This window comes from Vibrio sp. DW001 (assembly GCF_029016285.1).
Classification (GTDB): Bacteria; Pseudomonadota; Gammaproteobacteria; order Enterobacterales; family Vibrionaceae; genus Vibrio.
On the sequence record NZ_CP091975.1, the window covers coordinates 1,614,803 to 1,730,145 of the forward strand.

Annotated in this window: 95 protein-coding genes, 1 tRNA gene and 1 pseudogene (1 of these 97 cut by a window edge); 52 read left to right on the forward strand and 45 right to left on the reverse strand. The window is 42.1% G+C overall.

What is annotated here, in order from left to right:
* The 4 genes in view from L3V77_RS07560 to pfaD are tightly spaced (at most 20 nt apart) and all read left to right on the forward strand, a layout consistent with a single transcriptional unit that may run on beyond the window.
* Positions 1 to 1,909: the final stretch of a type I polyketide synthase gene (locus tag L3V77_RS07560; RefSeq protein WP_275136455.1), read on the forward strand. It extends 5,768 nt beyond the left edge of the window; 1,909 of the gene's 7,677 nt are visible here — the last part of the coding sequence; the start codon falls outside the window, past its left edge; it ends in the stop codon at positions 1,907 to 1,909.
* A complete protein-coding gene (locus L3V77_RS07565; RefSeq protein ID WP_275136456.1) occupies positions 1,909 to 3,963 on the forward strand; it encodes a PfaB family protein in 2,055 nt (684 codons plus the stop codon). Before L3V77_RS07560 ends, L3V77_RS07565 begins: the two co-directional genes overlap by 1 nt.
* On the forward strand, positions 3,960 to 9,743 hold the full coding sequence (locus L3V77_RS07570) for a beta-ketoacyl synthase N-terminal-like domain-containing protein (RefSeq protein ID WP_275136457.1): 5,784 nt from the start codon (positions 3,960 to 3,962) through the stop codon (positions 9,741 to 9,743). The genes L3V77_RS07565 and L3V77_RS07570 overlap by 4 nt, the downstream gene beginning before the upstream one ends.
* A 20-nt stretch (positions 9,744 to 9,763) precedes the next feature.
* On the forward strand, positions 9,764 to 11,407 hold the full coding sequence (gene pfaD, locus L3V77_RS07575) for an eicosapentaenoate synthase subunit PfaD (protein ID WP_275136716.1): 1,644 nt from the start codon (positions 9,764 to 9,766) through the stop codon (positions 11,405 to 11,407).
* 107 nt (positions 11,408 to 11,514) lie between these two features.
* Here the strand turns inward: pfaD and L3V77_RS07580 are convergent, their stop codons facing one another.
* Entirely contained in the window at positions 11,515 to 12,597 is a 1,083-nt protein-coding gene (locus L3V77_RS07580) for a DUF6765 family protein (RefSeq protein WP_275136458.1), read from the reverse strand.
* A 482-nt stretch (positions 12,598 to 13,079) separates the two neighbouring features.
* Between L3V77_RS07580 and L3V77_RS07585 the strand changes: the two genes are divergently transcribed.
* From L3V77_RS07585 to L3V77_RS07620, 8 genes are read left to right on the forward strand one after another with little or no spacing between them, the layout of a single operon-like run.
* Entirely contained in the window at positions 13,080 to 14,303 is a 1,224-nt protein-coding gene (locus L3V77_RS07585; protein WP_275136459.1) for an extracellular solute-binding protein, read from the forward strand.
* Positions 14,304 to 14,357: 54 nt separating this feature from the next.
* Entirely contained in the window at positions 14,358 to 15,272 is a 915-nt protein-coding gene (locus tag L3V77_RS07590; RefSeq protein ID WP_275136460.1) for a sugar ABC transporter permease, read from the forward strand.
* Entirely contained in the window at positions 15,273 to 16,103 is an 831-nt protein-coding gene (locus L3V77_RS07595; RefSeq protein WP_275136461.1) for a carbohydrate ABC transporter permease, read from the forward strand.
* Positions 16,104 to 16,108: 5 nt separating this feature from the next.
* Positions 16,109 to 17,611 carry an argininosuccinate lyase gene (gene argH / locus L3V77_RS07600; RefSeq protein ID WP_275136462.1) on the forward strand — a complete coding sequence of 501 codons (1,503 nt, stop codon included), beginning with the start codon at positions 16,109 to 16,111 and terminating at the stop codon, positions 17,609 to 17,611.
* Positions 17,612 to 17,613: 2 nt separating this feature from the next.
* Complete coding sequence (gene ugpC, locus L3V77_RS07605) at positions 17,614 to 18,729, forward strand: sn-glycerol-3-phosphate ABC transporter ATP-binding protein UgpC (protein ID WP_275136463.1); 1,116 nt, start codon at positions 17,614 to 17,616, stop codon at positions 18,727 to 18,729.
* 56 nt (positions 18,730 to 18,785) lie between these two features.
* The gene (locus L3V77_RS07610; protein WP_275136464.1) at positions 18,786 to 21,236 is read left to right on the forward strand and encodes a PIG-L family deacetylase; all 2,451 of its coding nucleotides are present in this window, start codon (positions 18,786 to 18,788) and stop codon (positions 21,234 to 21,236) included.
* A gap of 14 nt (positions 21,237 to 21,250) precedes the next feature.
* A complete protein-coding gene (locus tag L3V77_RS07615; RefSeq protein WP_275136465.1) occupies positions 21,251 to 22,033 on the forward strand; it encodes a GntR family transcriptional regulator in 783 nt (260 codons plus the stop codon).
* Between the two features lie 41 nt (positions 22,034 to 22,074).
* Positions 22,075 to 22,950: an N-acetylglucosamine kinase gene (locus L3V77_RS07620; RefSeq protein WP_275136466.1), complete on the forward strand. Its 876-nt coding sequence runs from the start codon at positions 22,075 to 22,077 to the stop codon at positions 22,948 to 22,950.
* A 139-nt stretch (positions 22,951 to 23,089) separates the two neighbouring features.
* Here the strand turns inward: L3V77_RS07620 and L3V77_RS07625 are convergent, their stop codons facing one another.
* A complete protein-coding gene (locus tag L3V77_RS07625; RefSeq protein ID WP_275136467.1) occupies positions 23,090 to 24,295 on the reverse strand; it encodes an aromatic amino acid transporter in 1,206 nt (401 codons plus the stop codon).
* A 402-nt stretch (positions 24,296 to 24,697) separates the two neighbouring features.
* Between L3V77_RS07625 and L3V77_RS07630 the strand changes: the two genes are divergently transcribed.
* The 4 genes from L3V77_RS07630 to L3V77_RS07645 all read left to right on the forward strand — a co-directional run bounded on the left by L3V77_RS07630 (position 24,698) and on the right by L3V77_RS07645 (position 29,283).
* Entirely contained in the window at positions 24,698 to 25,711 is a 1,014-nt protein-coding gene (locus L3V77_RS07630; protein ID WP_275136468.1) for a helix-turn-helix transcriptional regulator, read from the forward strand.
* A 205-nt stretch (positions 25,712 to 25,916) separates the two neighbouring features.
* Entirely contained in the window at positions 25,917 to 27,296 is a 1,380-nt protein-coding gene (locus tag L3V77_RS07635; RefSeq protein ID WP_275136469.1) for an amidohydrolase family protein, read from the forward strand.
* 65 nt (positions 27,297 to 27,361) lie between these two features.
* On the forward strand, positions 27,362 to 27,988 hold the full coding sequence (locus L3V77_RS07640; protein ID WP_275136470.1) for a DUF3299 domain-containing protein: 627 nt from the start codon (positions 27,362 to 27,364) through the stop codon (positions 27,986 to 27,988).
* Positions 27,989 to 28,068: 80 nt separating this feature from the next.
* A complete protein-coding gene (locus tag L3V77_RS07645) occupies positions 28,069 to 29,283 on the forward strand; it encodes a carbohydrate porin (protein ID WP_275136717.1) in 1,215 nt (404 codons plus the stop codon).
* A 549-nt stretch (positions 29,284 to 29,832) separates the two neighbouring features.
* On the opposite strand, the gene L3V77_RS07650 is transcribed toward L3V77_RS07645, so the two are convergent.
* Genes L3V77_RS07650 through L3V77_RS07660 form a run of 3 tightly spaced genes read right to left on the reverse strand, consistent with a single transcriptional unit; the run spans position 29,833 to position 32,801 of the window.
* Positions 29,833 to 30,783 carry a DMT family transporter gene (locus tag L3V77_RS07650; RefSeq protein WP_275136471.1) on the reverse strand — a complete coding sequence of 317 codons (951 nt, stop codon included), beginning with the start codon at positions 30,781 to 30,783 and terminating at the stop codon, positions 29,833 to 29,835.
* A 26-nt stretch (positions 30,784 to 30,809) separates the two neighbouring features.
* Positions 30,810 to 31,580 (reverse strand): Asp/Glu racemase, encoded by a 771-nt coding sequence (locus tag L3V77_RS07655; RefSeq protein WP_275136472.1) that lies wholly within the window; start codon positions 31,578 to 31,580, stop codon positions 30,810 to 30,812.
* Between the two features lie 57 nt (positions 31,581 to 31,637).
* A complete protein-coding gene (locus L3V77_RS07660; protein WP_275136473.1) occupies positions 31,638 to 32,801 on the reverse strand; it encodes a Xaa-Pro peptidase family protein in 1,164 nt (387 codons plus the stop codon).
* Positions 32,802 to 33,468: 667 nt separating this feature from the next.
* Between L3V77_RS07660 and L3V77_RS07665 the strand changes: the two genes are divergently transcribed.
* The 4 genes from L3V77_RS07665 (at position 33,469) to L3V77_RS07680 (ending at position 38,036) form a co-directional block, all read left to right on the forward strand.
* Positions 33,469 to 34,089 carry a triacylglycerol lipase gene (locus tag L3V77_RS07665; RefSeq protein WP_275136474.1) on the forward strand — a complete coding sequence of 207 codons (621 nt, stop codon included), beginning with the start codon at positions 33,469 to 33,471 and terminating at the stop codon, positions 34,087 to 34,089.
* 381 nt (positions 34,090 to 34,470) lie between these two features.
* Positions 34,471 to 35,769, forward strand: a complete 1,299-nt coding sequence (locus L3V77_RS07670) for an L-serine ammonia-lyase, iron-sulfur-dependent, subunit alpha (protein ID WP_275136718.1) — start codon at positions 34,471 to 34,473, stop codon at positions 35,767 to 35,769.
* Between the two features lie 60 nt (positions 35,770 to 35,829).
* Positions 35,830 to 36,204 (forward strand): RidA family protein, encoded by a 375-nt coding sequence (locus L3V77_RS07675; protein WP_275136475.1) that lies wholly within the window; start codon positions 35,830 to 35,832, stop codon positions 36,202 to 36,204.
* Between the two features lie 572 nt (positions 36,205 to 36,776).
* Complete coding sequence (locus tag L3V77_RS07680) at positions 36,777 to 38,036, forward strand: amino acid permease (RefSeq protein WP_195705036.1); 1,260 nt, start codon at positions 36,777 to 36,779, stop codon at positions 38,034 to 38,036.
* Positions 38,037 to 38,495: 459 nt separating this feature from the next.
* Here the strand turns inward: L3V77_RS07680 and L3V77_RS07685 are convergent, their stop codons facing one another.
* The 4 genes from L3V77_RS07685 to L3V77_RS07700 form a co-directional block, all read right to left on the reverse strand.
* Positions 38,496 to 39,362: an ABC transporter permease subunit gene (locus L3V77_RS07685; protein ID WP_275136476.1), complete on the reverse strand. Its 867-nt coding sequence runs from the start codon at positions 39,360 to 39,362 to the stop codon at positions 38,496 to 38,498.
* An 8-nt stretch (positions 39,363 to 39,370) separates the two neighbouring features.
* The gene (locus L3V77_RS07690) at positions 39,371 to 40,213 is read right to left on the reverse strand and encodes an ABC transporter permease (protein WP_275136477.1); all 843 of its coding nucleotides are present in this window, start codon (positions 40,211 to 40,213) and stop codon (positions 39,371 to 39,373) included.
* Positions 40,210 to 41,325: an ABC transporter ATP-binding protein gene (locus L3V77_RS07695; RefSeq protein WP_275136478.1), complete on the reverse strand. Its 1,116-nt coding sequence runs from the start codon at positions 41,323 to 41,325 to the stop codon at positions 40,210 to 40,212. Before L3V77_RS07695 ends, L3V77_RS07690 begins: the two co-directional genes overlap by 4 nt.
* A 103-nt stretch (positions 41,326 to 41,428) precedes the next feature.
* Entirely contained in the window at positions 41,429 to 42,496 is a 1,068-nt protein-coding gene (locus L3V77_RS07700) for an extracellular solute-binding protein (RefSeq protein ID WP_275136479.1), read from the reverse strand.
* A gap of 372 nt (positions 42,497 to 42,868) precedes the next feature.
* On the opposite strand from L3V77_RS07700, the gene L3V77_RS07705 reads away from it, so the two are divergent.
* The 3 genes from L3V77_RS07705 to L3V77_RS07715 all read left to right on the forward strand — a co-directional run bounded on the left by L3V77_RS07705 (position 42,869) and on the right by L3V77_RS07715 (position 46,383).
* Positions 42,869 to 43,882: a DUF2804 domain-containing protein gene (locus L3V77_RS07705; RefSeq protein WP_275136480.1), complete on the forward strand. Its 1,014-nt coding sequence runs from the start codon at positions 42,869 to 42,871 to the stop codon at positions 43,880 to 43,882.
* An 8-nt stretch (positions 43,883 to 43,890) separates the two neighbouring features.
* On the forward strand, positions 43,891 to 44,739 hold the full coding sequence (locus L3V77_RS07710; RefSeq protein ID WP_275136481.1) for a sterol desaturase family protein: 849 nt from the start codon (positions 43,891 to 43,893) through the stop codon (positions 44,737 to 44,739).
* 453 nt (positions 44,740 to 45,192) lie between these two features.
* Positions 45,193 to 46,383, forward strand: coding sequence for an SAM-dependent methyltransferase (locus L3V77_RS07715; RefSeq protein WP_275136482.1), 1,191 nt, complete (start codon positions 45,193 to 45,195; stop codon positions 46,381 to 46,383).
* A gap of 220 nt (positions 46,384 to 46,603) precedes the next feature.
* On the opposite strand, the gene rplY is transcribed toward L3V77_RS07715, so the two are convergent.
* Together rplY and L3V77_RS07725 are read right to left on the reverse strand one after the other, a co-directional pair.
* On the reverse strand, positions 46,604 to 46,882 hold the full coding sequence (gene rplY, locus L3V77_RS07720) for a 50S ribosomal protein L25 (RefSeq protein WP_195703140.1): 279 nt from the start codon (positions 46,880 to 46,882) through the stop codon (positions 46,604 to 46,606).
* A 160-nt stretch (positions 46,883 to 47,042) separates the two neighbouring features.
* A complete protein-coding gene (locus L3V77_RS07725) occupies positions 47,043 to 48,782 on the reverse strand; it encodes a DEAD/DEAH box helicase (RefSeq protein WP_275136483.1) in 1,740 nt (579 codons plus the stop codon).
* A gap of 77 nt (positions 48,783 to 48,859) precedes the next feature.
* On the opposite strand from L3V77_RS07725, the gene rsuA reads away from it, so the two are divergent.
* The 3 genes from rsuA to L3V77_RS07740 all read left to right on the forward strand — a co-directional run bounded on the left by rsuA (position 48,860) and on the right by L3V77_RS07740 (position 51,483).
* Positions 48,860 to 49,558 carry a 16S rRNA pseudouridine(516) synthase RsuA gene (gene rsuA, locus L3V77_RS07730; protein ID WP_275136484.1) on the forward strand — a complete coding sequence of 233 codons (699 nt, stop codon included), beginning with the start codon at positions 48,860 to 48,862 and terminating at the stop codon, positions 49,556 to 49,558.
* 84 nt (positions 49,559 to 49,642) lie between these two features.
* Positions 49,643 to 50,833, forward strand: coding sequence for a Bcr/CflA family multidrug efflux MFS transporter (locus tag L3V77_RS07735; protein WP_275136485.1), 1,191 nt, complete (start codon positions 49,643 to 49,645; stop codon positions 50,831 to 50,833).
* Positions 50,833 to 51,483 carry a DUF2913 family protein gene (locus tag L3V77_RS07740; RefSeq protein WP_275136486.1) on the forward strand — a complete coding sequence of 217 codons (651 nt, stop codon included), beginning with the start codon at positions 50,833 to 50,835 and terminating at the stop codon, positions 51,481 to 51,483. Before L3V77_RS07735 ends, L3V77_RS07740 begins: the two co-directional genes overlap by 1 nt.
* 63 nt (positions 51,484 to 51,546) lie before the next feature.
* Here L3V77_RS07740 and L3V77_RS07745 read toward each other — a convergent pair whose 3' ends face one another.
* Entirely contained in the window at positions 51,547 to 52,974 is a 1,428-nt protein-coding gene (locus L3V77_RS07745) for a DUF2867 domain-containing protein (RefSeq protein ID WP_275136487.1), read from the reverse strand.
* Positions 52,975 to 53,109: 135 nt separating this feature from the next.
* Here L3V77_RS07745 and L3V77_RS07750 point away from each other — a divergent pair, with 135 nt between their 5' ends.
* From L3V77_RS07750 to fabV, 8 genes are all read left to right on the forward strand, one after another.
* Positions 53,110 to 54,489: an MATE family efflux transporter gene (locus L3V77_RS07750; RefSeq protein WP_275136488.1), complete on the forward strand. Its 1,380-nt coding sequence runs from the start codon at positions 53,110 to 53,112 to the stop codon at positions 54,487 to 54,489.
* Between the two features lie 206 nt (positions 54,490 to 54,695).
* Positions 54,696 to 55,367 carry an ABC transporter ATP-binding protein gene (locus L3V77_RS07755; protein WP_195703147.1) on the forward strand — a complete coding sequence of 224 codons (672 nt, stop codon included), beginning with the start codon at positions 54,696 to 54,698 and terminating at the stop codon, positions 55,365 to 55,367.
* Positions 55,348 to 57,801, forward strand: coding sequence for an ABC transporter permease (locus L3V77_RS07760; protein ID WP_275136489.1), 2,454 nt, complete (start codon positions 55,348 to 55,350; stop codon positions 57,799 to 57,801). Before L3V77_RS07755 ends, L3V77_RS07760 begins: the two co-directional genes overlap by 20 nt.
* An 8-nt stretch (positions 57,802 to 57,809) precedes the next feature.
* Positions 57,810 to 58,916, forward strand: coding sequence for a lipocalin-like domain-containing protein (locus L3V77_RS07765; RefSeq protein WP_275136490.1), 1,107 nt, complete (start codon positions 57,810 to 57,812; stop codon positions 58,914 to 58,916).
* Positions 58,917 to 59,139: 223 nt separating this feature from the next.
* Positions 59,140 to 60,291, forward strand: a complete 1,152-nt coding sequence (nhaA, locus tag L3V77_RS07770; RefSeq protein ID WP_275136491.1) for a Na+/H+ antiporter NhaA — start codon at positions 59,140 to 59,142, stop codon at positions 60,289 to 60,291.
* A 466-nt stretch (positions 60,292 to 60,757) separates the two neighbouring features.
* Positions 60,758 to 61,384 (forward strand): TetR/AcrR family transcriptional regulator, encoded by a 627-nt coding sequence (locus L3V77_RS07775; RefSeq protein WP_275136492.1) that lies wholly within the window; start codon positions 60,758 to 60,760, stop codon positions 61,382 to 61,384.
* Positions 61,385 to 61,487: 103 nt separating this feature from the next.
* Complete coding sequence (locus L3V77_RS07780) at positions 61,488 to 63,770, forward strand: acyl-CoA dehydrogenase (RefSeq protein ID WP_275136493.1); 2,283 nt, start codon at positions 61,488 to 61,490, stop codon at positions 63,768 to 63,770.
* Positions 63,771 to 64,065: 295 nt separating this feature from the next.
* Complete coding sequence (gene fabV, locus L3V77_RS07785; protein ID WP_275136494.1) at positions 64,066 to 65,268, forward strand: enoyl-ACP reductase FabV; 1,203 nt, start codon at positions 64,066 to 64,068, stop codon at positions 65,266 to 65,268.
* Between the two features lie 81 nt (positions 65,269 to 65,349).
* Here fabV and L3V77_RS07790 read toward each other — a convergent pair whose 3' ends face one another.
* On the reverse strand, positions 65,350 to 67,032 hold the full coding sequence (locus L3V77_RS07790) for an aspartate:alanine antiporter (RefSeq protein WP_275136495.1): 1,683 nt from the start codon (positions 67,030 to 67,032) through the stop codon (positions 65,350 to 65,352).
* 655 nt (positions 67,033 to 67,687) lie between these two features.
* On the opposite strand from L3V77_RS07790, the gene L3V77_RS07795 reads away from it, so the two are divergent.
* The 3 genes from L3V77_RS07795 (at position 67,688) to L3V77_RS07805 (ending at position 68,897) form a co-directional block, all read left to right on the forward strand.
* Positions 67,688 to 68,008 (forward strand): DUF2845 domain-containing protein, encoded by a 321-nt coding sequence (locus L3V77_RS07795; RefSeq protein ID WP_275136496.1) that lies wholly within the window; start codon positions 67,688 to 67,690, stop codon positions 68,006 to 68,008.
* Positions 67,991 to 68,066, forward strand: a tRNA-Trp gene (locus L3V77_RS07800). Before L3V77_RS07795 ends, L3V77_RS07800 begins: the two co-directional genes overlap by 18 nt.
* A gap of 336 nt (positions 68,067 to 68,402) precedes the next feature.
* Positions 68,403 to 68,897 carry a potassium channel family protein gene (locus L3V77_RS07805; protein WP_275136497.1) on the forward strand — a complete coding sequence of 165 codons (495 nt, stop codon included), beginning with the start codon at positions 68,403 to 68,405 and terminating at the stop codon, positions 68,895 to 68,897.
* Between the two features lie 175 nt (positions 68,898 to 69,072).
* On the opposite strand, the gene L3V77_RS07810 is transcribed toward L3V77_RS07805, so the two are convergent.
* From L3V77_RS07810 to L3V77_RS25075, 4 genes and pseudogenes are all read right to left on the reverse strand, one after another.
* Entirely contained in the window at positions 69,073 to 69,621 is a 549-nt protein-coding gene (locus L3V77_RS07810) for a GPO family capsid scaffolding protein (RefSeq protein WP_275136498.1), read from the reverse strand.
* Positions 69,622 to 69,698: 77 nt separating this feature from the next.
* Positions 69,699 to 70,727: a P2 family phage major capsid protein gene (locus L3V77_RS07815; RefSeq protein ID WP_275136499.1), complete on the reverse strand. Its 1,029-nt coding sequence runs from the start codon at positions 70,725 to 70,727 to the stop codon at positions 69,699 to 69,701.
* A 247-nt stretch (positions 70,728 to 70,974) separates the two neighbouring features.
* Positions 70,975 to 71,127 carry a hypothetical protein gene (locus L3V77_RS07820; RefSeq protein WP_275134984.1) on the reverse strand — a complete coding sequence of 51 codons (153 nt, stop codon included), beginning with the start codon at positions 71,125 to 71,127 and terminating at the stop codon, positions 70,975 to 70,977.
* A gap of 60 nt (positions 71,128 to 71,187) precedes the next feature.
* A pseudogene (locus L3V77_RS25075) lies at positions 71,188 to 71,268 on the reverse strand (MJ0042-type zinc finger domain-containing protein); the annotation flags it as partial.
* Positions 71,269 to 72,028: 760 nt separating this feature from the next.
* Here L3V77_RS25075 and L3V77_RS07825 point away from each other — a divergent pair.
* Positions 72,029 to 72,847 carry a hypothetical protein gene (locus tag L3V77_RS07825; protein ID WP_275136500.1) on the forward strand — a complete coding sequence of 273 codons (819 nt, stop codon included), beginning with the start codon at positions 72,029 to 72,031 and terminating at the stop codon, positions 72,845 to 72,847.
* A 107-nt stretch (positions 72,848 to 72,954) separates the two neighbouring features.
* Complete coding sequence (locus L3V77_RS07830; RefSeq protein WP_275136501.1) at positions 72,955 to 73,800, forward strand: DUF2971 domain-containing protein; 846 nt, start codon at positions 72,955 to 72,957, stop codon at positions 73,798 to 73,800.
* Between the two features lie 12 nt (positions 73,801 to 73,812).
* Here the strand turns inward: L3V77_RS07830 and L3V77_RS07835 are convergent, their stop codons facing one another.
* From L3V77_RS07835 to L3V77_RS07865, 7 genes are all read right to left on the reverse strand, one after another.
* On the reverse strand, positions 73,813 to 74,055 hold the full coding sequence (locus L3V77_RS07835; RefSeq protein ID WP_275136502.1) for an ogr/Delta-like zinc finger family protein: 243 nt from the start codon (positions 74,053 to 74,055) through the stop codon (positions 73,813 to 73,815).
* A gap of 118 nt (positions 74,056 to 74,173) precedes the next feature.
* A complete protein-coding gene (locus tag L3V77_RS07840; RefSeq protein ID WP_275136503.1) occupies positions 74,174 to 76,045 on the reverse strand; it encodes a replication endonuclease in 1,872 nt (623 codons plus the stop codon).
* 54 nt (positions 76,046 to 76,099) lie between these two features.
* Positions 76,100 to 76,291 (reverse strand): hypothetical protein, encoded by a 192-nt coding sequence (locus L3V77_RS07845; protein WP_275135630.1) that lies wholly within the window; start codon positions 76,289 to 76,291, stop codon positions 76,100 to 76,102.
* Between the two features lie 9 nt (positions 76,292 to 76,300).
* Positions 76,301 to 76,510, reverse strand: a complete 210-nt coding sequence (locus L3V77_RS07850) for a hypothetical protein (protein ID WP_275136504.1) — start codon at positions 76,508 to 76,510, stop codon at positions 76,301 to 76,303.
* Positions 76,511 to 76,513: 3 nt separating this feature from the next.
* Entirely contained in the window at positions 76,514 to 76,741 is a 228-nt protein-coding gene (locus tag L3V77_RS07855; protein WP_275136505.1) for a hypothetical protein, read from the reverse strand.
* A gap of 43 nt (positions 76,742 to 76,784) precedes the next feature.
* Positions 76,785 to 76,958 (reverse strand): hypothetical protein, encoded by a 174-nt coding sequence (locus L3V77_RS07860; RefSeq protein WP_275136506.1) that lies wholly within the window; start codon positions 76,956 to 76,958, stop codon positions 76,785 to 76,787.
* Positions 76,955 to 77,206, reverse strand: a complete 252-nt coding sequence (locus tag L3V77_RS07865) for a hypothetical protein (RefSeq protein ID WP_275136507.1) — start codon at positions 77,204 to 77,206, stop codon at positions 76,955 to 76,957. Before L3V77_RS07865 ends, L3V77_RS07860 begins: the two co-directional genes overlap by 4 nt.
* A 116-nt stretch (positions 77,207 to 77,322) precedes the next feature.
* On the opposite strand from L3V77_RS07865, the gene L3V77_RS07870 reads away from it, so the two are divergent.
* Positions 77,323 to 78,084, forward strand: coding sequence for a S24 family peptidase (locus L3V77_RS07870; RefSeq protein ID WP_275136508.1), 762 nt, complete (start codon positions 77,323 to 77,325; stop codon positions 78,082 to 78,084).
* Positions 78,081 to 79,052, forward strand: a complete 972-nt coding sequence (locus tag L3V77_RS07875; protein WP_275136509.1) for a tyrosine-type recombinase/integrase — start codon at positions 78,081 to 78,083, stop codon at positions 79,050 to 79,052. The genes L3V77_RS07870 and L3V77_RS07875 overlap by 4 nt, the downstream gene beginning before the upstream one ends.
* Before the next feature lie 169 nt (positions 79,053 to 79,221).
* Here the strand turns inward: L3V77_RS07875 and L3V77_RS07880 are convergent, their stop codons facing one another.
* Positions 79,222 to 79,479 carry a GrxA family glutaredoxin gene (locus tag L3V77_RS07880; protein WP_275136510.1) on the reverse strand — a complete coding sequence of 86 codons (258 nt, stop codon included), beginning with the start codon at positions 79,477 to 79,479 and terminating at the stop codon, positions 79,222 to 79,224.
* 351 nt (positions 79,480 to 79,830) lie between these two features.
* Between L3V77_RS07880 and L3V77_RS07885 the strand changes: the two genes are divergently transcribed.
* A complete protein-coding gene (locus tag L3V77_RS07885) occupies positions 79,831 to 81,069 on the forward strand; it encodes an iron-containing alcohol dehydrogenase (protein ID WP_275136511.1) in 1,239 nt (412 codons plus the stop codon).
* A gap of 190 nt (positions 81,070 to 81,259) precedes the next feature.
* Here L3V77_RS07885 and L3V77_RS07890 read toward each other — a convergent pair whose 3' ends face one another.
* The 5 genes from L3V77_RS07890 to L3V77_RS07910 all read right to left on the reverse strand — a co-directional run bounded on the left by L3V77_RS07890 (position 81,260) and on the right by L3V77_RS07910 (position 86,785).
* Complete coding sequence (locus L3V77_RS07890) at positions 81,260 to 82,114, reverse strand: MurR/RpiR family transcriptional regulator (RefSeq protein ID WP_195703156.1); 855 nt, start codon at positions 82,112 to 82,114, stop codon at positions 81,260 to 81,262.
* A 362-nt stretch (positions 82,115 to 82,476) separates the two neighbouring features.
* Positions 82,477 to 84,120, reverse strand: a complete 1,644-nt coding sequence (gene panP / locus L3V77_RS07895; protein WP_275136512.1) for a pyridoxal-dependent aspartate 1-decarboxylase PanP — start codon at positions 84,118 to 84,120, stop codon at positions 82,477 to 82,479.
* Positions 84,121 to 84,249: 129 nt separating this feature from the next.
* Positions 84,250 to 84,762, reverse strand: a complete 513-nt coding sequence (locus L3V77_RS07900; protein ID WP_275136513.1) for a hypothetical protein — start codon at positions 84,760 to 84,762, stop codon at positions 84,250 to 84,252.
* Positions 84,763 to 84,917: 155 nt separating this feature from the next.
* Entirely contained in the window at positions 84,918 to 85,823 is a 906-nt protein-coding gene (locus L3V77_RS07905) for a lysine exporter LysO family protein (RefSeq protein WP_275136514.1), read from the reverse strand.
* A 23-nt stretch (positions 85,824 to 85,846) separates the two neighbouring features.
* Positions 85,847 to 86,785, reverse strand: coding sequence for an HDOD domain-containing protein (locus tag L3V77_RS07910; protein ID WP_275136515.1), 939 nt, complete (start codon positions 86,783 to 86,785; stop codon positions 85,847 to 85,849).
* Between the two features lie 374 nt (positions 86,786 to 87,159).
* Here L3V77_RS07910 and L3V77_RS07915 point away from each other — a divergent pair, with 374 nt between their 5' ends.
* The 6 genes from L3V77_RS07915 (at position 87,160) to L3V77_RS07940 (ending at position 93,651) form a co-directional block, all read left to right on the forward strand.
* Positions 87,160 to 87,747, forward strand: a complete 588-nt coding sequence (locus L3V77_RS07915; RefSeq protein WP_275136516.1) for a TfoX/Sxy family DNA transformation protein — start codon at positions 87,160 to 87,162, stop codon at positions 87,745 to 87,747.
* Positions 87,748 to 87,935: 188 nt separating this feature from the next.
* Positions 87,936 to 88,961 (forward strand): ABC transporter permease subunit, encoded by a 1,026-nt coding sequence (locus L3V77_RS07920; protein WP_275136517.1) that lies wholly within the window; start codon positions 87,936 to 87,938, stop codon positions 88,959 to 88,961.
* A 4-nt stretch (positions 88,962 to 88,965) separates the two neighbouring features.
* On the forward strand, positions 88,966 to 90,009 hold the full coding sequence (locus L3V77_RS07925) for an ABC transporter permease subunit (RefSeq protein ID WP_275136719.1): 1,044 nt from the start codon (positions 88,966 to 88,968) through the stop codon (positions 90,007 to 90,009).
* A gap of 107 nt (positions 90,010 to 90,116) precedes the next feature.
* Positions 90,117 to 91,919 (forward strand): extracellular solute-binding protein, encoded by a 1,803-nt coding sequence (locus L3V77_RS07930; RefSeq protein ID WP_275136720.1) that lies wholly within the window; start codon positions 90,117 to 90,119, stop codon positions 91,917 to 91,919.
* 56 nt (positions 91,920 to 91,975) lie between these two features.
* Positions 91,976 to 92,824, forward strand: coding sequence for an ABC transporter ATP-binding protein (locus tag L3V77_RS07935; protein ID WP_275136518.1), 849 nt, complete (start codon positions 91,976 to 91,978; stop codon positions 92,822 to 92,824).
* Positions 92,825 to 92,835: 11 nt separating this feature from the next.
* A complete protein-coding gene (locus tag L3V77_RS07940) occupies positions 92,836 to 93,651 on the forward strand; it encodes an ATP-binding cassette domain-containing protein (protein WP_275136519.1) in 816 nt (271 codons plus the stop codon).
* A gap of 189 nt (positions 93,652 to 93,840) precedes the next feature.
* On the opposite strand, the gene L3V77_RS07945 is transcribed toward L3V77_RS07940, so the two are convergent.
* From L3V77_RS07945 to L3V77_RS07955, 3 genes are all read right to left on the reverse strand, one after another.
* Entirely contained in the window at positions 93,841 to 94,386 is a 546-nt protein-coding gene (locus L3V77_RS07945) for a hypothetical protein (protein WP_275136520.1), read from the reverse strand.
* Between the two features lie 202 nt (positions 94,387 to 94,588).
* Positions 94,589 to 95,086 carry a response regulator gene (locus L3V77_RS07950; RefSeq protein WP_275136521.1) on the reverse strand — a complete coding sequence of 166 codons (498 nt, stop codon included), beginning with the start codon at positions 95,084 to 95,086 and terminating at the stop codon, positions 94,589 to 94,591.
* A complete protein-coding gene (locus L3V77_RS07955) occupies positions 95,083 to 97,044 on the reverse strand; it encodes an ATP-binding protein (protein WP_275136522.1) in 1,962 nt (653 codons plus the stop codon). Before L3V77_RS07955 ends, L3V77_RS07950 begins: the two co-directional genes overlap by 4 nt.
* A 171-nt stretch (positions 97,045 to 97,215) precedes the next feature.
* Between L3V77_RS07955 and L3V77_RS07960 the strand changes: the two genes are divergently transcribed.
* Entirely contained in the window at positions 97,216 to 98,478 is a 1,263-nt protein-coding gene (locus tag L3V77_RS07960; RefSeq protein ID WP_275136523.1) for a DUF945 family protein, read from the forward strand.
* Between the two features lie 141 nt (positions 98,479 to 98,619).
* Positions 98,620 to 99,702 (forward strand): 3-phosphoserine/phosphohydroxythreonine transaminase, encoded by a 1,083-nt coding sequence (serC, locus tag L3V77_RS07965; protein WP_275136524.1) that lies wholly within the window; start codon positions 98,620 to 98,622, stop codon positions 99,700 to 99,702.
* 91 nt (positions 99,703 to 99,793) lie between these two features.
* Here serC and cydC read toward each other — a convergent pair whose 3' ends face one another.
* The 6 genes from cydC to L3V77_RS07995 form a co-directional block, all read right to left on the reverse strand.
* The gene (cydC, locus tag L3V77_RS07970) at positions 99,794 to 101,515 is read right to left on the reverse strand and encodes a cysteine/glutathione ABC transporter ATP-binding protein/permease CydC (protein WP_275136525.1); all 1,722 of its coding nucleotides are present in this window, start codon (positions 101,513 to 101,515) and stop codon (positions 99,794 to 99,796) included.
* Positions 101,508 to 103,295: a cysteine/glutathione ABC transporter permease/ATP-binding protein CydD gene (gene cydD / locus L3V77_RS07975; protein WP_275136526.1), complete on the reverse strand. Its 1,788-nt coding sequence runs from the start codon at positions 103,293 to 103,295 to the stop codon at positions 101,508 to 101,510. The genes cydC and cydD overlap by 8 nt, the downstream gene beginning before the upstream one ends.
* A gap of 177 nt (positions 103,296 to 103,472) precedes the next feature.
* Positions 103,473 to 104,438 (reverse strand): thioredoxin-disulfide reductase, encoded by a 966-nt coding sequence (gene trxB, locus L3V77_RS07980; RefSeq protein WP_275136527.1) that lies wholly within the window; start codon positions 104,436 to 104,438, stop codon positions 103,473 to 103,475.
* Between the two features lie 148 nt (positions 104,439 to 104,586).
* On the reverse strand, positions 104,587 to 105,957 hold the full coding sequence (locus L3V77_RS07985) for a DASS family sodium-coupled anion symporter (protein WP_275136528.1): 1,371 nt from the start codon (positions 105,955 to 105,957) through the stop codon (positions 104,587 to 104,589).
* A 110-nt stretch (positions 105,958 to 106,067) separates the two neighbouring features.
* Entirely contained in the window at positions 106,068 to 106,793 is a 726-nt protein-coding gene (locus L3V77_RS07990) for an ElyC/SanA/YdcF family protein (RefSeq protein ID WP_275136721.1), read from the reverse strand.
* 57 nt (positions 106,794 to 106,850) lie between these two features.
* Complete coding sequence (locus tag L3V77_RS07995; RefSeq protein WP_275136529.1) at positions 106,851 to 107,174, reverse strand: DUF3392 domain-containing protein; 324 nt, start codon at positions 107,172 to 107,174, stop codon at positions 106,851 to 106,853.
* Positions 107,175 to 107,316: 142 nt separating this feature from the next.
* Between L3V77_RS07995 and L3V77_RS08000 the strand changes: the two genes are divergently transcribed.
* Positions 107,317 to 109,665 (forward strand): helicase-related protein, encoded by a 2,349-nt coding sequence (locus L3V77_RS08000; RefSeq protein ID WP_275136530.1) that lies wholly within the window; start codon positions 107,317 to 107,319, stop codon positions 109,663 to 109,665.
* Between the two features lie 382 nt (positions 109,666 to 110,047).
* Positions 110,048 to 110,425 (forward strand): transporter, encoded by a 378-nt coding sequence (locus tag L3V77_RS08005; protein ID WP_275136531.1) that lies wholly within the window; start codon positions 110,048 to 110,050, stop codon positions 110,423 to 110,425.
* A gap of 57 nt (positions 110,426 to 110,482) precedes the next feature.
* Here L3V77_RS08005 and L3V77_RS08010 read toward each other — a convergent pair whose 3' ends face one another.
* From L3V77_RS08010 to L3V77_RS08035, 6 genes are all read right to left on the reverse strand, one after another.
* On the reverse strand, positions 110,483 to 111,589 hold the full coding sequence (locus L3V77_RS08010) for a phosphoribosylaminoimidazolesuccinocarboxamide synthase (RefSeq protein ID WP_275136532.1): 1,107 nt from the start codon (positions 111,587 to 111,589) through the stop codon (positions 110,483 to 110,485).
* Positions 111,590 to 111,892: 303 nt separating this feature from the next.
* Positions 111,893 to 112,303 (reverse strand): hypothetical protein, encoded by a 411-nt coding sequence (locus L3V77_RS08015; protein ID WP_275136533.1) that lies wholly within the window; start codon positions 112,301 to 112,303, stop codon positions 111,893 to 111,895.
* 198 nt (positions 112,304 to 112,501) lie between these two features.
* Entirely contained in the window at positions 112,502 to 112,690 is a 189-nt protein-coding gene (locus L3V77_RS08020; protein WP_195703180.1) for a hypothetical protein, read from the reverse strand.
* 134 nt (positions 112,691 to 112,824) lie between these two features.
* Positions 112,825 to 113,676 carry a DnaJ domain-containing protein gene (locus tag L3V77_RS08025; protein WP_275136534.1) on the reverse strand — a complete coding sequence of 284 codons (852 nt, stop codon included), beginning with the start codon at positions 113,674 to 113,676 and terminating at the stop codon, positions 112,825 to 112,827.
* A 73-nt stretch (positions 113,677 to 113,749) separates the two neighbouring features.
* Positions 113,750 to 114,433 carry a DUF2786 domain-containing protein gene (locus L3V77_RS08030; protein ID WP_195703182.1) on the reverse strand — a complete coding sequence of 228 codons (684 nt, stop codon included), beginning with the start codon at positions 114,431 to 114,433 and terminating at the stop codon, positions 113,750 to 113,752.
* A 150-nt stretch (positions 114,434 to 114,583) separates the two neighbouring features.
* A complete protein-coding gene (locus L3V77_RS08035) occupies positions 114,584 to 115,264 on the reverse strand; it encodes a DUF3334 family protein (protein WP_195703183.1) in 681 nt (226 codons plus the stop codon).
* Positions 115,265 to 115,343 lie beyond the last annotated feature (79 nt).

Here is a 115,343-nt window from a genome sequence, read left to right on the forward strand (position 1 = left end):
ATTAGATGTCGCTCCTACACTGGATGCTCGCCAATTTGCAGATTCAATAACCGCTGAGTTATTTGATGTGAATACACATGCTGTCGAGATTGGATTGAGTGGTTCTGGTCGAACCGCATTAACGGCGATTGAAGCCGTCAATTCTGAAAAGAAACATGCGGCAGCATCATTAACCAATACGGATAAAGTTCTGGTTACCGGTGGCGCAAAGGGTGTCACGTTTGAATGTGCTTTGTCATTGGCTAGGAAATGTCAATCACACTTTATATTAGCAGGGCGCAGTAAGCATATTAAGATCGATGAGTTACCTGAGTGGGCGGAAGGAAAGCAAACTGGAGAGCTAAAAGCCGCAGCTATTGCGTTTCTAAAAGCATCGGGTGATAAACCAACACCTGCGAAAGTGGATGCATTAGAAAAACCAATATTAAGTAGTATAGAAATAAACACGGCGCTGGCAGCATTTACACAAGTAGGTGCAAGTGCAGAATACCTAAGTTTGGACGTAACAAGCGACGAATCGGTAAATGAAAAGCTCTCTCAGATTAGCGATATCACAGGTTTGATTCACGGTGCTGGCGTATTGGCTGACAAATTCATTCAAGACAAAACATTAGATGAACTCAACCTCGTGTACGGAACGAAAGTAGGTGGACTTAAAGCGGTATTGAATGCGTTAGATTGTAGCAAGCTAAAACTGATCGCGATGTTCTCATCTGCCGCTGGCTTCTATGGCAATAATGGACAAAGCGATTACGCAATGTCAAATGATATCCTCAATAAAGCCGCATTACAGATGTCTGCTCGCTACCCTCAAGCAAAAGTAATGAGCTTCAACTGGGGTCCGTGGGATGGAGGTATGGTCAGTCCGGCACTTAAGAAGATGTTTACTGACCGTGGCGTGTATGTCATTCCACTGAAACCTGGCGCTGAACTATTTAGTTCACAACTGCTTAGTGACACAGGCATTCAACTGCTTGTAGGTACAAGCATGCAAGGTTCTGAAGACAAGGAAGCGTCAATAAAAAAGCTTGATGCGGAGTCTATGCTAGTTGCAAAGAGTCCGCTGAATAAAAGTATCACTGTTACACGTATCCTTGACCCCAAGGTGTTGCCTTTTGTAAAGGACCACTGCATTGCGGGTAACCCTGTGTTACCGACAGTGTGCGCCATACAATGGATGCGTGAGACTGCAGCACAATGGTTAGGGACGGACGTAACCGTTCGCGATTACAAATTGCTGAAAGGTGTTATTTTTGAGACGGACGACGTTCAAGCATTGACCTTGGACATGACGGTTGATGATGAAGGGCAGGTTAAGGCTCTCATTAACAATCAGGGTCGACCACAATATAAAGCGCTGTTGACGACGCAAGCTACGATTGAACCCAAGCTAAAAACGTTCACAACGGATGAAAGTACTCAGGTTGCGACAGGCGTGGAGCTATACAGTAATGGCACCTTATTTCATGGTCCAAGGCTGCAAGGTATACAAACGGTTCAAAACTTCGATGATTCAGGGCTTCTTGCCAGTTGCCAGTTGCCAATGATCGATGAACAAGACTGTGGTTCATTTGTTGCGACGCAACATTTTTCTGGTTGTCAGCCATTCGCTGAGGACTATTTACTACAAGCAATGTTGGTTTGGGCCCGATTGAAGTATGCGGCCGCGAGTTTACCTTCTGCTATTGGTGAGTTCGTTTCGTATGAACCTATGCAATCAGGTGATAAAGGTTGGTTAGAGCTTGAGGTGGTAAAACACACGTCTCGTTCACTACAAGCAAATATCGCACTTTATCATAACGATGGCCGTTTGAGTTGCACAATGAGTGGGGCAAAGGTGACGATCAGTAAAAGCCTTAATGAGGCCTTTTTGAACAAGCCTAGCCTAGAAAAGGAGTGTTTGTCATAGTGGACAACTCTGCTACTGAAGCGATGCCATTGCGCATCGCTATCTTAACGCAATCAGCTGAGATTCTGTCGTTATCTGGTGATAAGTTACCGCCAATTGAAACCGTGTCAATGGTTGATGACTTTGAAGCTTCCTTACAACAAGCGATTCAACTCGTCACTCAAGGGCGCTTAGTGAAGCTCTCGATTCCTGCTGAGCCTAATGCGTTCCTTGAGACAAACGATGGCCAGCTAGTATTGCTGATGCTGTCGGGACTTATGGCCGCTCAGAATAAAATACATCCTCACGCCTATCTGTCCGGTTTTAATGTGGTTGCAGTTGGCGCCACTGTTGATTGTGTGAAAGGCGCGTTAGCGCAAGCCCGCCGTCAGCAAGCGGATCTAAGTAACCAACAAACGTTTCGTTCTTCGACAGCACGGCAGAAGTTTATGGCATTGCATAACATGGTTGAAGCGATCTCTGGTCGAGATATTGGCTCTGATTCTGCTGATACCAGCACACACAACTATTGGTTCACTGAACCGCATAAGGCGCGAGTGACCAGTGTTACTTTCGAGTCTGAATTGAGCTCAAGTAGCTTGGTCTTATCTCAGGCCACTGGGTTAAAAATGGGACGTTCATTGTTGTCTCCGTCACGACTATTCTTTATCGTGACCGGAAAAAATGAAACGGAGTTGTCGAGTTATTTAGCGCGATTAAGTGGGCAGTTGAACGCAGATTCTACTCGCTCAGATTACCTGATAGATTTGATGATTGAAAACCTTAAACAGTTTCAGGCTAGAGTCGAACGTTCGCCAGAGGAACTTTCCATTGTACTGCAAGCCACGTCAATAGAGGCTATGTTGCTGGAGATCAAGGCGATAGGTGATGCACTACCAAAATTAATGTCGGATAAGAACCATTATAAAACACCCGCCGGAAGTTGTTTCTCATCGTCACCAAACAGCAAGGGTGGCGTGACGTTTGTATACCCAGGTGTTGGAACGGTTTATCCCGGGATGTTGCGCGATTTCTATCAGTATTTTCCTGAACTTTATTCTCGTTTAGAGCGTGAAGGTAATCTAAAGGAGATACTACAGAGTGACAAAATATACGGTAATAATTCGACGGAGATGAGTTTAAGTGAGTTGGCGATTGCTGGTGTAGGTAGCAGTTATCTATTGACTCAACTGTTGTGCAATGAATTCGCCATTAGACCTGATTTTGCATTGGGCTACTCCAAAGGAGAGGCATCAATGTGGGCCAGTCTAGGTGTATGGAAAAACCCACACGCCCTGATCGAAATGACCAAAACGAGCCCAATATTTACGAGCGCAATTTCTGGTGAATTAACCGCGGTTCGTGAGGTGTGGCATCTAAACGGTAATGAAGAGATTATCTGGAACAGCTTTGTTGTACGTAGCGACGCCACGTCAATTGAATTGCTGTTACCTGAATTTCCGCATGTCTATTTGGCGATAATTCAAGGGGATACTTGCGTCATTGCAGGTTGTGAGACGGCGTGCCGTCGCCTACTTAAAAAACTCGGTAAACGTGGTATTGCAGCCAACAGAGTCACCGCGATGCATACGCCGCCAGCATTAAGCCAGCATAAGCAAGTGACGGCGTTCTATCGTCAACCACTCTGTGATGAATTACCAAAACACATTCGTTTTATCAGTGCAGCAAGCTTATTGCCGCAAAATCAGGATCAGCCTATCAAGATGGATAGCCAGAGTATCGCCGATTCGATCGCCGACACGTATTGTTCAACTCTCAATTTCACCGCATTAATACAAAACGCTCGTGGACACGGAGCTCGTTTATTCGTCGAGGTCGGCGCTGATCGCCAGACGTGCACCTTGATAGATAAGATTAATCGTGTAGATGGCGTGGCCAATGAACATTGTACGGTTGCGACGAATGCAAAAGGTGGCGAAGACATTCTCACCTTACTTAAGTGTATTGGACAGTTAGTGAGTCACCAAATTCCATTGTCACTCGATCCCTTGGTGAAAGGGCTTGAGCAGGTTCGTGCGACATCAGAAACAACGTTAGAAGGAGAACCAGCATGAGTTCTCATCGTCAAGCCAAGATAGCTATTGTCGGTTTAGCTAACCTTTACCCAGACGCGGATACGCCAAAGACGTTTTGGCAAAACCTGCTAGATAAAAAAGATTCTCGCACCACGTTACGTGCCGAAAAACTGGGTGCAGATCCCGAGGCGTATCAAGGTCAACAAGGAGAATCTGATCGTTTTTATTGCGACAAAGGAGGGTACATTGAGAACTTCACTTTTGATGCGAGCGGATATCACCTGCCAGTAGAAAATTTTGAAGGCTTAGATGACAGCTTTTTATGGGCAATAGATACCAGCCGTAAGGCATTATTGGATGCAGGCATTGCCTCGGATGCACATATCCTTGAGCGAACGGGTGTGATTATGGGAGCGCTATCATTTCCTACTACGCGTTCTAATGACTTATTTTTGCCGCTTTATCATTCTGCGGTAGAAAAAGCTTTGCAGACAACGTTGGCCAATCCAGATTTCTTGTTAAGTCCGTCGAATGATTCAGACCGAAAACTTAACCCTGCCAATGGTATCGCTGCACATAATGCCTCCAAATTAGTTGCGGACGCCTTAGGATTAGGAAGCGTTCAGTTAAGCCTTGATGCTGCCTGTGCAAGCTCGGTTTACTCACTAAAATTAGCCTGTGATTATCTCAATACTGGCAAAGCTGACATGATGTTGGCCGGTGCTGTGTCAGGCGCGGACCCATTCTTTATTAATATGGGTTTTTCAATCTTCCATGCCTACCCAGATCATGGTGTATCGGTGCCTTTTGATACCAATAGTAAAGGTTTATTTGCGGGTGAAGGGGCAGGGGTATTAGTCCTTAAACGGCTTGAAGATGCAGAGCGTGATGGCGACCATATTTATGCGGTTGTGAGTGGCACCGGTTTATCAAATGATGGTCGTGGACAATTTGTATTAAGCCCAAATAGCAAAGGGCAGGTTCAAGCTTTTGAACGAGCTTATGAAGCAAGTGACCTTTCGCCAGACAGTATGGAAGTGATTGAATGTCATGCAACAGGAACGCCACTTGGGGATAAAGTAGAATTGACCTCAATGGAACGCTTTTTTGCAGACAAACTGAAGGGAAGCGAAGCACCACTCATCGGTTCTGCCAAATCCAATTTAGGTCATTTACTCACGGCGGCAGGTATGCCGGGAATTATGAAGATGATCTTCGGAATGAAAGAAGGCCAGCTTCCGCCGGGTATCAACCTTGTGACGCCGCTCTCTTCCCCTGATGGTTTATTTGGCGCGCATACGCTGCCAAATAAGGTGCAACCTTGGCCGGACAAAGAAGGCAATCGTCAACGCTGTGCAGGTGTTTCTGTATTCGGTTTTGGTGGTAGTAACGCCCATCTATTACTCGAGGAATGGAAAGGCCAACCTAATAGAGTTACCTCTAAGACTGGAAAAGATAAGAAACAAGTACCTCAAATGAAGGTGACGGGATTAGCCTCGCATTTTGGTTCGCTAAAAACGATTGGCGCCTTGAGTTCCGCTATCCAAACCGGCGCGGATGCCTTTGTTTCTTTACCGAAAAAACGCTGGAAAGGATTGGATCAACATCCTGAGCTACTGAGCCAGTTTGGACTAAAAAGCGTACCGCAAGGTGCCTACATCGACCAATTTGAATTTGACTTTCTGCGCTTCAAGGTACCGCCAAATGAAGATGACCGTCTGATATCGCAACAGCTTTTATTGATGAAGGTGGCGGATGAAGCGATCCGTGATGCGAAGCTGGAGGTGGGACAAAAAGTGGCGGTTTTAGTTGCCATGGAAACCGAACTGGAGATGCATCAATTCCGTGGGCGGGTTAACCTGCACACTCAACTTTCCGACAGCCTGAACAACATGGGCATAGTATTGAGTGACAGTGAATATCTTGCGCTAGAAGCGATTGCAATGGACAGCGTGCTTGATGCCGCAAAACTGAACCAGTACACCAGTTTCATCGGCAATATCATGGCGTCGCGTATTGCGTCGTTATGGGATTTTAACGGTCCTGCCTTTACGATTTCCGCCGCAGAACAATCGGTGGCGCGCTGTATCGATGTTGCTCAAAACCTAATGTTGCAAGATTCGTTGGATGCGGTGGTGATCGCTGCGGTTGATCTATGTGGTAGTGTTGAACAAGTCATCTTGAAAAATCGCGTCACTCCTGTGGCGGCGACAACACAGGATAGTGGCTGGAAGGTTGGTGAAGGTGCGGGTGCTATTGTCCTAGTTGATAAGCACGCTCTAACTAACCAACAAAAGCAACCAAACAACAGCTATGCAGAAATCAGTGCACTTGGTTTTAGCGCCATGACACACAGTTACAAGCTAACAGAACGTCTATTAAGTCAAGCTAATATACCCGAAAACAGCGTGGGTATACTTGAAGTAAATCAGGCACCAGAAAGCAACGAACCTGTGCAATTACCGCTGATGAACGCGACGATGATTCAAGCCAGTCAACGCTTAGGTCATTGTAATTCAGCATCAGGTATGGCGAGCATGCTACACGGGTTACTCAACCTAAATCAGACATCAGTGGACTCAAATGATAAAGCATTAATGGTCGTGAATATCAGCGAAAATCAATGCTCTCAGCTGTTGCTTTGTCAGTCGGTTGCCGAAGCACAATCGTTGGCTCTTCGTGTGAGTAACGACCTTCCGACCGATTCCAAGCGTCAGCTGATTAAGCAAGTCACCCTTGGTGGACGCGATATTTATCAGCATGTTGTGAGCACAGATTTTTCTGAGTTAACCGCAATTCGACAGAAAAGTGCTCATGCAAAACCGCGCGTAACTAGAAAACAAGCCGCTAAGCAACCAGTCGCGAGTTCGCTTGTAAACCCATTACAATTAACCCGTTCGCAAGCGACCAAGTCGCCGGAAGTATCCGCCCCAGTAAGTCCACTCGTATCCCAGACGTTGGCGCCATCACACCAGACTTCGATTACAGGTATTCAAAGTAATATGACAGAGCAGAACTCATCTTCGTTCATAAAAAACCAACAGCTTGCTCAGCAGGTACATCAAGCATTCCTTCAAAGCCGAGAGCAAGGTTTGAAGATGGCTGATGCGTTAATGAAGGCGCAGCTACAGGCGGTGACGTCTCAGGTACAGGCGGAACCAATTTCTGGGCTAAATCAGCAACCTGTTGTTCCCGTAGTGCCTCAAAAAAACGTGCCGTCTGCGCCCGTTATCGACAAGCCTATTCGTAAACCATGCATTTGGGATTACGATGACTTAGTGGAGTATGCAGAAGGCGATATTGCTAAGGTATTTGGAGCGGATTACGCCGTTATCGACAACTATTCTCGTCGTGTAAGATTGCCTACTACGGATTATTTACTGGTATCTCGAGTAACGAAGCTTGATGCAACCATGCTTGAATATAAACCAAGCAGCATGACGACCGAATACGATATTCCGGTTAACGCTCCGTATCTGGTTGACGGGCAAATTCCTTGGGCTGTGGCGGTAGAGTCAGGCCAATGTGATTTGATGTTGATCAGTTATCTAGGTATTGATTTTGAAAACAAAGGTGAGCGAGTCTATCGCTTGCTAGATTGTACTCTGACCTTCTTGGGTGATTTACCTCGTGGGGGAGACACCCTTCGTTACGACATCTCCATCAATCACTTTGCCCGAAATGGCGATACGCTACTGTTTTTCTTTTCTTACGAATGTTTTGTCGGCGATAAGATGATTCTGAAAATGGATAATGGTTGCGCAGGCTTCTTTACTGATGAAGAGCTTGCAGATGGCAAAGGCGTTATCCATACGGAAGAAGAAATAAAGTCAAAAAATCTTGTGGTTAAACAGCGTTTCAATCCGTTGTTGCGTTGCCCGAAAACCCAATTTGATTATCAAGCTTTGTACCCGTTACTTGATGGGGATATCGCGGGATGTTTTGGGAGCAGCCATCAGTCCAATCGTGCTCAACCTTCACTGTGTTTTAGCTCAGAAAAATTCATGATGATTGAACAAGTCAGCCGTGTTGAACTTCAAGGTGGCGCGTGGGGACTCGGTCTTATCGAGGGTCACAAACAGCTTGAACCTGACCATTGGTATTTCCCTTGCCACTTTAAAGATGACTCGGTGATGGCTGGGTCATTGATGGCGGAAGGCTGTGGTCAATTACTTCAGTTCTATATGATGTACTTGGGTCTTCATACTCAGGTAGAAAATGGTCGCTTTCAGCCGTTGGAAAATGCCTCTCAACAGGTCCGTTGTAGAGGTCAGGTATTACCGCAATCTGCCGTACTGACTTATCGAATGGAAGTGACTGAAATAGGGTTAACACCTCGCCCTTATGCAAAAGCGAATATTGATATCCTGCTCGATGGCAAAATCGTGGTCGATTTTAAAAACCTGGGTGTGATGATCAAAGAGGAAGCAGAATGCACTCGCTACGGTCAACGCCTGCAAGCCACGATAACGGAGGCCACCGTACTGAATGTTAATCCTAAGCCAGTTGCGCAAGAAGCACCAGTATCTACGACTCAAAAGCAAGCCTCTGCTAATGCGCCGCTAATGGCGCAGGTCCCTGATTTAAATACGGCCCAGAACAAAGGCGTGATTCCGCTTCAGCATGTTGAAGCACCGATAACACCGGATTACGCCAATCGCACGCCGGACACCGTGCCGTTTACTCCATACCATATGTTTGAATTCGCGACGGGCGATATCGAAAAGTGCTTTGGTCCTGACTTCTCAATCTATCGCGGCATGATCCCGCCACGTACTCCTTGTGGTGACTTGCAACTGACTACCCGAGTGACCGAGGTTAATGGGACGCGTGGCGACTTTAAGACACCTTCGTCTTGTATTGCGGAATACGAAGTGCCGCAAAACGCATGGTATTATGACGAAAATAGTCACAGCAGTTTGATGCCATATTCAGTGTTGATGGAAATCTCGTTGCAACCGAATGGCTTTATTTCAGGTTATATGGGTACAACGTTAGGCTTCCCAGGTTTGGAACTCTTTTTCCGTAACCTAGATGGAAGCGGCAAGATACTAAGAAATGTTGACCTGCGTGGCAAAACTATCGTCAACGATTCTCGCCTACTTTCAACGGTCATGATGGGAACCAATATCATCCAGAGCTTCAGCTTTGAATTGAGCACCGACGGTATTCCTTTTTATGAAGGCACGGCCGTATTTGGTTACTTCAAAGGGGATGCGCTAAAGGATCAGCTTGGTCTAGACAACGGGCAGGTGAAACAACCATGGCACGTCGATAACAATCGCACGCCGGATGTCAGTATTAACTTGCTCGATAAAGAGAGTCGCTACTTTAACGCACCACTATCTGCAAGCGGTGAGTTGCAGCCCCATTATAAGCTCGCGGGTGGCCGGTTGAACTTTATTGATAAAGTCGATATCACTAGTGATGGTGGTAAAGCAGGCCTCGGTTATTTGCATGCTGAACGTACGATTGATCCGAGTGATTGGTTCTTCCAGTTCCACTTCCATCAAGATCCGGTAATGCCCGGTTCGCTTGGTGTCGAAGCCATTATTGAGCTGATGCAAACCTACGCGATTAACAAAGATTTAGGCGCGGGTTTCCATTCACCTAAATTTGGCCAGATAGAATCAGAAGTAAAATGGAAATATCGCGGTCAAATAAACCCGTTGAATAAACAGATGTCACTGGATGTACATATTACCGCTATCGAAGAAAGAGACGGTAAAACGGTCATTATCGGTGATGCAAACTTAAGCAAAGATGGTCTGCGTATATACGAACTATCTGACATCGCTATCTGTATTGAAGAAGCGTGAGAAAAGGGTAAATAATGACTATGACGATTCATCAAGCGACATTGAAAAATAAAAAACTGTCACCGTGGCCGTGGCAGATTGAAGAAAGCAAAATCCATTTCTCCATTGATACGATGGCTCAGATATTGAAAGATCTTAGTGTAGGTTGTTTTCTGGTGAACCATCCAGAAAAAAGGCTGGGAATTAGTCAGAGTGCCGATATTGTGTCTGGAGACGAAGTCATTGCCGACAGTGCGCATCCGGTCAGTGCGTTTGCGCCGGCGCTTGGCACGCAAAGCCTCGGTGACAGTGAGTTTTGTCGAGTGCATGGCGTGAAGTACGCCTACTATGCAGGTGCAATGGCGAATGGTATCTCGTCAGAAGCGTTGGTTATTGCATTGGGTCAGGCGGGTATACTTTGCTCATTTGGTGCAGCTGGCCTTATTCCATCAAGGGTAGAACAAGCGATACACCGTATTCAAACCGCTTTACCAAATGGCCCCTATGCGTTTAACCTGATACACAGTCCTAGCGAACCAGCGCTTGAACGCGGCAGCGTAGAACTGTTCTTAAAGCATAACGTCCGTACCGTTGAGGCCTCCGCATTTTTAGGTTTGACACCACAGATTGTTCAATATCGTGCAGCAGGACTTAGCCGCGACGAAAAAGGTGAGGTCCACATTGCGAACAAAGTCATCGCAAAGGTGAGTCGCACGGAAGTCGCACGTAAGTTTATGGCGCCGGCTCCGGTAAAAATGCTTCAAGGGTTAGTGGACGAAGGTCGAATTAGCGCCGAGCAAATGGAGTTGGCTCAACATGTGCCAATGGCTGATGATATTACGGCGGAAGCAGATTCTGGTGGACATACTGATAATCGTCCTCTGGTTACTCTATTACCGACTATCTTGGCGTTGAAAGATGAGATTCAAGCTGAGTTCCAATTTAAAACGCCATTGCGTGTTGGTTCTGGTGGTGGCATCGGTACCCCTGATGCCGCGTTAGCCGCCTTTAACATTGGTGCCGCGTACATTGTGACGGGCTCAATCAATCAGGCTTGTATCGAAGCGGGCGCAAGTGAGCATACTCGTAAACTCCTTGCGACGACCGAGATGGCCGATGTTACGATGGCTCCGGCAGCGGATATGTTCGAAATGGGCGTAAAGTTACAGGTTGTTAAACGTGGTACGTTGTTCCCGATGCGAGCAAATAAGTTGTATGAAATATACACCCGTTACGATTCTATCGAAGCGATTCCGGCTGATGAGCGTCATAAATTAGAAACTCAAGTTTTCCGTTCAACGCTTGATGATATTTGGGCCGGAACAGTGGCGCACTTTAATGAGAGAGATCCAAAGCAAATTGCTCGTGCTGAAGGGAATCCGAAACGTAAAATGGCGTTGATATTCCGTTGGTATCTTGGTCTTTCAAGTCGTTGGTCTAATACCGGTGAAGTTGGCCGAGAAATGGATTACCAGATATGGGCGGGCCCTGCTTTAGGGGCATTTAATGCGTGGGCAAAAGGCAGCTATCTCGATAACTATCAGGATCGTCGTGCGGTGGATCTGGCGATGCATTTGATGCATGGTGCCGCTTATTTAGCACGGGTTAACCTGTTGTCTTCACAAGGTATAAAACTCCCTATCGGTCTTGCACGCTGGAAGCCGACGGAAAAGATGGCTCAGTAGTGACTCTAGGATAACGTACTTCAAACGCCTCTTACTTGTATCAATAGGTAAGGGGCGTTTGTTCGATTAAAGGACGTCAATCTAATGATTGAATGGCCGTAGAATGTCTACGCCACACAAATACCATATTTTGGAAGCACATCTCTTATGATATCTAACCTGTAAGATTTCAGTGCATCATGGAAGTGTTTCCAATCTGAACTGAGGAAGCTTTCGCTATAACGATAGGTGATGAGGTCGTTCGATAATGGAGAGGCGACGGCTTTGCCTCTTGCTATCTCTTTCCAACTCCCTTTACCGCTGACGATAAACGTCAGTTTAACGGCGCCAAACCCAAATCTACCTTCTGAAATCCATTCAAGCCATTGCTTGTGCCTCACCTCACCTTCGTCGTCTCTAAATGTTGATAAAGCCTTTTTGATCAGGGCCAACTTATCTTCTGGCATATCATTCTGACTATCTAAATCCATGGATTCGTCATCGGCAAGATAGCACCTGATGACTTTGTACATTTGGTTAGACGCCTTTAGAAAATCGTCCGTATTATCTCTCACAACCCGATCGCCATTTCCGGTTTTATAATCCCATTTTATGTACGGGCGATCGGGAAAAGATAACGCAGGACCATGGCCTAACGGAGAGACGGAGGATATCCCCCAGTTCAAAATGCTGTCCTTTACTCTGTCGAGCAAACTACCGTCATCATTGGTATTGATTTCGGTCACTTCATTGATTTCATGGCTGACTCCGGCAAAGCCATAATGTGCAAAAGTGTCCGCGTAGACATGCATGGCTATACCTAAAATATGCAGGCCAAATGGGCTCTGGCGATATTTAGCGACAGCGCGCAACATATCTCGAGCGACAGGGCTGTCTGGTTTGCATACCAATCTTTGGATGAACCCTCCTTCTGGAACGGATTCGTTTGTTTTTCCTTGATTGCCAGGTAAGAAATGGAACGGGATCCACGCCAAATGGTTTGAGAGTTCGTTACCATTTCTGTAGTCAAGCATCTTATGAGCGGATGAAATACGGTTGAACATCGCCCCATTACTAAATCTGACTGGTTCTGAATTTGTCGCCTCGTCAACATATTGGGCGCAGTAGGCCAGTTTTTCAGCCTGTTCATGTTCCATACCCGCGAATCTTGCAACGACGTACGTTAATGTATGATGTCCATCTATTGGCATATATTTCTCAGTGATTGTTTATTTTTTATACAGTAATGGGTTAGTACATGACTTTCTCCACCTGCGGTCACACTTCTTTAATGAAAACTGTCTTAACTTTTTGATATTTATGTTTTAAATTTCGGTACTAAACGCCACCGATTTCAACATTTATAGAGGTATTTCTGTTGACACTTTCTCTCTACGGAATTAAGGAGACAGAACCATGCAGAACTGATTGAGGATAATAATCAGTTCAATATAGGGACCAACTCTGACACCCGTCAGGGGTTTTCAATGAGTGCATAATTGCCCAGTAGTATAAAAAACAACCAACTTGTGATCTGCGTTGCATTTATTCCTGCGTCTCCTTGGTATGGTCGTGGTCATATCGAGAAGGCTCTGCTTTACGCTAGAAATAAGGTTTGGTCTTAACGGTGAGATGTAACGTTATAAATTGTACGACTCCCTATAAATCTATTCGGTGAAAAAGGATTATGGACATGAAAAAACACCTTTTAGCACTTGTGCTGGCTTCATTATCAACAAATAGTTTTGCTGTTGATATCGAATACTGGCAATACAAGTTCGATGCTCGCGTTAAAACTGTGGATGCTCTAATTGAAAAATTTGAGAAGCAAAATCCAGAAATAAATGTCAAACACGTAACTTTTCCGTATGCCCAATATCGTACCAAAATGGCGGCTGCAATGTCCGCAGACAAAGGTCCAGACGTGCTTCAACTGTATTATGGTTGGGTGCCGGATTACTATACCTCTGGGTTGATCCAACCTTTATCTGAAAAATATATATCCAGTAAAGAGATTGATGAGCAGTTCTACTCTTTTGTTCAAGGTATGAAATACGATGGTCAGTATTATGCTGTACCTACTGCCGTGAGAACGCTTGCTCTTTTTTGGAACAAAAAACTCTTTAAAGAAGCCGGGTTGACTGAGCCACCTAAAACATTAGACGAACTCGTTAGTTACAGTAAAAAACTCACTAAGCGGGATGATAATAACAACCTGCTTTCAGCTGGTCTCACTGTGGACCTAGCGGAGCAAGACCACCATTGGTGGCGAGAAGTCTTGATTCGCCAGATGGGTGGTGTTCCTTATTTAGACGATTATCAAACGACTAACTACACCAACGAAGCCGGTGAAAAAGCCTTTGCGTTTATGACGGATCTTTTAACCAAACATGAGGTTACTACACCTCGATTTATGGATGAAGGTCAAGCGGCGTTTAAAGCGGGTCGAGCAGCAATGCATATCGATGGGTCTTTCCGACTTTCTACCTACAATAAAGCGCGTCGTTTAGAGTGGGGCGTGGCTGAACTGCCTTCCCATAATGGCATCAAATCGAACTTTTCTTCTTATTGGGTAAATGCAGTTAGCAAGAAAGCCCAAGGAGAAAGCCGTGATGCGGCTGAGAAATTTGTCGCGTTCTTAACATCTGAAGATGCAATGCAACTTTGGTTGGACAATGTAGGTGAATTACCAGCACGTCGAGCGGTAGCAGAAAGACCAGAGAATGTTACCCACGAGCAATATGGACCGTTTATCAAAGGGCTAGGCTATGCTCACACGACGAAGTTCAAATCAGAGGCGTCGCAACGTCAAACATTAATCAATGCCTTTGATAGCGTTGTGCTACAAGGGGTTTCAGTGAAGGATGCGCTATTGAAAGCCTCTGCTGAAGAACAGAAGATTTTGGACAAAAAGTAATCCGCCATCATGAGTAGGTATCTATATACCTACTCTCTCTATGGAGACGTAAATATGAATGTTGCAGAAAACGTAACACCAGTGCGGCGTGGTTTGACTATCCAGCAAAAAAAAGCCATTTGGGCGTGGTTATTTCTTACTGTGCCAATAATATTTTTTGTTGTTGTTCGTTTTTATCCAACGTTCGATTCATTCTATATTTCACTCACAGAATGGAATATTGTTGGCGATAAACTGTATGTAGGCTTAGAAAACTACAAACGGCTTTTTTCCGATCCTGTTTTTTGGATCGTCCTTTCTAATACGTTTGAGTACTTGATACTGGGAATGCCAGTATCGTTACTATTGTCTTTCACTATTGCCTATAATCTGGATAAAATCCGCTTCGGTCATACCTTTCTTCGTGCTTGTTATTTTGTTCCTTTTCTTACAACCGCCGTCGCGATGGCTTGGGTTTGGCGTTGGTTTTATCAAGCAGCGCCGATTGGTTTCTTTAATAACGTTCTTATTGATCTGGGTTTGCACCAGATGCCATTTTTGCAATCCACGACTCAAGCTTTGCCTTCGATACTCCTTCCTGCAATTTGGGCGGGTCTAGGATTTCAGATCCTTATCTTTATGGCTGGGCTCCGTTCTGTACCGACAAGCTATTTAGAAGCGGCGAAAATAGACGGGGCAGGTCGCTGGCAGGTATTAAAAGAGATTACTATCCCTCATCTTTGGCCAACCATCGTTTTTCTTGTGGTGATGAGTACTATCGGTTTCCTTCGCATCTTCGATCAAGTATTCAATATGACCGTCGATGGTCAAGGAGGACCGGTTAACTCCGCTCGTCCTCTGGTTTTGCATATCTATCAATCCGCTTTCGCTGATTTTGAGATGGGATATGCAGCTGCTCAAACGGTTGTATTGTTCGTCATTTTACTGTTTATCACCTTCATCCAATTTTCACTAATGAGGAAGAAATAAATGGCCAATATAAAAACGATGCCAGACATCAAAAAAATAGTCATATGGACCATTTTATTTGTCGGTGCTCTAGGAATGATAGTGCCACTGATATTTATGTTTTCTACCTCCCTAAAAGTTGGTGAAGAGGTATACAACCTTAGCTTGATACCTGCCGAACCTACCCTAGAGAATTATGTGTATCTTTTTGATAATTCGGAGTTTTTCACATGGTTTTTCAACTCATTTGTTGTAGCCATCGGGGTGACAATAAGTGTTCTGTTTTTCGATTCGCTTATCGGTTACACATTGTGCAAATTTGATTTTCGAGGTAAGAAAATCATCTTTGTTGCCATTCTATCTACTATGATGATCCCGACGGAAATGCTCGTCATTCCTTGGTACATCATGTCCAAGAATTTCGGCTGGTTAGATACCTACTGGGGAGTGATGTTTCCAGGAATGATTTCAGGTTTTGGTGTTTTTCTAATGAAACAATTTTTTGAAACCGTACCGGATGATTATATTCATGCGGCACGAATTGATGGACTTAGCGAGTTTGCCATATGGTGGAAGGTTGCCATGCCGATGGTGGGGCCCGCTTTATCTGCATTGGCGATATTTACTTTTCTAGGAAATTGGACCGCATTTTTATGGCCGATGATCGTGATCAATGATCCCAACATCTATACCGTGCCTGTTGGATTAGCTTCTTTTTCTGGTGAGTTCATTACGGAATGGGAAATGATAATGGCAGGTGCAAGTGTTGCAACGATACCAACACTTTTGGTATTCATATTATTACAGAAATATATTGTCCGTGGCGTTGTAATGGCTGGACTTAAAGGATAAATAACATGATAGATAATTCTGTATTCCCATCCCCTGTTTATAAAGAAACGGTGTTGGCGCCTCTCTTTGAGGGTTCAAAAAAGCATTTTAAACAAGGGCACTTAGCGATTGACCAAGCCCACTGCATTATGTTGGTTGAACAGGGGATTCTGTCACCTCAAGAAGGAAGTGATATTCTCAATGCGTTGGATGAAATTCTGCAAGAGGTCAATTTTGATGAGCTTGAGTACACGGGTGAATTTGAAGACTACTTTTTCTTTATAGAGCATTGTTTAAAGCAGAAGCTCGGTGCTGATTTGGCCGGGCGACTTCATACTGGTCGGAGCCGAAACGATATCGACCATACGCTGTTCAAGCTCAACCTCAAACAGCGCCTTTTTACGTTGGATAGCGACCTGACGCAACTGACGACAACACTGCTCGATGTGTGTGAGCTCAATTATGAAACGATTGTCTTAGCATATACGCATGGTCAGCCCGCACAACCGACAACCTTTGCCCATTACCTTGCGGCCCTTGTTGAGGTGATGCACAGGGACAGGCAACGCCTTTTTCATAGCTTAGAGATTGTCGATCTTTCTCCTATGGGCGCAGCTGCGATTACTACGTCCGGGTTTAATCTTTCTCGAGACCGAGTGGCGGAGTTATTGGGATTTCTTAAACCTCTACAAAACTCCTATGGCTGTATCTCTTCTTGTGATTACATCACGTCAGTCTACAGTGCGCTGAAATTGTTATTTATCCATATCAGTCGATTTGTACAAGACATGGCTCAGTGGAGTAGCTTTGAAACCGGCCATCTATACGTTCCGAATTCACTGGTACAGATCAGTTCTATAATGCCGCAAAAGCGAAACCCTGTCCCCATCGAACATATGCGTCTCATTTGTTCTAAAGGCGTTGGTCTCTGCGATACGATTGTCAACGCAATGCATAACACCCCCTTTACGGACATGAATGATAGTGAAAGCGAGACGCAACAGGTTGGGTATCAAGCCTTTGATAACAGCCACCGTTTGTTGTCTTTACTTAACACCTTTATCGGTTCGGTCAGTATCAACCAAGACAGGGTAATGGATCACCTTGATAAGAGCTGTGCCACCATTACTGAGTTAGCCGATACGTTGGTTCGCAAAGAAGCGCTGTCCTTTAGGCAAGCACATGAAGTCGTTGCGGATATCGCTAATTATGTGGTGAGACATCAGTTGAGTCTGCAGACTGTTCCGGTTGATGTGTTCTATTCCTTATTTGAGCAGCATATTGGTCGGCCCAGTCAATTGACGGAATCTGAGCTACGTTTTTATGCCTCGGCAAAAAACTTCATTGACGTGCGTAAAGGGTTCGGTGGTCCTGCTCCAATAGAAATGAAGAAATCGGTGTCGAAATATAGGGAAGAGTTACAGCATCTAAGTGATCAATGGGCATCGATTCAGACGTTCAGTGTGGAAGCGGAAAAGGTACGTTTGCAAGCCGTGAATGATGTAACGTCTAAACAGCAGAGGGGATAGTCATGGCTGAAGTATTATTGAAAAACATCTCTAAATCATATGGTAAAACTGAGGTAATCAAGACTCTGGATTTATCGATAAAAGATCGTGAATTTATCGTTCTTGTTGGACCTTCTGGATGCGGAAAATCAACCTTACTTAGGATGATTGCTGGCTTAGAAGAGATTACGCATGGTGAGCTGTATATTGGGAATCAATACTCCAACGAGGTTGAACCCAAAAATCGAAACATCGCGATGGTTTTTCAAAACTATGCACTTTATCCGCATTTAACCGTTAAAGACAATATGTCTTTTGGTTTACGTGCTGCAAAAATGGATAAAGCCGAGATCGAAAGGCGGGTCGCTAATGCCGCAGATATCTTGGGTGTGACTCATTTACTCCAGCGAAAGCCATCAGAGCTGTCTGGAGGGCAAAGCCAAAGGATCTCTATGGGACGAGCTATCGTTCGAGATCCCGAAGTGTTTTTATTCGACGAACCTTTGTCGAATCTCGATGCGAAACTGCGTGCCAACATGCGAGTAGAGATAAAAAAATTGCACCAGAGGGTAAAAACGACGTCCATATACGTCACCCATGATCAAGTAGAAGCGATGACGCTTGCCGATCGAATTGTCATTCTTAAAGAAGGTGATATTCAGCAACTTGGCACCCCTATGGATGTGTACCACACGCCAGCCAACATATTTGTTGCCACCTTTATTGGCAATCCACCGATGAATATCCTTAGTGGCACACTTAAACGTGACACCGAAAACTGGTGTGTAGACTTACCTGATTGCGAGAGTATTCCATTCCACGTGGAATACGATCTAGATGAATACAAAAACCTTGAGGTTAAGCTGGGCATCCGTCCGGAAGACATTCGAGTACTCAAAGTCGACGAGCAAGCAAATGACCATGAAAAAGTGTATTGCGCACACGCTACAGTGGTTGAACCTTTGGGTGCGGATACCACCGTTTTTACGGAAGTTGCGGGTGTAGAGATCAAAGCGATAGCAAACGGTCGTCAGTTTATTCGTTCTGGAGATTCGATAAAAATTGCTTTTGATACAAGGCATTTGCATCTGTTTGATGTTGTGACAGAGAATCGAATTGTAGGGACACAACGCGATTAATATCAAGTGGCGTCAATGTAGCAAAATAGTCTAAAAGAATAGTTTGGAGAGAAATTGTGCATTTAACAGGTAATAAGCGGAAAAAACCCATTTCAAATAAAGTCGGCTTCACTGCTCCCGATTCACTATGGTTACAAACGAATGCCCTCTCTGCAACGTTGACTTTTATGCAGACAGGCGCACACCCTGATGATGAAACATCCCCAGCTCTTGCTTATCTGGCGAGAGAGGTTGGGGTGAAGGTCGTTTACTGTTGTGCTGTTCGGGGAGAGGGTGGGCAAAACAATATTGGTTCGGAAAAAGAGACTGCCCTTGGTGTTTTACGTACGAGAGAGATGGAACAGGCCGCCTCTAACATTCCTATGGATCTTTATTGGCTTAATACAGAGCTTGAAGGCGCTATTCGTGATTTCGGGTTTTCAAAAAGTAAAACGGACACGCTTAAACATTGGGGAGAGGACAGGCTGATCGAATCGTTAGTGCGCTCTATCAGAACGATCAAACCTAATGTAATTTGTCCTACATTTCTTGATGTAGAAGGGCAGCATGGTCATCATCGAGCGGTTACTGAGGCCACGATCAAGGCGTATTCACTCGCCGCAGATGAAACCGCCTACCCAGAACATCTGATGCAAGGGCTAGATATTTGGCAAGCAAACCAGTTACTTCTTCCTGCTTGGGGGGGGGGAGGGACCTGCTACGATGACCAAACCCCTCCACCATCAATGGACTTTACTCTTCCGACAGATTCTATTTTAAGAAAATGGAAAATGAGTTGTTTTCAGCTTGGAGAGGAAAGCCGTCAATTCCATCAGACACAGCAGATGGGGTTGGAATTAGACGCAAATATTGGAGAAAAAGCACGCTTTCATATTGTGAGTAATTGCTTTGAGGCCAATAAAAATAACAGTTTAGGTGGTGGTGTTCCACTCAGTTTGGATGCTTGGGCAGAGTGGTATCATGAGCAACCTTGCGGAAAAACATTGGCAAGACTCGCTCAACAGTGTGAGCAGATTAGGAGTCATTATCCTGATCAACAGCAGATGATATACAACGTGATAGCAGCCCTTGAAATAACAGAGGACTTGGTTCTAACCGACCCCTATTTGAAAGAGCAGTTGTTGATAAAAAAAATGCAGTTAACCTCTTTACTGGCGAACTTAGCCGATCTTACGTCTCGTGTTGACTTGGCAACGGACCTTATGTGCTGTGAACAACTCGTTCCTTTTACATATTCAGTGCTGAATAATGGTGTGCATGAGGTAAAAAACTTAACGTTACGACTGTTTCAACAATCTGGAGAGCTTATCTATGAGAATGAGATTGGCCCTGTTGTTCGGAATGAAACGCTTACACATCACAGCCAGTTTACAGCACCAACGCGTATTTTCTTCCCCTATCAACAACGATTTATTGATGCATGTGATTATGGATCCCTACGCGGCGAAATCAGTTTTCTTATACTGGGTGTAAAGGTCACGCAGAAGATTGCGATGCCAACCACGGTTGTTAGACCAAAAGTGAGCCTGCTTAGCGTAGAGCCGAACCGCTATCTCAATCTTAGAAAACGATTCGATTTCGATATTTCGTTGCAATTGAGTTGTCTTGATAGCCGCATTCATTCGCTTGATGTCTCGCCTACGTTACCGACAGGCTGGAAATCAGAGCCTTCAAAGATAACCCTTGATGTTACGGAATCCGCGAATCAAGATTTCCAATTCAAGATAATCACACCAGTAGGCACTGAACCGGGTCGATATGAAATCGCAGTGGGAGCAAAAAATAGTGCCGAATGTTGGCGTTCAAGTTTCCAGACGATTCAATACCCCCATATACAAGAGACGGGATTTTCGGTTCCTACAAGGGTGGTTGTGGAAGCGGTTGATTGTGAATTACCAGCATCAAGAATTGGGTGTTTCCTAGGGACAACAGACAATTATTTACGTCAATTGTTCACATTAGGGTTTGAAATAGAATCAATAGATAATCTTGATATGGATACACTGATTCGATTTGATGTTCTGTTAGTTGGTAGTTGTGCCTTCGCTTCAATCAGCGGTTACCCAGCACTCAGCTCGTGGGTCGAAAATGGCGGTCGTTTAATCACCTTGTACCATCGTCCTGACGATAACTGGCAACCTCCTGCACAACTGACCATTGGTTCGCCTTCGATGCGTTGGCGGGTAACTCAGGCGGATAGCCCCGTGATTGCGCTTCAACCCGATTCTGAGATTATGCTGGAGCCTAACTTACTCACGGATAAAACGTGGCAGCATTGGCGAAAAGAACGGGGTCTTTATTTTATTAGAGAATGGGGAAGTGTGTATAAACCCTTGTTAAGAATCTTTGATGAAGACGGTACCGCATTTGATGGTATATTACTTTATGGTTGTATAGGAAAAGGGCAGCATATTCACTGTTCTTTATCGGTGGGGCATCAGCTTGAAAATACGGTTTCAGGCGCAGCATCATTTGTTGCCAATTTGCTGAATAAGAAAGAAATATAAACAAGGGTTTGGTAATGGATAAAATGTTCAATTCGACATTACTTGATGCACTGAAAGTGGACACATCGTCCCCTGGTATGCTTTATCAGAAACTGGCCAGCAATATAAAAATGGCCATTGAAAAAGGGATCCTGTCGGAGGGAGAGTTTCTTCCACCTCAACGAAATTTGGCCTCTGATTTAGATGTTTCTCGTGTCACTGTTTCTAAAGCGATAGATGAACTCGCTAAGCAAGGCGTTGTTAAACTGATTCCGCGTCAAGGTGTTCAGATTGAACCCTACAACGACTATTCTCCTGTCCCGCCTAAATTGCATCTTTCTGACCAGTATAATTTTACCAAAGATATGCAAGCGAGAGACATGAAGCCTTCGACTCATTGGATAACAAAAGAAAATTGCCTAGCCAGTACTCAAGAAGCCCTTGCGTTGGGCATTCCTCAGAATAGTCAGGTAGGGCATTATTGGCGATTACGTTTTGCTGACGACAAACCCCTAGCGATCGAGGTTGCTTGTGTACCTTCTAGCGTCATAGCCGATAGCGGTGAAGTGGACGATTCTCTATATGACACGTTGAAGTCTAAAGACTCGTTACCAATAAGAGCGATGCAAACCATTACCGCCCGTCCTGCGGACAAACGTACGGCTACGTATTTAGAGGTGCCAGAAGGGAGCGCTGTTTTGTATATCGAACGTAGAGGCTTTGATAGCGTTGACCGCTGTGTTGAATATACGCGTTATTGGTATCTGGGTGACCGATATTGTTTCATTGCTGATATGACGCTTGATGTGAATGAATAACGTGTTATTGCAAGTAAACCACAGACGTTAAGATAGGTGATATGACTTTGTATTTGGTTGGTGTTGATGGCGGTGGAACCTCTTGTCGAGCTCGGATTCGCACTCAAGAAGGGATCCTTGTTGGTGAAGCGAAAAGTGGTAGCGCAAATATTCTGCTTGGTATTCAAGTTGCGATGAGTTCTATCATCGAATCCATCACTGAAGCAGCCTACTTTGGTGGTTTAAGTGAGTCAATCTTTCCCCAAATGCATATTGGATTGGCATTAGCAGGAGCGGAACAGAAATCGGTTTGGCACGACTTCATGAATCAACCTCATCCTTTTGCCAGTATGACGTTAAATACCGATGCCTACGGTGCGTGTATTGGTGCCCACAATGGCGAGACCGGTGCGATTATGATCGCGGGTACTGGGTCTTGCGGTATTTTTCTTCAGAACGGAAAGCAACACGTTGTTGGAGGAAGAGAGTTTCCAATCTCGGATCAAGGGAGTGGTGCTATCATGGGCTTACATTTGATTCAAAAAACCTTGCTTGCTGAAGATGATATTGGCGTAAAAACACCGCTTTCGGAGCATGTTATGGCGCATTTTAATCACGATGCAGATTGCATCGTTGAATGGTCAAAAAGTGCGCTTCCGTGTGATTATGGTCAATTTTCACCTGCGATATTTCGTTATGCGCAATCAGGTGATGAACTCGCTATTGACCTACTAAAACAGACTGCCCATGATATTGAAATGTTTCTTGTCGCACTAAACAAGAAAGGCGCATACCAGATATGTTTAATGGGGAGCATCGCAGAGCGAATGAAACTCTGGCTCTCACCACCAGTACAACAATGGATTGTTGAGCCACAATTTGATGCAATTGAAGGTGCACTGATGTACGCGGGTAAAAAAGAGCATAATCTATTTTAGAAAGTGAGTGGCTGGCTGACAACGTATAGCGTTAACAAAGCGGTCATGTCTTGAATAAAAAATCAGTGGGTCGTTAATGTTTCAGTGTTGTATAAGTCCACCCTTGTTAGGTGGACTTTTTTAATGGTATTTCTAGAACTTAACCCAGAGAAGGGAGGTATCCGACGGTGATCAAGAATTGAGCCGCAACAATGAGTACCCCGAAAGAAGAAACCAGAGCCAATGATACGTTTCCACCCTTCACCTTGTACATTCCTTCATAACGGCTGTCCTTTCTTACTTTTTTTATCATCATAACAGGAAGAAATATGGCCAATACCGCGAGGGCAATTGCGGCATAACCTAGTGCCATGATAAAACCTTGTGGGTAGAACAAAGCAAAACACATTGGGGGTAAGAACGTCACAAACGCAGACAGCACACGATTCTGTTTGCCCTCATTTTTATTTAGCGAATCACCAAGGTATTCAAATAAACCAAGGCTTACCCCTAAGAAAGAGGTGAGTAGAGCGAGGTCAGCAAAAATCCCAATGATTTGGTTAAGCTGATTAAAGTGGATCTTGGTGGCCAAAGCAGAAATCAACGCGCTCAAGCCTTTGCTTTCGGTCAGTTCCTGTTGGCTAATGACACCAAGCGTCATTATTTGCCAGAAGAGGTAAACAATCAACGGGATGGCTGAACCTATCACCACTGCTTTTTTCAAAGCCTTAGTATCACCGTCTAGGTAATTAACAATTGCAGGAATACTTCCGTGAAAGCCAAAAGAGGTAAATATCACCGGAATAGAGGCCACAATGAGCCCCTGTTGTAGAGGCATATTAAGAAGGTAAGACTCAGTAACATTGGGCGCAAGAAAAAACAGTACGGTAACCATTGTCACAAGTTTGGTTGCGAAGAGAATTCGATTGATATGATCAACCGTTCGGGTTCCAACCGTAACAATAAAAGCGACAATAATGGTAAAGATAACCGTTGCTATCGATCCATTTACTTCTATCCCTGTAAATTGAGAAACTCTTTCACCAAACTGAGCACCGCCTCCAGCGATATACGCCGAGCAGAGCGCATAAAACAGAAATAGCATCGCAATACTGGCGACCCATTTCCCCTTATCGCCCAAAAACTGCTTGGCTAACGTGTGCAAGGTTGCATTCGAAGGCGCATGTTGATGCAGCTCTAGCATAAGTAGTGCGGTGTAAGTCATCAATAACCAAAGTACGAGCATTATGGTTAAAGAGGTTGGGAAGCCTATCCCAGCGGAAGCCAAAGGAAGAGCAAGCATCCCTGCACCTATCGTGGTACCAGCGATGATCAAAGTACTGCCTAAAATCTTGGAATTTATCATTGTATATTTTTCTTTACGGCTATAGGTATATGAATAGATTTAAACACTGCTTGTAAGCCATTACTTAGTCAGTATGAATGAGAGAAAAAGATTGTGTAGCATATTCGATAAGAGATCAAAGGAAAGTGTAAAATATTTAATTGTTTACTGTATTTAATTGTTTACGAAATAATCGACGGTCAAATGTGTTAAGTTTTTGACAAGTGACTAACGAGCATATCCATTGACTATGGTTGTAGTCTGTTTTTGTAGATCATAAAAGTTGAGGCATAAAGAGGTATGGTCTAGATTAAGGTAACAGACATACTGTCGGCTTAACGATTGAAATAATTTGAAAATTTTAAGACGTAAAAGTGAAGGAACATGCTTAGAAGAAGAAAGACCAATAGCTAGGGAGAGAAAATGTCAGGTAATAATCACTCAGAAGTAGTTCACTTGATAAAGAGAGAGCAAGTTGAGATGTTTATCGATATTTTCAAACAGATAGATGAAAATATTTATACCTTATTAAAGCAAGCTAACTTGCCGGATAATCTACATAAATTGGACGCCAAGTATACCTATCTTCCTGAAGCCACACTCAAAAATTTGGTGCAAATTCTTGCCAGTAAAACAAACAAGCAAGACTTTGGTATTCTAGTCTGGAGTGCTTGCAAAAATATCTATATCCCCAAATATATTGCTAACTTAACTGAAACGAGATCACTAAAATCAGTCTTAGATGAATTTGGAATTAAGTTAAAAAAAATTTCCTCAAATGCCCACGTGTATACCGAATTTTCTGGCGGTAAATGGTGGTTGATTAGAGAGAAAAGTGGAACTGAAGAGTTATGGTTTAAATATGCTGAAATGTTCAGTGTCGTTTTTATGTGCGAGTTGCTCAGAGCGCTAACCGGCAACAAATGGAAACCAGAGGAGATTGGTATTCGTACCGAAAGTCATGAAGATTTCTTGGCCTTGCCTGAATTAAATGGGGCGCAGTTTTATACCAATAAGCCTGTTACGGCTGTCTATATACCATCAAAGTTGATGGAGGCTTCCGTCATATTACCTAAGCAAATAGACGTCATAGAACAGCCAGATGACAGTCATATTTATGATTTTCTTCAATCGTTTAAACTCGCGATAAAACCTTATATCGCTATGGGTAAACTCCCTATCAAAATGGCGGCAAAGATCTTAAATATGAACGTCAGAACGATTCAACGTAAGCTCGAAAAAGAGGGTGTCAGGTATGACGAGGTCGTTGAGAGTATGGTTTTAGAAAAAATGCTTGAACTTTTAAAGCGTGACTCAGTTCACATATCAGTCATTTCTGCACAACTTGGCTATTCGAATCCTAGTCATTTCTCGAGAGCGTTTAAACGACTGATGCATATGACTCCTAATCAATACCGTAAACAACAAAACAATTAAGCGCAACAAGAACGGTATCGTCAAATGGCTTGTGTGTCATCAAATGGTTATTTATTCCTCTTGAAGAGTAGCGCATTCTTACCTAAGTTATTAGATGTTAATTAATTGTTACGCATAAAGGCGAAATTAAGAAACTAACGCGAATGATAGAAAGGGAATATACGAGAGGTATTCATGATTACTCGTAATAACTTAAGGGACTAAAATGAATCATAAACGTTTTAAGATTTCGGTATTAGCGGTGTCGTGCATGCTCACGTTCTCTGCAAGTGCGGCTTCAACGTTATTTACCAACGTCGATATTTTTAATGGTACAGAAGACAAGTTGTATCAAGGTCATCATGTACTTGTGGTGGATAATAAAATTGCAAAAATCTCACAATCGGCGATTGACGCTGGTGATGCCGTGGTTATTGACGGTAAAGGTATGACATTAATGCCTGGTTTGATTGAAGGGCACGGGCATTTGCAAATGAACGGCAGTTCACTTCCAGATATAGAGAACAACCGCAACTGGGAAGAGCTTGCTGTTCGTTCGGTTGCACGAGCTCAATCTGCGCTTATGTCTGGTTTTACCACTTGGCGCGATATGGGGGGAATGGGTGCTGGACTTAAGAAAAGTATTGATAGTGGAGAAGTTATCGGCCCTCGAATCTATCCATCCGGAGCCTTCATTGGGCCAACAGGATCTCATGCGGATTTTAGAAACTTTAATACACCAAACGAAACGTTTAATGGGCCCCAATCTGCTGGTGCTCGGTTAGGCATGTCGTGTACCGCTGATGACGAAGGGGCAATAAAAGCCTGTGCGCGTCAAAACTATATGCAAGGTGCGACACAACTAAAACTCATGTCGAGCGGTGGGGTGGCGTCATCATTTGATCCATGGCAGTTAAATGCATACTCGTTAGATGAGCTCAAGGCGGCGGTAGAAGTTGCGGATGCTTACGGTTCATATGTTGCGTCACATGCCTACAGCAAGGTGTCCTTGCTACGGAATTTAGAGGCAGGTACACGTACACTAGAACACGCGTTTATGTTTGATGCTGATGTCAATAAATCGATGAAAAAGAACGATGCATATATGACAACTAATATGACGGCATTTTCCCCGTATTTAGGACAAATAGAAGCGATTAACTCAAACCCTGCTTCAGCGCGTAAAGCGAAAACCGCTCAAGCCGCATTTAAAGATTATATTAAGAATGTTCAGGACCTTAAGCCAAAGCTGGGTTTTCATGTTGACTGTGTCGGTGGTGTGGCGGCGTGTGAGCAACAGGCGGATCACTCTATTCACTTAAGTGGGAAGTTCTTCGGTAATTTTTATACGCTTATCTCTATGACGTCAGTGAACGGCGAGATTGTAAAACTGTCCGGTGACATTCTAGACCCGTATGTTGACGCTAAGCTGGGTGTGATTGAAGAGGGTGCTTATGCAGATCTATTATTGGTTGAAGGTAATCCACTCGAAGACTTAACGGTAATAGGAGCCAATGAAAAATGGTTTGATGCCCCTGCTCGTGAAGGCGTTGATTCAATGAAAGTCATTATGAAAGATGGTCATATTTACAAAAATACACTGTAAATGATGTCGCGATATTTGTAATAGATTAGGCGGTCGATATGACCGCCTGTACAGCAGGACAATCCATGAAATATATTGTTTTCATCTTCTCAATATTCTCTTTTTCACTCGCAGCAGAAACTCAATTGATTGATTGGGATCTGTTGTCTCCGCACGTATCAAATGAAACCATTAAGATACCAGAAATCACAGAAAACCAACGGTCGTTGTTGGCTTCCGTTTTATATCTACAAACCCGAAAGGATGGTCGCTCGCAAGCTGAATTACGCAGAGTCATTTCAGTACTAGAAAATCAGGGTCTAGATGTGACTGAAACACTCAAGGCCCGCGAAGATTATATGAACTTAGAGCGCTTAAAAGCAGAGACTATAAATCCTCAAATTACGGGTAATAAAGTAAGAATGGCGGGTTTTATCGTTCCGATTGAATTTGACGGTGTTAACGCGACTGAGTTTCTATTGGTTCCTTATGCAGGGGCTTGTATTCACCTGCCACCTCCACCAGCAAACCAAATCGTAAAGTTGTCTTACCCTGTTGGGTTTGAGATCGAAAATGTTCAATACCCAGTCTGGGTGGAAGGCGTTATAAAAGCAGATAAGCAAACAGATGAAGTGTATTTGGTTGATGGAAAGTCAAATCTGACCATGGGCTATACAATGGATGGCTCACTAATTGAAAAGTATTACGAGTAGCGCCATATGTTGTTAAGAATTATGTCGATAAATACGATTAGTGAACATGACAAGTGAGGAAGTAAATGATCAAAAAATCGATGCTAGTTGGATTGTCTATCTCATCCTCATTAATCAGTTTTACAACCTTATCAAATGCGGGTTTTTCAGGCCCCGATTCAGTTGAAAATACTATCTCTGAAAATGTCAGACCAAAACAATCGTGGCGTGAACGATTGGCCTTGGAACAAAATATTACTTTTGGATTGGACTATCAGATGCTTACATTGTCAGCATCTAACCCCACCATTGGTGGAGATGACAATGCATCTTCCGGGGTGCTTCGGTTTTATGGTTCATGGGGCGTGCTCAGCCAAGAAGTAGGCACGACTGGCAGTTTGGTCTGGAAGGTCGAACACAGACATGCTTACTCTGACTTGTCTCCTAAAGAGTTTTCCTTTATTGGTAATGGCTTAGGTTATGCTGGCATGATTGGCCCGGCTTATAGCGATCAGGGTGGTCGGCTCACTAATTTGTATTGGAAGCAGATGCTGAATAGTGGTCGTTCATCATTTATGGTCGGCTACTTAGATACGACGGATTATGTTGATACCTATGCTTTGGCGAGTCCGTGGACAGGTTTTACCAACCTAGCGTTCAGTACTGGTGGTGGTGCAATAGGCCTTCCCGATGATGGTATTTTAGGGTTAGCGATTGGTCATATGCTGACAGACAATTACTATGTTGTAGCCGGTGTAGCCGATGGTAAAGGGGAATCGGATGACCCATTAGAGGGGTTTGATACCTTATTTAACGATCACAAATTATTTTCTACATTAGAGCTTGGCTGGACCGCTTCGCAGGAAAATATCTATACCGACAATATTCATGTGACTGCTTGGCATTTAGATGGCGGAACTCAACACAACCTAACAAATAGCAGCAGTGGGCAGGGGATAAATTTTTCTGCTAGTTATTTTGCGACATCACAAATAATGCCTTTTTTGAGGGGCGGTTTTTCTAAAGGCGATGTTGCTCTTTACGACACATCTATAACCATAGGTTTGGGGTATTTTGAGCTTGGCGCTAAAAATAACAACCTTGGCTTTGCACTTAATTGGAGTGAAGTAAATGAGAACTTGGAGGGAGCCTATGGTGTGGAAAGTTCAGAGCAGCTGACAACAGAGGTCTATTACAATATTGCTGTAAGTCCATTTATTCAAATTACACCGGATGTTCAATACATTAAAGACCCCGCCTTTTCTAGTGAGGATAATACTTGGGTATTTGGTTTACGGGCTAGAATTTTTATTTAGATATTACTTTTGCTCTTAAATTCTATTTATTCTGCAATCAGACACCGTTGCACTCATTAATTTTGCGTCCACAGTGCGGATCAATAAGGCTTTCTCGTTAATCATCCATTAGTAGTGAGGTTCACAATCATTCCAGCAACGGTGTTAGTTATAAGGATAAGATCCCCCCTACTTACAGTGAGTATTGGAGGTCACAGAAATCTCATACAACGACACTCAGCATTAATTTACCTGGCCGTTTCTGATGCTATACGATAATGAGCAGCGTACTTAGGATTACTAAGTTCTTCATAACTTATGCCAGCTAGAAAGAATGACACTATTAATGCGTTTACCAAAATTTTTACTAGCATTCTCGGCCGCTCATTTTAATTATAAATCCGCGAAACATAAACCTCTATTTATGTTTCGTATAAATCATAAATTATACGTATAACCTTCTGATTATTCGAAGATACTTTCTATAATAATGCACCAATAACTTGTTCGAGTTATGAATAAGTAGGCCTCTTTATCGACAAAGAGGCCTATGAATCATAAACGTATTGTTTATGATTCAGTCGCGACTTTTAAGTCTACTTCTTTAGAAGCGAACTTCATAAAGGCCACCATTGAAATAATAACTATCGTAATAGCAACAATTCGAATTAGTGTTACTTGTTCACCCAGCGCAAATACCGCCAAAACAAATGAAGATAGAGGCATGAGGTTAAGCGCCATCCCCGTTCCATCAACACCAACACGTTCCATTGCGTAGATGTAAATAAGATAACTCGTACCTGAGATACCAACACCTAGAATACAGATAGCTAGAATACGAACTGGTGAACTAAATACGTTCAGTGCTGATGAGAAGTCTGCACCCGACAACATGAGGTAAACGCCAAAACCTAATGAAGCAAAGATAAATTGATGAAACATAGTGGCAACTGAACCATATTTCTCTGCCAAAATTGCACGGCTATATGCAGTACACGAGAAACTAGCCGCACTTAATAAACAAATAAGGTGACCAATATTGAAGCCATTTGACTCAGCTGTAGGATCCATTACTAAAATGGCAACACCTGCGAACGCTCCGAGAGCCGCACCAATTTGCATTACAGTAAAACGCGCATTGTGACGAAGGAAACCTACCGATAGAATTAGAATTGGAATAAGACCTTGGATGACACCATTCTCTGATGCAGTAATGTAGTCAAGAGATAAAAATGAAAGGTAGCTAAATGCTCCTTGACCAACAATACCACAAGCTGCAGTCCAGAAAAGGTCACTTCTATTTTCCCAGCTTATTTCAAATTTCTTTTTCTTTGTCATTTTACCACTGGCTAGACCGATATTGAAAACAAGGCCTAATGTAATAAATGCAACTGTATAGCGAACCCAAACTAATACTTGTGCGTCCATTACTTCAAGAATGGGAGTTCCTACAATCCAAGGAATACCCCAAAGTAGGCCGATGAATATGGCTGCACACCAACCTTTGACTTGATTACTCATATTTAATTTTCTCTATTAGTTATTGTTTACTGATTTAAAAGACGGCCAAAACCGGGACAAGAGGCTTTCTTGCCGCTCAAATACATGGCGTGCCAAAACATGGCTGAGTTACTGCATACGACTGGAATATTAAATGTGTCTTCAATTTCTTGAATGTGATCAAGTACACGCAAGTTTGTACATGACATAAAGACAAGATCAGCACTAGATTCAGGCAATATTTTTTCTAACGTCGCTAACATTGACTCTTTTGATACGGTAGTAATGTCCGTGTCTTTCTCTATACCTAGAGAGCCAAGCACGACCACTTCAAAACCTGCATTCTCTAATTGTTCATATAAAGGAAAGTTAACACCCGTTGGGTAAGGCGAAAATACGGCGATTTTTTTCGCTCCCAAGCACTTAAATGACGCCTGAGCTGCCGTCCAAGGATTCGTTGCTGGAATATTGCCTCTGTTTTTTGTTAATAGATGAGATACTTTTTCTTCGCCGATAATGATAGAGGCAGAAGTACACCCAAACGCCATAACATCCATTGGTAGGCCGGTTGCAATTAAATCAGATGCATCACTAATGCCCGTCGCAATTTTGTCTAATGCTTCTGGCGTCATTTCACTACTGTAATAAACGCGCGAGCTAAATACGCCAGCTTTTGTGCCCACCAGTTTAGCCCAATCCATTTCTAGCGAATGGTCTGTACTTAGTTGTACTAATCCAATATGAACGCGGTTGATTCTTGGTGCTTGTTCGTGCTCCAAAGGCACTTCAAACTGTTTAAACTGCTCAAAGGTTTTCATAAATTTACCCTAGTAAAGGGTCATGCCAGAATGACCTAACATGACGGTTGTCTACATTTAATTGATAACGATTAGTTCAGGCTCTGCGCGCTCACTTAGCCACTCAGCACCATCTTCTGTAATGACAATATTTTCTTCATGAACCATAGACTTACCTGGTGCATACACCATTCCTGGTTCCAGGGTCATTACCATGCCTGGTTTAAGTATGGTGTTATCGGTTGCGGTATTTGATGGGCGTTCAGTGAGTTCCATACCCAAACCATGACCAAGACGACCGACGTCATTGCCCAGAGCTCCATTCGCCTCTAAAATTCCCCACATTGCATTATAAATGTCCGTTGTTGTTGCTCCCGGACGAGCGGCTTCAAAACCTTTGGTTGTTGCTTCATAAGTGGCGCGATAGGCTGCTTTGGTTTGCTCACTTGCATCGCCAAATGCCCAGTTACGGTCAAAATCGGAGAAGTACCCATCACGTACTGCGCCAGTATCAATTATCAATACATCACCGTGTTCAATGATGCGGTCTGTAGGTCCCATAATGATACTGTCATAGCCGTCTTGACCTGAACCAGCAATGATGTAAGGGCATTCATCTGCACCTTCTAAAAGCATATCGATACGAAACTGCTTACAAATTTCACGCTCAGACATGCCAGCCTTTGCGTACGTTGGTATCTTATTAAAACCAACATTCGTAATACGGCAAATCTCACGTGTTTTCTCAATTTCTGCCTGCGATTTAATTTGACGTAGCTCATGAACGGCTAAAGATACGTCAACAAATTCTTTCTTAACCAATGTGGTTAATGTTAGATAATTGTTTATGGGCATACGTAAATGGGATTCAATACCTAAAGTCGCCCCCACGCGGCCATACTTGCAAGGTAAAGAATTCAAGGCACTTGCAACTAAACTGATACCATCGTCTTCCGGACGAGGCGATGGCCATGAAATTATGTTATCTATCCAAGTTCCTGCCATACCACTCGCACCAATTTCAGGAACGATGGCTATTGGCTTACCTTCAGCTGGCACAACAACAAACCATGGACGAGTTGGGCTTTGCCAAAATTGTGTATGGAAACCGGTAAAGTAACGAACATTCGGTTCAGTGGTGAAAATCATCGCATCCAATCTCTGGTCATGCATGATTTTTTGTGCTCTTTGGGCTCTATTTTCAAATTCTGTTTCTTCAAAGCCTCTGCTTAAAATGTTCATTTTATCCCTTCATTTTAGTTGAATTTATTTATTGACCAATGACGTTAAAGCCAAATTGCGTTAACTAAAGTTAACTTAATTTGGCTTGTTAGGGACAATGGCGTTACAATAGTGTGATGGGATGCATAGTTACAAATAGTTAACTATGAGGCTCGTCACACTAAAAAATAGAATTTAACCTAATTGTATAAAAACAACCAGCAAACCGGATTTATTGGTTAATATTTCAGCCAGTACATGGGTTTTTAGATGTATATTGTAAGTTTTTTCAGTTTTACTGAATTTTAAACTCAGTATGTTATGTTAGAAATTCAAAAACACCGAAGACATTATGGTTTATATAGTTACCATTATGTAACTATATAATTGGGTAGAAACATCGACATTCAGCTTGGTGATCGGAATGCATAGTTACATTTGTGTAACTATGCGAGGCTTATTGTAGGGGCACGTCGAGTCCAACTAATACTTTTCTTTGTGAGTCGTTACGGATAACTCAATGATAGAAAAAACAAAGAATAGCGGCGTCGAGTATCAACATAATATGGACGATTTTCTAGGCACAGATAAAATGAACATATGTCGAGAGTCTTATTAGTAAAGCATTGATTTCATTGAGCCGTATGTGAGATCATTTGATCTCGTGACAATGATGAGGAAGATGACAATGCAGAAGATTATAATCTTGCATGGTTTATTTATGCATGGACTGGTGATGAAGCCGTTGTCAAAAAGGTTGCAAAGAGAGGGCTTTGAAGTTGAGATAATCAGCTATAACAGCCGAACTATTAATGTCGACCATTTGTTCAGGAAGATAGAAAGGGCCCTGCATCCATCAAACCCCAATATCATAGTAGGACATTCGTTAGGTGGCTTGTTAGCTCTGTCGTTTTTAGAGAGCAAAAAACCTAGTTACGACTCCATTTCGCACTTAGTCACACTTGCTAGTCCTCTGAATGGTTCTTCTATCGCTCAACGGTTAGTGGAGCTTAATTGTAGTAGGATACTGGGAAATTCGATTCAATATGGCTTGGAGCCAACTAACAGGGTTTGGAGCGGAGAGCAAAAGGTGGGTTCTATTGCCGGTAATCTTCCTCTGGGGATTAGATCCGTTTTACTAAGGGACAAAGAGATGTCTGATGGTACGGTTACCATTAGTGAAACTCAGTTGCAAGGTATGACAGACCATGTAATGTTGGAAAGCAGCCATACCAGTATCATTTATAGCTCGAAAACGGTAAAGCAAATAAAGGCGTTCGTTCAACAAGACAGATTTATTCATCAATAAAACCAACAACGACATACCCTTAGGTTTATCTTGTTCCCACACGCCTGCTTGGCAATGCGTACGTTTAAAGGTTCCTCCCATAGCCTATACGCCACCCGATTTATCCCACTCCTTATCAAGTCCATAATTAATAACAAATACGTTGAACGAAAGAAAAAATCATGAGATTCCACAGTGTGACCTAACTCACAAACGTATCACTTACGCATTAATGAATAGAATTTTTTTCTCCATATGCTCTTATCTAGAGCAAAGAAAGAAAAAATTATCTCCATGAATAATCGTATATTACTGCTATAAATTATGAAACAGAATTAATCGGAACGACCTGTTAAATAAGATAATTATTGTTTCATCAACTCAATGATCAGGATAATTATGATGAAGAAAGAGCTATGGAATGATTTCACTGCAATTGTAAAAAAAGAAGTGACCCCCGCTCTTGGTTGTACAGAGCCCGTATCTGTCGCTCTTGCTGCTTCTATTGCAATGGATAAACTGTCAGGTGCACCAGAAAGTATCTCTGTTTTCGTCTCTCCAAATATAATGAAAAATGGTATGGGAGTTGGTATACCGGGCACTGGAATGGTTGGATTAGCTATCGCAGCAGCGGTAGGCGCAATAGCCGGAGATGCAACAGCAAAACTAGAGGTACTTAAAAATATTACTGACGATGATGTCGCTAAGGCCAAGCAGCTATTGGATAATGATAATGTATCGGTTGCTGTTGCTGATGTGACTAACATTATCTATGCAAAAGTCACGATTAATAATGGCACCAACTTCGTATCAGTGACCATTGCCGATAGTCACACGCGAGTCGTCGCAATAGAAGAGAGTGGAATAACAACTTATATCGATACTGAGAGTAATCTTGCTCAAGAGATATCAAGAGAAGACAGTAGTGCAGCTACAATGCAGAACGCAAAAGCAAACGACATCTATGAGTACGCTCTCAATGCGCCGATAGGTCAGATAGAGTTTATAGAACAAGCTTTTGAATTAAATAATGACCTTTCGATAGAGGGCTTATCTGGCAAATATGGGCTTCAAATCGGTGCGACATTTCAACGAAATGTGGATAAAGGTTTACTATCTGCTGGATTATTAACAAGTATTTTGTCTCGTACTTCTGCCGCATCCGATGCTCGAATGGATGGTGCAATGAAACCCGCTATGAGTAATTCTGGTTCAGGAAATCAAGGCATCGCGGCAACCATGCCAGTTGCCGTTGTTGCAGAGCATCTTAACGTTGGTCGTGAGAAATTAATTAGAGCATTAATGCTCTCGCATCTTATGGCCATCTATATTAAAAGCTACCAGAACAAACTTTCAGCATTGTGTGGAGCGACTACCGCATCTATGGGTGCTGTCGCGGGTATGACATGGTTGTTAGGGGGTAACTTCGAAAAAGTCAGTCACTCTATCTGTAGCATGATTGGCGACATATCTGGAATGATTTGTGATGGTGCCAAGACAAGCTGTTCGATGAAAGTTTCTTCCTCTGCTAGTGCGGCATTAAAAGCTGCGTTGATGGCATTAGACAATATTAGAGTGACTGGAAACGAGGGTATTGTTGCGTGTGATGTAGATGAGTCGATCAGGAATTTGTCTGTGCTCGCTAATGGCTCTATGACTCAGGTCGACACGCAAATACTCGACATTATGGTCAGAAAATAGCAACAACTTAAAGCGACCCCTATTTTATTTATCTCGATACTATAACTAAGAAGAAAACAAATGAACGAAACTATTTTTACTAATGATGCACCAGCTGCAGTCGGCCCTTATGTGCAAGCAAAACTCACCGATACAACATTATACACATCAGGCCAATTACCAATTAATCCTAATACCGGAAAAATGCCGGAAGATGTCGGGGAACAAACCTGTCAATCATTATTAAATGTAGAAGCAATATTAAAGCAAGCCGGATTGGATAAAACTAATATTGTTAAAACAACCGTATTTGTGAAAGATCTAAATGATTTCTCAATTATTAATAATGCTTACGCGAAGTTTTTTGGGGAACATTGCCCAGCACGAAGTTGTGTAGAAGTGGCTAGATTACCTCTGGATGCTAAAGTTGAAATAGAGGCAGTTGCTATAAAATAAATAATTAGGCTCAATATTATCTACTAATATTGAGGGCTTGATAATGAGTTGTAAAATCTCAATGTTATCTCTAACATTGAGATTTTACGACTTAACGTCCAATGTTTACACCCCTTCTAAAACCACTGTATTTCAAATAACCACAATCCTCTCTAAGTGTAGTGCTAGAAATAAAAATCCTGTAAAAAGATTTATTTGTGATATTAATCACTATACATAAATTACAAGATAGTTTTATGTATTGACTAATGTGCGATCTGCAGCACATTAGTGAGATACATGGTTTTCTTGTTTGTTATTTTAAATCAATACAAAGAATTATAGTTATGCGTCTATCGATTAGTGAAAATAATTTTCTCCCTTGAGTCTTTTTGGTGGAAAATTTGAAATTTTTTTCTCTAAAAATAGGCGTATTCTTCCTTCCGTTATCTATATAAGAGCAATAAAATTAAGCACAAAAGTATATTGCTTACTAATAAAAATCGAACCTTTCGGAGTCTACAATGACGGATATTATTAATACTGGATCTGACGCCTCAACCAGTAATAAAGAACCACATGAAATCGCAGGAATGACCATTCAAGAATGGAAGAACGCAACTAAGTTTGACAGCGTTGATATTGGCTGGATTGTTATGAGTATTGGCATGGCAATAGGAGCGGGGATAGTATTTCTGCCAGTACAAGTAGGTGTTATGGGGTTATGGGTTTTCCTACTTTCTTCTGTTATCGGCTATCCAGCAATGTATCTTTTCCAAAAACTTTTCATTAATACATTGGCTGAATCAAAAGAATGTACCGACTATCCAGGTGTTATAACAGGGTATTTAGGTAAAAACTGGGGCATGTTGTTAGGTGCGCTATATTTTGTCATGTTAGTCATTTGGGTGTTGGTATACTCGCTAGCCGTTACCAATGACAGTTCCTCGTATCTACATTCGTTTGGTGTTACTGAAGGCCATTTAAACGACAACGTGTTCTACGGTTTAGCGTTGATCTGCGTGTTATCTTTTATTGGGTCCAAAGGTGAAAAATTACTATTTAAGCTATCAGGGGTTATGGCTGTAACCGTTTTATCATTGGTGGCGGTAATGGGTGTGCTCTTAATGGCAAGATGGGACATGGCAAATGTGCCAGATTTTGGTCATTGGGGTTCTATGCTCAAAGATGCAATTATTACGTTACCATTCACTCTAACTTCAATTCTATTTATTCAGTCTCTTAGCCCAATGGTAATTTCTTACCGTTCTCATGAAAAATCAATTGAAGTTGCGCGCTATAAAGCATCTAGAGCGATGAAAATTGCGTTCACAATTTTGTTCGTGGTTGTTTTCTTCTTTGCCGTTTCTTTTACTCTAGCAATCAGTCAAGAGCAAGCGGCTCAAGCGATGCATCAAAATATCTCTGCATTGGCTATTATTGCTCAATATTTCCCAGGCAGCTGGGCAACAGTTGCAGGAATAATTATTAACATTTTCGCCGTCGTAACTTCGTTTTTTGGTGTGTTTTTAGCCTTTAAAGAAGCGTGTACTGGTTTAGCTATGAATATGTTATTGCGTAACCGCGATGAATCTAGCATCAACAAAGACTTAATCAGCAAATTAGTTGTCGTTTTCATTATTCTATTGGCGTGGAGCGCAATCGCAATTAATGCGCCTATCTTATCATTTACATCAATCTGCAGTCCCGTGTTTGGTTTGGTTGGTTGTCTTATTCCTGCATACTTGGTTTATAAAGTGCCACACCTTGCAAAATACAAAGGTTGGGCCACTAACCTTATAATTATTACTGGTATTTTATTGTGTGTTTCACCAATACTTGCATTTATCTAATTTTATCAATTAGTTAACAGTAATTTCTGAGCCAGCGGTATACTATCGCTGGCTTTTTAGTTTTATGATTAGATGGTTGTTGAATTATCAATTGAATCCGGTCGAGATAAAACGGTTACTTTCCTTTATGCCATTTCTGAAGTGTAGGTATTGGCCACCGCAAGGCTATTCTCTCAACATGAATCTCAACCCTAGGGCTAGCGAAGGCAGTAACGAAAGAGACCAGTATAACTCAATGAGAAAAATACTTGCTGTTGAGGTAGCAAGGTTTAAACGGCCACTAACTGAACAAAGCCAGAGAACGCGATATCGTCGAGATGTAAGCATTTCAACGCAGAAATCTGGGGACGAGAGGAACGAGAGAAGGTGGATGATGATTTACTTGTGGATTATTTTAAGGTGTATTTCCTCGTTATTGCGGTTAGATGCGATAACGAGGAGATTGTTGGTCATAATGCGTCAGAACTTCGTTTGCTGGGCTTTGTATTGAAACCACGTATACAAACCAGCAAGCACGGTAGATCCAAGCATTAAAGCCACTGAGACTGCATTGACCACCGGGGTCGTGCCTTCTCGTACTCGTTGGAACATTTCGACCGTTAATGGTGAATCGGAACCCACTAGCATCAAGGTGGTATTAAAATTTTCGAAGGACATTAAAAATCCGACGATAGCCGTACTCACCAATGTTGGGCGTAAAAACGGTAAAGTGACCGCCTTAAATGCTCTTAATGGTGTCGCACCCAAATTGAGCGCTGCTTCTTCTAAACTTGGGTCAAATCGTCGATAACGAGCCAATAAAACGAGCGTAGTGATTGAAGTGATGAACGCGGCCTGACCTAATACAACCAAAACTAATCCGGGCCTCGCCCATTCCCACTCCCATGCCCAAACGTCATCAACCCAATTCGCCATCGTACTGGACGTCACCAAAATAGAGACGCCCAAAATGACACCGGGGATCACTAAGGGGACCAACATCAATACGGACAGAAGCTCTTTGTAGCGGAATTGAAATCGAACCAGTAAGTGTGCATTGCTGAGCCCTAAAAGTGTTGACACTAGGGTCACCCCCAAAGCGACCTGAACACTTGTGAGTACGCTAGACAACAAGTTTTTGTCGTTAAAAAGTCCTACATAGGGTGAGCTATCACCCACATACCAAACGGTACTCGCGCCCTTCCATGGCAGTGATGGGTAAGTGGCATCGTGAAAGGAAAACACCACCACCACCACCAAAGGCAGCAGCAAAAAGACAAAAAATATTGCGATAAAACACTGATAAATTTTCTTTCTTGAAGTGTTAAATGGTACTGAAGGGATCATATATTCTCCTAGCGTCCTACAGTGGACTGTAAAGACTGACCACTTATCTTCAATCCTATCCACACCATGACCGATGACAACAGCAGTAACAGTAACCCCAATGCTGAACCTTGTTCCCAATTAAAACGCGTAATGAACTGAGTAAAAATTTGCTCGGTGAACCATAGACTGTCTTTGCCCCCCATGAGATTGGGTATAAGGTAGTTTCCTAAGCTGAGCATAAAGACAATAATACATCCTGAAACAATGCCGGGAAGAGCATGAGGAATTACGATATCTTTTAAAGCTATCCAACGACTGGCCCCAAGATCGAAAGCCGCTTCAATGTGACTATCGTCTAAACTGTCTAGCGCACTGACTAGAGGTACCACCATAAATAACAGCCCGTTGTAGACGAGCCCCATGATGATGGTGTAGTCATTGTACAAAAATTCAATGCGTTGTTCGGTTAAACCCATCCACATCAGGGCATTACTCAACAATCCTGATTCACGTAGAATAATCATCCAACCATAGGCACGAATCAATTCGCTGAGCCAAAATGGCAAGATACACACCATTAATAAAATGAGTTTATTGGCTCCGGTCGCCACTTTCGCAATGTAATAAGCCACTGGAAAGGCAAGTAGTAAAGTAAACACCGTTGCCAAGATTGACATCCAAGCGGTTCGAACAAAGGTGTTCCAATAGATGCTGTGTTGAAAAAAGTTGTTAAAGTGCTTAACAGTCCATCCATCGCCTCTATTGGAGAACGCTAATTCGACTAACTGAAGATGTGGAATCACGATCAGCATTAATAGCCATACGATAGCGGGAGTAAGGAACAAAGCGAGTGTCCATTTTTTACTCATTCGGATATTCCTAACGCTATGGCCTGGCTAGGGGCCCACCTCAGTTCCACAGCGATATCTTCAGATCGTTCTGTGCGTTGTTTTAACTGCAGGTCGTTCAGTTGATTTGGGGTAATAGACAACCTAAGATCGCCAAGATTGGTGGAAACAATCGCGCCACTGGCTGCACCATCAAACAATAATTCTTTGAGCTTGCCTGACAAGGGTTCACCATCGTTGGGATTGTCGCTTATAGTGAGTGCTTCAGGTCGGAGATATATCTTAACGGTTTGGTTGGTTTTGAGTGCGGTTTGACAGCAAGAGCGTGGTAATGAAAGCGTCACATTGTTCTGACTGACAACGGACAAGGTGGATGATGTCATGTCTACGACTTTGGTAACAACGGTATTGTTTTCGCCTACAAACTCTGCGACGAAAGGTGTAGATGGTCGCATGTACAACTCACTCGGCGTTCCGATTTGCTCAAAGCGGCCTGCGTTCATAACCGCAATCCGATCCGACATCATCAAAGCTTCACTCTGATCGTGAGTGATGTAAATAAACGTCGTGCCAAACGCTTTTTGCAGGTGTTTGAGCTCAATTTTCATCTGCTCGCGAAGTTTTAGATCTAATGCGCCTAACGGCTCGTCCAATAGTAGGACTTTTGGTTCTAACACCAATGAACGTGCTAATGCTACGCGTTGTTTCTGTCCACCGGACAATTGATGAGTTTGCTTAGTTCCGCTTCCTTGAAGATCCACTCGTTGAAGAATGTCTTTTACCTTGACCTTAATTTGGTTGCTGTTCTCACCACGTTGTTTTAATCCAAACGCAACGTTATCGGCAACGCTCATGTTGGGAAACAGCGCAAGATGTTGAAACACCATGTTAAGTGGTCGTTTGTTTGGCGGTGTGTCTGTTACATCGTGTGAATTGAGTACAATGCGGCCGTGGCTTGGGGACTCAAACCCCGCTAACATACGCAGTAGCGTTGTTTTACCGCATCCTGACGGACCAAGTATTGAAAAAAACTCACCGGCGTGAATGTTCAGTTCTAGGTTGTGCACAGCTGTGAATTGCTCAAACTGCTTTCCTAACTCATGGCATTGTAGAATGTAATCGGGCTGGGGCATAAATATGTCGTCGATGTTCCTTGAATAAACACAGTCCCTGCTGAGATAATCCTCAGCAGGGGGAGGTAACTACCTAAACGAGTATGGCAGCAGTAATGCCAGATTAATTTGAGGCTTTGATTCGATCTAGGGTCATGCCTTCCATTTCTTCAAGTCCGGCTGGTACGGCTGGGTACCACTTAATGTTGTCAATGGCCGCTTTAGGGAAGCTCTTTTGGAATCGCGCTTTTGCGTCTTCATTTACAAACTCATCACTACCTTGAGATGCCGTAAAGTTACCCGCAGATTCTGTGATTTTAGCAGCAATTTCCGGACGCATTACAAAATTAATCCATTGATAAGCCGCCGCTTCGTTTTTCGTTTTACGTGGCAGTGTGAAGGTATCAACCCACCCCAATGCTCCTGATGAAGGCGCGATATACTCGATATCTGTATTTTCTTGATTGAGTTTCCAACCGCCGGCATCCCACGCCATACTGGCCACAATCTCTTCGGTTCGCAGCAGGTTCATGAGTGCGTCAGAACCACTCCAGTAGGTTTTGACATTGCCTTTACACTCAACAAGTTTGGCTTCGACTTTATCCAATATTTTCTGATATTGAGCTTGATCGGCATAGGCTGCAAACGGGTCTTCACCCATAGCAAAAGCGAAACCAATCAGGGTAGGACGTTTAAGACGGTAGCTGACCTTACCTTGGTAATCGGCATTACATAGGTCGGTGTAGTCAGAGATGTCGGATGCTTTTTTTGTGTTGACTACAAGTCCACTGGTGCCCCAAATGTGAGGAACACCGTATACACTGTTGTCTACACTGGTGATTGCTTGAGTCGATTCCAGCATTGAAGGAATGAACTGCTTGGCATCGATTTTGGATAAATCGATCGGTTTGTAGATATTGAATTCAGCTTGCGCACCTGCAATTCGGTCTTGAGATGGCTGAGCCAGATCGAAACCAGAACCACCGGTGGCACGAAGTTTGGAAATCATGTCTTCATTATTAGAGGTCGTAACCTTGACGTCTATACCTGTCTCTTTTTCAAACATATCGATCACTTCATCGGGGGCATAACCTCCCCAAGTTAGTAGTCGTAGAGTGTCCGCTTGTGCTAAAGCAGGAATCATTGCGCTGGTCAATGCAACGGTAGCAAGTGTGCGTAGTTTAAATGTCATAGTGTTATCCCTAACTGAACTGCGTTGTTTTGATTGTACTTTCTTGTGTATTTAAAACTCTGCCATCAAAATGTGACTAAAATGTGAACAGAGTATTTCACAATTAAGACAGCCGAACAAGGTGTTACTGTGGTCAGATAATGACGGGGGTATCAAAGCGTGATAAGAAACTCAGTTCGGTTCCATTGTGGTATCTATGGTGTAATTTTTTGTATCTGAGAGCTTTTATCGTACCTATACTGGTATGTCATCGATTTAATTATTTTACTCTAATTGTGAGCTAACTATTAAAAAGTCGATTAATAATGCTCCTAAATAGAGCAATAACGTTGCAAAATAGAGTGGTGTTAATAAATTGTTAATTGTGAGTTTATGTTTACTACTATTCCTGCTCCGCCATCGCTTATCAAACAAGATGGACAGCCGATATTTGGTCAGTTTGATGGTGCCCCTTTAATACTTGGAGTAGAGCACTTCCACTACACCACGGAAATGGATAAAAGGTCGAGAAAATGGGCCAAATACTTTCATTATAAGCAGTTTCAATTTACCAGTATTATGACGGAAAATTATGTCATTGGTTTGGCTATCGCGGATATTCGCTATGCGACAACCGCCTTCTGTTATCTTTACGATATTAAAGAGGATAAATTATCAGAGATAACCTGGACTAACCCACTTGGTATGGCTTCTACGATTACAACATCACCTAGCAATGGCATCACAACACTTGATGGTGAACCGATAAAGTTCGACATTCAACAACAACAGTGGCGGGTGATGATCAACTGTAACGCTATTCACGCAAACCTATCTCTTATTCCCCTTTTAGAGAGCTTACCTTTGTCGATGTGTACACCAACGGGTTATTCCGGTTGGACTTACACTCAAAAACACAATGCACTATCTGTGACTGGGCAGCTTAGTATTGATGGTAAAACGATCAGTTTGGAACACGCGCTCGCTAGCTACGATTTTTCGGCAGGTTACATGAGAAGAGAAACCAGTTGGCGCTGGGCGAGCATCAATACAACGTTGGACCAAGTTAAGTTGGGGCTTAATTTAGCCGCGGGCGTGAATGAAACAGGTGATGGTGAAAATGCGGTATGGATTGACGGCTCACGTCATTTTCTTGGGCCTGTTCACTTTGAATTCGACCGCAGCAACCAAGAGAAGCCTTGGCGAATCTACTCACGTGATGGGCAAGTTAACTTAACGTTCAATGTGCTCAATAAACGCAGTGAAAAGCTCAATCTATGGCTACTAAAGAGCAATTTTCGTCAGTTTATCGGTTATTTCAATGGGACGATAATAGATTCGTCGGGTAATACGTATGAACTCGTTAATTGTCTAGGTTTAACTGAAGACCATTTTGCACGCTGGTAAGGATGAATATGGACATCTCATTTTTAATTGATCACCCTGAATGGCTTCTTCTTGTCTTAGCACCGGTATTTCTATTGTGCATGTTGGCCGAGTACTATTTAGGTCAAAAATCGGGTCGCTTACCCGAGAACGCTAACTATCATCTCAATGAAGTGCTATGCAATTTTATATTAGCAGGGATGCACCAACTGAGTGATTTAGTGACTGGTCTCTTAATCGTTAATCTCTATATTTGGCTTTTTGGCTGGAGGATGTTTGATATTGACATGAACCTGGCCAGTTTCGGTTTACTTATGGTGCTGCAAGATTTCTTCTATTACTGGTTTCATAGGGGGAGCCACCGTATTCGCTGGATGTGGGCGGCGCATGTTGTTCATCATAGCTCTGAACGGATGAACTTTAGCACTGCGTTTCGCCAGAGCTTAATGTACCCTTTCGCAGGCATGTGGTTGTTTTGGGTACCATTAGTGCTGATCGGTTTCGAGCCCAGTTGGGTTATCTTTGCGGTACTGCTTAACCTTAGTTTGCAGTTCTTTGTCCATACGCAGTGGGTACGTACTTTAGGTCCTTTGGAGCATGTGTTTAATACACCTTCTCATCACCGTGTTCACCACGGTGTTAACGCTCAATATATCGATAAAAACTACGCAGGCGTGCTCATTGTGTGGGACAAATTATTTGGTTCTTTTGAACCAGAACACGAGCCGGTTCGTTATGGGATATCCAAACCCATCAAGAGTTTTAACCCATGGACGGTCACCTTTACTGAGTGGAGAAATATGTTCGTTGACGGTTTTTCTTCGTCAAAATCACTCAGACAAAAGGTGAGGGTGTTCTTTTGGCCACCCTCTAACTGATGGCTCCGGCACGGAACGGCGTAGTGGCATAGTGAATTTAGTCACCTCAAGCAGAGGAATTTATTGCACTCAGAAAAAACGGATTGCAATGGCTAAGGAAAGCTTTTATTAAAAAATACGGCTATATAGTTCGACCTACAGAATCTCTTGGCCATGTATACCTAAAATGATAGAAATAGCCAAGTAATCAACTATATCGGCAGTGTCTATCTGAGTTCCAGTTAGGAAATAAAGCCGCCTCTAACGCCAACGCGTTGGCATCGATTGTTATCGATGACTATCTTTTCTGGTAACCATAGTGGTCTATCACCTATTGAAGAATTCGATTTTGCTTTCTATCCGGATTACGCAACAATCCCTGATGAACAATCAAATAAGATTAAAGATTTGAACAACATTAACCTGTAGAATGGCAGACTAACAATGGATTTAAAAATATTAAAAGAGACTGTTATGCCAATCTACAATTCCGCTGAATTTGACCTGTTTTTACAAACCTGCAATGACGCATTCAATGAGCAACAACTGCAACGGTTAGTACTGTCAAAATACAATGGTGATAAAGCAGATCTAAAACGCATAACCATTCGACCACTCTCATTAAAAGAGCAACCATTACTTTCTTTTTTACACGAATATAAAACCCATCACATCACCAAAAACTTAACCATTGAAGAATCACTGGCCTTTTGGCAATCCGAGTTAGGTCACCACTTTTTTAACGCGCACTTAGTAACGGATGAATGGGAAGTACAATTAAGTGTGAGTAAAAAAGGAAAAGTGTTAATGAAAAAGTACCCGAACAAAAATAAAACACTTCAAAAAATAAAAATGGCACCTCACGATCGCACGAAAAATCGCTTCGTAGAACAAAACCGACCTTATCTACATGAGCTTGGTGTAACTGATATCAAAGGAAATATTATTCCTGCGATGTCGCGCAAATGGAAACAGATCAATAAATTTATTGAAGTATTGTCACACGCTATTGATAGCACCGGACTTGATAAACATGACAAAGTACATATTGCCGACTTTGGATCAGGTAAAGCTTACTTGACCTTCGCTGTGCATGATTATTTTATTGATAAGCTACAAGTAAAAACAGAAGTGACGGGTGTAGAACTACGTCAAAATCTGGTTGATTTATGTAACACGACGGCACAGAAGTTAGCGTTAGAGGGCATTAAATTTGAGCAGGGTGATGTGCAACACTTTAAAGCACAAGGTATTAATATCATGATAGCGCTGCATGCTTGCGATATTGCCACCGATTACGCTATCCACATGGGTATTCGAACCAATGCAGAAATTATTATGTGTTCACCTTGTTGCCATAAACAAATACGTCCACAAATGAAATCTCCAAAATTATTAGCGCCACTTTTACAGCATGGTATTCACCTTGGTCAAGAAGCAGAAATGGTTACAGATGGATTGCGTGCGTTGTTGTTGGAAGCCAACGGATACGATACAAAAGTATTTGAGTTTATTTCACTCGAGCACACGAGCAAAAATAAAATGATATTGGCGCAAAAACGCAAAAAACCAATCGATAACACCATCATACTTGAGCAAGTAAAGTCTATTAAAGAATTTTACGGTATTCAGGAGCACTGCTTAGAAAGCCTGCTCCTATATTAAAAAGGAATGAACCTAATAAGTAAGGTTATGATGACTTTTATTTTTTATTATTGATTTTAAAAGGTTGCAGGAAAACGTACTAAAAAAAACGCCAGAAATGGCGAAACCCCAGATGTTGGTAGCATCTGGGGTTTCTAATTTTTGATGTCTCGGATGGTAAAGGCCGATAATCTCTATGCGAAAAGCTGGACATATCCTTTTCTATTCTGTGGTAGCAGAATTAGATACGGATAAAGTCCATGTGCTCAACTTTTGGCTTAAACGCGTGACGTTGAACGTCTTGCGGTTTAACCTTAACTTCTGCGCCGTCGATCACTAGAGTGATGGCTTCGTAGAACTCAGGCTTGTCCATTTGATGAATCACATCAGAATGTAGAAGTGCGATAGAAACTGGAGCTGCTTCACCACCATAAACGATAGCTGGGAATTGGCCAGTTAAACGTAGGCGGCGGCTCGCACTCTTACCTAGTTCAGTACGTACTACTGTTTCAAATTTCATAGTATTTACTCTCAAATTAGTAAAAAATTAGGATTGTTTATCAGCATAGCGACCTAGCCGATAATGTATGCCGCAATCAGGAAACGATTTGTTAGCTGTTTGCGAGCGCGGATACTACCATTCTTGCTATTTCCGAGCAACAGAATCCGATTGGATTTTGCTATTTTTCTCTCATCTCGTCTTCAAATATTTTATCTCGCATTTTCCAGAAACGACCAGACTTTCTAGCGATGACAAAAAGAGGCAAACGAAAGCGATGTTGATTGGCGACCACTCGCGTTGGAGAGTTCTCATTAAAAGGTCGATGACGGTCAGCTAAATGAGGTCTGACAAATTGCTTGTAAAACGCTTCTTTTCTCTTTTTGGTGCTTAGCGACCAAAATTCATGTACTTGCGCGTTGTTGTCGCCAACGTATGTCACCTTTAATTGATTCTTACCGCTGCTGTCTTTTAATACGTTTAATTGCATATCCCTACATTCAAACACCAAAGCATCCTTTAGATTGAGGGCTTCTTTTAGTTTTTTGTCTGGGTCAACAAGGGTCGCATCACATTCGTGGCAAATGCGTGCAGCGATGTCGTTATCGGCACCGCATTCGTGGCAATATTTGGCTCTAAACCGATAACCACAATGTTCTCGGCTTCCGTCCTCTTCTTCAAGGTAACCTTGGCAGCGTCGACCATAATGCTCAAGCAAGAACCCGTTGCTGTCCAATTTGCCCCAAAAGTTGTTATTAAAGCCGCAAGCAGGGCAGGGAATAGTGACAATGTCACTATTAGGGTCGGGTTGTGGGTTACCGACCTCTGGTTGATAGAGATCGTAGTTATTACCTGCATAATCCAAAACAAGGCAGTCTGTTTTGCCTTCCGATAATCTTAATCCTCGCCCAATAATTTGTTGATATAAGCTCACAGATTCTGTTGGCCGAAGGATAGCGATTAGGTCCACATGGGGGGCATCAAAACCGGTGGTTAGCACCGATACATTGACTAAGAATTGGATCTCTCTATTTTTAAAGCTTTGGATAATGCGGTCACGATCGAGTGTTGGAGTATCACCGATCACTATGTCTGATTGGTCTGGTGGCAACAGAGAGAGGATCTCTTGAGCGTGACGAACCGTTGCCGCAAATATCATCATTCCTTGACGATCCGCGCTCATTTGGATGATTTGGTTAACAATCTGCGGCGTCGCTCTTTTGGCGCTTTCTATTACCATATCTAATTCAGACTCTTTATACCTTCCGAGGCTGGTGGGTTTTAGCGCCGAAAAATCATAGCTGAGCACAGGGGCATCGATCATCCTTGCGGGTGTAAGAAACTGTTCATCTAACAGGTATCGAATGGGAAGTTCGAAAATACAGTCTCTAAAGAAGCGCGGTTCTTCGCTGCGAACTTGCCCTCTGGTATGGTATTGATATATCCAACCCATGCCTAAGCGATACGGCGTAGCCGTTAAGCCCAACACTTTAATACCAGGGTTTAGTTCGGTTACATGGCTGATGACTTTTTGGTAGCTGCTACTTTTTTCATCTGGTACGCGGTGGCACTCATCGATAACCAATAATGAAAACTGGTTCGCAAATGCATCAAGATTGCGCACTACCGATTGAACAGAGGCGAAGACAACCGGTTGGTTGGTCTCTTTTCTGCCTAATCCGGCAGAAAAAACAGCGCCTTTTTCGCCATAGCTTTCGTATTTAGCATGGTTTTGCTCAACCAGCTCTTTTACATGGGCGAGCACAAGTACTCGTCCTTTAGCGATACGAGCTAATTCCGCAATGACAAGGCTCTTACCCGCGCCTGTCGGTAGGACGATGACGGCAGGGCTCGTGTGCTTTCTAAAATAGTGAATAACGGCTTTGACTGAATCCGTTTGGTAGGGCCGAAGTTTATACATATAGGAAAAGTGTGAAATAGCTCAACTAATTTAAGAAAGATCCCTATAATACCCCACTAGAGAAAGAAGAGGTAATCATGCGGTTAGATAAATTTTTGTGTGATGCATTAGGTGCGACACGTAAAGAAGCGACAAAAATCATTAAAAGCGGCAGTGTAACGGTTAATGACATCGTGATAAAAAGTGGCGCACATAAACTAAAAGAGACCTGTGTTGTCGAATGGCAAAACAGGGTAATCACTGTTCATGGGCCTAGATATATCATGCTATTTAAGCCTGAGGGTTATGTATGCTCTCATGAAGATGGTTTCAACCCTACGGCGTTTGTTTTATTAGATGAAGTCAAGATGGAGAACCTGCACTTTGCTGGTCGACTAGATGTCGACACCACGGGCTTAGTGCTTATTACCGATGACGGAAAATGGTCACATCGGATTACTTCCCCTAAACATAAGTGCGAAAAAACGTACAGAGTTTGGTTAGCTGATCCAGTTTTAGATGATTACGTGTCGGCATTTGCAGAAGGTATCGAGTTAAGAAGTGAACCTGAACCGACACTACCAGCGACCTTAGAGGTTATCGATACCAATGAGGTCTTGTTGACGATTGTAGAAGGTAAGTATCATCAAGTTAAACGGATGTTTGCCGCGCTTGGAAATAAAGTTGAAGCGCTTCATCGAGAACGCATAGGTGCAATTGAATTGGATGCTGATTTAGAGCCCGGCGAATATCGTTATTTGACAGAAGAAGAAGTGGGTTCTGTCTGGAGCAAGTAATAGGTTGGCAAAGGGGTAGGTCGGCTCGGTAGTAGAGAATCGTTATCTACTATAAATATTAATCAAAATTGATGTCGGAGCAGTATGACAAGTAGCAACACAAATCAGCTTGGCCTTTTAATGTTTATCATTTTAGGTGCTATTGGTGCACTGACTCCATTAGCCATTGATATGTATTTGCCTGCAATGCCAACTATCGCGAAAGAGTTAGGGGTAGATCCTGGCGCGGTTCAGATAACGTTAACAACCTATACCGCCGGGTTTGCTATTGGTCAATTATTGCATGGACCACTCTCTGACAGCTATGGTCGAAAACCGATATTAATTATCGGTATTTTGCTGTTTGCGATTGGTTCTATTGTGTGTGCGACGACATCCGATATTGAGTCGTTAAAATACGTACGGGCGGCGCAAGGTTTTGCTGGGGCGTCAGCCGCGGTTGTTATTCAAGCCTTGGTTAGAGATATGTACGAGAAAGAAGATTTTGCTCGTACTATGTCTTTTATAACTTTGGTGGTGATGGTTGCTCCACTTATCGCCCCCATGTTGGGTGGCTACTTAGCCGTTTGGTTTGGTTGGCGCTCAATATTTTGGGTACTCGCGGTTGTATCTGGTTTGGTTATCGCTGCCGTCGTCTGGAAGATACCAGAGACACTCGCGCCAGAAAACAGACAGAAACTGCATTTTAGAACCACGATTCAAAACTATATCCGCCTGTTTATGAATCCAGTGGCCTTGGGTTTGATGTTCGCTGGTGCGTTCTCATTTGCTGGTATGTTTGCATTTCTAACCGCGGGTTCGTTTGTTTATATTGATGTCTACGGAGTGGGTACATCGCAGTTTGGTTATCTGTTTGGTTTAAACGTTGTCGGTTTATTCATTATGACGACCGTGAATGGCCGGATTGTAAGAAGAGTGAGCTCCAAATGGATGCTCTCTTTTGCCATTCTGATTCAACTTATCGCTGGTGTCGGGCTCTTTTTTGGTTGGTTAGCGGATATTGGATTGTGGGGTATTGTCCCTTTTGTCATGCTCTATATTAGTATGATGTCTACAGTGGGCAGCAACTCGATGGCTATCTTGTTATCGGCTTACCCAGGTATGGCGGGTACCGCTTCTTCGTTAGCGGGTACGTTGAGATTTGGTGTGGGATCCATTATTGGTGTTATCGTTGCAATGTTGCCTGGTGACACAGCATGGCCGATGATTTTATTAATGACACTTTGTGCCGTAATGTCTGCGGTTTTTTATTGGTTTTTAGGACGTAAAGCTTAATGGCTATCTATACAGTTGAAATGCAAAACGTAGTTAATTCAGCGCTTGATGAATTAGAAGAGTTACATAAAAGAGGAAAGGTGGCCAATACACCTGTCAGTAATACACATTTTTTGGTTCGCTGGGTAACATTGAGCCTGAAAACTCAGAGATTCGATCGTTGTGTTCGCGATAATCTTGTACGCTGGCAAAAAATGGGAAGAAGCAAAGGGACTAAATCTGAATTGATGTTTTCCTTCAAAAATATCTCTAAGTTTTATGGTCAGTTGTCGCCAGTAGACGAAGAACCTAAGGTTATCTCTGATTCAGATATTGAAGCGTTTCTTGAGGTGATGGAAAAGGCCAATTGGGGGGTAAGTACTGAGTTTGAAATTACAGGCAAAATGCAGGTATTTACGGAAGGGGACAACTCTTTCCTTCTTTGTGCGAAGCAATGCGATGATTGTTTTGAAGGGGGCTCTGAACTTGTAAAACCAATGAGTTTTTATGTTCGAGGTCACCATGCGGAGTTTGTCAGGATGGCAAGTGAATTTGGTTTTATGTTGCATAAGCGTACCGATTATAAGTCAGCAGTGAAGTATCACGGTGAATACCTAATTTACCCAAAAAACCAAGGGAGCCAATTGGCGGAGATCCCAATCGGTTTTTAAGACTAAATATAGATAAGTTACAGGTTCAAAGTTAATTAACATTGAACCTGTAACTTGGTAACTCTACGCTTTATTTACTATTGCTTTAACCATGCCTTTAAAAATAAACAGGTGCGCAGGCATCATTGCAAACCAATAGAGTAATCCTCTAAAGCCTTGCGGATGCCACCAAGCTCTGACATCTAACTCGCGGTAATCCCCATGATCTTTAATGGTACATTCAAGGCGACCTAATCCTGGAGCCGTCATACCGAAAAGCAGTGATATAAACTGATTTTTCTCACAGCGTATTACCTTCCATGAGTCAATATGATCCCCGATCTTGAGTTCAGGGCCTGAGGGGCTTCGTCTTTTTGGAATGCCGCCACCGACGAACAGATCAAGCCATTCTCGTGTACGCCACAAAATATTAGCGAAGAAATAACCTTCTTCAGGGCTACCTATTTTCTTAATAACTTGCCATAGCTCTTCGACTGATTTATCGGTCTTTATGCTTGCTCCTGCATCTTTCGGATAGTACCCATAACCAGATTGCCATCGGTTAAGCGCGGCAGGGTCAAACCCCCAAACCTCACTTCGTATAAACTCGCCTTCATTGCTGACAGACTGAGTAACGGCGTCTTTATACGAGATTAATGGTTGCGGGTACTTTTTGCGGATCTCTTGAGAATCGGCAACGTAATCGTGTTCAAGTCCGGCCAGTAAAGCTCGACCAATATTGGCAGGAACAGAGGTGACCAGTCCCAACCAATACGAGGCCATTTTAGGGGTGAGCAGTGAGGTAGACCAGAGCCGGAGAGGATGACCGATAGCGGTACATATCACGCCAAACTGTTCTCTATAACTCAGAATGTCTGGTCCGCCGACTTCGTAAAAATGACTTTGAGTAGGTGATTCATGAAGTTGGGCAAGAAGGTAGTGGTTAAGGTTGTTTAGTGCAATCGGGTTTGCTTTGGAGTCAACCCACTTAGGTGCAATGATAATCGGCATGTTATAGGTGAAATCTTTCATGATTTCGAACGCGGCAGACCCGGGCCCAATGATGACACCGGCTCTTAATTCGGTAACGGGGACGTTAGCTTGCTTTAGGATTTCTCCGGTTTTTTTACGAGCAAGAAGGTGCTCTGAGTTTCCTGTCTGCGGTTGAATAGCACTAAGATAGATAACATGTTTAACGCTGCTATCAATTAACGCGTCCTTAAAATTGATCGCCAAGGAAAGTTCATATTCGAGGAAATCGTGACCATGAGCCATTCCATGGACAAGAAAATAAACAAGCTCATGGCCGCTAACGGCGTCTAATGTGGCTTCTTTTTCGGCTAGATCAAGATAGACAGTTGTTAGGTTGGCGTGCGGGTGGACTCGTGCTTTCAGGTAGTCGATCTGTCTGGAAGCGGCAGTTACGAAATGGCCCTGCTCGAGAAGCAATGGAATAAGTTGCGAGCCAACGTAACCAGAAGCGCCAAGAACCAATATTTTTTTCTTTTCCATAGCCAATAACTTCATTCCTTTTCATGGTGATCCCAAATCAATGGGAGTAGAATACTCTTGCTATTCTTCGTGTTAATGCTCTGCCCATTCTTCTACGTCTTTAGGCGCGCATCCCTTTCATTTTTATGAGGCTTTATGACCAACACCTTATCATTAGTTTACAAGTATACAAAAGGTGATTTTTTACGCCGTTTATTTGCCATCGCACTCCCTATCGCACTGCAAAACATTATGTTTTCTAGCAGAGGATTAGTCGATGTTCTTATGCTTGGTCAACTTGGTGAAGCGGATATCGCCGCCGTCGGTGTAGCGAGTCGTGCGATGTTTGTTACTACGCTTATGTTGGTCGGTGTCAATACGGGAGGGGCGTTATTGACGGCGCAGTTTTGGGGGGCAGGCAATAAGGACGGGGTAAGAGAGAGTACCGCCTTAACGTGGATCATTGCGAATGCGTTTGCCTTATTGACCGTGGTCTTGTTTATACTCTATCCAGAACAGGTTATGGGGCTGGCAACCGATTCCGCGCAGGTTATCGCTTTGGGTAGTGATTATATCGTCATTACATCCCTTAGTATGTTTGCGGTGGCGTGTGTCAGTAGTATGGCTGTGGGCCTTCGAGCGATGCACCGCCCCGGAGTGAGTACCTTTTTTAGTGGTATTGGTATTGTTTCTAACGTGTTTCTCAATTGGGTTTTGATCTTTGGGCATTTTGGAATGCCCGCAATGGGAATCAAAGGCGCGGCTATTGCGACGGTGCTTAGTGGCGCGATAGAAGTGGCCTTTTTGTACGCCTTTTTGTATAAATCAAAGAGCTTGCTTGCGTTTACGTTGATTGATGTGAAGGTCGCTTTTTCTTCAGAGAAGGTATCGCGTTTTCTTCGATTATCGTTACCGACTACATTAAACTTCTTTACTTGGGCCGCCGGTATTTTTTCCTACCACGCTATTATGGGTCAGACCGGAGTACAAGGCTTGGCCGCGTTATCGGTGATGACGCCAGTAGACTCCATTGGGATAAGTTTGTTGATCGGGACGTCCACGGCTGCGGCCGTTCTTACGGGTAATCAGATTGGTGCAAAGAAATATGATGCGGTTTATTACCAATCGATAGGATTACTTTTTCTCAGTGTTCTGCTCGGCTTATGTACGGCGGTAGTCCTTTATACTATCCAAATACCTATCCTTGACTCCTTTAGCGCGTTAACTGAAGAGACACGAGCACTTGCAGACAAGTTTATGCTGATACTCTGTTTTGGTATGGTGATTCGGTCTATACCGCTTACCTTGGTGGTGGGTGTCTTAAGGGCTGGTGGTGATGTTAAATATTGTTTGTTTCAAGATGTCGTCTCCCAATGGTTTATCGGGATCCCAATTGCTGCATTTGCCGCAGTATATCTTGGGTTAAAACCGGAATATGTCTATGCGTTGTTCTTGGTTGAAGAGTGTATTAAGTGCTTTAGTGCTATCCATCGATTAAAAAGCAGAAAATGGATTCGAAACTTGATCGAAAGGTAAGCTTGTTGACAATTGGCTAAATAATCGACACTCGTACGGTTATTTTTGAGAGAATGCAATTTTAATTGAATTTTTTTGAAGCTATATCATCCTAGTGTGACAGTTTGCTTAAAATAATGTGATCAGGTAGGTAAAATACTTCCGAAAAGTGAGTAATTAGTGTAACTTCACATACCCTGAATTCTTTAATGCGAGTGTAATTGTTAATGCTAGAATTGTCCGACCTAAATAAAGGCTATGTAGATGGTGGAGAATTTCATCCAGTGCTACAAGGGGCAGCTCTAAAATTAAATCAAGGTGAACAACTCGCGTTAATGGGAGAAAGTGGCTCTGGTAAAAGTACGCTACTCAACCTGATCGCTGGGCTCGACTCGACTGATTCGGGTGAAATTTGGTTTTCAAGTTTTGCTATGCATGCCAGTAACGAGGTTCAGAAAACCGCCTATCGTCGACATAATATTGGCCATATATTCCAACAATACAACCTTCTACCAACATTGAATATCGCAGATAATATTCGTTTCTGTCGACAGTTGAAAGGGTTACCAGAAGATAAAGGTTTGTGGCGTCAGATATTATCGGCCCTTGACCTTATGCCGTTATTAGGCCGTTATCCTGAAGAAGTGTCTGGTGGTCAACAACAGCGAACGGCGATTGCTCGTGCATTGTATATGGAGCCCAAGTTGCTGTTGGCAGATGAACCAACCGGTAGCTTAGATGAAAGAAATGCGGAAGCGGTAATGCGGCTATTAACCTCATTGGCTAAGCAGCTTAATTGCACTCTTTTACTTGTTACACACAGTAAAAAAGTAGCAGAACACATGAGCGGTTGTGTCCGTCTTCAAGGAGGGCAATTGCATGTTATGGCCGGTAGTTAAAGCACTACTAGGGCATTATCGTCGTCATCCACTTCAACTATTACTCGTCTTGTTCGGGCTCACTCTTGGTGTGTCTGTGTATGTTGGGGTTGCCGCGATCAATCAACATGCAAAACAGAGTTATTTGCACAGTGAGACACTTTTCGCAAACCCTCTTCCCTATACTATTACACCTAAATTTAGCGCAAATAAGATCCCACAAGGCTTTTACATTCAGCTTCGTCGTGAGGGTTTCAATCAATGTATTCCGTTTGATAACTTAAGAATTGAAACGAAGAGTGGCCGCGATCTCTCAATTGTTGGCGTCGACCCCGTTTCTATTTTGGGGTTAGAAACACTACATCGTAAAAATGATCTCTCAATTTTACGCATGATGCAACCGTCGAAACCTCTCATTATGGGGGCTGAGCTTGCATCATATCTTGGTAAAAGTAGCGGCGACTTTATAGAGCTAAAAGATGGCTCGAAACTAGGCCCACTTTTTCTTGACCATAATGCGCTTCTTTCAGGTACTCGAATCCTCGCTGATATATCAAAGGTAAGAGAAATCAATGGGTCGGGTGGGTTCTCGCGTCTTGCCTGCGAAAGCATGCCAGAAGAAAAACTGGAAAGGCTTAAAAGTATATTGCCTAACGGCATAGAATTATCGAGAAGCTCTAGAGCCGAATTAGAGTCTCTTACAAAGGCGTTTCATCTAAATCTATCTGCGATGGGTATGCTTGCACTTGTCGTGGGCATATTTATTTTTTACCAAGCGATGTCGCTTTCTTTTATTCAAAGACAAACACTAGTAGGCGTGATGCGTCAGGCTGGGGTCTCGGGATGGCACTTGGCGAAAGCATTAGCGCTAGAACTGACATTATTCATATTTATAGGTTGGTTTTTTGGCAATGTATTTGGTCTTATGTTGGCCAATCAGCTTATGCCTTCGGTATCGACTACCTTGGCCGATCTGTACACCGCGAACGTATCTCTGACGGTTGACTGGAGTTGGCATTGGAGTAAAAACAGTCTGTTGATGGCTATTTTTGGTGCACTGCTTTCCTGTAGTTGGCCGCTAGTTCGGTTGATAAAGACGCCGCCCATAAGGCTTTCTGCAAAGCTTTCTCTGGTCCGTTTTGCGGGTAGGGAGTTTGCATGGCAAGCGTTAGCAGCTGGTATATTTTGCGTAATGGCGATTGGCTTTTATCAACTTCCAGCCACGCCTCAACACGGTTTTATTATTGTCGCGCTATTGCTATTGAGTGTGGCGTTGTTTATGCCATACGTTATCTTTGAATTATTTTCTGCTTTATCGTTCTCCTTACGTTGGGTTAAAGCACGTTGGTTTTTCTCTGATGCGGCATCGAGTATGAGCTTTCGTGGTGTTGCTGTGATGGCGTTCGTTTTGGCGATGTCAGCAAACATAACCGTAGAGACATTAGTAGGCAGTTTCAGAGCCACAACTGAGAGCTGGTTGACACAACGATTGGCGGCGGATATCTATATATTTCCTACCAATAGTTCGGCAGGTCGAATGAGCAGTTGGTTGAGTACGCGCCCAGAAGTAAAAGAAGTATGGTCGCGTTGGGAATTAGAATTACCAACAAAAACTGGTGTGTTAGAAGTTGTCAGCACCGGCCTGAGTAATGGCGAGAGAGATTCTGTACCAGTAAAAATAGCGATACCTAACTATTGGTATCAACTTAATACATCGAAAGGTGTCATGATAAGTGAGGCGATGGCCCTTAAAAAGGATATACGCCCTGGTGATGAGATCCAATTGGGTGGCGTGGTTGAAGAATCATGGCAGGTAGTTGGCGTCTATTATGATTATGGCAACCCATACAACCAAGTACTAATGTCTCATCGAAATTGGAAAAGCCGATTTGGCGGCTTAGGCAATATCGGGCTTGGTGTTATTGCCACTGATGAGGCAAATATCGATAATTTGCTGGCTCAATTACAATCTAGGTATGCCTTATCAGAAGATAGGCTATTTGATAACAGCAATATACACGGCCAGGCGATGCGTATTTTTGACCGCACCTTTGTAATTGCGGATACATTAGGAAACTTGACGTTATTTATCGCGATATGCGGCATTTTCTTTGCGACGTTAGCAGGAGAAGTGTCTAAACAACGGAATACTGCCCTGTTGAGGTGTTTTGGTATATCGACATTTGAACTCATCGCGTTAAGTGGTTTACAGCTATTTATGTTTGGATTGATCTCTGCTTTGGTCGCAATGCCGCTAGGTTTAGCACTTGCGAAAGTGATGGTAGAAGTAGTATTAAAAGAATCCTTTGGTTGGACGATGCCCCTGTATGTTATTCCGTGGGAATATCTAAATACCTTTGCGTCGGCCATGATCGCGCTCATACTAGCAGGGATTTTACCCATTATAGGTATGATCAAACGAACACCAATGAAATCACTTAGAGACGCATTGTAACTATGAAGATGCTTGAAAAAAAACGCAATATAGTCATTATGTTGGCCGCTATTCTCGTTATCCTGGTTGCTGGGCTTATTTACTATTTCTCGTTTGGTCGTTCTTCTGAGAAAGAGACCATTACCTACGCATTTTCTAACAATCAAAAATCGGTCTTTGAACCCGTTTTACCGGGTGTTTCGGTTTCGTTTCCTGACAGCTTTTCATTTCACCATGAATTCAAACGAGAGGGATGGCAGTATTTCGCTAACCTAGTGGGTGACGATGGTGAACTCTACTCAGTTCAATGGAACTATTACCGCATTGCTAGGAACGAGAGCGAAGCTAGTGGGTGGAACAGCACTCAGCTCTATCTGTCTAACTCGGTTGTCACCTCAAAAGATAAAGTATGGAAACAGCAACGTATTGCTAGAGGTGGTATTGGACAAGCTGGATTTCGAGTTCGTCCATTTCGGCTGTGGATAGATAACTGGAGCTGGCGCTCGATAAGTTCATCGCCGTTACCTGGGATTTTACAGGTGGAAACCGATGATTTTTCGCTCAAATTGAGTTCATCCTCTCTTCAGGGTTTTATTCTTAACGGTGACAAAGGCTACCAAGAACAGCATGATCTACTGCCTATCGCAGCTTATGGCTTCGGTGCTCCGTCTGTTCGTTCGTCGGGTCAACTTGTACTCGATAGTAAGGTTGTTACTGTGAATGGACAAGCATGGCTAAGCAAGGAGTGGGGCAGCGACCTAGCCGTTATCGAAGGACAGAAGGCGGTGACTGTTAATCTTCATCTGGCCGACGGAGGGCACCTGCAGCTTAATCAAACTCGTATTCCTAATTATCCTGTCTATAACTATGGTATGTTAGTGAAACGAGATGGTTCCATTCTTCCTTTAGCGGACACCGATATAGTGATGTCTGCATTAGAATTCACGCCAATGGAAAACGGAAAATCAGTCCCATTAACGTGGCAAATTAGTATAGAAGAATTGGATATAGATCTAATTATTACCCCTCTTCGTGATGACCTCTGGCATGCGTTTTATAATCCATATTGGCAAGGGTCGGTGTCCGCAATGGGAACGCAAGATGCTTACGGAATGCTTCAGCTTACGGGATTCTAAGATCAAGATCTGTTTCGTAAATATACAAATAACGTTCAATGCTTACTCAATGCTCGGAAAAACCGAATATATTCATCTAAACAATCGATTATTCCTAAGTTGGCCTATCGTATAAACTGCGCCTATTCTTATGTAATAATAATCACAGACTTAATGTTGCTTAACCAAATGCATTGTTGTTAGTTCGATAAGCGCAGCGGTAAAGTGAGTTAGAGGTAGATCAATGAGTGAAGGAATTCGCGACTTTTTTAAAATGGAATCGGCTGGTGGCATACTGCTCGTTATAGCAGCGGCTGTCGCTATGGTTGTAGCGAACACAGGGTTTGGTGAATCTTACAACAATGTGCTGCACTCATATGTGTTTGGCATGTCGGTGTCGCACTGGATTAACGATGGATTAATGGCCATATTTTTCCTTTTAATCGGTCTTGAAGTAAAAAGAGAACTATTAGAAGGCGCATTAAAGTCCAAAGAAACCGCTATTTTCCCAGCAATTGCTGCTGTTGGAGGTATGTTAGCTCCCGCATTAATTTATATACTATTCAATTATGGTGACCCACAAGCAATGCAAGGTTGGGCTATACCGGCAGCGACAGATATTGCATTCGCACTTGGTATTATGGCGTTGCTTGGTAAACGAGTGCCTATTTCGTTAAAGGTATTTTTACTGGCTTTGGCTATCATCGATGACTTGGGTGTCGTTGTTATCATTGCTCTATTTTATAGTGGTGATCTGTCTACGCTTGCACTGACTATCGGTTTCATTATGACAGGTGTCCTGTTTATGATGAATTCTAAGAACGTGACAAAACTGCCTTACTACGTTATCGCTGGGTTAATCCTATGGATAGCCGTATTGAAATCGGGTGTACATGCCACATTGGCCGGTGTCGTTATTGGTTTCGCTATACCTCTGAAAGGTAAAGAAGGTGAAGAGTCTCCACTTAAGCATTTAGAGCATGCACTACACCCTTATGTTGCGTTCCTGATTTTACCAATATTTGCTTTTGCTAATGCAGGCATCTCGTTAGCTGGTGTGTCATTAACAGGATTGACCTCGATGTTGCCATTGGGTATTTCGTTGGGGCTTCTGGTTGGTAAACCATTAGGTATTTTTAGTTTTAGCTGGTTAGCGGTTAAAAGCGGTGTGGCTAAGTTACCTGAAGGTGTGAATATGAAACATATATTTGCAGTGTCGGTCTTATGTGGTATTGGTTTTACCATGTCTATTTTTATTTCATCACTCGCGTTTACAGGGGTGAGTGCAGAGTTTGATACCTATGCACGTTTAGGCATACTACTTGGCTCAACGACCGCCGCGATTTTAGGGTATGTTCTATTGAGTATCTCACTACCAAAGAAAAGCGTAAATTGATTTAGAAAAGAGCACGATAGATAAGTCATTTAAGAATAAGTAACCCCTTGATCCACGTGGCTCAGGGGGTTTTTATTGTCTTTTTTTGTAGCGATGAATGATGCATATATCATGCACATGACAGACTCAAATCTTTATTTTCTTATAGGTTGAGCGACTGAGCTTATCTATGGACAAAAAAATGCCCAATCCAAAGTGGGTTGGGCGATACAAACATAGGAGTTAATAAGAAAAAGCAGTATGTGGAGTAAAACAGTGAGAAAACAAGTCTAAACCTTCTTAAACTTAGCAATGCTCTGCTTACTACACTTATATGACCCCCCTTATTCAAGACAGTTCAATTTAATTTCATTTCATTTATTGCTAAATTTTTTATGACTAATTCTCATAAATGTGATGTTAAATACTTGTTAATTATGTTCGGTGTATGTATATTTCAAACAGTTGTTTAATACGGTTGATTGAAATGGCTCAGAAAAACAAAACGAAAGATAAGATATTAGATGTAGCGGAGAGCCTATTCGCAGAGCAAGGTTTTAACGATACTTCATTACGAGCGATAACCAGTAAAGCTAATGTGAATTTGGCGTCGGTCAATTATCACTTTGGAGATAAAAAAACCTTAGTAAGGGCTGTACTTAATCGATACTTAGAAGCTTTTATGCCTGCCGTCGGTGAAGAACTGCGTATTTTAAGCCAAACAGATAATTTCTCAATGGAAGACGTATTTTCTTGTTTGAAGAAGCCATTGTTGCAACTCAATGAATTAAGACCTCATGGCGCATCTCGTTTTATGTCATTGATTGGAAGAGGCTATACCGATGTTCAAGGCCACTTGAGATGGTTTATCACCACCCGATATAATGAAGTGCTCTCTCAATTTACTAATTTGATTGTTAAAGCTAACCCAAATTTGTCACCGGAAACGCTTTTTTGGCGATTGCATTTTACGTTGGGGACGTGCGTATTCACTATGGCCTCAAGTCAGGCATTAAGTGAAATTGCAATTAACGATTATGGTCAAGCGGTTGATTCATCGGTAGTAATTAATCAACTTATCCCTTATCTAGCGGCAGGGGTTAGCGCGGATTAAGGGCTGAACAAGAAAAATAACTGTTTAAGCAAAGTGAAACGTTACCAATAACTAACTACTTATTTTTATAATAAAAGTACTTATAGAACAAAAGGATCGGACTATGTGCTCTCTACGTAGAAAATGGGTAAGCGACCCAGCATTTAAAATGTTTAAGAAAGTATTACCACCATTGTCAGACACAGAAAAAGAGGCAATGGAAGCGGGTAGTGTGTGGTGGGATGGCGACCTATTTTCTGGGTCACCAGACTGGCAAAAGCTGCACCATTATCCAAAGCCTTCGTTGACAACGGAAGAGCAATCGTTCATCGACAATGAGGTTGAAACTTTGTTGGAAATGCTGGATGACCATCAGATTGTTAAGAAAGACAGAGATCTTCCAAAAAATGTCTGGGACTATATTCTTAAAGAGCGTTTTTTCTCACTAATTATTTCTAAAGAGTATGGAGGAAGAGCGTTTTCTTCTCATGCTAACTCAACCATCGTGACAAAGATTGCCTCTCGTAATGGCAGTGCTGGCGTTACGGTAATGGTACCCAACTCTTTAGGCCCTGGTGAGTTGCTTTCTCACTATGGTACTCAAGAACAGAAAGACTATTGGCTACCAAGGCTTGCTGATGGGCGCGAAATACCATGTTTTGCTTTAACGGGTCCCGAAGCGGGTTCAGATGCGGGTGGTATTCCAGATATGGGTACGGTTTGTATGGGAATGCACGAAGGCGAAGAAGTCCTTGGCATGCGAATTAGCTGGAACAAGCGTTACATTACTTTAGCGCCAGTTGCTACTGTATTGGGCTTGGCATACAAGCTTCAAGATCCTGACGGCCTACTTGGTGGTGAGGTCGATTTAGGCATCACCTGTGCCCTGATACCGACGGATCATCAAGGCGTAGAGATTGGCGACCGTCATGACCCACTTGGCCTTGCATTTATGAACGGCCCTACTCGTGGTGAAGATGTGTTTATTCCGATGGACTGGGTAATCGGTGGTCAAGATTATGTAGGAAAAGGCTGGCGCATGTTGGTTGAGTGTTTGTCTGCAGGTCGTGGTATCTCTTTGCCAGCAATGGGTGCGGCAACCGGACACCTTACTTCACGTACGACAGGTGCTTATGCTTATGTACGTAAACAGTTTGGTTTATCCATTGGTAAGTTTGAAGGTGTCGCTGAAGCGATGGGCCGTATCGGTGGTCTGACTTATATGTTGGAAGCCACACGTACATTAACGACGACCTCACTCGATCTGAAAGAGAAGCCGGGAATTGTCACTGCTATTGCCAAATACCATATGACGGAAATGGCGCGTACGTTGCTTGATGACTCAATGGATATTCATGCTGGTCGAGGCATTCAACAAGGTCCGATGAACTATCTCGCGAACCAATATATTGGAGCGCCTGTTGCGATCACGGTGGAGGGGGCGAACATATTAACTCGTAACCTTATGATCTTTGGTCAAGGTGCAACACGTTGTCACCCATATGTGTTAAAAGAGATGGCAGCAGCCGCAAACCCAGACCAAGACCAAGGCGCTAAAGAGTTCGATGAATTGCTATTCAAACACATCGGCCATGGTCTCAAGAACACCTTTGGTGCTTTTACTGCTGGCATCACTGGCTCAGCGTTTATCAAAGCGCATATGAGTGGTCCAACAAAACGTTATTACAAAGACCTAACTCGTATCAGTCGAGCTTTGGCACTTAGCTCTGATGTGGCGATGGCGACGTTGGGTGGTGATCTAAAACGTAAAGAGATGATATCGGCAAGATTAGGCGATGGATTGAGTTTTCTTTATATGGCGTCAGCGGTACTGAAGAAGTACGAAGATGAAGGACGTCAGCAAAGTGACTTGGTATATGTGGATTATTCTATCCAACATTGCTTGTATCGCGCTTCCCAAGCGCTACAAGAAACGTATACCAATTTCCCTAATCGTATCGCTGGACACATGTTAAGTGTGCTTGTATTCCCATTAGGTAATCACTTTAAGAAACCAGCGGATCAGTTGTCTGTTAAGATTGCAGAATCTTTGATGACGCCGGGCGCGCATCGTGACCGCTTAACTCACCTATGTTACGTAGGCGTGAAAGACGATGATGCGGTTGGGTTGATGGAACGCGCGTTTATCAAGTTGTATAGTGTTCGCGGGCTTGAAAGAAAACTCATTCAGGGCGTTAAGGATGGTAAGGTCGTGAGAAAAGGTCCGTTAGTCGAACGTCTACAACAAGCTTTGGAAGCGGGTGTTCTTACCCAAAAAGAAGTGGAGCAGATTAATGATGCTGAAGCGCTACGAAGTAAAGCCATTCAAGTTGACCACTTTAGTCATGATTTCTCTGAAGTGAAAACTTATAAGCAATCAGAACCAAAGCTCAACAGTGTCGCTTAGCGTTCGTTTGGTTAAATAAACCCAATAAAAATTGGACACCAAAGGCATCTCATCTGAGATGCCTTTCTATTGTCTAATCCCAAACTGTATTTATAAAAAGTGATAATGGTCTTGTTTGACGCTGATTTCGGTTATACGTGCGCCATTTTATGCGACAACTACTCCAACCACTTATAAATCAACAGTAATTTATAAGAAAATTGATGCGATTTCTTGATTAACCTTTTATTCTAGCCAGAATATTAAAGGCAAAGTTGTTACTATTGCCCAAGCTTTATATTAAAGGACGCTGAAAATGATCATCAAACCTAGAATTCGTGGTTTTATTTGCACCACTACACACCCAGTAGGTTGTGAAGCAAACATCAAAGAACAGATTGCTTACACCAAAGCTCAAGGTCCTATTGTTAATGCACCAAAACGTGTTTTGGTGGTTGGTTCTTCTAGTGGTTACGGTTTATCTTCTCGAATTACCGCTGCATTTGGTGGTGGGGCTTCAACCATTGGTGTTTTCTTTGAAAAAGCGGGTACCGAAAAGAAAACAGGAACAGCAGGTTATTACAACTCGGCTGCCTTCGAAAAGCTAGCACATGAAGAAGGGCTATACGCGAGAAGCTTAAATGGTGATGCGTTTTCTAATGAAGCAAAACAGAAAACGATTGATCTCATTAAAGAAGATTTGGGTCAGATCGACATGGTCGTCTATTCGCTGGCTTCACCTGTACGTAAACTGCCTGACACAGGTGAGTTGATACGTTCAACATTAAAACCGATCGGAAGCGCTTATAGTTCCACTGCCGTTGATACAAATAAAGATGTGATCATCGAAGCGAGTGTTGAACCAGCTAACGAGCAAGAAATCAATGATACGATTACCGTTATGGGTGGGGAAGATTGGGAGCTATGGATCAATGCTTTATCTGAAGCCGGTGTGTTAGCTGAGGGATGCAAAACCGTTGCCTATAGCTACATTGGCACGGAATTGACGTGGCCTATCTACTGGGACGGCGCGCTCGGTAAAGCGAAGATGGATCTAGATCGTGCAGCCCATGCACTCAATGAGAAATTGGTGGCGCTTAATGGCAGTGCCAATGTCGCGGTACTAAAGTCTGTTGTTACACAAGCAAGTTCTGCTATACCGGTTATGCCTCTTTATATCGCGATGGTGTTTAAGAAGATGCGTGAAGAAGGCGTACATGAAGGTTGTATCGAACAGATCCAACGCATGTTTAGCCAGCGTCTGTATAAAGCGGATGGTTCAGTTTCAGAGGTGGATGAAAGTAATCGTTTACGTCTTGATGACTGGGAATTGCGCGATGACATTCAAGAGTACTGTAGCGAGTTGTGGCCTCAAATTACGACTGAAAATCTGAAAGAATTGACCGATTACGTTGAGTATAAAGAAGAATTCTTGAAGCTATTTGGTTTTGGCGTTGATGGCGTCGACTACGAGGCGGATGTTAATCCTGCTGTCGACTTTGATATCATCGATATCTAAGTTTACGTGGTAATAAAAAAGCGCTCATTTGAGCGCTTTTTTGATCATAAGGACAAGACGATAGCGTGGGCTTAAATTGACTCAGCTCAAAATGATGAGTAGGGTGCCTGCAAGTGTCATCAAAATATTCGCGATAGCGTAAGTACCTGCATAACCTAGTGCTGGGATCGTGGACCTTGCATATTCGTTAACAATGTCCATTGCTGGTGCACAGGTTCTCGCACCAATGATTGCTCCAAAGAGTAGGGCTCTATTCATTTTAAAGACGTAAGCACCAACAAGGTAAGCGAGGACTACTGGAACCACGCTTACAATCAAGCTTATTAGTATGATCTGTAATCCGGTTTGATTCATAAAGGTGAATAGATTTCCACCCGCACTAAGACCTATTCCTGCCATAAAAAACATTAAGCCAAGATCCTTCACCATATTCAGTGCGCCCTGAGGAACGTAGCCAAAGGTTGGGTGATTTGCTCTTAAGAACCCAAGGGTAATACCTGCGAGTAAAAGTCCAACTGCATTACCTAAGCCAAAGGTGACTTGACCGAAAGTCATGGTAACTAACCCAAAGAGAATACCAAGGATAAAAAAACTGCAAAAAGCCAATAGATCCGCCATTTGGCTGTGTATAGATATAAAACCAATACGTTCGGCTAGCCCTAACACGCGGCTCTTTTCACCACTAACCTGCAGAATGTCACCCTTAGCTAGAACAATGTTGAGGTCCATTGGCATTTCAATCTGAGCTCTGACTACTCGGTTTAAGAAACAGCCATATTCCGAAAGGTTAAGATCTGACAGTTTTTTACCAGATATGCTGTCACTTTTTACGACTATCTCTTCTTCAACAATTCGAAGGTCAAGTAAATTGCGGTCGAATACCTCTTTACCATTTCTAAAACTCGGGTCTAAGCGGGCATGGCTATCGGGATAACCAACCAATGCGATTTCGTCGCCCTCTTGTAAGATGGCATCTCCATCAGGATGGGCGAGTATGCCGTTGCGCCTGATTCTTTCGATGTAACAACCAGTTTGACGATAGATACCCAGCTCTCGAAGGTTTTTACCATCGATCCAATTAATGAGCTCCTTGCCGACACGATACGCTCGAATAATCGGCAAATAAACCTTTCTATGGGCGGCACTACCAATACCACGTTCCTGTGCTATTTGTTCTGCACTATCGTGTAAATCTTGCTTCTGCAGCTTGGGTAGTAGTTTCGCAAACAGTATCATACTTATCAAACCAACCAGATAAGCCAGCGCATAGCCAACAGATAGGTTCTGTAACACCAGTTCCATGTCTGCATTATGCGGAAGTGTGGCTAAACCCGAATTCAGAGCATCTTGTGCACCAACCAAAACCGGCGTTGCAGTTAATGCTCCAGCCATTAGTCCAGCCGAGAGACCGTAATCTAATCCAACCAAGCGGCTAGCGAAATAGGTTAGAGAAATAGCAGAAATAAGCACAATTAAGCTCAGCATCAAATAATGCTTACCATCTCTAAAAAAGATGCCGAAAAAGTTGGGTCCAGCTTCAATGCCGACGCAATAGATAAATAGCATGAAACCAATGGTTAATGCTTCGTGGCCAATTGAAAACCCAAGGTTACCCATGACGAGAGCGGTAATAAGCACGCCAATTGAGTTTCCTAATTGAAAACCACCAAAGCGTATTTTACCTATTGCTAAGCCAATGGCGAGGACGACAAAAACGAGTAATATTTGATTCTGTTCAAGGATTAAAGCGACATCAATATTCACAGATTTAACTCAAAAATTTATAGTTTGAAATAGAAGGCGTATGAATGAATTGTATCTGAATATTTATAAAAGATAAGCGTAATTTAAGCTTTTCTTTGATTATTGGAAGAATACCAAGCTGAACAATGTAAATGTCATTTCTCAGGCGGTTCAAGAGACGCCATTGAAGTCTGCTTAATGCATCTGCATTGCTGGTTCAGTCAATTGTTCAGATTACTGTAAACCGATGAGGTATATGTACTTAGATAAAATTTGAGTACAAAAAAAGCCCTAGAAAGGGCTTTAATTATGAACATATCTATATGATTTATAAGTAATTATATTTTATTAGCGCCACTAAGTGACCACTACTTATTTTTTAACACTTTTTTGCTTACTTGAGGAACCCTATTGTCTGTCATAGTATCCATGCCGAGTGGCAAGCCCTGTCTTGGTCTTTTTATGATTCTATCCTATTGATTTATAGGGTAATGATATTAATTATCCCAAAGGAATAAAATTAACCATGCTAATCATATAAAATGTGTTGCTTTTCAATCTATAAAATATTTACGATAATAGCCAAGATTAGAAGCACCTAATCACTGTACGGTTTTAAGTACCACACAATAAATTAAAATAACCGCACATTAAACGTTGGTAACCGAGGTAACCTATGAGCTTTTGGGAATTTTTAGTAATCGTAGTTGTATTTGCAATCTTCTTTAATGTCATTTCAACCAGACAACGAAGAAAACGCCTCATGGCGAAATATAGAAACGAACATATAGTTAACCGTCTTATGAAAAAAACTTTTTGGCAAGGACAAACAAAAGACGAACTAATTGACTCTTTAGGAAAACCACAAGACATCTCTCAAAAAGTTCTCAAAACAAAAACAAAAGAGATTTGGAAGTACAACAAGTCGGGCAAGAATAGATATGGACTAAAAATTACAATAGAAAACGGTCTTGTCATTGGGTGGGACCAAAAATAGGACAAAATTTTGCGGATTCCAAATCCGCGTGTTGGGAGTTCGAATCTCTCCACCCCTGCCTTTTCTTTTTGCATATCTATGCAAAAAGAAAAGGCCACTCTTCGGAGTGGCCTTTTTGTCATTTCAGATTCTATATTTCGTTGTTCCTAGCAAACTATTATCTCCACAGTCTTTTAGATAGTTTTGTCAATGTGTTTGATGTAAAGCAGATGTGCTGTCATATTGGAGATATACGGATTACAAGCGCATACTGTTATTGGTATGAAGGCCGCTATGCTGTTAGTGTATTGTTTTATATAGAATAAAAAGGCGATCTTTGTAGTTGCATCAGAGGTTATGTGGCAATGTGTCATATAATGAGCGTAAACTTTTGTCGTTAATTTAGAGGGAAGCTATGAGTTGGAAAACGATTTGGTTAGGGCTGATTAACTGGGTATTTCCTATTTTGGTGATAACGCCGTTGATAATGTATTTACACGTGTTCGTAGAGAATTCCACCGTATACGCATTAACATCAGCATGTATGATATTTATCTACTATGTGTTTACATTCTTTCGTTTAGAGTCAACGTTAAGTAAAACTCATCGTTATGATATGGCGATGATTCCTGTAGTATATGTACTGGTACTAATCATAGTCGCTGCTTTGTTTTCATTCCCATTTATTATGACTAATGCTTTTCTAAATACAGGGAAGTACATATCATCGTTCGATATTTTTTACTATTGCATGATTTCTTTGACGTCAGTAGGTTATGGCGATTTATCTCCTGTAAGTACTGCTGAACGAATCTTAGCTATTGGAATGTCTTTAGTAGGTACATTGCATATGGTTATGTTTATTTCAGTTTTAGTTGGAAAACTTAGTGTTCTGAATAAAAAAAGCTAGTAAACGTTTAAGGTTTAAAGTTACTTGAACTAATCTCTGGAGCTTGTGTACGAGCACAAGTTCAAACTCATTTATGTCTGAAAGTAAGTAGAGATTTCTGACTTCATAAAAATGAATGAGTAATAGAAAGGCCACTAGAAATAGTAGCCTTTTTGTATTTTGACGTCGTGAGAGGTCAAAGGTACATGTCTTCCTCTTCCTCTCTATCAGACTCACCTGTAAGTGCAATGGCCTGTATGGTTAGGTTCTCTACTTGAGCAGATAACTCGGTGACTCTGTTTTTCAAGACACTGATTTGATCTTCTTTCTTATAGAACGAACTCTTCTTCACAACGTTATTCGTAGAAGTAGCTGAAAGATGAATTTGAGTGGTACCTAGAGAGGATGGGTTATCCGTTAACGCAAGGCCAGTTAAGTAAGCTTTGCCTGTGCCTGCAAACTCTTCTATGTACTCACAAGCCGCGTGTAACAGTTGTCCTTGCTCAACGGTATGCAATAGCCTTGAATTAGGCTTTAGCACCGCATAGAGCTTGTTACTATGCTTTTTTAGTGAAGCAACAGAGCCAAGCTTTTCACCTCTTCGTTCTTGGTCTTTATTTATGCGAGCGGTATAAACACTTGGGTTATAACTCTCTGCCATTTCGTCGATAATTTGCTGGCTGATTTCTCTACCACCAACAGACACACCTGCGGTTAAAATACAGATTGGATCAGATATAAACATATGTTGTCCTCTTCTTCGTATTGAACGAACGAGCCCGACCAAGTGATAGGCGAGCTCCTTTCACTAAAATCTTGGGGCTATTTCCAAGCACCATTTTTGTTAAGTTTGACTGCATCGAAATCAATGGCAGCGGCTTTGTCTAATTGCTCAATGATGTAACACAGCGACATTGATTCGAAGCTCTCTAGACGGTTGAATCTATCGTTGCGTCTTCCAAATGAACGCCTAAAGGCGCGAGCTAAGAAGTAAATGGATAGGTTGTCGAAACTGGTGACCATGATACCCCGTGCAGGAAAACAAGACGGCATAAAGGCAGGCATGGCGCCATAGGATTCTTTAATCTGTCGCATCTCTATTTGGTGAACGGGTTGCTTAGGATCAACACGTTTTTGATAGAAGCTGGCCGCATCATGAGCCACTAAATCACTGCCAAGTAATACAACGAGGTCGTTAACATCACGATGACGGGGCGCTATTTTCGCCTTCACAGCGGACACGGCTTCATTAACGCTAGCGTAGTGACCATCTTCACCAATACGTATCTCTTCGCTCTCAGGGCTTAATATAGACGCTTCTCTGTGGTCTCTTAACGCTTGAATCCAACCTTCTGTTACATCTTCGCCGTTGGGGTTAAGTGCTTCGTCGGAATCATCGGCGGTCTCTTTACCAAAAAAGCCGACGCGTATTAAATCTAAGTTCGCATGCTTTTGCATTTCACGCTCAAAACAGTCATTAAAGTCGTCATGGTGCGCCCAAGCATCCATCGTTTCGTAGGAGATAGCAGAATCAAAGTTAACTTGTTTACATTCATAAGGCATTCCAGTGCTCGGGTTTATTTTGCGCGGTATGCGTGTTCCGCCCTTGGCAGTATCGGTACGTGCTGCAATGAGCTTGCCACTGCCTAAGCCTATCGAATTGTCCATATCTCGCACCACTAGAACGAGGTTGATGCGATTGAGAAATTCATCCGTTTTTCTCATTCGGATGAGTTCGCCTCTGGCCTGTGAACTCTCGACATAAAACCCCCCGTCTTGGTTAAGGGTGTCATATTGTTTTTGCTTATCGTCTTTGTATGCGCGGAATTTAATATCTGTGTTTGTGTCCATGGGTTGTCCTGTTGGTTATTAAATGGATCTATTTCGTGAGGTTCTATTTAACCGATTTAAAAGACGTAACTGCACTGGATAGAATTCTAGATAGCGGTTCTAGAAGGTGATAAGCAAGATTGCGGCGGCGGGTTGGGTATTATGAAGAGGTGAGTTTGGTTTCCTCTTCAGTTTCTTATCTCACAATCATCTGTTGGAAAACTCTAAAGCCGCTCTCTCTGAGCGGCTTTTTTGTGTCTGTTATTTATTAAACGGTTTGCTTGAATACCATCGCTGGCCCTACAGGCTCATCACTTGGCGGTCGTTGTGATGGGGTCAGCATGCTAATAATCTTCTCTCGTCTCTTTGCTACTTCGGGTTGTGCCTGCTCATCAGGGGGTTGGCTATTGGAATTCTCCACAATAAATTCTTCAAATACAGCGTACTGGCGAAATCGTGCCTGGCACGTTGTGCAATGACAGCAAAATTCCCTTACTTCATTGGAAATTATCCGCGAAGTTACGATTCGATATTTCGCACCGCAGTTAGGGCAATCTAACATGTGGCCTCCGGTTTCTTTGGAAGATTAATACCTCCAATCAGGCTTAGAGATACCTTGAAAGAAGAAGAGCAATTCAAGTTAGAGCACTGACATGAGTGTTCACTCTGCTTGGCTGTTTGTCTCTGTTTGCTAATGACGTGCGCTTTGGAATAGCAAATCGGACACGTTACATACATACGTTTTCCCTCAATTCTAAATGATGCCTTTAGAATGACGGTATCAACTCGGTGATCTTCTGAATATTCAATGACTTTCTAAAATCCAATTCTAGAAAATGGCTGATGCGCAACTGTGCGTATTTTTGCGCGCAGATAGCGCGCGCAGGCCCCGTTCGGACTCACCCACCCCTCCGCACCGAAATTCCGCACGTTAAATTCGCGCAAAATAGGGCGCATGGTGTATATGGCTTGAAAGCTTGTTGGATAAGGGCTTGAGAGCGATTCCTAAAAAATAGCAGGATCGCAAACGTGCGTTTTTTTGCGTTTTAATTAAAAAATGCGCATTCAGGCTGTTTTTATACAGAAAAAAGAAGGTATCGTTCACTAAGGGGGAGTGAAACTTGTTGAGTAAAGAGTCAATTCAAAAGACCACACAACTTGTTGCATCCAAATATTCTCTAAAATCTAAATGGACTTGTCTTTTACACTTCCGTTTGCCCGAACTCGATTAATTATAAATGACGTATGGAAGTCAAACAGCCATGTGTCCTAATAGGAGTTGGCTCTCAGGTTGTGAACTTAAACTTCAGTTGGAAAAAATAATGAAAGAAATAAAATTTAAAATCTCTTATCGAAAAGGTGAAGCGCATGAGGGACGTCTTGATATGTATGATGCGTCTACATCATTACAAGGTTTTGCAAAAGCACTTTCCATTACTACACATGCCTTATTAAACGATGGTGAGATCAAGAAAAAGGGTAATAGAATTGAAGGAGCAAAAATATATATTCATCCATCAAGAAAAGGTTCTTTTGAAGAGCTTATTACTTTAGCCGTAGAAGAGAAAGTAGCTCTATCAATAGGAGCGAGTGTAATAGCTAATGTTTTCTATGACTTAATCAAGTGGACATGGAACCAAACGTTAGACAAAACATATGAGCCAGCTACACCTCATGTAAAAAAACTTCATAATCGTGTGGAGCATTTTATTGGTGAAATGGAAGAAGCTTTAGAAATCCCACTAGAACAAGCTCATCGTCCAATAAAACAAAATGATGACATGACTATTTCAATAGTACGCACAAAAGTTGGTGATGTTGTTACGCTTGATAACAATACTTTGAAAAGTGTCTCGTTATACACAGAAAACAATCTAATAACGGAGATTATAGGCAATATAACTCGGTACAATATTCTTTCTGGGTTTGGTCGATTCTACGATGATGAGTTAGAGAGAACGGTGTCTTTCAAGCTACAAGAAAGTGTAAGCTCCAACCAGAAGCAGCTCCTAACATGGTCAATGCACCATGCTCAAAATGGAGATGGAGGCAAAATAAAACTAGAGGTCAAACGCGTGATGTCTGCAAAAGGTGCGGTAAAACGTTATCTAGTACACAAGGTAGCGCAAGCGGTGATTTAACAATGAATAGTGACACACGAGATTTTGGGTTTGCAGTGATGAATAAAGCTAATTTCAATTGTAAACCCGTCACTCTCAGGAATAAGATATCTAACTAAGGAAAAAACATGCTCTATAAATATACTGCACCTGACGGCATTATTAGCTTAAAAAACAAGAGTTTTAAAATTACGCCTCCTAACCAGTTCAATGATCCTTATGAGTTCATCCCTCGAATTTCTAATGGCACAGATCATGAAGAGATGAAAAAGTACTTACTAGATGAAGAAAACTTAGTCGAGTTCTATGAGGAAGTAATTGAACAGGAGTTATTTAAGGGCACATATGAAGAGTTCAAGGATGATATCGTAAATTCTGCTGATAGGTTTGTGTCCACGATAGTTGACAACACTATGGATAAGGACACTCAATGGCAAAGTGCGCAGGACTTTTTAGAAATAATAAGTCAGATAGTAGGGGTGTTTTGTCTCACTAAATGTCCCTCGAATATTTTGATGTGGTCCCACTATGCTTCTAGTCATACAGGTATCGTTATTGGAATAGAGGAAGGTAGCCAATTTCTCGACAATTCGGATGGTGTACATAGAGTTGAATATACAAACGAACGACCAGAGTTAGATTTATCATGGTTGGATGGAAGTAAGAATATTGCTGAATTTGGCATAGAAGTTCTAAGAAAAAAATTTTCATGTTGGGCTTATGAAGAAGAGGTTAGAGCAGTATTCAGCTTAGCCGATAGCAAAGCTTTTGATACCGATTATGGGACTATATTTCTCAGAGAATTCGATCCTAATTCTATCCAAGAGGTGATTTTGGGTTGTAGGTGCTCACCTGAACTAGAAGACGAAGTAATTGATATTCTAAGTGATGAATGCTATCTGCATGTGAAGTTAAAAAAGGCAACCTTAGACCCTATTAACTATAAGATAAACTCAGAACTAATCCTTGATTAGTACGCTGAACAATTAAGTCTCCACAAACAAATCAATCTGATCCAAATCCTCCGGCCTGCACAACTCAGGTTGGAGGTTCGGATTAGGCTTTCCCCCAACTGGTTTAATAATCCGATGCACTGATGTGTAGGTCACGAAGATAACCCCGCAATTTAAGTTCATGCACTGACAATATGCCTCGCGTGTCTCTTTGCTCATGGCTCGCGAAGTGGCTATTCGGGCTTTGCTTTCACATTTTGGGCAGGTAATTAACATCGTTCCTCTCTTAATACACTAACGCGCTTCGCTTGTTGAAACACCCATCGAGCAAATCAGGCTTGTTTTACTCGATGGCCGTTTGGGGATTGCATCTGAAAATCGTTTTTAGCCGCGTTTACGTCACGGCTAACCGTCCATTTCGAATACTCACTGTCATGTGCTCATCGATTGGGACTTTCTCGCCCCGTTCTAGCGGAGTGAGTAGGGTCTTAACTCGTTTGGCATTCCATCCTGTGACCACCATGAGGGCTTTTTCTAACGGCGAAAGTGGCTTTTCAGGAGCAGGGTTACAGTTATTTTCAGTGCTCCGAGACGGGACTCCGTCCCTTTTTGGAGTCGCTTTTAAATCGGATTTTCTAATGATTTCCCACTGCGCTTTGATGGTGTTAACGCAATGGTGCATGAAGGAGAACCCAACGATTTTCTTTACCGTTTCAAAATAGCGGTTCTCTTTCTCTTCATAGGTAATTTGCGCGTCTCCGATGCCTTGAACAAAGTCTTTCCATCTTGATTTGTCGGCATGGCCGTGTAGGTCGGTGAGTTCATCACATTTGAGTGCTTTAATTTCCTCGGTCGAGGTTTTGCGCAGTGCGCGCCAAATCGAGACAGGTGCGCCACCGAATTGCTGAAACTGGCGAATGCGCCAAAGGGAAGCCCAAGCGCGCACCGATTGCGCGGCTTTTTTGTCGGCCTCGGACATGTGCGAGCCGTTAAGGTTTTTTGCTATGTACTTAGCAATGTAGGCCGTTGCGCCACCCTTGGAAGGGTCGCAAAATTTGCAGTCGAAACGCGCCCTTAGTACCGGCTTATTTCGCTTCTTCAACTTGCCGTTAACCGTCTTGTAGTAAAGCTCTTGTTTATCTTCTTCAATGGCAATGTCTCGCAATGTAGAAACAATGAGCTCTTTTTCATCTTCTTTACAAAATAGGAAATAGTGCGCGTGCGCGGTTCCGTCTTTGTGTGGCTCGGCTACTCTAAAACCGAAATAATCTATCCCTTGCTTAGCAAGTATTGCCCTTGCTCGTGACCACTGTTTCATGAGGTTTTGGTGTCCCTCTTTCGGGTTTGCACCATTCCAATTCTTACTGTTTCGGTGGTACTTACTCGCCAGTGTCCACGTAATAAACGCGGCGGTGTATCCTTTAGTGTTGGCCAGCTCTTCAAAGCCTCGACTTCTTACCATCATTTCAATACGGCGGTTCTCAGGGTTCGATGTGCTCGCCATGAAGACATTTTCTAAATCAACGCTGATATCTTCATCCGCATTGTAGATACAATAATCGGCTAGGAACTTAGCTTGTTTATCTTGCGCTTCTAGAAAGTTATTGAGCGTCATGGCGCTGACGTATTTTGATTGATTGGCATTGCTGCCTACACGACTAAGCGCGATTTGTGAGTACTCAATGTACTCAAACTTTAAACGCTCTAATCGGTCGTTTATCCAATCGTCTGTGGTCATCTTAGTGATAGCGGTAAAGTACTGCTCGAAAGTAGGGCGCTTGGGTAGTCGAGGCGGCGTGATGTGATAATGCCTTATTAATTTAGACAGCTTTCGGCACAGTAAACGAAGGTGATGTTCATCGCCGTCACCATCAAACTCAAGAATTAGTTTTTGTAGGTGCGTGACGAGCGTTAAACCAAATTCTTTACGCTTCTCATCAAGCATTAGAATGTCATGCGTCAAGGCGTTCATGTCGGATTTGATACTGGTTTGAATCTTGCCGATGCGTCTTTTTTTACGTTCAGTGTAACGGGTGATTTTGCGGTATTCATTGCGGTCAATGCGACGACTGGCGAAGGGGTAGCGGTGTTCGATGTGCTCAGCAGACAGAAAGCTTTTCTTTGTCACTTCCCTTGCGAAGGATTCAAGACTGCTACGGGATGCGTTTTCACGCTTTGAACGGGCATAAACTTTTTTGTTTATATCACTCACCACAAACTTAGGCAGTGTTGGGTAAAAGTGTGTTTGAAAGCTAGATACTATCATGGCTTTGTTTGTTCCTCTTCTTCATGCTGTCACCAGTGACGGACGCTATAAAAGCTATATACGCTCTAGGGAAACAAACTTTCCTGACTGTACATCGCGCAAGGTGTTAAAGGTTAAATTCCGATGGTCACAACAAGCCGACGCAAGTATTTTAAATTCCGGCTCACGCTCAACCGGAACCCATACCGTGACCTTTTTTAGTCCTTTTTCATGTTGGGCTAATTCATACTTTTTATTGCGTGACATGGGCTTGCCTTATTGCGCGTTCAGGCGAGGGGATGCATTGACATTGCACACCTCATTGATGGCTGAATGTGCCTCAGCTTGAATGCGTTTCCACATAGTCAATGTGGCGCGCTCCTGCTCTGTCGGGAGGTGTATAATTTCGCTAATACTATCGGCGGCTAAGGTATACAAACTTTCTAGCTCTTCTAAGGAGTGAACCTTAATAGTGATATTTGCCATGCCTTAGCCCTCATCCTGATAATCAGACTCATCGTCACTATTGGCTTGTAGCTTTTCCATGGCGTTTCCGGCTTCAAGGTGGATTTGTTTCCACATCATGCTAATTAACGTTTGGCTCGTGGTGAGGCGACTTGCATCCCCTTCTAATAGAGCGTTGTGCCTGATAGCGGAAACATTTTGCAGGTTCAACGCTTCTTCAAAGGTGTTGATATCAATTGAGATAGTGACCATTAGTGATTTCCTTGTAGTCGTCCGTTTGTTTGAATTCTTATCGTTATTCTTCCAAGCTTTCTAACAGTTGGATTGCATCAATGAGTTGTGTTTGAATGGTGTCGAGATAGTCTCGATGCGCGGCAATGATTTTTCCGGCGGTCACGCACTTTAAAAGGACTTTTGCTTCACTCGAATGTGAAAAATCTATATTGATGCTGTGTAGTGGCGTACTCATATCGTTGACTTCCAATCTTGATTTTCTTGTGCCTGCTCTTTCGCATATTGAGCAAGGGCCAACATGTTGACAAAGCGCTTGCCGCGTCTTTTACCAGTGCGACGAATCATTGGTAAACGACCTTCATCACCCGCACTATTTACAGCATTAACCGTCATGCCCGACAGTTCGGCAAATTTTTCAGGCGTGACGAATGGCGCATAATTGGCGGCTTCAATATTTATTTTTGTTTGTTCATGGTCTATCATGCTACTTACCTCTATATGTTTTGGCGGGTTATGCAATGCCATTTCATGTTTTGTTATTTACTGGTACTTATTAAAAGTGTTTGGTCATGCCATGTCAATGAAAAAAGGAAAAAATTATGCGTGAATGGTTTCTTAGTACGGAACTGCTCGAACTAGATGGCGTACCCTCTAGCACTACAGGAATTGCCCAAAAAGCAAATAGAAACAATTGGTTAAAAAGAAAGGCGGTAGGAAGAGGTAAAGCCTTTGAATACCATTTCTCTAATTTTCATGCTGATGTGCAAAAACAAATAATTGAGAAGTACATCACAACACCTGATGACTTAAAAAGTTCAGATTATGGCGAGATAGACAAAGACAAAGCATACGAGTCTATTATCAGGCAACTTAATGAACGTGCTAAAACATATGAAAGCAACGCGTCAGAGATGATTCCTCTATCTCATTTTGAAAAATGGAGCAAACTTCCTGTATACGATGTTTACGCTGCCGCTGGGGCAGGTTCTTTGGTTCAAACCGAATATCAAATAGGGACATTTCACATCCCAACCGAACTGCTTAATGAATTCGGACTAGATGACAAAAATAGTTCAATCATTTTTGTAGATGGCGATTCAATGGAACCAACGTTAAGCCACAAAGATCGGCTATTAGTAGATATAAGAGAAACTCAACATCCCGTTTCAAATGGTGTTTACGTGATTCGTATAGATGATGCTGTATATGTTAAACGTCTTAGTTGGGACATAGCTAATGGGCTATATAACGTCATTTCAGATAATCTTAAATATTCCGCCTTTCAGATTAACCACAATAATGGCCGCAACTTTAAAATTATTGGCAAAGCCGTAACGATAGTTATGAAACCTATATTATGAGCATCAAAAAAGAGGGTGATAAATGGCGCGTCGATTTACGCCCTTCGGGGAGGAACGGTAAACGATTCAGAAAGTTATTTGATAAAAAAAATGAAGCTCTAGCGTATGAAAAACACATTCTAGCGACTCACCACAATAAAGAATGGTTAGGACTACCAGAAGATAGGCGGCAGCTTTCTGAGCTTATTGAGATATGGTGGAAAAAGTCAGGTCAATTTAAACGATCAGCAGAAGACTATCGCAATAAATTAAATATCATCTGCAATGAGCTAAATAATCCTCAAGCAAATAAAATTAATAATTCATTAATTTCTGATTGGAAAACATACCGTTTAGAAAAAGGTCAATCACCTGCCACTATCCGGCGCATGCTATCCCCATTAAGCAATGTTTTCACTGTCCTGATTGATAGCGGTGACTTTACAGCGCAACACCCAATTAAGGGGATTTCTCGCCCCAAAGAGCCTGTTAGAGAAATGACTTTCTTGACGTATGAACAAGTAAAAATACTATTGAATGATATCTCACACGACAAAGAAATGGTCAGTGCCGTAAAAATCAGTTTGGCGACGGGTTCCCGATGGACGGAAACTATTTCTCTTAAGGCTACGAATCTCACTCCGTATCGAATTCGTTTTACAGATACTAAGACAGGTAAACACCGTACTGTACCGATAAGCAAAGCTCTTTATGAGGAAGTATATCCAGAAGACGGCGGCGCATTATTTCTTACAAATCCACACCACAATCTTAGACAAAGGATTGGTAAATTGTTCGATCTACCGAAGGGACAAAAGAACCATGTTTTAAGGCATACTTTCGCGAGTCATTTCATGATTAATGGTGGTAGTATTTTGACACTTAAAGAAATTCTTGGTCACTCTTCTATAACGCAGACTATGACTTATGCACACCTAGCCCCTGACCACTTACAAGATGCTGTAAGACTAAACCCACTCGATAATTAATGTCCACTAATTGACCACAAACATCATGTTTAGTCACTTTTTACCATATCGAACTCAATAAAAAAGCCTTGATAAACAAGGCTTTCATGCTACTTCATTTGACATCATTTCTATTTTTAAGCCCTAGAAAGGGCTTTAATATCAGATAACTCGTGTTGGACACTTTATACTACAAGCCTAAGTTCGCTCTAGCGTAAGTTTCAAATTCTGTGCAACCACCAACATGGTCTTGATCGATAAAGATCTGAGGCACTGTTTCTACAGGTTTACCCACTGTTTTCTCTAGATCCGCTTTGCTAATACCTTCAGCGTGAATATCTACATAACGATAGTTAAAATCATCACGACCTTCTTTCAACGATTCCGCGATTTCTTTCGCACGGACACAAAACGGGCATGCAGGGCGACCAAAAATAACAACAAACATAACTTCTCTCCTAAATCTGTTTAAGCTAACTAATTCGCTATGGATTAACCATTTTTTATGGACTAACGATGTTTTTATGCGCTCACTATGCCCTAATATTTGAAGAAAATAAAGATGGAATATCCTTTGAATCTGATAGGTATAATCTATCATTAAATATAGGTGAAAGAATATACGTCGAATTGTTGGTCGAGACAGGCGTCGAGCTTGTCATTCCATATACATGCACAATGTGAACAAATACATAGTTTTACAATTACACTCGAGAGAGTGCACGCACATTGTACTAAATCAATAAACAAGAACTCAAACTCAAGCAACCTAGTTTTAGAAATTTTAATGGAGGTCTGCATGTTTCAGTTTATGACATCGGCAAAGGTTATATTTGGTGAAGGAGCACTTAATTCGTCCTTATCTGTATTCAACCAATATGGGTATAGTGTTTTACTTGTGACTGGAAAAAACATGGCTCGCGCCGTGCCTGTAGTAGGTTATTTGAAAAGCCAAAATATGCGATACCAACATGTATCGATATCGGGTGAACCCAATATCTCCATGGTAGAAGAAACGGCTGTAGTGGGGCGTCGATTTAAGCCAGATATGGTCGTAGCGATAGGGGGTGGGAGCGTTATTGACATGGGAAAAGCATTATCAGCGATTATCCCAAATCAAGGGGATCTTTATGACTACGTTGAAGTTGTTGGTCGAAGTGTCCCTTTAAAAACCAAACCGCTTCCATTTATCGCTATCCCAACCACGGCAAGCACGGGTTCAGAAGTCACTAACAAAGCCGTGTTGAGGTCTGGTCAAGACAGGGTTAAGGTGAGCCTTCGTTCACCCGATATCTTGCCAGACGTGGCGATTATTGACCCAAAGTTAACCTATGACACCAACCTGAATATATCTAGCAGAGGTGCGCTCGAAACCTTTACTCATCTGATGGAATCTTATGTGTGCGGCGACCCAAACCCGTTGACAGATACAATTTGTGAAGAAGGGTTAAGGCGATTGACGGAAGCGGCCATTCCAGGCTGTAAAAATAATGATTATAAAGCGAGATCAGACCTAGCCTTTGCGGCAATGCTAGGTGGAATGGCCATTAGCAACGCTAAGCTGGGCGCTGCTCATGGTTTAGCCTCATCTCTAGGGGGAAAAATAGAGGCTCCTCACAGTATTATTACCGCAAGACTGGCCCCTTTTGTCATGGATGAAAACATCAAATCGGCAGAGGATATGGGACGAGGTGATATTCTTAATCGCTACCGGGAGATAGCCAAAATCGTCACCGGAAATCCTGAGGCAAATTATTTGGACAGCGTAGCGTGGATCAAAATGATGTTAGAACGGCTTGAGTTGCCGAATCTAAGTGAGTTTGGCATCTGTAAGACATCATTCCATCGAGTGGCAAGGGATGCAATGCAATCGTCGTCAATAAAAGGCAATCCGCTACCGTTAAATGAGGACCGTTTGGTTTTCATTCTTCAGCAAGTCTGCTCATGTGAAGAGCCTACTGGCCTCGATGATGGTGTTGTGGTGTCAGGCAGCGTCAAAATTGAAGAGGTAGATTTTCAATCTAGAGAAGAGGTGTAGTTATTACCCACAAATAGCGCAGAATAAAAACGAAGTATCGGCACTGAATATTGATCGGTAAAAATAAAGTATTGATGAGGATATTGTTATTCCCGTGAGAACGGGAATCTTTTTGATATTCGATCCCCAACTTTCGTGGGGATGAAGTGTTTCAATCGCTCTACATTGATCGTTTGATTGATAGCCAGTTTTACAACTGGGTTATCTTATCGTATCGAGAATCTTTCAATGCATCTTTTACCCGTCGTAAATTTTCTCTAAAACCAGAACCACGACGAAGTGTAAATCCGGTGGCAAGTACATCAATCACGGTCATTTGTACTACGCGGCTTGCCATTGGCATATACACATCAGTGTCTTCGGGTACATCTAAAGTAATAGATAGTGATGCGGCTTTATCAAGTGGCGAGTCCTTCGACGTGATCGCAATGACGGTCGCGCCATTTTCACGTCCTAGGTTTGCCACCTCAACCATGCTTTTGGTTCTACCAGTATGCGAGATTAAAACAATCACGTCATTGTCGGTACAGTTGATACAGCTCATACGCTGCATAACAATATCTTCAAAGGAAGCAATTGGAATATTGAAACGAATAAATTTATTTTGGGCATCTTTCGCGACGGCTGAAGATGCGCCTAGGCCAAAGAATGAAATGCGTTTTGCCTGGGTAAGAAGATCAACCGCTCGGTTTATTTGAGAGGCGTCTAGGCTGTTTTTTGCAACGTCCAAACAGGCCATGGTTGACTCAAATATTTTGTGAGTATAGGCGTCAGGTCCATCGTCTTCTTCTACGTTTCTATTAACGTAGGGCGTGCCGTTTGCTAGGCTTTGCGCAAGATGAAGTTTAAAGTCTGGGAAGCCTTTAGTATCGAGCCTTCTACAAAAGCGATTTACAGTTGGTTCACTTACGTCGGCCATCTTTGCCAGCGTGGCGATGCTAGAATGAATCGCGGTTTGTGGCGCCGCCATAATAACTTCAGCCACTTTACGTTCAGATTTGCTGAAATTCTCTAGGCTTTTTTGAATTTTTTCCAGTGTATTCATAATATTATCTAATAGTTAATGCAGCGAGTAAGTGTGTGGCCCTATTCAACTCAAGGTCAGAAAACCAAACATTTAAAAAAGTGAGTTCATCAATAAGTAAGAGAACTAAAAGCCGTCTAAGTTATAGAAAATATGCTTATTATTCGATAATTTACGGCTGTATTTAGTATAAACCTATCTACCGCTGTGCTTGAAACAAAAGCGAGTGAAAATGACGACTAATTGGCGAATCTATGACAAAGTTCAAACAAAATTTCAGTTTTGGAAGCGGATGATTGATATATGCGCAAAAACCATGCGGTTTTTGCTACATATTGATTTGATAGTTACAGGACACCGAAAAAAAATTACAGTTCTGAAAATCACTTAAGAATTGAATGTGTTAATTTGGTTATTTCTTTCATTAACGAACCGCTGTTCTCTGAGATTTCTCGTTGCTCATCAAGTACTGACTGTAAAATCTCTTTGGTGGTAAGCGGATTGGCCAATACAACTCGAAATACAATCGTATTCATTTTGTCCCAGTTATGTGGGTTGAGTTTGGTCCGCGACACGAAAGTTTTTCCTTCTTCTCGTTGTCGTTTCTGTACATATTTGGTTAGCCCATTTAATAGCCGATGTAGCTTTTTTCTCTGATCTTTATCGGCAACGAGTAAAGCTTTAGCTGTTAATGATGGAACATATCGATAAGTTAATAGGCAAAGTTCAGGCTCTGAGATAAGTTCAAAATCGGGTTGTTGTTTAATTAGGCCAGCAAAATACTTCGCTTTCTCGATGCTTTGGTCGATAAGCAATTCATAACCAGGCCGACTGATTATATGCATGCTGGAATAAACAAGCATGGCCATACCAGAGCGTGACCCCTCTAATGTATGGCTACCTAAATCTTTTGACCCTTTTCTTAATATGTATTCGGCATGGTGCTCAATTGCCGCCATGTCATCCGGGTTTTTGAACAAGACCATTCCCGCGCCCATTGGAATGTAGAGTTGCTTGTGTGCATCTATAGTTACTGAGTCGGCTAACTCAATACCATCCAGGAGGTGACGGTGGTTGTTTGACATTAATGTCGCGCCACCCCAAGCCGCATCCACATGGAAATGACACCCTTCGCGTTGACTAATTTCTGCTATCTCGCGAATGGGATCAATGTTGCCTGTTTCCGTTGTGCCTGCAACACCAATTATCGCGAATGGTTTGATGTTTTTGTGCTTCAACTCAGCAATTTTTTCTTGGAGCGCTCGGGTACATAGTCGATTATTATCATCGGTTTTAATTGGGATCAGTGAATCCTGCCCAATACCCAGTATATTCGCGGCTTTCTTAAGTGAGTAATGGCCTCTATCTGAAACCAATATAGCTAAGCCTTCATAACCATAATGTTTCATTGCATTGAAAAGCCCTTCATTTTCAACACCATTAAATTCGTTATCAGCCTTGAGAGCATTATTTCGTGCTACCCAGAGTGCCGTAATGTTGGCAATGGTCCCACCGGAACAGAACGAGCCTAATGAGTGTTTGGCGCTATGCATCCATTGCTCATAAAATGCGTCATCTTGCTGGTATATAAGGCGATGTAACATACCCAATACTTGTCTCTCAAGAGGTGTGAACGCTTTGGAGGTTTCTATCTTCACTAAGTTTTGATTTAAAGCGATCATTATCTTTGACAAAGGCATCAAGAAATAGGGCAATGCCGACGTCATATGACCAATAAAACTTGGTGCAGATGTATGTACTGAATGAGAAACGAGGGTGTCCAATAAGTGCTGAGTATGATCGGAAACAAATACAGGCACCTCAGGAATAGCCGCTTCAGAGAAATCTTTTTCAATTTCGCGCAGCGGTTTTTCTTCGGCGACGATATGTTCGCGCAAAAATTCATTTAAATTTTGCGACAGTTTCGCTTCAATTTGAGTGAGTGCAGAATCTGCGGCTTCTGGGATAGTGAAGATTCGAAGCAAGCTTTCAAGACTTACATCTGCTGTTTTGTTTTTCGTTACCATACAAAAGACGTATTTAATATTATCAACTATTTTGAGCCGCTCAATCTAAACGAAAACGGGAGCAATGTCCCGTTTTAATTGTGAAAACTCAATTCTTAAAGATGATGCAGTATGTGAAAACCTGTTTAGTTACAGGCAATTAACTTCTTCTGCTTCAGTTATGGCTTGATTGTACTTGCTTAATACATCATCAATTTTATTTGGATGACTAAGTAAATCTGCGAATGCAGAACGTAATTCGTAGTTCTTCGCATGAGGTTTCGACTGTCTATCATTGAAGCTATCTGAAGCCAGTTTGCCTAATTCATCGTCACGACTAACAAGGTTTTTTATATCGATTTGTTCTAGTTGTAACCATGCTTCGACAGGCTTTTCTGTTGACACTTTGCTCATGTCTTCATTCAGATAATAGTGTACGGCACCGCGATTTAGTTCGAAATGGTTTTTTCGACCATTATAGAACCATGCGCCGACCTCTTCTAAATCCGGATATTGTTGAGTTGTCAATTCGATGAGATCTTGATACCAGGTTAAAGACGCATCGATGTAGGCGTCATATTTATTTGACAGGCATTGTGTATCAGCTGCTTGAGACAGTGTTGAGGCGCTACACAATAGAGCTGCAATGAGAAAGCGTTTCATTTACGTTCCTTGGGCATGTTCTTAGGCGAATAACTTGCTCGCAAAAAAAGCGGCAATAAACAGGTTTTAATATAAGTAATCAAGTTTACACTAATGTAGCAATAAGTAACATCTCATTAACGGCTTTGAAAAGAGTTGGTTATCACATTTTTTACTCAGCTACTTAACGAAACGAAAAAAAGCATAAATAGAGGGACAAGCAAACTTAGAATGAAGCCACTAACTATTGCAATTGGTACACAGCGTACCCCACCAGAGGTTTGAATGACGGGCAGGGTAAAGTCCATCGCTGTTGCACCAGCATAACCGATAGCAGTACAGGGTAGACGTTGAATTAACATCGGTATCATGACCAAAGCAACAAGCTCTCTTAAAAGTTCTATCATAAAAGAAGCGCCACCATACACAGGACCAAACGCATCTCCCATTAGGATGCCAGAAAGCGAATACCATCCAAACCCAGAAGCCATCGCTAAACCACGAGTGAGGGGAATATCTAACCATAGAGCAGCAAGTAGGCCACCAATCCAAGATGTGAGCACGATAACGACTGCGATGATCATGCCATGTTTATTCAGCAATATCTGCCTAAGTGTAAGACCACTGTTTCTAAGTTGAATACCAATAAGAAATAATAGGAAAAACAGTATCCACTCACTCGCGCTTTCAACCCAATGGAGATCAAAGTTAAGTAACAATCCAACAGCTAAACCAGAGCCCACGACCAAAATGAGTTTCCCTGACTCTAACGCCATCGAAGAGAGTGGGAGTTTTTTGTTGGATTGTTCAGTTTTGAGTGGAAATAGCTTGTCAATAAAGGGTAGCACTAACAAATTACACATTCCCATTAGAAGGAAAAATGTTGAGGTGAATTTTAGAATAGTTTGTAAATTGGCACTTAAGTTATCCAATGCAGCTAAACTAAGCCCCATTAAGAAAAGTATCACATAGACCAATCTAGACGTATTACTGTTGATTTGGTCGAGTAACTTTGCATTTGATATAGAAAATAGATACCCCACAACCAGTGGGGTAAAAATAAAAATCATCCCTGAAAACATGGTAGAACCTGTGTGATTTGAGGCTATAGCCCGGTTGCCGTCATAACATCCGCAATGCGGGTGTTAAATTCATTCATTGGTAGGTTACTTAGCTCATACATGGCTTGTGCACCTGCAAGATTAATCTCGACATGGTGGTCGTCAATAGCTTCATCTTGTTTTCTAAACATCAGAAGATGGTGAGCGATGCGAGCAATATCCAAATAGCTTATTTCTTCATGTTTTTCCTGTTCATCAGTGCGTTTTTGGTGTTTTTCGTTCGTCGCTACCTCGAGAAAATCGCTATCAAATAACCAATGTTTTAGGACCAGTTCACTCGTCACGGCGCAACTTGATTCAAAGATGTGCATAGCTAATTGCTCATCTATATAATTGCCATTGTCCAGATAATAATGGTATTCGCTTACCAAACAAAAAAGCCCAATATCGGCTAATAACCCTACAAGTAACGCTTTTTCAGCTTCTAAGTAATCATACTCTTCAGGTTGATAGTTCTGTATTTCTTGAGTCACTAATAGCATTGTTGCCGCTAACTCTCGTGACGTTGCAGCACTGTTGACCAATATTTTACGACATTGCTTTGATAGATGAGAACTGTGCTTAAGTTGCTCAATAGACTGCGCAGTTACAATATCGCGGACTCTATAGATACCTAATCTACATACCGCCGTTTGTATATCTGTGCAGGTAATATTCCGTCTGTTAAAGAAGATAGAATTAGCAACACGAATGACAACGGCTGCCAAGCTCGGGTCATCAATAAGACACTCCGCAATATCGAACACACTTGTTTCTTCTCCGATGCTCAATTGCTGAATTTTAAGCACCACTTCGGGTATTGGTGGCAATGTTATGCGCCCGGTTTGAATTGATTGCTCTACTAATTGAGCAAATTCAGATTCTAATCCGTCTAAAAGGGCTGTTTTGTTTTCAGGCAGCCAAAAAAAAGATAAATGATTCATGAAGTTCGTCCTAATTACTTGGCATCAATCTTACATGCGGTTGTTGCTCTCTGCCAACCACATATTCAATTAATTGCGCCACTATTTGGTAAGGCGTTGTCTACGTAGGCTGCGACTACAGCAGAAAACGTAACAAAAGATGTCTTCTTGAGTGATTTCTTTAATTTTGTTGAGTATTCACGTGAAGTTAGTCGAAAAATAAACCATTTCATACCGCTTAACGTCTAGTTATTCCGCCAACCAAGCATGTCCAGTAGTACCATGATAGCGTTACTATTCTAATAATTATATCAATTACAATAATTTAAGTTTAATTCGTCGTTGAAGGCATTGAAGTTTGTAGAAATTAATATGTTATTTCAGAGGTGAAATTAATGAATAATTCAGACTTTTATGTTTACGCAGGAAAATTTGGTGTTTTTCAGAAACACTCTATGTTTGGTGGGATAGGGCTATTTATTCAAGGTGCTATGTTTGTTTTGATTTTTGGTGATGCTTTGTATTTGAGGGGAGGAGGGCGTCTAGACGCGGACCTACGTGCCTTGGGCTGTAATCGGTATCGACATGTTAAAAAACAAGCTGTTGTTACGGTCAACTATTACGATATATCAACACTTTATAGCAGAAGGTATTTAAGGCTTGATGGTCTTATTGAACGTTCAATTCGATTGTCGATTGCCAATAAGGCATATCGACGCTCCGTCGAGAGTAAACGGCTAAGGGACTTACCCAATATGCGATTAACCTTAGAGAGGATGGTTAAGAAAGCGGGTATCTCAGATGTCAGTTCATTTATGGAGTTTGGTGCTGCTGAAGTGTATAAAAAAGTGCGACATCAATATGGTGAAAATACAGATATTAATCTGTTGTGGAAGTTTGCTGGCGCGGTTGAAGGTACTCACTGGAGCTTATTGAGTAATAAAACGAAAAAGGAATTGAAACGTACTTGTGATCTCTCTTAACGCGATGCCCAGTAGAAATTAATACTAAAAACCTAGCCCTCGCTAGGTTTTTTTCATTTCAAACGCAACAATATCTACTTTTACTGGAACTAAAGCTAATATTAACTATATGATTACTGAGAATATGCATGATATCTTGAAATACGTTTTAGTTTGCCTGTAACCATGGATTGGGAGCGCAATATTTAGTGCTTGATTATTTTCTACGTAGAATGATGTTAGTTATCCCCACTTTTATAGGGATTACTATTCTGATATTCGCCATCACTCGCCTTGTCCCGGGTGGACCGGTTGAACGCATCCTTTCTAGTATTCAATTTAATAGCAGTGAAACGGCAGTCAGTAATGATGTAGGCGCAAGCTCGGCACTTTCAAAGGATCAAATTGCACAACTCAATGAGTTTTATGGATTAGATAAGCCCGTAGTGGAGGCGTACTGGGAATGGTTGACCAAAATCATGTCTCTAGATTTTGGCGAATCAACACGCTACTACGAACCTGTGACCGATATGATTGCAGAACGTTTGCCAGTCTCACTGTTTTATGGCGGTATGACATTTTTTATCGCTTATTTCATATCAATTCCATTGGGATATTTTAAAGCACTCAAACATGGTTCGGTGTTTGATTCACTTTCTTCTATTGCGATTTTTATTGGCTACGCCTTACCCGGTTATGTGGTTGGTGTTTTGTTGATTACTTGGTTTGCTTACAATTTGGAGTGGTTTCCAATGGGTGGCTTTGTCGGCGATGATTTTGACGACTATGAGTCCTTTTATGAGCAAGCTAGCGATGTGTTATGGCATGCCGTATTGCCACTTATCTGTTATCTGATTGGTGATTTTGCCACTCTGACAATGACAATGAAAAATAACTTAATGGAAAACCTGTCGGCCGACTACATTCGCACAGCAATCGCGAAAGGATTACCATTTCAACAGGCCGTACGGAAACATGCGCTCAGAAACAGTCTTATCCCAATTGCGAGTCATTTTGGAAATTCGTTGCTCTTTTTCATGACGGGTTCATTCCTTATCGAGGTAATCTTTGACATCAACGGTATTGGTCTTCTTGGGTATGAGTCTATTGTTGAAAGAGATTATCCAGTCGTGATGGGAATTGTTGCGGTAAATGCATCGATGTTATTGGTTGGCAATATTCTTTCTGATATGTGTGTCGCTCTTGTCGACCCACGTGTGAAGTTTGGGGAGTAAAATGATACTAAAAATGGACCCCTTAACTCAAAGGAAATTTAGACGTTTTAAAGAGATAAAACGGGGATACTGGTCATTCTTGGTTCTATCAACGCTTTTGGTGCTGTCTATTTTTGCGGAGATGCTTGTTAACAGCAAGGCCTTAGTAGTGAGCTATCAAGGCACGTATCACTTTCCTGTTCTTTCTGATGTCATTCCGGGGACGGAATACGGTCTTGATTACCTTTCGGAGGCAAATTATAGAGAACTGAAGCAAAAATTTGTCGAAGAAGATCAAGGTGATTTTGTTGTGTTACCTATTATTCCCTGGAATCCATATGAACAAGACTATAGTGGCGATTATCCGCCGACAGCACCAGATGTGAAAAGTAAACATTATTTAGGGACGGACATTATCGGTCGAGATATTTTGGCTCGATTGGTATATGGGTTTCGCATCGCGATGGGGTTCGCATTGATCACTATGGTTATTTCTTATGTGATAGGTACAGCAGTTGGCTGTGCAATGGGCTTTTGGGGCGGAAAATTTGATCTCATATTCCAGAGGGTGATAGAGGTATGGTCAATGGTGCCATTTCTGTATGTCATTATGATTTTGGTTTCAATTATTCAGCCAACGTTCACGCTTTTTGTTTTTATTAATGTGCTGTTTGGTTGGATGGGGATCACTTGGTACATGCGAACGATGACCTACAAAGAGTCAGCAAGGGAATATGTACTGGCAGCTAGGGCCTTAGGGGCTTCTACTGCTCGTATTCTATTTAAACATATCCTACCAAATACTATGGTCATGATTGTAACGTTAGCGCCATTCACTATTGCAGGTAACATAACCGCATTGACCGCGTTGGATTACTTAGGTCTGGGATTAATGCCGCCTACGCCTTCATGGGGAGAATTATTACAACAAGGAAAGTCTAACCTAGACTCCCCCTGGATAGTTATGTCGGTTGTTACATCAATTGTTTTGGTACTCGTTATGGTGACATTTATCGGAGAGGCTGTTCGTGCGGCGTTTGATCCTAAGAAATTCACACGGTATAGCTAAGGTCTGTTGGCCTTTCGATATTATTTTTCAGCGTATGACCACCAGTCCCTAGGTCTAGCGCACACAAGGATGTAGATATGAAAATGAATAAAATTTTAGCGACAATTATGTTCTCCGGTTGTTCTTTTTTCGGTTGGGCAGACCAACCCTTACCCTCGAATCTAGTCTGGGAAACCAATTTGAGCGATCCGCTTTTTGCCTCTGCAGATGCGCAATTTGGCGGCACTTTTCGCACTTCTATTGCAAGCTTTCCGCAAACATTCAGAACCGTAGGACCTGATGCAAATGGCTCCTTTCGCGCTTGGTTGCTCGACGCGCATCCGTCTTTGGTTAGTAAACATCCTGATACGGGTGAATGGATCCCAGATATTGCAACTGAATGGGCATTTAGCGAAGACCATAAAACGGTGTTTTATAGGTTGAATCCTGAGGCGAAATGGTCAGATGGCGAGGCTGTAACCGCTGATGACTTCACTTATGTACTCACCTTAATGCGTTCGAAGGATATTGTGGCGCCGTGGTACAACACCTATTACAACACCGTATTGAAAGATGTAGTGAAGTACGATGATCATACTATTTCCGTCACATTGTCTGAAGCGAAAGACAATAAAGACCTGTTGGAAAGCACGAGTATGGCGCCAAGACCAAAACATTTTTATAAGCCAGATATCGACAAGAACGGGGACGGCGTCGACGACAATTTTGTAAGAAAATACAATTTTAAAGTAGAGCCGACCACATGGGCCTATGCCATAGATAAGGTAAAGAAAGGTCGTTCGATCACCTTTAAACATGTAGGTGAAGATTGGTGGGGGTATAGCAACCCTTATTATAAAAATCGTTACAACGTAGAAAAAATTAGAATTCAGGTTATTCGTGATGATGATATCGCGAGAAAGCATTTTGAAAAGGGTGACTTGGATTCTTATCACTTAGTTCGTCCTACTTTGTGGCATGAGAAATCAAGCGGAGAAATATACCAAAAAGGGTACGTTCAAAAATTTTGGGGATTCAATCAGGTATCTCAGGGGGCAGGTGGGATGTGGTTGAATACCGCCAAACTTAAATTGAGTGACATCAACGTACGTAAAGGGGTTGCGCATGCGACAGACTTTGATGGCATGATAAAAAATGTATTACGAGGCGACTACTCAAGGCAACCGAACGGAATGGGCGTGGGTCAAGATAAGTTTACTAATGAGTTGATAACCGCACCTGTTTTTGATCCGGCTTTAGCGGCTCAATATTTTGATAAGGCAGGTTTTGCCACTGTCGGTTCTGATGGTATTCGAGAGAATGCGAAAGGTGAGAAATTGACATTTGCCATCACCTATTCAGCAAGGTTCCATACCCCAAGATTGGCTTACTTAAAAGAGCAGGCGAAGCTTGCGGGAATGGAGTTTACGCTAAACCTTATCGATGGGTCGTCAGCGTTCAAATACGTGAGCGAAAAGAAGCATGAGATTTCGTTCCACGGTATGGGGTCAGGTTCACAACCTCATTATTGGGAGTATTTGCATTCCGTAAACGCAAATAAGCCACAAACCAATAACTTCACAAATTACAGTACACCAGAGTTGGATAAACTCATCACGGAGTTCCGTTCTGAATTCAGCAGAGAAAAGCGCGAAGATTTATCTCGAACCATTCAGAAAATAGTGGATGATGCGAGCATCATTATTCCGGGCTACATGGTTCCTTATACACGCAGTGCACATTGGCGTTGGATGAAGTTTCCGGCGCAACCAATGACCAGAAAAACAGAGAGTTTATTTAGTACTGGCGCACCATCAGACCTTGGTACCTATTGGATTGATCTGGAGGCTAAAAAGGAAACGTTAGCCGCGATGAAAAAAGGCACGTCGTATGAACCGGTAACGACAATCAATGATACATATAAGTTTTGATGAATCTGTCCAAGCTTCTAGGTTTCTAAACGAATATAGGTCAAAGGGAGAAGAGGATGGTAGAAGCCGAGATAATTTTGCAAGTGCGTGATTTAGAAACGGAGTTTATTACTGATGATGGTACGGTTAAGGTACTTCATGGCGTGAATTTCGACGTACAACAAGGCCGGACACTCGGGTTGGTTGGTGAGTCTGGTTGTGGAAAAAGCGTCACATCTATGTCTATCCTAGGCTTGCTACCGAAGCCTTATGGGAACGTAACACGCGGCAAAATCTTATATAAGGGCACTGACTTACTCAAACTTCCTCCTGAACAAATGTATGCGATGCGAGGGAATAACATCTCTATTATTTTCCAAGATCCGATGACGGCGTTAAATCCAGTACAGACGATCAAGGCGCAGATCGACGAAGTTTTGGTATTGCATCGCAAAGAGTTAAATAAGAAGCAGAGATTGCAGTTTTCAATTGAGATGCTCGAGAAAGTGCGTATTCCAGAGCCTGAAAAAAGGTTGACTGAATATCCGCACAATCTTTCTGGCGGAATGCGACAACGCGTAATGATAGCGATGGCATTGGCCTGTAAACCCGACATATTAATCTGTGATGAGCCAACGACTGCTTTGGACGTTACTGTACAAGCATCCATATTAACGTTGATGACTGAATTGCAAGAAGAAACAGGAATGGCGATAATTTTCATTACTCATGATCTCGGTGTTGTTGCCGAAATGTGTGACGACGTTGCTGTAATGTATGAGGGGAAAATTGTTGAACAAGCCGATGTGTTTGAATTGTTTGATTCGCCAAAAAACCCTTATACGCAAAAGTTACTTAGGTTAATGCCGAATCTAGATAACCCTCCTAAGCAGATGATTATCATTGATTTTCCACATGACAGTTAAGAGCGATACGCATGCAAGAAGTGATTCGAATTGAAAACCTAAAACAATACTTTACATCTGGAAGCGGTGTGTTTCGTAAAGGATACACAGTGAAAGCGGTCGATGGCGTGTCACTTCATGTCTCTAGAGGCGAGACATTAGGACTCGTCGGTGAGTCAGGTTGCGGTAAAAGTACCTTGGGGCGTTCAATACTAAAACTCTACGAGCCAAATGGGGGGAAGATATTCTTTGAAGGACAGGACATCACGGGATATACCACTAAGCAGATGCGCCCTTTAAGAAAAGACATGCAGATAGTGTTTCAGGACCCGCTCGAATCACTTAATCAGCGACATACCATTAGCATGATTATTGAAGAACCATTTATTATCCATGGAATTGGTACGAAGGAAGAGCGGAAGAAATGGGTTGAAGAATTACTTGTTAAAGTGGGGTTGTCGAAAGAAGCGAAAAATCGTTATCCCCACGAGTTTTCGGGTGGTCAGAGACAAAGAATTGGTATTGCAAGAGCGATTGCCCTCAAGCCTAAGCTGCTAATTTGTGATGAGTCTGTATCGGCTCTCGATGTTTCGGTTCAAGCTCAGATATTAAACTTATTGCTACACCTTCAGCAAGAAATGGACCTTGCGATGATATTTATCTCGCACGATTTATCGGTCGTCAGGCATGTTTCTGACCGAGTTGCTGTGATGTATTTCGGCAAAGTGGTTGAACATGGGACTGTATCTGAGATCTTTGAGTCACCTAAAGACGATTACACAAAGACATTGCTTGCGGCTATTCCTGTCTCTCACCCAAACCAGAGAAAACGCAAGTCACAAAAATGAATATAAGCCGTTTAAATTACCTATTGAATAGGATTGGTATAAATAGCATTGATAGCATATAGAGTTTAAAAAGGCCGTTAAGGCTGTCTTCAAGCGGTGGTGAATATCAGAAATCAGATGTAAAAAAAACCGAGTTACGTGTATTCGTATCTCGGTTTTTTGTGTTTAATAGCGAACGATTTATTGGGTTTACATTTTAAATCGTGTTGTAAGCATTAACTGGTCGCCATAAAAGTCATTGATTTTACCTTCAATACCAATGCTAAATAATTCTGTTGAATGGAAACGAGCATAGACGGAACCGATGATATCGTCGTCGTCGTCAATATCTACATAGCCGACTTTACCACCAAGCTCTAACTGAGGCCCTATCCATTGGCGAATACCAAGGTTAATTTCCATTCCAAGATCGCTACTGGCATTTTTCTTGTCAACACCACGTAAAAGCATCTCACCGGTCAAGTCTGCCCAGTTATTAATTGGTGCGTGGAAACCAAAACCAGCGGCAAGGTTATAGTCGCTCTCGAATTCTGAATCAACTCTTACGACAGCATGCGCATTCGGGTGAATAGACGTACTGTAAGCGCCACCGAAAGTAACAGGGTCAATGCCAATGCGAGCTTCAACATAGTCATAGTTAAAATTGCTCATAACGGATGGGCTGTTTGGATCTGAAGCGGCAAATGCAGAGCTAGAGGTAAGTGCAAGAGCGGCAATAAAAAGTATTTTTCGCATAATTAAAGTAAACCTATGTCCTTCAAGTTAATTCGGTAGTAGCAAAATCACATTACTATTTTTCTAACCATATAATTTTAAACACTTCCCGTCATTAAATAAATGGCGTTTCGACTATACTTGTTTGAAAAGCAATCAATTATTACGCCATTTTACCTTGCATCATGATGTAACAGTCAGAAAATGAATTAAAGTGTGATTTTTATTCACCAAATTGACTGCGTTTATCTGAAATTGCGTTGAATATTTTTTCTGTATCAAGTATTCGGCCCCAAGGCATAAGATCCGGTTCATTTTCAATCATATATTGCGTTAACTGCTGGGTCAGAGTCTTGAGCAATTCGTCACCATGCCATGGTTTGGCAATGTAGAAGTCTAAGCTTGCGCTGTTTACCGCATTTATTGTCGCTTCTAAGTCGGCTTGTCCTGTAAGGAGCAGTTTTCTTGCTGATTTGGTTTCTTTTGCTTCGTTCAGTTCAATCAGAAAGCTAATTCCAGTTTGTTCGGGCATTATGTGGTCACATAGAATCAAGGCCAATTTAATATCATCATCAGCGTTTTCTTGAATAACCTCTTTGGCTTCTGCCACTGATTCTGCTCCCTCAATTATAAAGTTATCTTCAAACCGGGAAAGGTCTTGTACTACGCTGTCCAATACTTCGCGTTCATCATCTACACAGAGAATGAGATATTTATTCATCGTATTTCCTTATCAGTATTTACCACAGTGTTTGCAGGTTGAAACGGCAGCCATACAATCATTTTGGTGTATTCATCTGGGTTAGATTCAACCTCTATCCAACCGCCATGTTGGGCTAAAATTTGGTGACAAACGGAAAGCCCAATACCTAAGCCAAAGTTGCCCTCTTTTTTTGTTGTATAGTTTAATTCAAATATCTTATCTTGTTGTTCTTGAGGAATACCGTGACCATTGTCTTCAAAGGTAACCTTGGCATAGAGTAAATCATCCTTAATTACTTGTTCTGAAGAAATCTTAAGACAACCATTTTCTGGGAATGCGTCAACAGCATTGGATACAAGGTTGGTCCAAACTTGTTGCATCGCATTGGTCAAACAGAGAATATCCGGCAGGTCTTGATACTCTTTAATCACGGTATGTCGCTTAAGCTTATTTTCAAAAATGACCAGTGTATCCTCGATACCTTCATGAATATCGATAACGTGCATGATCTCGTTATCTTGGCGTGCGTAGCCCTTTAAACTCTTAACCATATCCGCAATACGCTTGGCACACACCTGTATGGAACGAAGAGTGGAACCAGTGACATAGTACTTCTCTAAACCAGCGATGGTGCCAGCGAGATCCTTGCTCTCTTTACCGAGTTGTAAAATCTCAGATAGGTCTCGATGTAAGTTGAGCTGTACGACTTTCTTGGCGAGTTTTTTATCGTTAATATCAGACAATATATTTTTGGTTTGTTGCCTAACATCCGATGTCGACATTGGTCGAGAATGCATTGATTCTCTTAATATATTGGCACCTAGTTCCTGATGCGATGTCGGTAGTGGAGAGTGTATAAGTTCATCAATCTTAGATGTTAAGGTATCTGCGCCTCGCAGAATTGCAGCAATAGGGTTGTTTAGTTCGTGTGCTACGCCGGCAACTAACTGGCCTAGCATGGCCATTTTTTCTCTTTCTATTAGTTGTTGATGTGCAGTTTCAAGCGACTCATAGGTCCTTTGCAATTCAAGCTTTGTGTTTATGCTCCTTTGCAACCTTCGATTGAAATGCCGCAGCAATATGTTCGTAAATAGAGGCAGCAATTCACTGTTTGAGTTCAGGACTTCAGAGAAGATATCTTTGTCCAGTTTAATTACTTTTGTTTCCGTCAATGTAATCGCTGTTGAGAAAGAGATTTCACCAGTAACAAATGACATACCGCCAACCAAGCTACCTTTTGAATGCCTGACAACCTCTCGTTGAATAGAGAGATCATCGGCCTTATATAGCGCGACTTCACCTTCAACGATGAACCATAGAAATTCATTAGGGTCGCCTTCTACAGTCAATAAATGGTCAGAAGAGTAGGTTCTACATGCTCTAGAATCGTCTTTCTCTGCAAAAAATTTCAGCAACGATCCAATAAACTGATCGGTAAGATAGGAGTCACTTAATCGATGGAAGTCATGGATGAAGCCGGAGCGAAATGAGTCAAGTTTGTTCTCTATATGCGCACTTAATATTCGAGATTGATCCAATATAGCGCTGTAGTGAAGCCAGTCTGCAGCTGGGGTTCCGAGAATAAATGTTGTCAGTTCTTTTTTTGCGGTTTCTAAAATCGCATCTTTCTTCAATGGCTTAGTAAGGCAATGATCCAAACGTCCTTCGTTGACGGCAGAGAGAATGGTATTGATGTCTTCACCATCACTGACTAATATTTTGCGAGCGTCTTTCGTATGATCTTGTCGATCCAACTGAATCAAAAACTCAGCGGCATCAAATGACTGACTTGAAGCCGCGATCGCCATGGCGACGGATTGGCCACGTTCTTGGACAAATTCTAATGTCTGTTGAGCTTCTTCTGGTGAATCAACGCAACAGATGTCGAAATGCGTTGAGAGAGAAGCAAACTCCGTTCTCAACATTTCTACCGATATCGGGTCATTATCTAGATAGAGCAATACATATGGAGTCACAGTCACCTCGTAGACGTTTTATTTTCCAATGTAACAATTTTCTACCTTTCGATATGAGAGGTGAGTAAAACTCTTCACTCACCACATTTGAAAACTCTGATTTAACTCAAGGTTTTAACTTATTGTTAACTGAGCTAGACTCAATGTTTTAAAACCATTAAAAGTGAACACATGCAACAGTTGAAAAAATATGGAGCGATAGGTGGTGCGTTGGTATTGGTGGCTTGTTGGCCTTTAGCCGTCGGGCAGATCGCTCAAAATGTATTGAAAGATGGAATAAGGTCCTTAGACTCGAGTGAAATTTCAGCTGAAATCGTCAGTTATGAAAGAGGTTACCTATCTGCCGTCGCTACTACAAAATACATTATTGAAGATCCGGCTCTCAAAGAACAGTTTGTTATTGATGGTTTACCGACTGAATTCATTCTTAAGCATGATATCAAACATGGACTTATTCGTGTTGCAACCGAAACCAATTTGGTTGACTTCGATTCTCTACCTGCAACGTTATCGACCATTACTCAGTTAAATGGCAACACTGAATTTTCATTAGATATGGATAATGTAAATTATGAAGCACCAGACTCCTCTGGCACTTCTATCTATCTAGCCGCGTCTCAAATGACGGGAAATGCAACCGTATTAGGCGAAGTCGATTTAACCTTTAAGTTCCCATCATTACAGGTGCATTTTGGCACTGGCGAGAGTATCAATATTTCGTCTATTACTGGATTTGCGACAGGTAAAAAAGTAAACGGTTTTTGGCACGGAGAACAGCAAGTGAATGTGGCCAATTCAGCCATGTTGATGCCAGACGGTACTGTGTATACCAGTGCGAAGGATTTTAGCTACAATTTTAGTTCTTCTACCGATGAAACAGGTGAAAGGTTAAACACAAACCATATTGTTAAAGCAGGCGATATTGTCACCAGTGAAGGTGCGTTGAGTAATCTGAATCTTGATTTTACGATTGGCAATCTAGACAAAAATGCCTTTGAAGGTTTGGTTGGTTTATATCAGTCTAGCCCCATAGTTGATGAAACCGTAATAGGTCAATCTACTCCTTTGATAGATGCGTTATTTAGCCAAGGATTTCAGGTTGCACTTAATGATCTAGAATTGACCCTTGGTGAAGGCTTGTTTAAGTCAAGTTGGTTATTGGAAGTACCAAAGGGCACGGATGACGTGAGCCAAGACTTTAGCAAGGTTATTCCAGCGTTGACCGGTAAGCTCAATACCTTCGTATCGAATGATTTAGTAAAAGCGTACCCTTATATGCAAGAGGGGATTGATGAGATGGTTATTATGGAAATCATGCTACCCACGGATGATGGTTACACAATAGACGCTGCTGTTTCAGAAGGAAATCTAGAATTTACCAGCGGGCAAAAAATCCCGCTACTAGCCATGTTTATGTCAGTAATGATGCGATGATCGTGGTGATATTTTAGAAAAAACCCGCATTCATTTAAAAGAGGTCATTCGACCTCTTTTTTGTGCTTTTTCTGTTGCGCAAAACGTGCTATTACTGGTTCCAGTTCACAAAAATCAGATTAAGCAGGAGCATATATCATCATGGGAACGATCTACAATTTCAGTGCAGGACCAGCGGCTTTGCCAAAAGCAGTAATGCAAAAAGCGCAATCCGAATTAGTTGACTGGAATGGACAGGGCACATCGGTGATGGAAATTAGTCACCGTAGCAAAGAATTTATCAAAGTAGCGAACGAAGCAGAACAAGATCTTCGAGATTTGCTGAGTATTCCTAATAATTATAAGGTGCTTTTTTGTCATGGCGGAGCACGCGCTCAGTTTGCTGCCGTACCGATGAACCTGCTCGGAACAGCGAAAGTCGCCACGTATATTGATGGTGGATATTGGGCTGAAAGTGCAATTACTGAAGCGACTAAATACTGCCAACCAGATGCATTTAACGCAAAGACAGAGATTGATGGAAAGGCGGCGATATTACCAGCCAGAGAATGGAAGATTTCAAAAGAGGCAGCCTATGTTCACTTTTGTCCAAATGAAACCATTGACGGAGTTGAAATCAATGACTTGCCAGTAACCGACAAACCTATCGTCGCGGATATGTCGTCCACTATATTGTCTCGTCAAATCGATGTCTCTAAATATGGTGTTATCTACGCTGGCGCTCAGAAGAACGTCGGACCAGCAGGTATATGCATTGCTATTGTTCGTGATGACCTTCTAGAACTCGCCACGGAAACCTTACCAAGTGTGCTTAACTATAAAGTGCTCGCGGCTAAGGATTCTATGTTTAATACCCCTCCGACTTATGCATGGTATCTGTCTGGGTTGGTTTTCAAGTGGCTCAAAGAGGCCGGTGGTGTAGAAGCTATCGAAAAAATTAACCGTGAAAAAGCGGCGTTGTTGTATGCCGCTATTGATGAATCGGCGTTCTATAATAACGCCGTTCACACGAACAACCGTTCGTTGATGAATGTGCCTTTTCAACTCGCGAAACCAGAATTAGACAATACGTTTCTCGATCTTGCAGATGCGGCAGGTTTAAAGGCGCTGAAAGGGCATAGAGCGGTGGGTGGTATGCGTGCTTCGATCTACAATGCGATGTCATTAGAAGGCGTTCAAGCCTTGGTTGAGTTTATGAAGAAATTTGAAGCTGACTATGCCTAGTCGTTTGCTGAAATAATAAAAACCCACCGGCTATTCAGGTGGGTTTCTAACAAGCCTATTAAAACCGGTCGTGGTTACACGTTTACTATCGTTACAAAGTTTGATGCAAACGGTGGTAGCGTCCTTGTAAACCAATCAGTTCATCATGTGTGCCTTGCTCAACAATAGCGCCGTCTTCAATCAGACATATTTGATTCATCGCCTCTAAACCCACTAAACGATGGGTGATAAAAATCACGGTCTTTCCTTTGAAATGTTGGTCAAATAAAGTGATAATCTGGCGTTCCGTTTTTTTGTCCAAGCCTTCTGTTGGCTCATCAAGTAATATGATTGGTGCGTTATGCAAAATGGCTCTTGCAATACCGATACGACGTTTCTCTCCACCGGAAAGTTGACGGCCACCGTCACCCAACCATGTATCGAGACTCTTACCTTCTAATAGTGCTTGTAACCCCACTTTGTGCAGTACTGATTTCAGCTCTTCATCAGAGGCATCGGGTTTCGCGATAGCAAGGTTATCTTGTAGCGTGCCATTAAGAATATCGACGCGTTGGCTGACGACCGAGATAGTATTTCTTAGCGTGTTCTCACTCACTTCCTTTAATGGTGTGGAGGCGACAGAGATCGAGCCATCTGTTGTATCCCAATAGCGACAAAGTAGCTGTATGAGAGTGGATTTACCTGACCCTGTTTGACCAAGGATAGCGACACGTGTATTACTGGCTATGTGCAGGTTAAGGCTATTGATAATGGTTTGTTCCGAATCATCATAACGAAAACTGACATCATTAAATTGAATGTCATACTTTGTTGAATTAAGCTCTCCCTGCTCAGGAAATTTTACTTCCGGTTCAGCAAGGATTATTTCATTCAGTCGTCTAGCGGAGGTGAGCGTTTGTCCTAGGTACTGGAATGCACCTGCTATCGGCATTAACATTTCAAAACTAGCCATAGTGGCAAAAGCAAATAACGCGATCATCGGGCCTGGTGGATTACCGCCAACGCCATCTGCTGCGAGCCACAAGATCAGTGTCAATGTCAGCCCATTTGCTAGCATGAGCAACCCGCTTGCCATGCCCGTTAAATTTGCATTTACGAACTGATTATTTAGCAACTTAGTTTGTGAATTAAGAATCGCATTCCGATAGCGTTCTTCTGCACCAAATAAAACCAGTTCACTGTGTCCTTGCAACCAATCGAGTGAGGCGACGCGGAGATCGGATTTTTGGGTGGTGAGTTGCTGACCATTGTGTTTACCGAGTTTGTAAAATACGACTGGCCAGATAATCAATAGTGACATTAATATGGCACCAAGGATTAAACCTAAAGTAAGGTCGAACCAACTTAGAAATAGAGTAAGCGTCGCAATACCCAACGCACTCACAACTACCGGACTAAGCAGTCGAAGATACACATGGTCCATCGCATCGACATCGGCGACTAATCGATTTAATAAGTCACCATCACGTAGATTGGCGATACGGCCGGGGACGAGCGGGGCCAATTTCTTGAAAAAGAAAACCCTGAGTTCTGTTAACAATTTAAATGTTGCGTTGTGGCTTACTACACGTTCCCCCCAACGACCTGCAGTTCGGCCCATTGCTAAGCCGCGTACTGCACCGCCGGGTAACATGTAGTTAAAGGTTTTTCTGGCCACGCTAAGACCCGCAACGGCAGAGGCTGAAATAAACCAACCAGAAAGAGTCAACAAACCAACAGAGGCGAAAAGGGTCGCAAACGCAAGCAGCATACCTGCTGAAAGGCCGAACCAATGTTTTTTATAAAGCGTTATATAAGGCAATAACTCACGCATCGAGATCTCCTTTTCCTTCTTCTTGTGCACTGTTTTTCGCATCTAACATGCTAGCGAAGAGTCCATGGCTTTGTTTAAGTTCCTTATAGGACCCTGATTCGACAATGCACCCCTCCTGCATTACAAAAATCTGTTCAACGTTTTTGAGTTGTGAAAGTTGATGTGTAACGATGAGAGTTGTGCTTTGGTTGATCTTGTTTTGTAACCCTTTCATAACGAGCTTTTCGCTGCGTGCGTCAAGGCTTGCAGTTGGTTCATCCAATAGCCAAAAATTGCCTTTTTGTAACATGGCACGAGCTAGGGCTAATCGTTGAGCCTGACCGACTGATAAACCACCAGATCGGTCACTGACCTGATAATCCAACCCATGTTGAGAGACAAACTCAGCGGAATAGGACTCTTTGAGAACAGAATCAAGTTGCGCAACAGAAACATCGTTGTTGCCTAACGTAATGTTATCTTTAATAGTGCCGTGCAGAAGCAGCGGGTTTTGCCCAACCCAACTGATCTGGTCACGCCATTGAACAAGATCCGCATCCTTAATCTCAACATTATTGATCTTCAAACTTCCTTCGTAAGGTAAAAAACCAAGGATAGCGTTGATAAGGCTGGTTTTACCTGCACCACTTGGTCCGATAAGTGCCGTCATTTGATTAGGTTTTATGCTAAATGATAAAGGTCCTACCAATGTTGACCCTTCTGGGCTTTTGACGACCAAGTCATAGGCTTCTATTTTGATGGAGTTAACATCGCAAATAGGTTCGTGTCCAGACGATTGATGTGACACCTCGGTATTTAAGAAATCAACAATACTTTCCGCAGCGCCGACCGCTTGAGCCTTTGCGTGGTAAAAGGTGCCGAGATCTCGTAAAGGCTGATAAAATTCAGGTGCCAGAATAAGAATAAAAAGACCAGAAAATAGTGTAATGCCGGTTCCGTAATACCCAAAATCGAGCTCGCCAATATAACTGAAACCGAAGTAAACAGCCGTAATCGCGATGGATATAGAAGTGAAAAATTCCAAAACAGCCGACGACAGAAAAGCGACTTTTAGGACGTCCATAGTTCGGGTTCTAAACACCTCTGAAGCGCCATGAAGTGTCTCTTCTTCGGCTTTCGTTCTATTGAATAGACGGATAGTAGTCATAGATTGCAAACGGTCATAAAAATGGCCAGACAGACGTTGCAAAGCTTTAAAATTCTTTCTGTTGGCTTCAGCGGCTTTCATGCCAACCAATGCCATGAAAAATGGCACCAACGGTGCAGTGATAAGGAAAATCAACCCTGCCGCCCAGTTAGTCGGGAATACTACAACGAGAATAACCAAAGGAATTAACACAGAAAGAGACATCTGTGGAAGATAGCGAGAAAAGAAATCCTGCATATCCTCTACCTGTTCTAATAACAATGTTGCCCACGTTCCGGCGGGTTTTCCTTTGATATAAGCCGGTCCAACAGCGCGCAACTTATCCAAGATAAGTTGGCGGATGTAAATTCTAATTTGCTCGCCAGCGCGAAAACCAGCGATCTCTCTTCCCCATGTGCAGGCTGAACGAGCCACAACCGTTAGCGCGAGGCCTAGGAAGTAGGGAACAAGTTGACGCTTATCTACATTTTCTATAATAAGCTGATGCAATATCGATGCGAGTAATCCTGCCTGAGCAAGTAAGACAATACTAGAGAACACCCCTAGAGAGACGCTAATAAGCAGCCATCGCTTAGCCAGTTTACCTTGAAGCTTCAGCCACTTATTGAGGTTTTTTTGTTTTGTTTTATCCATTTACGTTTAAGGCTTCTTTATTTGGACCTGTAGATTTTATGAGAAAAAAATCTGTAGATTCATTCGTTATTTAGAATAAGAGGGAGAGTATACAAAAAGAAAACCAGCGGGAATACCGCTGGTTTATAAGGTTATGATAGAAAGCGGTTAATTAATGCAATAAATAGAGATAATTGGCTACTTATTGCTATCGGCTAGTGCGTCTAAGTATCGCTCGGCATCGAGTGCCGCCATGCATCCGGTGCCAGCCGATGTGATAGCTTGGCGATAGTTTTGGTCCATAACATCACCAGCAGCAAATACGCCTTCAATACTGGTTTGCGTCGCATTGCCATTCAATCCTGAATTCACGACCACATAGCCATTGTTCATATCGAGCTGTCCCTCAAAAATGCCTGTATTTGGATGATGACCTATTGCGACAAAAAGCCCCATTACCTGAAGTTCCTCTTTTGTATCGGACAAGGTATCTTGTAAACGAACCCCGGTAACCCCCATATCATCACCAAGTACTTCATCTAAAGTACGGTTGGTGTGCAGGACGATATTGCCATTGTCCACCTTATCTTGGAGGCGCTTCATCAATATTTTTTCAGCTCGGAACCCTTCGCGGCGATGTATTAGATGAACCTCAGCCGCAATATTTGCTAAATATAGGGCTTCTTCAACCGCTGTGTTACCTCCTCCAATAACCGCTACTTTTTGATTCTTATAAAAAAAGCCATCGCAGGTTGCACATGCGGATACACCGCGGCCTTTGAAAGCTTCTTCAGACTCCAGTCCAAGATATTTTGCGGTAGAGCCTGTTGAAATAATCAAGGAGTCGCAACTGTAGACCGCACTGTCTCCAGTTAAACGGAATGGCCGGTTCTCTAAATCCACGGTATGGATATGGTCAAATAGTATTTCGGTATCAAACTTTTCGGCATGTTCTTTCATGCGTTCCATCAGGGATGGACCCGTTAAGCCTTCAGCATCTCCAGGCCAGTTTTCCACTTCCGTCGTTTCGGTAAGTTGACCACCTTGCTGTATACCAGTAATAAGAACAGGTTTTAGGTTTGCTCTCGCAGCATATACTGCCGCGGTGTAACCTGCTGGACCACTGCCCAATATTAGTAGTTTGCTATGCTTAACTTCGCTCATAGAGCTGACTCCGAAATAGTTATCAATTTTGATTGTGATTGTAGGGAATAAATTAGGGTGTTGAAAGCAATTACAGGCAATTAATAGTTATATTTTATAAGAGAAAAGTGACGATAGACAAAATGAGCAAAGGTTAGTGGTCTCTAAGTCACCAGAAAAAGTGTGCAATTATGGTTAAAACGGTGATACAAACGATATTCAATACGAAACCGACGCGCATCATATCCTTTTGTTCTATGTGACCAGAGGCAAATACTATGGCGTTTGGTGGTGTCGCGACAGGGAGCATGAAGGCACAGGATGCAGACATAGCAATAATGAGTGACAGGATAATGGGAGAGACGCCAAGAACTTCGGCAATACTAGCGAATATTGGAATGAGAAGTGCTGCACTTGCGGTATTACTGGCGAATTCGGTTAGAAATACCACGAAAGTTATAATGGAAAGGAGGGTAATGAATAATCCCATTTGACTAAGTACATCGCTGAGTTCATTAGCAAGAAATACGCTCGTGCCTGTCTCTTTGAGTACATTACTTAGGCAAATTCCTCCACCAAAGAGAAGCAATACTCCCCAATCAACCGTTTTTTCAATATCTTTCCATTCGACCACACGCGTGCCTCCTAATAGTAAGATGGCGCCAATAGCGACGAGGGTATCGAATTTACTGTATCCCCCTAAAAAGGCGTTAATAGGCCGACTGAATATCCAGAAGCTTACGGTTAATGCGAAGATAACTAAAGTGAGTTTTCTCTTTGGCGTCCATTCCAATGTGGTGTGGTGTATCTCAAATGATTGGGAAAGATTTGGTTTGGTGAGTAGGTATAAAGCGAGTACGGCAATCGGGAGCAAAGTCAAAGACACGGGTAACCCTAAAGCGACCCATTGGGTAAAGTTTAAACCGAGTTCTGCGGCAGCAATTGCGTTGGGAGGAGAGCCCACAAGTGTTGCAATACCGCCTATAGATGCGCAGTAAGCGATGCCCAATAAAACAAAGACATAGGTGCTCTTGTATTTTTTCTCATCGACATTGCTCATTACACCTAAAACAAGCGGAAGCATCATGGCAATGGTTGCCGTGTTTGATATCCACATTGAGAGCCCTGCGCTAACGGTAAACAACATCAATACGGCGACGGACATTTTGCCTTTTGCCGCAATCAATACTTGATCCGCAATTGCTTTATCAATTTTTTGCTTATGCAGAGCGGCCGCTAAGGCAAAACCGCCTAGAAAAATAAAAATAATAGAGCTAGAGAAATAACTTAGGGCTTTTGATGTGTCGAATATATTGAATACTACGGCTAATACGGGTACGAGAAGGGCGGTGATACTGACGTGTAGTGCTTCGGTTAACCAAAGAATGGCGATAAACATAAGAATACTTAATCCATGCACAACGCTTGTTTCAAATGATAGAGAGTTGAGCATAAAGATAAACAGACAAATGTCGGCCAGAATAATAACGGTATTTTTGTTTATATAACTGTTTATTTTATCAGACGTAAGATTCTTCATAGTTCGCCCCTTTCGCTCAGTCGTTCACTATTTAGTATAGGACGCTAAGTTATTGGGTAAGGGGAAAAAGTGAAGGGTTGGATATCTAACGAACAATTTAATGATCTGTCTTAAGTTCCTGCTTTGATCGTCAGTGTTTTATCGACCTTGGTGCTCGTGACACTATGCTTGATAGGTTCTTTGGGGCCCAAAAACTTCGGTTGAGTTTCAAATATATAAAGGTCTAGTAGCGCTTTTACTCGGGCAAAAACTTCTCTAAAACGTATCGTTAAGCCAGAGTGCTGTTTTGGGCCTGGAACGGCAAGGCACACTGCCTCAATATCGTAATATTCCGCTATGAATAGTGCTCGTTCGCAGTGGAACTTTTGAGTGACAATAATAAACTCATCGGCTTCGAAGATTTTTTTTGCGCGAACGATAGAATCCAACGTTCTAAACCCTGCATAATCGAGGTAGATAGCTTCTTCGGGTACGCCTGCTTTCAGTAGATCTCTTTTCATTGTCCATGGTTCGTTGTATGAACGATGGGCATTATCGCCACTAAGTAGAAAGGCGTCGACCTTATCATTTTTGAATAAAGTAATGGCGGCGTTAATTCGATTTGCATAGTAGTCGTTAAGTACTTTTCCCAAGTACTTACTTGTGCCTAAGACCAATGCGACATCATAATTCGGTAAGTGAGAGGGTTCAGTATAGATGTCGTTTTTTGTTGACCAACTAAAGACACGATCAACAAATACCAAAGCCAGGACAAAAGCAATACAGAGCGCTGTTACGCCCAATATAATGACCCTTGCGGATGCTCTGCCACGTAAAAAACTTGGTTTACTCACCATCTTTTTAGTCGCTGTCGGAAAATGCCCAAACACATTAAATCTTTCCTAATTCGTAAATCATACATGGCGCTGCCTTTGTGCCCAGATACCAATGACAATAAAGCAAGAAACGATGGATACTAATAATAGCCCAGTATTTAAAGTCTTTAGCCACAAAGATAGGTAAGGTGAAGCCTTAACTATTAACAAGCCATAACCAAATGCATTCAGCAGTACAAATGCGAAAGTTCGCACAATAAAATGCTGTCGGACCATCACTTTTCTTAGCAGGCGATTAATGTCTCCGCCTAAAATAACCAGCATACATGCAATAAAGGCGATAGAAATCTCAGAGATATAAGGGACAATGTGCCTTCCAACTGGAGCAAGAATGTCAAACATGGCTTAACTTTTAACCTAACGTATTCTTAATAAGAGGATTCTATCAAATATCAATCTATTGTCTTGTGTTGAATTGATTTTTCTCATTGTATAAAATCGGTATAGTAGCCCTTCATGCATCCTCACCTCTTTGAGTTAGACCATGCTATCGCTCCCAATCGACAACATTAAAAGTAAATTTCTACAGATTCTACCAAAGCATCATATCGTCGTTGAAGCAGAAACGGGCTCTGGAAAATCAACCAAACTTCCTTTATGGGCATCAGAACATGGCCGCGTACTGGTCATAGAACCGAGGCGAATAGCGTGTACGTCCCTAGCGACTTATCTAGCCAAACAAAATGGTTCTGAGTTGGGGGACAATATTGGCTATGCAATAAAGCTTGAATCTTGCTTTAGCATAGAGACCAACATCGTTTTTGTTACCCCCGGAGTTGCACTAAGGTGGTTTTATGACGATAGATTAGCAGAGTTTGATATCGTGTTAGTTGATGAATTTCATGAAAGACGATGGGATACTGATCTACTCGTCGCTTTATTACAAAAAACACAAGGACACCGACTGATTATTACCTCCGCAACCATAGAAGGAGATAAACTTGCACGATATATCGGCGCGAAGAGGTTAATTGCACAAGGCCGTCAATATAATGTGAGGTTAATTAATAAGAGTTTAGATTCGCACTATTTACCAGACAACAAAAATAGTGTGCAGAATGCGGCAGATTGCGTGAAATCGGTTTACCAAGACACCCCTGGCGACATACTTGTCTTTATGCCTGGCAGAAACGAAATTACTCAATGTGTCCAATCTCTGTCTAAGTTAGAAAATGTCGAAGTGGTGATGCTACACGCATCGGTTTCTGACAGTGAACGGCAGCGAGCGTTAACACAATTGGGTAAGAAGAAAATTGTGGTGGCCACAAATGTTGCAGAAACGTCGTTGACGATACCTAATATTACCTTGGTCATTGACTCCGGTTTAGAACGAAGAACATTGCAACGTAATGGTCGTACTGTATTGAGCTTAAGAAGCATCTCAAAAGCGAGTGCAAAACAGAGGTCAGGTAGAGCAGGGCGTGTGATGGATGGTGAATGTATTCGTCTCTATGGAGAACATGCACCATTAGAAATGGTAACACCACCAGAATTACTGCGCGAAGAGTTGTCTGAGGCCATGTTAGCGTCCGCCTGTTGTGGATTTGAGTTAGGTGAACTCACGTTCTTAGATGCTCTCCCCGAAAAATCGCTTACGCAAGCAAAATTAGTATTGTTAAAAATGGCCGCGATTGATAACAACGGAGTGGTTACTGAACATGGAAAACGGCTTTACCCGCTACCCATCGATACGCTATATGCCGACCTGTTAACTCGAATGCCTTGTAATGCAACGAAAGAAGCTATGATCGATTTAGCGGCGGCGCTTTCGGTGCCTGCTGCGCTTTACCAATTGCCGAGTGATGAACACGGTCTAAACAAAATTGCGCAATGGGAACCCAATAGTTGCGATGCTGAGATCTTGATAAAGATTGTGCGGGGAGATGTCCAAGATAATATTCAATTAGAGATTGATGCAGTTAGAGAAGCAAGGAGGCTCGCTCAGCAAATGCGCCGCGTCTTTCATTTGCCAGAGCTTGAAGTAGCGTCTCGTTTTAAGCGGGTTGAATTTGTTTCAGCGATAGCAGGGAACCATCCTGAATTGGTGTTTGTTAGACGGAAGAAAAGGCGACAGGCACTCGGCAATGGTCTTATAGAGATGGTTCCTGCACGAAGCAGTCGATTTTCTGATGGTGATGAGGCTGCGATAGTCTTGGATCAACACAGCCTGCCCGGGAAAGGGAGCAAACAGACACTCAATCTGGCAACCGTGATGTTACCTATCCCTTTAAATCTTATCGCCCGATTAGGGTTAGGCGAGTGGATACAGGGTAAGACGACGATCATAGATGGTCAATTATACAGTCAGTTGTCGTTGATATTCGCAGGGCGAGAAATCATGAATCGGCTTGTTGAGCCCGAGGGAGACCAACTGTTAAAACCATTACTAGACGCAGTTTTAAGACAAAAAGTGCTTCCAGGTTTTGCGAACAAACGCAGGCAAGAGATTGATCATTGGTGTCTTTTTACAGAACTAGGCTTGGATGAGAGATATTCTGGCCCGCAATCACTAACTTTTGAAGGTTGGTTTATTCGTCAGCTAAAGGATCTCGGTGTCGATAAGCTAGATGAATTATTACTTTTTAGCGAAGATGACCTTCTTTTTGCGGGGATTCCTTATTGGGAATATGATGATTTTTCGCAGAAGTACCCATTTCGTCTCAATCTTGGAGACCTACATCTAAAAGTAGAATATGTGCCGAGCAAAAAGCGGGTATATATTTTGTATGAGAGTGGTTTGCGTAAAAGCGAACCAAAACGGTGGGAGTTACCAATCTGGTCTGGATGGCGTATTCAGTATAAAAAATCGAGTCGAATAGTAGACATCAAATAAGAGTAATTAACCACAAAGTGACTTGTTAAATAATAATTTATTAGCCTCAAATTATTCGTTTAAATAATTATTTAAACAGTAAACTATCAGTTTAAATAATTATTTAAACAGTAAACTATCAGTTTAAATAATCTAAATTTGAATAGTAGTCTGCCAGTCTGCTGTCCTATTATTATTAGAACTGTGTTTAGTGGATAAATATTACAAGGCGTAATGTTATAGGTCTCATTACTGTAGGTTTTTTGTTAAAACCTTGGTTTTAGTATGCTTTAACTGAGATTCAGCTCATGAGAACAGAACAATGTACTATATTCTATTGCTAACTGAGCGAAGGTGTTGAATAGTAGTACCGTTGTTTTACCGCTATCGCTTGGGGGGCATAATGGAAAAGCAAGAAACGATATCAGCTGTATTTGATTACACATCATTTTTAGGTGCTAGTTGTAAAAAAAAGTGGACCTTTATCGAGGCGATTGGATTTTTTTCGCCTATCTTTGGTACTGTTTGGAAAAGCAACATCGATGAAGCTCGAAAACCTGAAGATAGATTATGGGACCAAGCCTTTAATAATCTCTCAGCGCAGAGTAGTGATGAATCAAACCTAATTAGTCTGGTTAACCTAGCAAAGCATGAAGGTATAAAAGAACTCCGACTAATGATGCCTTATGAGCTTGATGAGATCCAAATAGAAAAAATCATCAAACACACCAATGCACAAGTTAAGCATATAACTCAAGATGAGTTATTCGTCCAAATATAATAAAAGGGACACATTTGTGTCCCTTTTGCATCTCAGTTGTTAACGTCACATTATGTTTTAATCGGTTATCAGATCATAATCTGCTCGTAACACATCAATAATTTCTTTCTTCGGGTTATCACTCATGTGAATTTTTTGCCCCGTTATTTTTTCAGCGATACCGATATAGACTTCTGACACTTTAGTTATCGCCTCGACTGGCAGTTTATTGTTCTTTGCGAGTGCAAATCGTTCATCCATACGCGCTTTATTTAATAATATATCGGGGTCAGGAAAATAATTCAGCAAGAATTGTCTAAAACCTTCTTTAGAGTTCTCGACGATATTTCCTTTTTGATACTCTGCTTTATCCCAAATTCTGGACGAATCAGGCGTACCGACCTCATCCATGTAGATGAGTTTCTCATCACCTTGACGGTCAATGACATAACCAAATTCAAATTTTGTATCGACAAATATTTGACCCACATCACTCAGCGCAGAGCTAATGACATTGAACCCTTCTTTAAGCAGTTTCTCGTAGGTTTTGATATCACTAGATTGAGAGAAGTTGAAGGCGGCAAAACTGTCTTCTATGTCTTGGCGAGAGATATTCACGTCGTCAGCTTCAGGAACATTGGGTATTCCTTTAAGAACACCTTTGGTTGACGGCGTAATGAGAAGCTCAGGCAGTGATTTATCTTTTTCTAGGCCTTTAGGAAGTTGAATACCACAGAATTCATTTTCGCCTTTGTCATAAGCTCGCCACATAGAACCGGTAATATATTGGCGACAAATTGCTTCAATCATTACTGGTTTTGCTTTTTGGACTATCCAAACAAACGGGTGAGGGATATCCAATATATGACTTTCAGCCAGGCCATTCTCTTTAAAGAGTTTAAACCAGTGATTTGAGATAGCGTTGAGTGCTGCTCCTTTGCCGGGAACGCCTTTCAATCCACCTTCCGCTTCCCAAATGCAATCGAAAGCTGAGATTCTGTCACTGATTACCATGATGGCAAGTGGCGCGTCAGATGCGACATTGTAGTTTTTTTCTTTGATTAATCGCTGGCTATCTTCTTCAGTTAACCAGTAGACGGAACGTACTTTTCCGCTATGAACAGGTTTGTTGGTACGGATTGGAAGATCATCATTAACAGCGAGAACTTGATCAGAGAGACTCATCGAGACATTCCTTGGTAGAGGCTTCAAATTATGGGCGCATAATACCAGAACTAGAATGGACTGCCACTGAAAAAGCAAACGATTGCGCAAAATAGATGTATTAATACCAATACGAATGGTGTCAATAGATCTATTTCATAAGGTGTTATTACTATTACTAGCTAAAATATGGAGCAAACACTACGTGCTAAAAATAGCACTAAAAATTTATATTAAAATCAAGTCGTGAGTCGTATTGATTTTGCAGTTCCAAATCAACTGTTAACGACACACGCGAATAGCGGGAAGGCTAAAGCATGACGATTAATGACATAAATAACTTGGCTCTGATTGCTCATTTAAGAAAAACACAGCGCAGTTTCTTAACTTGGCAACCGTGAGAATCCTTGCTCGTGCATGTAGATCTAAATTTGAGCTTGCGACTACAGCACTTGCTGTTCCCGCTTCAAAAGCTTTAATAACAATCTCTTCTTCAGAATATTGATTAGAAGGCTTCAAATGAATCACGTTGGTGCAATTGATTTTGTGTTGAATCAATTCAGATTGCATTGGGCGAGGGCAGTTTGCCGTATATAAGATCCACTGTTTTTTTCGAGACAGCTTTGCCAATTTAAGATATATGCCATCCGAAAAATAAGAGCGCTGGTTGAGCTCTGTTGTCGGGTTCAATGCCGCTACTGTGTCGGTTGTGTTATCAATGTTTAGTTGAAGCATAATACTGTCTCTCTGTACATACTGTATAGATACACAGTAGTCCGTATTTGATCGGCATGCAAGTATTTTTTCGCTGATTTTATAGGCGAATCAGACAATTTTTAGACAAAGGACATGAAAAATAAGGGCTTTAGCTGAATTATAGATATAAAAAAAACCGCATTTGCGGTTTTTAATTGGAGGATAACGACTGGTTTTTTATGCTCGTATGCTCACGGCTGCTTTATTTCTTAATGCAATTTCGTCAATGTTGAATAAATTGACATCGATTTTTGCCATGTCATTACAGCTTTCACAGGAGTGGTGATATTTACCATCAACATAGTCATGGCGGATCAACATACTATATCTGTTGCACCAATCGCAGTTTCCTTCAGTGTTAATCATTACATTCTCTCCAATGGCTTTATGCAATTATATCCAATCGACCAAATGAATGGACAATTTAGTACAATGCTATTTTTGGGCAGTATTATGACATATCTGGAACTTAAATGTTAAATATTTGTTACCCACTGGCGTTATCGTTGTTTAAGATAAGTACTAATGACTTTTATTGCGCTATTTAATCGCTTCATTTCTTCGTCGCTGCCGTTAGCGTCAGGGTGATAAATACGGCTTAATTTCTTGTATCTTAATTTTATTTCTTTTTCACTAGGTAAGTGGTTTGGGTGGTAACCAAGCACAGCACACGCAAGCATAGTGCTTTGGTCTACATTGGTTTTTTTTATTTCGATTTGATTTTGTTTTAGCTGTGAATGCGCTGCGGTTAAATGCCTTTGAAGCGTTTTAATCTTTTTGCTTTGATGATGTAGCTGATTGTCTAACTGAGTCTTCTTCTCGCCTTGTCTACGCGTAATTCGACGCCTTATATACCCATACGTAACCACGCTGATCAGAATAAAAAACGTAACGATGATATCACTGTTGATTCTGTTCTTATTATGATTAGTGGATTCAGCGGCGCTCGTTATGGACTGTTGAATATCTTGGTCTATCTGATCATCAAGTATTGTTATTGAGGAGAGTTGTTTGGATTTTCGATTATTAAACTGAGCTTCTAATACCCGAGCATAGCCCAACTCCGCCTCAGTAACATCGTTGTTGCTGCCTACTAAATACCAGTTTTCAGCGATAGGTAGCGATTGGAAGCTTTCGCTATCGATAGATTCGAAAAGATTACCGAGAAGAACAGTAGCTTCTCCATTTCCCAGCGTTGCCGCTCTAATTAGCCAATAATGACTTTCTTTGAATTTTTTCTCTTCTTTATATGCAATCGAAAGCTCTAATTGTGCTTGGCTGTCCCCAGACTCTGCAGTAGTAATAAGATTTTCGTCGATCGCTGCGGTGACGGAATATGAGAGTGTGCTCATGAGGAGACAACAAACTAACCAAACAGACCTAAAAAATATCATGTTGCTATCCCACGTATTCCAATGTATATGGTTACTCAAGCATTTTTGGTGCTTTGGCACCATCGACAGGCCGATTGACCGATAGTTTGCGACCTTTTTTTAATCCTACTTCGTAGTCTTTTGTGATGTTCTTCATCGCGTCTCTTAGTTGTTGCTTAAAAGTTTCACGATCGATGTTTTTGAATTCACGGTCAATATAGTTGTTGATTTTGTTGTTTGAATCGTCGTCGGGTGCAATTTCAGGTAATTTCTCTAGAGCGCCTTCTACCCAACCAGACACAAATGAGTTTACTCTGCGTGTGACTTCCGTGTTGCTGGTCCCGGTACCAGAAAAGCTATTTCTAAACTGGCCAGTGTGTTCGTTCATTTCTCGATAGATAATGTCGAAAGCAAATGCGGCAAAAATGGCGCGATCAGCTTCTCCTATAAATTCTACGCGTTTAAGTCCTTTATGGTTTAAGAGAACAGCTTCAACACCAAACTTAGTGTTGATACCACGAATTACTCTTAATATAGTGGAACTAATACTGGTTGGTAGCAGATGGGTAGATTGGGTTTTGCCCATCTTAATGAATTCAATATCGTCTTTATCCAGACCATATTTGATCATTAGGCGATGGGCCATTTTAATTGCTTGTGCAGCCTCGTTTACATTGGCTGAGTTACCTAACTCTAGGCATTTTGCAATTTTCTTTAGCGCTTTCTGCTTATCCATGAACCTACTTAAAATAGAGTGCTTAACTTCGAAAAGTCGACTATTTTACCTACTTTTGACTCGGAGATAAAGGAGAGCTTTGATATAGAAGAGTAATAAAAAACCGTCTTTCGACGGTTTGCTACGAGTAGGAAGACAAATAATGTCTAACTATATCCCTAGTTCATCTAATAAATCGTTTGCAGAATGGTTTGATTCCACCTCTTCAGATTTCGTCTTGGCTTTTTTATTTTGCTCTTGTTCTAGAATAAGATCAGGGTCAGAACTTTCTTCTAACTCAAACTCTTCCATTTGAATAAACTCGGTTTTATCCATCGCTAGTTCTAAGTAGAAAATGTTATTGCCTTCTGTTGAGAACGTTACGCGTCTAGCTTGGGGTCTATCTAAGTTAGTATCGATAGAAATAAGAACCTGCTTATTGATTGCGAGCATTTTAGGTTGGTTTTGAGTAATGTTAGTTTTTAGTTCTTTACGGATTTTATGCGTAAAGTCACCAACCAGTTGGTTCATCAATTCACCTAATACGTCACCCACTTCATCTGAGGTGTGAAGTATCGCGAGCTCTTCTTCTGGCATACCCATGTTGCGCATGTAATTGGTGTAAATTTCTAATGCGGACTGTGAGGTAAAGTTAGTGACAACCAAACCAGAAAAACCACCATCGAATAAGACAAAACAACCAAAATCCGGTCGTAAGCAGGTCTTATTTATTTTTTGTACCATAGCTGAGTATTTTATGTCGGTATTGGTCGCCGTGCTCAAAACGCCTGAAACAGATTGGCAGAGCATAAGCAAGATATCTTCGGTAGTGATGACTTTATTTTTTTTCATTGTGTCTATTCTTATATTGATTTCACATTAGTTGTTATTGATTATGAACAAAAATATCGACTAGGTCATTAGGAATAGT

Excerpts from the sequence above, each read along its gene's own strand:
- L3V77_RS07570 (WP_275136457.1), top strand. The coding sequence starts at position 3,960 with ATGAGTTCTCATCGTCAAGCCAAGATAGCTATTGTCGGTTTAGCTAAC.
- pfaD (WP_275136716.1), top strand. The coding sequence starts at position 9,764 with ATGACGATTCATCAAGCGACATTGAAAAATAAAAAACTGTCACCGTGG.
- L3V77_RS07580 (WP_275136458.1), bottom strand. The coding sequence starts at position 12,597 with ATGCCAATAGATGGACATCATACATTAACGTACGTCGTTGCAAGATTC.
- L3V77_RS07585 (WP_275136459.1), top strand. The coding sequence starts at position 13,080 with ATGAAAAAACACCTTTTAGCACTTGTGCTGGCTTCATTATCAACAAAT.
- L3V77_RS07590 (WP_275136460.1), top strand. The coding sequence starts at position 14,358 with ATGAATGTTGCAGAAAACGTAACACCAGTGCGGCGTGGTTTGACTATC.
- L3V77_RS07595 (WP_275136461.1), top strand. The coding sequence starts at position 15,273 with ATGGCCAATATAAAAACGATGCCAGACATCAAAAAAATAGTCATATGG.
- argH (WP_275136462.1), top strand. The coding sequence starts at position 16,109 with ATGATAGATAATTCTGTATTCCCATCCCCTGTTTATAAAGAAACGGTG.
- ugpC (WP_275136463.1), top strand. The coding sequence starts at position 17,614 with ATGGCTGAAGTATTATTGAAAAACATCTCTAAATCATATGGTAAAACT.
- L3V77_RS07615 (WP_275136465.1), top strand. The coding sequence starts at position 21,251 with ATGGATAAAATGTTCAATTCGACATTACTTGATGCACTGAAAGTGGAC.
- L3V77_RS07620 (WP_275136466.1), top strand. The coding sequence starts at position 22,075 with ATGACTTTGTATTTGGTTGGTGTTGATGGCGGTGGAACCTCTTGTCGA.
- L3V77_RS07625 (WP_275136467.1), bottom strand. The coding sequence starts at position 24,295 with ATGATAAATTCCAAGATTTTAGGCAGTACTTTGATCATCGCTGGTACC.
- L3V77_RS07630 (WP_275136468.1), top strand. The coding sequence starts at position 24,698 with ATGTCAGGTAATAATCACTCAGAAGTAGTTCACTTGATAAAGAGAGAG.
- L3V77_RS07635 (WP_275136469.1), top strand. The coding sequence starts at position 25,917 with ATGAATCATAAACGTTTTAAGATTTCGGTATTAGCGGTGTCGTGCATG.
- L3V77_RS07640 (WP_275136470.1), top strand. The coding sequence starts at position 27,362 with ATGAAATATATTGTTTTCATCTTCTCAATATTCTCTTTTTCACTCGCA.
- L3V77_RS07645 (WP_275136717.1), top strand. The coding sequence starts at position 28,069 with ATGCTAGTTGGATTGTCTATCTCATCCTCATTAATCAGTTTTACAACC.
- L3V77_RS07650 (WP_275136471.1), bottom strand. The coding sequence starts at position 30,783 with ATGAGTAATCAAGTCAAAGGTTGGTGTGCAGCCATATTCATCGGCCTA.
- L3V77_RS07655 (WP_275136472.1), bottom strand. The coding sequence starts at position 31,580 with ATGAAAACCTTTGAGCAGTTTAAACAGTTTGAAGTGCCTTTGGAGCAC.
- L3V77_RS07660 (WP_275136473.1), bottom strand. The coding sequence starts at position 32,801 with ATGAACATTTTAAGCAGAGGCTTTGAAGAAACAGAATTTGAAAATAGA.
- L3V77_RS07665 (WP_275136474.1), top strand. The coding sequence starts at position 33,469 with ATGCAGAAGATTATAATCTTGCATGGTTTATTTATGCATGGACTGGTG.
- L3V77_RS07670 (WP_275136718.1), top strand. The coding sequence starts at position 34,471 with ATGAAGAAAGAGCTATGGAATGATTTCACTGCAATTGTAAAAAAAGAA.
- L3V77_RS07675 (WP_275136475.1), top strand. The coding sequence starts at position 35,830 with ATGAACGAAACTATTTTTACTAATGATGCACCAGCTGCAGTCGGCCCT.
- L3V77_RS07680 (WP_195705036.1), top strand. The coding sequence starts at position 36,777 with ATGACCATTCAAGAATGGAAGAACGCAACTAAGTTTGACAGCGTTGAT.
- L3V77_RS07685 (WP_275136476.1), bottom strand. The coding sequence starts at position 39,362 with ATGATCCCTTCAGTACCATTTAACACTTCAAGAAAGAAAATTTATCAG.
- L3V77_RS07690 (WP_275136477.1), bottom strand. The coding sequence starts at position 40,213 with ATGAGTAAAAAATGGACACTCGCTTTGTTCCTTACTCCCGCTATCGTA.
- L3V77_RS07695 (WP_275136478.1), bottom strand. The coding sequence starts at position 41,325 with ATGCCCCAGCCCGATTACATTCTACAATGCCATGAGTTAGGAAAGCAG.
- L3V77_RS07700 (WP_275136479.1), bottom strand. The coding sequence starts at position 42,496 with ATGACATTTAAACTACGCACACTTGCTACCGTTGCATTGACCAGCGCA.
- L3V77_RS07705 (WP_275136480.1), top strand. The coding sequence starts at position 42,869 with ATGTTTACTACTATTCCTGCTCCGCCATCGCTTATCAAACAAGATGGA.
- L3V77_RS07710 (WP_275136481.1), top strand. The coding sequence starts at position 43,891 with ATGGACATCTCATTTTTAATTGATCACCCTGAATGGCTTCTTCTTGTC.
- L3V77_RS07715 (WP_275136482.1), top strand. The coding sequence starts at position 45,193 with ATGCCAATCTACAATTCCGCTGAATTTGACCTGTTTTTACAAACCTGC.
- rplY (WP_195703140.1), bottom strand. The coding sequence starts at position 46,882 with ATGAAATTTGAAACAGTAGTACGTACTGAACTAGGTAAGAGTGCGAGC.
- L3V77_RS07725 (WP_275136483.1), bottom strand. The coding sequence starts at position 48,782 with ATGTATAAACTTCGGCCCTACCAAACGGATTCAGTCAAAGCCGTTATT.
- rsuA (WP_275136484.1), top strand. The coding sequence starts at position 48,860 with ATGCGGTTAGATAAATTTTTGTGTGATGCATTAGGTGCGACACGTAAA.
- L3V77_RS07735 (WP_275136485.1), top strand. The coding sequence starts at position 49,643 with ATGACAAGTAGCAACACAAATCAGCTTGGCCTTTTAATGTTTATCATT.
- L3V77_RS07740 (WP_275136486.1), top strand. The coding sequence starts at position 50,833 with ATGGCTATCTATACAGTTGAAATGCAAAACGTAGTTAATTCAGCGCTT.
- L3V77_RS07745 (WP_275136487.1), bottom strand. The coding sequence starts at position 52,974 with ATGGAAAAGAAAAAAATATTGGTTCTTGGCGCTTCTGGTTACGTTGGC.
- L3V77_RS07750 (WP_275136488.1), top strand. The coding sequence starts at position 53,110 with ATGACCAACACCTTATCATTAGTTTACAAGTATACAAAAGGTGATTTT.
- L3V77_RS07755 (WP_195703147.1), top strand. The coding sequence starts at position 54,696 with ATGCTAGAATTGTCCGACCTAAATAAAGGCTATGTAGATGGTGGAGAA.
- L3V77_RS07760 (WP_275136489.1), top strand. The coding sequence starts at position 55,348 with ATGTTATGGCCGGTAGTTAAAGCACTACTAGGGCATTATCGTCGTCAT.
- L3V77_RS07765 (WP_275136490.1), top strand. The coding sequence starts at position 57,810 with ATGCTTGAAAAAAAACGCAATATAGTCATTATGTTGGCCGCTATTCTC.
- nhaA (WP_275136491.1), top strand. The coding sequence starts at position 59,140 with ATGAGTGAAGGAATTCGCGACTTTTTTAAAATGGAATCGGCTGGTGGC.
- L3V77_RS07775 (WP_275136492.1), top strand. The coding sequence starts at position 60,758 with ATGGCTCAGAAAAACAAAACGAAAGATAAGATATTAGATGTAGCGGAG.
- L3V77_RS07780 (WP_275136493.1), top strand. The coding sequence starts at position 61,488 with ATGTGCTCTCTACGTAGAAAATGGGTAAGCGACCCAGCATTTAAAATG.
- fabV (WP_275136494.1), top strand. The coding sequence starts at position 64,066 with ATGATCATCAAACCTAGAATTCGTGGTTTTATTTGCACCACTACACAC.
- L3V77_RS07795 (WP_275136496.1), top strand. The coding sequence starts at position 67,688 with ATGAGCTTTTGGGAATTTTTAGTAATCGTAGTTGTATTTGCAATCTTC.
- L3V77_RS07805 (WP_275136497.1), top strand. The coding sequence starts at position 68,403 with ATGAGTTGGAAAACGATTTGGTTAGGGCTGATTAACTGGGTATTTCCT.
- L3V77_RS07810 (WP_275136498.1), bottom strand. The coding sequence starts at position 69,621 with ATGTTTATATCTGATCCAATCTGTATTTTAACCGCAGGTGTGTCTGTT.
- L3V77_RS07815 (WP_275136499.1), bottom strand. The coding sequence starts at position 70,727 with ATGGACACAAACACAGATATTAAATTCCGCGCATACAAAGACGATAAG.
- L3V77_RS07825 (WP_275136500.1), top strand. The coding sequence starts at position 72,029 with ATGAAAGAAATAAAATTTAAAATCTCTTATCGAAAAGGTGAAGCGCAT.
- L3V77_RS07830 (WP_275136501.1), top strand. The coding sequence starts at position 72,955 with ATGCTCTATAAATATACTGCACCTGACGGCATTATTAGCTTAAAAAAC.
- L3V77_RS07835 (WP_275136502.1), bottom strand. The coding sequence starts at position 74,055 with ATGTTAATTACCTGCCCAAAATGTGAAAGCAAAGCCCGAATAGCCACT.
- L3V77_RS07840 (WP_275136503.1), bottom strand. The coding sequence starts at position 76,045 with ATGATAGTATCTAGCTTTCAAACACACTTTTACCCAACACTGCCTAAG.
- L3V77_RS07845 (WP_275135630.1), bottom strand. The coding sequence starts at position 76,291 with ATGTCACGCAATAAAAAGTATGAATTAGCCCAACATGAAAAAGGACTA.
- L3V77_RS07850 (WP_275136504.1), bottom strand. The coding sequence starts at position 76,510 with ATGGCAAATATCACTATTAAGGTTCACTCCTTAGAAGAGCTAGAAAGT.
- L3V77_RS07855 (WP_275136505.1), bottom strand. The coding sequence starts at position 76,741 with ATGGTCACTATCTCAATTGATATCAACACCTTTGAAGAAGCGTTGAAC.
- L3V77_RS07860 (WP_275136506.1), bottom strand. The coding sequence starts at position 76,958 with ATGAGTACGCCACTACACAGCATCAATATAGATTTTTCACATTCGAGT.
- L3V77_RS07865 (WP_275136507.1), bottom strand. The coding sequence starts at position 77,206 with ATGATAGACCATGAACAAACAAAAATAAATATTGAAGCCGCCAATTAT.
- L3V77_RS07870 (WP_275136508.1), top strand. The coding sequence starts at position 77,323 with ATGCGTGAATGGTTTCTTAGTACGGAACTGCTCGAACTAGATGGCGTA.
- L3V77_RS07875 (WP_275136509.1), top strand. The coding sequence starts at position 78,081 with ATGAGCATCAAAAAAGAGGGTGATAAATGGCGCGTCGATTTACGCCCT.
- L3V77_RS07880 (WP_275136510.1), bottom strand. The coding sequence starts at position 79,479 with ATGTTTGTTGTTATTTTTGGTCGCCCTGCATGCCCGTTTTGTGTCCGT.
- L3V77_RS07885 (WP_275136511.1), top strand. The coding sequence starts at position 79,831 with ATGTTTCAGTTTATGACATCGGCAAAGGTTATATTTGGTGAAGGAGCA.
- L3V77_RS07890 (WP_195703156.1), bottom strand. The coding sequence starts at position 82,114 with ATGAATACACTGGAAAAAATTCAAAAAAGCCTAGAGAATTTCAGCAAA.
- panP (WP_275136512.1), bottom strand. The coding sequence starts at position 84,120 with ATGGTAACGAAAAACAAAACAGCAGATGTAAGTCTTGAAAGCTTGCTT.
- L3V77_RS07900 (WP_275136513.1), bottom strand. The coding sequence starts at position 84,762 with ATGAAACGCTTTCTCATTGCAGCTCTATTGTGTAGCGCCTCAACACTG.
- L3V77_RS07905 (WP_275136514.1), bottom strand. The coding sequence starts at position 85,823 with ATGTTTTCAGGGATGATTTTTATTTTTACCCCACTGGTTGTGGGGTAT.
- L3V77_RS07910 (WP_275136515.1), bottom strand. The coding sequence starts at position 86,785 with ATGAATCATTTATCTTTTTTTTGGCTGCCTGAAAACAAAACAGCCCTT.
- L3V77_RS07915 (WP_275136516.1), top strand. The coding sequence starts at position 87,160 with ATGAATAATTCAGACTTTTATGTTTACGCAGGAAAATTTGGTGTTTTT.
- L3V77_RS07930 (WP_275136720.1), top strand. The coding sequence starts at position 90,117 with ATGTTCTCCGGTTGTTCTTTTTTCGGTTGGGCAGACCAACCCTTACCC.
- L3V77_RS07935 (WP_275136518.1), top strand. The coding sequence starts at position 91,976 with ATGGTAGAAGCCGAGATAATTTTGCAAGTGCGTGATTTAGAAACGGAG.
- L3V77_RS07940 (WP_275136519.1), top strand. The coding sequence starts at position 92,836 with ATGCAAGAAGTGATTCGAATTGAAAACCTAAAACAATACTTTACATCT.
- L3V77_RS07945 (WP_275136520.1), bottom strand. The coding sequence starts at position 94,386 with ATGCGAAAAATACTTTTTATTGCCGCTCTTGCACTTACCTCTAGCTCT.
- L3V77_RS07950 (WP_275136521.1), bottom strand. The coding sequence starts at position 95,086 with ATGAATAAATATCTCATTCTCTGTGTAGATGATGAACGCGAAGTATTG.
- L3V77_RS07960 (WP_275136523.1), top strand. The coding sequence starts at position 97,216 with ATGCAACAGTTGAAAAAATATGGAGCGATAGGTGGTGCGTTGGTATTG.
- serC (WP_275136524.1), top strand. The coding sequence starts at position 98,620 with ATGGGAACGATCTACAATTTCAGTGCAGGACCAGCGGCTTTGCCAAAA.
- cydC (WP_275136525.1), bottom strand. The coding sequence starts at position 101,515 with ATGCGTGAGTTATTGCCTTATATAACGCTTTATAAAAAACATTGGTTC.
- cydD (WP_275136526.1), bottom strand. The coding sequence starts at position 103,295 with ATGGATAAAACAAAACAAAAAAACCTCAATAAGTGGCTGAAGCTTCAA.
- trxB (WP_275136527.1), bottom strand. The coding sequence starts at position 104,438 with ATGAGCGAAGTTAAGCATAGCAAACTACTAATATTGGGCAGTGGTCCA.
- L3V77_RS07985 (WP_275136528.1), bottom strand. The coding sequence starts at position 105,957 with ATGAAGAATCTTACGTCTGATAAAATAAACAGTTATATAAACAAAAAT.
- L3V77_RS07990 (WP_275136721.1), bottom strand. The coding sequence starts at position 106,793 with ATGGTGAGTAAACCAAGTTTTTTACGTGGCAGAGCATCCGCAAGGGTC.
- L3V77_RS07995 (WP_275136529.1), bottom strand. The coding sequence starts at position 107,174 with ATGTTTGACATTCTTGCTCCAGTTGGAAGGCACATTGTCCCTTATATC.
- L3V77_RS08000 (WP_275136530.1), top strand. The coding sequence starts at position 107,317 with ATGCTATCGCTCCCAATCGACAACATTAAAAGTAAATTTCTACAGATT.
- L3V77_RS08005 (WP_275136531.1), top strand. The coding sequence starts at position 110,048 with ATGGAAAAGCAAGAAACGATATCAGCTGTATTTGATTACACATCATTT.
- L3V77_RS08010 (WP_275136532.1), bottom strand. The coding sequence starts at position 111,589 with ATGAGTCTCTCTGATCAAGTTCTCGCTGTTAATGATGATCTTCCAATC.
- L3V77_RS08015 (WP_275136533.1), bottom strand. The coding sequence starts at position 112,303 with ATGCTTCAACTAAACATTGATAACACAACCGACACAGTAGCGGCATTG.
- L3V77_RS08020 (WP_195703180.1), bottom strand. The coding sequence starts at position 112,690 with ATGATTAACACTGAAGGAAACTGCGATTGGTGCAACAGATATAGTATG.
- L3V77_RS08025 (WP_275136534.1), bottom strand. The coding sequence starts at position 113,676 with ATGAGCACACTCTCATATTCCGTCACCGCAGCGATCGACGAAAATCTT.
- L3V77_RS08030 (WP_195703182.1), bottom strand. The coding sequence starts at position 114,433 with ATGGATAAGCAGAAAGCGCTAAAGAAAATTGCAAAATGCCTAGAGTTA.
- L3V77_RS08035 (WP_195703183.1), bottom strand. The coding sequence starts at position 115,264 with ATGAAAAAAAATAAAGTCATCACTACCGAAGATATCTTGCTTATGCTC.